Origin of the sequence: Pseudomonas sp. B19125 (assembly GCF_044218855.1) — a bacterium.
In the GTDB taxonomy this organism is placed as follows: Bacteria; Pseudomonadota; Gammaproteobacteria; order Pseudomonadales; family Pseudomonadaceae; genus Aquipseudomonas; species Aquipseudomonas edaphica.
Genome location: NZ_CP162589.1, coordinates 5,603,114 through 5,713,623 on the forward strand (window position 1 = coordinate 5,603,114; position 110,510 = coordinate 5,713,623).

Here is a 110,510-nt window from a genome sequence, read left to right on the forward strand (position 1 = left end):
GCCCACCGGCAAAGCTTGGTGATCTGCTGCGCTGGCAGCATCTGCCCTTCCATGTCCGTGGGGCTCGACAGTGAGAACGTGACCGAGATACTGGGCAGCGCCTCGGTCTTCTGCTCGATAAACCAGAGATTCGTTTTTGATTGATCGCTGGCCTCCGTGTTGCCGTCGGGGAAGTTAGCGGCGTCCAGGAAGTGGCGAAACGTTTCGATAACCTTTACCCGCGCACCAGCCAAGTCGCGGAACTGGAAACACAGTGCGGTGATGGCCCCACGCACGCCGCCGAGTTGGTCGTCCACCTGCAAAGTCGGTGATGCCGGGCGCCCGTCGCCGCGGATGTCGAACCCTTTGGCCTCGATCTGGAGCGGCGAATACAGCCGCCCCTGCCAGATGATGTCGCCCTCATGGGCGTGGCCGTGGAATCTCCAAATCGCTGCACCAAGGCGCGTAGCGTCCAGCTCGTAAAGCCTGATCTGGTTACCAGGCTCAAGCTTTTGAATGTCAGTGTTGTAATTCATAGGACCCCAGAAACAAGAAACCCCGCACTTGGCGGGGCTTGGTGAGGGTTAAGGTCGTGGGTTGAATGCCTGCTTCACGGTAAAGGTGACGGTGTAGATGTTCATGCCGAGGGCTTTCTTCTTGTACCCATTGGCCCGGTACCAGCCTTGAGGCTCGCCGGGCGGCGCATAGCGAAAGGCCTTGTAGCCTTCATGCCGATCCAGGAACGCCAGCAACTCGGGCAACTCCTCGCCCGGAAGATCCTCACCGGTGTGCACCAGATTCCACACCTGACTCTTGGTGTTGATGCCAATGCCCCCAGCCTGGACCATGCCGTCGCCAAACTCGTTTTCCCATGTTCGCTGGCTGATATCACCCTCAAGGCCAACCTCAACATCAAAAGTAAATGTCTCAGTCATCAACGCCTCCACAGCCGGCCACCCTGGCCCATTTCACGATCAAGGAATTTGCCGAACTGCGTCTCCAGCCCGGCCGACATCGCCTGTCCTTGGCGTGCTGCATCCTGGTCTGTCATGCCGGGCTGTGCCTGCACGGTGATTGGTGCGTTGAAGACAATCTGTGTGGGACCGCTTGGTGCCGACTGGGCACCGGCACCAACCATTGCGGCCCGCCCATCACCAGCTGACTCCAGGCTACCGACGCCGATCTGCGCGTATGGCTGCTCGCCACCAAGCCCCCTATCGATCCTCGACAGCACGGCGTCAAGCTTGGCGCTCGTTTGAGCGGTAGTTACCCGCTCGCCCTCTTGCAGGAACCAGGTGCCATCCTTTGGAACCGCGTCTATACCGTCGTGCGCCATACCCGCCAGCGCAGTCATGCCGACAGCTGAAGCCAGCGGCCCGGTAACAGCCATGGCCGTGGCCATCGCCGCCGGCGCTGCTGCAGGGCCAATGATCGGAATCGCCGCAGTGGACGCGAAGGCGTTTAGGCCGGCCGTCAGCGACATGGCTTGCGCGTTTGCCCCCAGCGTGCCGGCGGCGCTCGCCTGAGTGGTCTTGCCCACAAGCAGTTGCACCCCCTGGTAGATCAACCACTGAGCCGCCATGTCACCCAGCGCCTTGAGCATCGACTTGGCGAAGTTGCCAATCATGTCACCCAGGGCGTCATCGGCATCTTCGGCGCCGCTGGCAACATCCGAGAAGAAAGTTCCAAGACCGCTGGTGCCTTCTTGCAGCGCTGTGTTGGTGATGTCTGCTGCCTGGGCCGAATAGTCCCGCGCCGCATCGGCATAGTTGGCCCATGCTTCGTTGACGCCATTCATCCAGTTGGTTTGCTGCTCATCGACGGCTTGGTAGTAAAGCTCCTGAGCAATAATCCGCTCGGCAAGCGCCTCTTCAAGAACGGCGGTTTCGCTGTCGTACAACTCTTTACTGATGCTTTTGGCCTGAAACTGCTCATTGAGACTCGCAACATCAGCGGCATACTTCTGCTGAAGCGCCAAATCCGCGCGCATCCGGTCCCGGGCCTTTTCACCCATCCCTACGCCATTCAGCTCCTGATCAAACCCGTCCTTCATGGTTTGAGTGCCGACGCCCTGAGCATTCCTGAATGCCGTCAGCTTCAGGTCGTCCTCGTTGGCCTTCTTCAACTTGTTCAGCGCGTCAAGCTCGGCAGCCATGCCCATAAGCTTTTTCTTTTGCGCCTCACTCAGCTTGCCGAGCTTGCCCTCCTGCAACTCGAAGGAAAGCTTCATTACCTCGGTGGCGTCTTTCTGTTTGTCACCAGTGGTGTTGATCAGCTCGATCTGGCGCTTGTAGCCTTCCTCTGCAGTATCGAAAGCCTTGAGTTGTTGCTTGGCCGCAGACTCAGCTTCGCTGGTGTTCTTTTTAGCGGCCTTCGCCGCGGCGTCATCAATCTCTTTTTGGGAGTCTTTGGCCGCAGCGGCCGAGCGAATCGCAACAACCATGCCTTCCGTAAGCTTGGTGTTCTCAGCGATAAATCGATTCGCCGCCTCCATGGCGGTTTTGTCTTTCGCGGTACCCAGGTCCTTCAGTAACTGGTCAAGGTACTTTTGGCCAACCTCTGCAGCGGCAGCAATCGCTGCGTTGTTCTTACCTCGCGCCGTCGTGTTGGCGTCTGTCTCGCCAGTAAGCCTAGCAAGCGTCTCACGCTGCTTATCCAATACCGCAGTGAGGTCGGTAACTTTCAGTTGACCCGTCTCAATAGACTGGGCCATTTCCTCCGTAACGCCAGGTATAAGACGGATCTGATCAGCGACCGCTTTCCAATCAACCGCCTGCCCCTTAGAAGCATCGGCGACCGCTTTGTTGACAATATCCATTGCCGACTGGAACTCGGCAGGCAATGGAGCAATGCCGCCCATAAATCCTGAAGCGCCAGCCAAACCAGCGTTTGATAGTGCGGCTTGGAACTCGAAAGCAATTGATCCCGCGGCGCCATAGAGGTCAGCTTCTGTATCTTTGATGGAAGCGCGAAGCTCTCGTAAAGTTACCGACTGGGTCGCGCGGTTGAGCTTATTGAATCGCTCAGTCAGCTTATCGAGCGGGTCGCCAAGATCACCGAGCTTCTGCTCAAGAACGCTGGTGTTATCCCGCAAAGTAAGGAAAGCAGCCGCGGCGCCTATCGCAAGGGCTGCTATACCAACTGGACCTCCAAGCATCCCGACAAGGCCAATGCCGGCGCGACTCACCCCCGCCTGCGCAACACCCACAGCGTTGGTTGCACGAGTCTCAGCAAGTCGAGCCTCTGCAAGCTGGAGAGACATTTGCGTTTGAACAGCCGTACCACGAGCTGCGATAGCCTCTTTCTCGGCAAGGAACACCGATGTCTGTGCTTTCTGTTGCTCCGCTTGTGCAACCAGCAAGACAGCTGTTGCCTGGGCCTTTCTTGCTGCCGCATCTTTCAGCGCCGAGTAAACAGCCGCCGCACCCGATGAGGCGGCCATTGCACCGTACCGAGAAAGGGCTGCGACGGCGGCAATGATCGATACATCCGCCAAAGTGGAGAAGTTATCACCAACTGCTCCGATAGCATTCCCGAGAACACCTGTGAAATTAGTTGTCTCGTCGAGGCGTCCGACATACACGTCGAAAGCGTTGGTCAGATTCTGCAGCGCATCCCGGACTGCGACCGTCATGCTGTCAGCGAGCTTACCGTTGGCCTCAGCAGTCTTCTGCAAACCTTGGGTCAGCAATTCAAGACCAAGCTTACCGGCGGCGCCGAGCGCGCGAATTTCTTCGGCAGTTTTGCCAGTGGCTTTAGCTACGGTTTCGACAATGGTAGGCATTGCGGCAAGCATCGCCTGCCAACCATCTGCATCTACCTTGCCTGTCTGTAGTGCCTTTGAATAACCGTCGATGGCCGATTTCGCCTTATCGGCGGATGCTGAGTTGGTCACCAACAGGAAACTGAAGCTGTCCATAACATCCAGCGCCTGGCTGGCGTTATAGCCCATTGACTTCAGGCTGCCCGATGTCCGAATGTACAGTTCTTGTGCTTCAGCTAGGGGGCGATACGTGCGCTTGGCAGTATCTAATAGGCGCTGCTGGACCACGTCGTATTCAGCAACGGTGGATGTGGCCATACCGATGCGGTCAGACATCTGCCCGTATGAGTCGGCAGCCTCGATAATCTTCCCGATACCGGCCGCGCCAACGGCGCCAGCCAATGCGGTCTTGATCAGCCCCGATGCGTTAAGCGCTCGATCTCCGGCACGATCAAAAGCGGTGTCTATCCGCCCAAGACTCTTGTCGATCCTTCCGGATGCCTGACCTACGCTGGAGTCTGCCCGCGCCATCTCTTGACGCAACTGGGCCGTGGTCGCCTCGATGCGGACGAGCATCCCTTGTACGTCGGTATCAGCCATGCTTTCCTCCGGGCAATAAAAAACCCGCCGGAGCGGGTTTTAGGTATTCAAAGTCCGTATTTTTTACAGACTTCTCCAACTGAATCATCGACTCCCAAAACTACATAGGAGATATTTCCATCAGTTCCTTTCAGCTTCATTCCCATGAACGGCGTGAATCCAGAGTATGCGCCGTAAGAGTTCTTAGCATTCACGCTTCCGCAAAACTGCCAGCCTGATTTTTCATCACCAGTTAAGCGCACGTCTTTAATTTTGGCGCTGTCTGAATCTTTCAGGCGATCCTCCATTGCCTCTTTAATACCTGCAATGTCAGCCGGAGTTGCGGGCTTCCCTCCCGCAAAACAAACAGCGGAAGTAAAGATCAAGGGAATAGTGAAGAAGGCACTCCATTTCATTCGAGACGCTCCATTTGTTTTTTGGAAAAATGGAGCATATCAAAAATCACTGAACTGACTGCCGCCCAGTGAGCGCCTGCCGCAGCTTATCGGCCACCTTCGACGCGGGTGGCTTGTCAGCCTTGGTTTTCGCCTTTCCACCGCCGAAGGGGTTCGTCATCTGCGCCCATTCGATCTTGGCGTCCATGGCCAGGAACAGTTCGGGCATCGGCGTTCGCCAGGCCATATCAGGAGGCCAACCCAGCCAGCCCGTGGCCACCGCGTAGAGCCGGTCGACGTAGCTGCCGTCCTCGACAGCACTTACGCCGCCGCCGGCTTTTCCTTTCCCGCATCAGGCCCCTTCGGGTTGTACAGCGCGACCAGGTAGGCATTGAGCTGCACGGAGACGTCAAGCACGCCGGCTTGCCAAACCTGCTCGGCCACAGTCTCGGCGTCCTTGCCTTTCAAACCAGCGCCCCCGGCGATGATCACCGCGCAACCGTCGATACTTAGGGCATTGATCGCCTGGGACGCACCGCGCAAGCCGCCGAAGTGGGCTTCAATGGCGCGCACGGCGCCGAGGGTCGGCGTGAGAGTGTAGGTCGCGGCGCCAAGCTTGATCTCGACGGTACCGTAAAGGGTCTTGCTCATGTGTCGAATCCTTGGGTTTAGGGGCCGAAGCCCCTCGGGTTAGGCGGCGGCAGCCGGGAGAATTTCCAGGATGTCGGAGTTGATACCGATCGTGACGTTGCGGCGAACCACGTTGTCCGCGGCGCCGGCGGCGACGGTGTTGTTCATCACCTTGCCACGCAGGTAGAAAGTGGTCGGCAGCAGAGCTGGCGTGGCATCAGGATCGCCATCGTTCAGGGTGATCTTGATGTTGTAGTCGCCCTTGCTTCGATCCTTGTGAGCGATCTTCAGCTTGGCCTGGCCCAGGTCGCCGTTATCCAGGCCGACGGCCAGGGTCAGGTCACCGGCATCGGCGGTGCCCTTGTACTTGCGCACCCGGCCATCGCGCAGCGAGGTGAAGGTCACGGAGCTGAACGTGTCACCGAACTCGCCCAAGTCTTCCACCTCGCCGATATCGACATAGGTGTCAGCTTTGTAGAGCGCTTCAGTGTCCGCGCCGTTCTTGCTACCGATACCGATCCGGCAGCCGGCGGCTGTGTTGAGGTTGTCTTCGGCCATGGGGGTTCCTCCAAGGGCACATTGGATAAAGCCGCGGTGCGGCCGGGTGTTGGGTTTAGTGGGTGGTGATGATGCGGACCGTGAGCGATCCCTGGTACGTGACGCCGTCAGCATCTCGCTGGGCGTCAGCCTGATCGACCCGGACCGAGACAGCGCGGCCAACAGTTAACGGCAACCGGCGCTCATCCAGAGCAGCCACAACCTCACCGAGGATGCGCTTCACCTCTGCCTGGCCGTGAGCGTCCGACCAGACCGACAGATAGATCAGGCGCTGCTCGCGCTTCCTGCCGGCGATAGGTGAGATGTTGGTAGATATCTCGCGGTCAATGGAAACGTAGGGCATTTCCGTGTCCATGGGCGCGCCGTCGTAGACCGGGCATGAGACCTCAGCCGCAAGCCTGGCGAACAGCGCCTCCTGTAGCGCAACAGACGGATCAGCCATTGGTAAGCCCCCTGCTCGCCTTGCTCAGCGTTCGAGCGATGGCGGCCTCGATGCTGGCGATTACGTATTCCCGATTCACATCCTTCGCCGGACGAAGCCACGGATGCGCGGGGCGCGCCGGTATGTCCGGGTACTTGCCGAAGAAGTTGGAGCCGTCGGCTTTGTTTGTCGGTCGGCGGGTTCTGCCACCTGCGCGCTTGTTGCCGGTGTAGCCCTTGGTCCCGTACTCGACAAAACGCAGGTAGAAAAACCGCTGCTTGTTCTTCTTGCCACGGATACCGATCTGGGCGTCCAGCCCGCTTTGCGAAACAAACACCGTCAGAGAGGCAGCAGCGGCGCCAGTGTCTTTCGGGATCAGGTTCTTCATCGTCGAAAGAATGCGCTCAGCACTGTCGCGCATCACCGGGGCCAGTTCGTTATCCATGGATTGATGGATCGTGCGCAGAGTTCGACGCAGCTTGAAGTCGCCGGACATGCGCGATCGACGGGCGGCCATGGATTACTCCTTGGCCTTTCCGGCCTTTTCAGCGGCAGGCGGCGAGTCGGGTTCAGGTTCGACCAAGCCACGACCGACCAGGTCAGCACCAAGCTTGGCATCCACCGTGAATTCTTCACCCTTCTCCCGGTCGCCGGTAGCGCCGGAAAGAGTGCCCAAGGCAACTACTTTCATATTTCACCTCTACGGATTGGGTACGTTTGAACAGAGCAATCGAAGCATGTCGCGCTCGTTGTTCGGCAGCGCTGCCTCGATCAGGTAGGTGGTGGAAATCCCGTTTGCCGTGTGCACCAGGCGGTTCCCCGCTACAGCGTCAGCCCTTGGTCGCACGATGATCTCGGCGGTGACCAGGGCTTTCACCTGCTCAGCAACTGGCGCGGTTCTACCTGTAGGCAGGGTGATCTCCGAATAGATCTTGCCGAGGTCAATCCAGACGACGTCAAATCCACCGGTTGTGTTTTTCACGCGATTGGGTCTTTGCAGCATGCAACGGTGCCGTAACTGACCAGCCCTCATGGCAACTCCTCAGGCACGGGATCAACCACGCCGCGCCAGTTCCTGGAGGCCCACAACAATGACTCCACCCCCATCGGTAATTCCGCAGTGATGGTGCCGATCACGACCGCCTCGCGAGTCGAGTACGAGTGCCCTAACAAAAGCAGCAGCGCGTTCTTGAACGACGCAGGGAAGTCCGCGACTAGCTTGAGCGCCGGGTTGTCGCAGTACCACAGCGCCCAATCCAAGGCAGACTCGGCGTAGAGCTCGATCAGGTCGTCATCGTCTTCATGGTCGACGCGCAGATGCTTGCGCATCAACGCGATCGTCAGTAGATCGGTGACGGGGATGCTCATTTTTTACCGCCTGCTTTTTTTTCCGGCCCACCTGCCGGCTTTTCGGATGGTTCAACTTCTTCTGCCAGGTCCATGCTGACCAAGGCTTCGGCAATATCATCAGCTACCGAACGCTCCTCGAACTGATCGAAGTTGCCGGCGTGATAGTGCGAAAACTGGCGCAACGCTCGAATCTTGATCATGTCGCAAACGGGGCAGTTGCCTGCCCCGGCCTCGTTTATGCCGCGGTTGCGAAAGGACCGGTGATGATTGCGGTTGGCCGATAGTGAGCCAGGGCCAGGCGCTCTTCACAGAGGATGGTCAGCATGTTCTTCACGAAGTTGTCACGGTCTTCACGGCTTACTTCGACAGTCGCGTCCATGCGATCCCAGACCTGGGATGCCAGATCGAAGCCGCCGACCGTGAAAGTACCCAAGGCCTGGGCCTTGGTTGCGACCACCGGCAAGCCCCACATTACCTTGGCGGCGAACGCAGCCGGGCCGCCGAAGATGTAGCGACCATCCGCATCTTTCAGCAATGCGATCGCGTGCCAGTCACGCGGGTTGAGGATGATGCCGGAGGCTTCAAATTCGGACTCGCTGGTCTGGAAGATCGCGTGGGCAATCTTGTCGGCGCGGGTGTCGCCGGTCACGTTCAGCGTTGCGTCGTATGCAGTGGCCACCTTGTTCAGGCCGGTCAGGTTGTCCCCGGTGCCGTCGCCGTTCAGCAACTGCCCTTCTTCCACCAATGCCAAACCGAACAGCAGGCGGTTGTTCACGTAGGACTCGAGCATCGGCGCATCGTCCATAACCTGGCGCGACGCCTGGATCCAGTGAGCGATGGTCTTGACGTTCGCCGTCTCCTTGGTGAAGGTCAGGTTGGACTCAGGCTTCAGGTTGCCCTCGGCGACTGGCGCGGCGCTGTTGGTGAAGATGTTCTCGCGAACATATTCCAACGAGTTGGAGCTGATGCGGCCCTGCGCCAACAGATCGCGAATGGTGAGGCGGCGCAGCCCCGGCATCAGGATGCCCGCGTTGCGCTGTGGATCGATCAGCGCGCCGGCCGATCCGGCAGTGCTGCCCAGCTGTTTGTTGAAGCTCTTGACGTCGACCTTGCCGGAGGACTTGCCGTCCCAGGACTTTTGAAGGTCGATCGCAGTTTGCTCTGCGAAAGACTTCTTCGTTTCGGGATTGTCCAGGTTGCCGGCGGCAAGCTTTTGCTCCAGGTCGAACAGTCGGGTGCCGGATTTGGTCAGCTCTTCCTGGACGGTTTGGAGATCGGTCTGCAGTTTTTTACTGACTGCGCCGGTCTCGGTGATTTCTTTTTTCTGCGCATCGAACAATTCAGTCATGTTCTTTTGCGATTCTTCAATAGCCTTTTGGATCTGGGCCAATTCGGACATGGTTTATTTTCCTACAGATGGGAAGGACTTAAGGCGATCAAGGATCGCGGTGATTTCGCCACCTTCGGAATCGCTCCGAACTGCGGACTTAATCCGGGCTACAAGGCCCAGAGCTTGCGACTTGGACAGACCAACCGAATCCCTCAGCCAGTGCTCAACATCGCGAATAGTTGTGATCGATTCCATGGACTTCATGGACTCGATAGTTGCCAGCTCATTGGCTGGGAACGTGCAGATACTGATCTCTCGCAGGGCCGCCACGCTTTTGAACGCGCGCCCGGTGGCGATCATGTCGAAATCGTTTTTCATCACGGTGAAACCGACAGACATGCCCTCGACCGTCTTGTGCTCCATCGCGGCGCGAAGGTCGTTCGAAACAGACAGGCCTGGCGTCAGCTCGCCGCGAACGATCAAGCCTTTGCTGTCCTCTTCAAGCGACTGCCATTTACCCACGGGCAAACCGTAAGTTTGATGGTTGAAGAACATCCCAACCTGCCGGCTCTGTGTGCTCAAGGCTTTTTTAAAAGCGCCTGGAAGGATGATGTCGCCATCCGAATCGATCACGTCGAAAACGCTGGCATATCCTTCGAAAACCCCGACCCTTCCGCCGGAATCGAACTTGATCTCAGCCTCAGCGAACGCCAGGGTCTTTTGGATGTTTGACATTTGGCAGCTCCAGAAAAACTAAACCCCGCTAGGTGCGGGGTTTGTTTGGCCAAGTTGGGTAATCGGTATGTTTTGAGATTGCCGCGTTGCTACATCACCACCTGGTAGCGCGGGACGGTTGTCCAGGCGGCGACCTTCATTCACCGTGAGCAAACCTGTATCAACCTGAGTCTTCAGATAGTTGGCGCGCGCCGTGGAATCGCCGCGCAACAGCCCTTCAAGGTTGTGTTCGGCATGGAACTTCCCAAGATCGCCGGGCTTTAGAAGCCAGCGTTCAATTGCGTACTCCCACCGGTTGATGTACGGCGAAAGGGTGTACTGCAGGAACCCAAGGTTTTGCTGCTCGATGCCAGAACCCCAGCTTGTGGACTTCTCGACATCACCAACAAGATGGGGTGGAACGCCAAAGAAGCGCGCCACTTCACTCACCTGGAACTTGCGGGCTGACATGGTCTCGGCATCCTGAGGACTCACGCCGATAGCTTGGGTAGTGAAGCCGCCCTCAAGAATCCACAGCCGCTTCTTGACCGGACCGCCGGATATCTCCTTGAAGTTCTCTTCAACTTGCGCACGCTGATCCTTATTCAGTACCTTGCCGTCGCCGGTCATCAGCAACTGAGGGGACTTGGCCCCGTTGGCATAGAAGTCCCGCTGCTGATCTTCCATTGCGACGGCCACACTTGCGGTCTTAGATGCGAATGCAATTGGCGAAAGTCCGACCAAGCCGTTGAATCCGAAGCCCTTGAGGTGGAATATCTCGGCCTGTTTGAAGTCGGCGAACTCAGCGTCGCGGCGATACCGGTAAACAACCTTTTTGTTGTCAAGCCGGACATCCATTTGGGCGGATAGCAGAGGCATCAAGCTGATCACGTCGCCAGCGCCATTGCGCTCGACGAGCGCGTAGGCATTGCCATAGAAGCAAAGCTGCATGGTCATTGCTTCACGGAACTCGACGGCTGTCATGTACTGATTCGGGCTGTAGCACAGAAGCCTGGCCAGCGGGTTGTCGAGCCCAACCTTGTTTCGGCTATCGCCTTTAGTTTCGAATACCGCAAGAGGCAGTCCCGCCGTCACGGTTGAGATGAGGCGGACACAGGCAAACACGGTGGCGATCTGCAGCGATCGCTCATCGGTCAAAGTCGAGTCGCCAACCTGGCCGGTGGCCGACACAGGCCCCGTCTGCGATCCTTTGTTGGGAGTAACAAGGCGCCCACCGGTGAAAAAGCTCGCCATACGCGCCCAGAAGGGACTGCGCGTGCGCAGGTCGATGCTGTAGTCGGTATCTGCCATTACATGCTCATCGGTCTGGAGAGGAAGTCGTCGACAGAACCTTGCACCTCAGCGTTCGCCAGGATGCGGCCTATCGTCATGATCAGCGCGACAGCGCCGTCGATCTTGTTGTCATCACCCTGCTTAATGGGGCGCACCACGTCATCGTTGCCGGGCAAGTTCTTGCCGATCACGTTGCCGATACACCAAGTCATGATTGGATTGCCGTCATGATGGAACCGTCCAGCCTCTATCGCGGCCTCCAGCTCTTTCATCGGGTCCGACATGTTGGTGTAGTTCTGCGTGATGGTTACCGGATTGAAGCCTTGGTCATCAAGATCGTGGCTGAGACCGGTAGCGCCGTGCGGGTCAATCGGACACTCACGCACCGGGGCGTGATGGTTTGCCTCCTTGGTGTCCTCGAGAATCTCTCGGTAGTCCACCTCGGCGCCGTCAGTCACGTCCAGATGCCTCGAGTGAATCCAGGCCTGAAAGCGCTCCGCCATGCGTTTGTTATCGGTATTGAACGCGGTGTCGTATGGAACCCAGAACTTCGGCGCAATGCTGTAGTAGTGGTTCTTCCCATCAATGACGCGCCAGAACAACCTGGCCCTCGAGTTCATATCGAGCTTGCGCGCCAAGTCGAAGCCGGCGATCCACTCCTGCCCCTCGAACTGCTCCAGTGTCAGCGACGTGTCTTCGCATGCCTTCCAGCTTTCCATGTTGTAGAAGCCGGACTTGGCGCTCACCCAGAGGTTAAGGTGCTTCGTTTTGAAGGTGTTAGCAAAGCGGGCCGAGCGAATGGCTCGGGCCTGCTGACTCTCCAGGTATTCCTGAAACACCGAGACGCCATGGTTCGGGTTGGCCTTGGCCAGCATCTTGGGATCGGTCCAGTCGTCGCCCTCATCGAGCGTCCAGATCCAGCCGAACAACTCTTCATCCGGCACCGTACCGGCCAGCATCTCGACGACCTGGCGGCGCTTGTCGTAGCACGGCCCTTCAATGTCGGCGCCGGCCGTGGTGATGATGAACATCAACGGCTGACGCCGGGCGCCCATGCCTGTGAGCATGGTGTCGTACTGCGCTGACGTTGGATGTTCGTGGTATTCGTCGACGATGGCACAGCTCGGCGATGCACCGTCGCCAGGATTGCCGATCAGAGGTTCGAAGCGACTGAAGTCGGACGGGATGTTCATGTTCGAGGCGTTCACCTCGATGCCAGCGGCCTGAATCAGCATCGGCGACTTGCTGACCATCAGCTTGGCGGGCCGGAAAACCTCCCACGCTTGCTTCTCTGTGGTCGCACCGGCATACACTTCGGCGCCGAACTCGCCATCGGCGACGAACATACTGATGCCCACGCCGCCGGCGACAACAGACTTGCCGTTCTTCCTGGGCACTTCCCAGTAGCTTTCACGAAAACGGCGGTGTCCGCCCTTCTTCTTGACCCAGCCGAATGTCACGGCAAGGCCGAAAAGCTGCCAGGGCTCCAGCGTGATCAGCTGACGTTTGAATGCCCACTCACCCTTGGTGTGCGGCAGCAGCTGCATCAGCTTGAGTTTTTTCTCAGCCTTTGCCGCGTCGAACTTGAAACGGAAGCCGCGCTTGCGGCTGGCCGCCAGGTCGTCGAAGTGGCGCTGCACCGCCTGGTGTATGTAGCGGCACGCTGGAACCTTGCCGCGGAGCAATGACCGACCCCACGCCGTAGCCTTGTCGACATTGGGGTGGGCAGATTTTGTCATCAGGTTCTCAGCAGGTTGGCAAATTCGTTGGTTTCTTTCTCCTTGTTACCGCCGATCAGTCGTGTCCGGCTGGCCGGGTCCAGGCCCAGCATCGAACCGAATGTCACCATCTGGCGCATCGTTTCGTTCGCGGCGGTAAGCGCGGGGTTCTTCATCGGGCCGCCGGTGGCGCCGGTAACGACGATGCCATGCAGCTGGATCGATTCCTGGGCAAGCCGCCAGTTGTCGTAGGCGCTACAGAAAGCCTCGACGTTGTGAAGGTCTGTGATCGCCACCACGTTCTCGCGCAGCAGCTCAGGAACAATCATGTTCCACATGGTGGCGGCCCGAGCGCTGAACCACTCCGGCGGGTCGATCTGGGTGATCTTGGAAAACTGCGGCTCGGCTGTATTCAGCGCACGCTTGCCAGGGTTTCCGGCAAGTGCTTTTTTGGCCGTTGGCTTGGGTTTGCGACCACGGCCGGCGACCGTGGCGGTGCCTCCCATCGCGCAACTCCTGAATTTTTAATTTCGCGGGTGTGTAAGAAAGGTCAAGGGGACGGTCTAGTTGACGAAAATCCCCAGGTTTTGACCCTCCCCCTCCGTTATTGAGAATCAACATCATTAAGACGATGCTTTCGGTCATTTCGCAGCATTTCTCGCTGGATTGCCCCAGCCGCCATCCTCCGCTGCCGTCTTCCGGCTGTGGCACGGGTGGCACAAGGGCTGCCAGTTCAAGCTATCCCAGAAGATCGTCCAGTCACCCTTATGAGGCCGGATGTGGTCGACGTGGCTTGCAACCACGACCAGCCCTTGCCGCTCGCACTCGACGCACAAGGGATACTTGGCCAAGTACGCCTTGCGAGCTTGCTGCCACTTGTAGCTGTACCCACGCTGAGAGCTGGTCTCTCGCTGTTGCTCACGGCGCTTGGCCTCAGCACTCTTGCCGATGTCCACATGGTCATCGCAGTAGCGAGGGTTGCGAGTCAGTACGTTGCAGCCCTGGGCGTTGCATGGCTTCTTAGGCCTGAGCGGCATACTCAGGGCGTCCTGGTTGGTAGCTTGAAGTCGGTGACCCGGTCAGCTATCGACCGGATCTTCTCGACACCCAAGAAGCCAACCCAGCCACCAACGAAGGTGGCCATGCTCTGGGGCAGCCCGAAGAACTCCAGTCCGCTGATGATGGTCAGGGTCAGCCCACCGCACAGCACGCCTTCAACCAGCATCTGGCGGCGAGAACCACCACCATAGGTGATGCGCAGCACGGCCATGGCGAAGGACAGCCCGGCCGGGTAAAGGATCGGCGCATGCTGGCTCAGCCACGCAAGCATCAATGCCCAGGTGTCTGGCTTATCTGGCATGTTCGGCATCTCATTCCTCCCTTTAAGTGGGAGTCGGGTGGTTTAGGCATAAAAAAACCCAGGCTTTCACCTGGGCTCTTTTACATAAGAGTCAATCAATCAAAAACTCTTGGATCTAGCTTCGCAGTTATTTCAAATGCGATGGCGTCATACAGGGCAATCGCATCATTAGCCATAGTCTCTTTGGCTAATGAGAATGATACCGAGCCAGTACTGGTAAGAAGCTCAACAACGTAACCATCCTGAACCTTGCCAAGCTTCAGATTGATCAAGAACCGTCTCTTCGGTAGCTCGTCAGGAGACTCATCGACAACCAAGCTCACGCAAAAATCAACCTTAAGGCCATCAGCGTTGAAGTCTGCCCCGAGGGAGCGCCTGAACTGACCACCCTCTACAACTCCAACTTGGACATAGCGTTCATTAGTGCCATCCGCGGCGCTGTAGACCTCACCACTCAAGCCAAGGTAATGCTCAAAACCCCTGCCGAGATTGAATGCTCTCTTCTGCAAATCAGCCCAGTAAGCCTGCTGCGCAGTTCTGTATTTCGTATAGGTTGAGCGAATATCAGAAAAACTCGTCACGATGCCTTCCTTTAGCAAAATAATGAAAAGGCATCGTAGGGTAGAGCCCGCGTTACTGAAAGACAAAAAACAAAGCATTACGCAACAATTGGTTTGCTGAGCAGTTACTGACCAGCAGAGTGCGCACTGATAAGCACCAGCAGCAAACTCTGCCCATAGCGATGGGTGTAGTAGAGCCGAAAAAGAAAAAGCCCCGGCGAATGCCGAGGCTCTAAATACTGTGGCGCAACCCGGAGGCCGATCTAATTTACTTATTGCTGAGACATCTGAATTTTGAAGTCCGGCAGCATATCCTCAAACGTGCAAGGGTAGCCAATGAGGAGGATCTGGGTTTCAGTCGCGCTTAAAAGCTCCACCGAAAAAACCGCCTCAAGGTCGGACTTGAGACGCTCATGAAAATCATCACTGATATACAACCGCTCAACCTCTGCATCTGGATTGAGCAATTTTTGCTGATGTATCGCAGCTTTCAGAACATTCAAGCTCATTTGCGTTTTCCTCATAACAAAAAGCCCAACTTTAGGGTCGGGCTTTGCTCGCGGAAAAACCGCAAAGTAACTTAAATCTATACATCATCCCCGGTCCCGTCAAGCAGCCTGACGACGAACATCTAAAGCCCCATCAATCCAGGCAATGCCGGCCTTCCAGAGCCCGCGCGTCTTCTCCTCGCCGAACTTCATTTTCTTGCCAACCTCCATCAGCGAGGTGTCCCGACTGGTGTAGTACTTCATCAGGACCTGGCCGCATTCGGGATACCGCTTCAGCAGCCGGCCCATGAGCCCATCGATCAGCAACGCGTCGTCATCAGTGATGCTCGGCGACAGGATGGTGTTCTCGCGGGATGCACAGCAGGACACGCCTGAGCCCAGGACAACCCAACGGCCCCAATGCTCCAGCAGATCCTCGGCGGTGCGTTCTTTGAATGTAGGTGTGAAGGCCATGGCTCAATCCCCTGTGAAGTTGGTGCCGCCGCCGCCGCGGCGGTTGTTCTGGTTGTACTGGGCGGCCGGGCCGAGCATCGGCACATCGCGCTTCAAGGCTTCGATTTCTCGCTGGGCCAGCTGAAGCCGGAGGCTCAGTTGACCAACCAGATCTTGGAGTTCCAGCGGTTTCCCCGTGGCCGCCTCAACGAACCCGGAAGAGTGGCAAGCACCGCAATCGATTTGATGGAAAACCCCGTTATTGAATCCCCGGCCCAGGCAGTCAGGACACTTGTCCAGCAGCTTCAAATCCTTTCGAAAGGCGGGGCCATGCTGCTTTTTCATCATTTTTAAACCTCGCCTTTTATGGTTTCTTGATTTGGCTAGAGGCCGTGCCATTCAAGGCCTCGGCGTCATTGTGCGAATTTCCGTTTCTAGTCATGGTCGAGCGGTGAATCAGACTGAAACCCTTCCCATCTAACCAGTCATGCCACTTAACCAGTGCCTCGCGCTTGAGCAGTTCCGCCGATGTGTGGATATAGGTCTGCACGTTGCGAGTCATGGTGTGGTTCACCAGCATCTCGCCAATGAGGAAGTCGACGCCCAGGTCAGTCCATCCGGTTCGGGCAACCTTGCGCAGGTCGTGGCTCGTCCACTCACCCTTGCCCAAGCGCGTGAACACGGCGCACGCCTGGCTGTCACTGATCGGCCCTCGGCCGCGCGCCGGGAACACGTAGGTGCCCTTGTAGCCTTTGGCTGACTGCCAGTCCCGATATCGCTCCAGCAGCGCGCACACCTGGTGGGTCAGCGGCAAGTGATGCTCGCAGCGGGTCTTGGTGTTCTCGGTGGGGATGAACCACTCGCCCTGCTCACCAATGGTGAAGTGGGACCATTGCGCTTGCCTGGTCTCGCCGGCGCGCGTGCCGTGGCATAGCATCATCAGGGCCAGCATGCAGTCCTGTGGGTGCTGGTCGAAACCGGCGGCCAGTTCGCCAATCACTTCCTCGAGCTGGACGGCACGCAAGCGTGACGGCTTGGGCTGAATGCGGGCCTTGGTGAAGTCAGTGAACTTGAAGCCGGCGATGGGATTGGCGGTGATCAGCCGCAGCTTCTCGGCCTGGCGGAACGCGACCACCAGCACGCCCCACATCAGACGGACGTAGGACAGGGACATTTCAGCCTGCATCGGCCACATCACCAGCTTGTCGAGCGTCGACCGGTCAACGTCCTCCACCACCAGGGTGCCGAGTCGTGGTTTCAGGTGGCACGAGATGATCGAGGTGTTGGTTGAGCGGCGCTTGGGCGAAAGACTGCGGTCAACGGCCTGGCGCGCGGTGAACCAGTCCAGCAGATCACCAACGGTCTGCAACGTGCCGGCGGCTGCTGATGCTTTGGGGTCGGCGGCCAAGCGCTCGCGGATCTTCGGCAAGGCGACGATCAACCCCTTGGCCTGCAGCTGAGGAAACGCGGCGATCTTGTCCCACTTGCCGCCCGACACCAGGTACCAAGTGCCGCGATCGCGGTTTCGATGGAAGCGGAAGTACACGCCTGGATATCGCGCGTCACGCAGGTCACGGACTGCTGCGTTGCTGGCCTGCCGGCGAATCTCCGCATCGGTAAACGAAGTGAGCATTGTCTGGGTCATGCGGCGACCTTTGTTTGAGGTTGAAGTAGGTAGGCCCTGATGGCCTCAATGGCGTCGACGTGCCCACGGCAGACGATGGCCAGGTAACCCTGCTCGGTAAGCGCCTGGAGGTATGCGTCCTGGGCCGGGGACACTGCAGCGTCATACGGCGCGCGGGCCTTGAATTCGATGTAAAGCCCGAAGTACCCGCCGCGAGCCATCGGCAGCACCAGGTCGGGAACGCCGGCCTTCACGCCCTGATCTTTCAGCTTGATCGCCACCAGCTTGTGCCGGTGCCCACCGTTCGGGACGTGAAAAATCAACTTGGCGGCTACCGGGTAACGCAGCGCAATTTCTTTCATCAGCGCGGCCTGTTCCAGGCCTTCCCGGTCGACTGCCTTGGCACGCTTGGGTGCTGGATTAAATGGCTTCACAGCAAACGGCTTCAAAGCTTCACCTTCCCTTCGCGAATGAGGATGTCCTGGGTGCGCATGACGCCCTCGGCGAGATACAGGCGGACATCTTCACGGGTCAGCTGCACTGGTGCCTTGAGTCGACCGTCCGCAATGTCGTGGCAGTAGCCGCAGGCCCAAGCACCCTGAAAATCATTTGGCTTCATGCCCACACCGCAGGTGCCGGCCAGCCGGTAGTGAGCCAGGACGGTGGTTGACGATTCGCAGCCGCAACCCGGGAACCGGACCTGGCAGTCTCGATCTCGCGCGGCATTCGTGAGCTTGCTCATCGGGATCCCCCTGCCAGCCGGGCGCGCAGTTCGGCGAGAGCCCCCTTCCCCACCTCAGGAGTGATTCGGCCGTAGACTTTGGCGGGTAGCGCCTTGGGCATTGCCTGCAGCGGCAAGCCGTCGAGCAAGCGGCGAATGGTGATCGTGTAGTTCCGGTCGAACAGCTTCAGGCTCAGCGCGGCGTCGAGCTTGTTCAGGCTCTCAAACCCGCACTCCTTGGCCGTGTGCCAGACCGCATCGTGCGACCACTTGCCCTGCCCGGCCATACCTGGATGGGCGTTCCGCACGGCTTCGCGGTGAGCAGTTGCCAGCGGCGGAAGGCCGAGCATTTCGGGCGTAGGCTTGCACCACTCGATAAACTGCCCTGGACTTGGGATGAAGTCGGAAACCTGCTTCCGTGCCTTGATCATGCCGAATTCGATCTGCCCATGCGTGCGAATGCCTTCGTCGAGGAACGCTTGCATCCACTGGACCTTGGCGGCTCGGTAGGTCTCCTTGTCCGGCCATGCCTGACGCCACGCCGAACGAATCAGGCGAAGCTCAGTGAACAGATCGTTGATCGCCACGGCCATCTGGAGGCGGCCTTCATCCTGAGGGGCCTGAACCTCATCTTTCGGGATGAACTCACCGGCTGCGGGGTTGGCCCAAAGGCCCTGAGTAACGGCGGATACCTGTTTCATCACGATTGCACCCCGTTTTGCCAGTCGGTGCTGTCGTCATCGAAGTCCGAGGCAGCGGCTAGCCTCTGGCGAATGGGTGTGACGTTGTTGGCGGCCGCTCGGTTCTTATCGTTCAGCACCCACTTGACCAGCATCTGCACCCACTCAGCCTGAGTGTTCACTTGGCCGCGCGGCTCGTAGTGAGCAGTGAACGCGCGGCGCGCCTCTTCGGTGAACAGGTCTAGCGCTACGCCAGAGTGAACCGAGTAGGTCTTCAGCAGCTTGTCATCAGGATTCCAGTCGAGGGTCATTTCGCTGGGCATGCGAGGGTCAACGGAGCCACGCGCAGAGAGAGGTTCTTTATTCTTCTCTACATCTTCTTTAGGTAACGCACCGCTAACGCTCGCGCCGTTACTTTTACCGTTACTTGCCTTGTGGTTTGCCACCCGTTTTGCCGTGAGAAGCCTGTTTTTAGCGGTCTTCCCGTTGTGCCTGTCGAAATGCGGAAGGCTGATAACACCATCGACCTCAATCATCCAGGCAACAGATTTCATGTGGTCGCAGAATCCGGTAACGCCAACGAGACGGTCGAGTAACTTTTTGCTAACGCTCGGAGCGTTACCGTTTTCAGTTTGCTGATCGAACCATCCCCACACGCGCATCAGCTTGCCGACGACAGCATCAGGATCGATGTCGGCCAGGTCAGCGATCTGGCAGACCTCGGGCTTGTCCAGTGTGGTGAGTTCGAATTTGATCCAGTCGCCGGCCATTACAAAGCCTCCTGCATGACTGTTGCGAGATGGGTAATGCCTTTTCGGGTGACCATGACCTGCTCGACCACCTTCAGGTCTTCCTCGGAGCCCTTCCCTACCTTGACCAGCTTGTGCTCAAGCAGACCGGCGGTGAGGCGTGGCTGATAGGCAGACCAGGCCGAGAACGCAGCACGTCGGTAGATCCAGCGGTTATCGCTGAGCCACTTGAAGAGTTTCAGGGGGCCAACACCAAGCTGCTTGGCGGCCGTGGTGATGCAGATCGAGCCATGAGTGCCCGCGAGACGCTCCAAGGCTTCAACCTTTGGGGCCTGCTGCTGGATGACCTCATACAACGAAGCGTTTTGCTTGGCGACATCGGCGGCGAGCTGCAAAGCGTCGGCGAAGTTGGTGGGGATATGGAGTTGCCCGACAACCTTCGACTCCAACTCTTGCCAACGGTCGATCACACGAGCTCGGTGCTCGTCGCTGTAGCCGGCGATCACCAGGTGGGTATCGCGCTCACTCAGGTCGTAGACCTCGATAGGCCGTCCGCCAGTCGACTCTCGACGGCTTTTACGATCTGATCGTAAAAGCCCTTTGCTGAAGAGCCGCTCGATTGTCGCGATGACATCGTTGTGGCGGGCCTCTACCAGTTCCGCGATTTCTCGCGAAGACATCGTGTGTCGCGACACCTTTTCAGAGTGGGCAAAAAGTGTCGCAACATTAGGGGTATTGCCAGGGGTAGCTGTCATGTTCATAATGGCCCCACAGTGTTTTACAAGTTGTTGAAAGGACCGCCCTGCCAGGCGGTTTTTTTATGCGTGCGATTCACGCGGCCTTCACGGACTGCTTGAACACTTCCAAGCTGACAATTACTTCGTCGGCCTCTTTGAGCAGTTCAGATTTCTCACGAGAACAAACGCGACCGTCAGCCTGGGCATCGAATGCAAGGCGGGTTACGTCAGCGAGATCGGCGTGCAGGCGCAGCAGCGCGGAGTTCAGGTTGATACCCTCGGGCTTTTCCTTTGGCACCAGGTCGAAACCAAACGCCTCAGCCCACGCCTTCAGCGGGCGGAAGTCCTGGGTGAACTTCATGATCCGGTGCAACTCCTGGACGTTCAGCTTGTGGCTGTCGTAGTCAGGGTTCGCCTTTTGAGAAAGCAGCGTCTTCGAAGAGAAGCTGGCGCCCTCTGCAATCCGCCCTGCCCCGTGATCGTCAACCACGTCATAGATCGCCTTCATCAATTCCTGCATGTAACACCTCGAAATTCTTTACGTGGCGCCCTGCAGCTGCAGAGGCGATCATTTGCTCAATGGAACGGCGGACTGGGATGTCAGGCGGCGGACTGGGATGAAACGCCCGCAGGCGGAAATGCCTCATCAAGAACGCACTTGGCACCCAAGGCGTTCAATGCAGACACGATCAGTCGTGCCTCGCTGAGCCCCGGACAGCGAAGGCCGGACTCGTAATTAGCAAGGCGAGATTGATTCCACCCAAGCGACCGCCGAAGGGCAGCCTGGGTAATCCCGGCTTTCTCTCGAATGTTTCGGACGTGGTTCATGGAAATCGCTCCTATAGCTCTTGGCCCAAGGATAAACACGCATCGTGTTAAAGGCAAACACAATAAGTGAAAGCCGGGTATTTCAATACGTGATTGAATCCCGCGCATGACCGAATTAGCTGAGCGCATCAAACGCGCACGTAAAAATGCTGGAAAATCACAGGCTCAACTGGCTGAGGCTTGCGGCTGGTCGCAATCCCGAGTGGGAAACTACGAGGCCGGGACGCGGGAGCCGTCTTTTGCAGATATAGAACTGATGGCTAAGGCGCTACGCGTCGAGAAGTCCGAGCTTCTGCTAGATACGCAAAATGAGTCGACAGCTCCAGGCCAGACAGACGATCAGGCTGCCCGCCCGTCCACTGCTGAAATTGTGAATATGATGCTGGCAAAGCACGGCAAGAATCTTACTGATGACGCGCGCAGGATGATCTCGGACGCCGTCAACGAGACCGCGCGCGAGTTGGGTTCGAGCAACGTGATCACCGTCGACTTCTCTCGCCCCGGTCAGATCGGTGATGAGGTGTGGATTGCCCACTATGATGTCCGCGGAGCGATGGGTGACGGTCAGGTGCCACACGACTACCCGGAAACCTTTCAAGATGTACGGGTCAGCCCCAGCCACCTGCGCGAGCTGGGCGTCCAGTTCAAAGAGCACTTCCATCTAAAGATGATCAGCGGCCAAGGTGAATCGATGGCCCCAACCATCAAGAGCCGTGACCCGCTGCTGATCGACGTGACCGTGCGGGAATTCACGGGCGACGGCATTTACGCACTCACCTGGCAAAACCACTTCTATATAAAGCGTCTCCAGGTGCTGGACGAAGATAATTTCGAGATGCTGTCGGACAACCCTTTGCACGGGCCGCGCACCATAAGGAAGGACGACACATACATACAGGGACGCATCCTGTTTGTTTGGAACGGACAACCGGTGTAACGCCATAGAAACGCAGATTAAGTTGTTGGGCGGGTGACCGAGCGCGAGTTCAGCATGCCCCAAGGAGAGCCCTTAGCATTCTACAATGCTTCATGTCAATAGTTATGAACTGTGTAAATTTTGTGGAAAATCGCAAAACTAACCTGACCTGCATTTATTATTGCTCGTGTCAATATTGAACTTATCCACAGGATTTTGTACAAATAGCACAACGGCACAGGACGAAGTGCCGCATACAGGGAGGGTCTGAAATGAAACACTTTATGACCATGCTTCAGGAAGAACGTCTAGGCATCGGATCTGGCTATCCAGTCGTCTGATAGGGTTACATTACCCAATACGAGTTTTTCCAGCCTATCTTGTAGGCTGTATCCAAGCGGAAAATTAGCGTGGAGCTAGAAATGAATACCTATAAGCGCGACGAGCACGACGACCTGTAAGAGGGTCGATCATCAAACGAAAGGGGGCGAAGGCCTCCTTTCTGGTATCTGAGATTAGGACAGCAAATCGAAATGGACGTATCCCCTCAGGCTTGTGAGCTGGCCGGCAACCTCTTCTCTGCAGCATCCATAAACAACGTCATCCTGCTTTGTGGCGTTGTAGCTACCCTCATGGCTATCAAGAGCGCCAAGAAGGCGGCCGTCGAAGCTATCAACCACAACAGAGAAATAGCCAGGCAGACCGAAACCGCTCTCTTCATGTTCAATTCCCGGTCGGACAGAAATCTGATCGAGGGCTACCAGACGATCCGAGAGATCCATAGCTCAAGCACTGACAACATCGTGAGCTATGCCACTGACGATACAAAGCGTAAGTCAGAGTTGGCAGAAAAGATCCGGTACACATTGAATTTCTGGGAGCGCGTTTCGGTGTGCGTAAGCCACGGAATCTATTGTGAAAAAATAATCAAGGACAGCATGTACACCACGGTAATGGGTATGTTCCAGAACTCTCAACCGTACATCAACGCGGTGAGAACCGATAAGCGCTCTCAGACGCCATACCAGGATTTCGAGGCTATGGTCACACGGTGGCGGGCCGCACCGCTGCTGGCAAAGTAGCTTCAAATGCAGCTATACCTCGAACAAAAGCCCGCCTAGCGCGGGCTTTTTTGTGCGAGTCAGAAGGGCGCCGTCTCTTCTTCCTGCTCAAACTCAACCTCTCCCCCGCCCGCTTTATCTACTTCCTGCTGCTCCCATCTCACGGTAACGCTGCCGTCGTCATTGAGCGTCAGCTCGAGCTCGTCGGTATCAGCGATCACGCTCAGCACTTCTTCCCACTCCCGATCGCCATCCGTTTCCAGGCGATGAATCGTAACCCAGCGCTGCGTCTGGGCGACCGGGTGATTGATCATCGATGAGACGCGAAGCCCGAGGCGCGCCATACCGCTCATTTCCTGCCGTTCTGCCGGTGCCGCCTGCTTCTTCGCCATGGAATCCCCTCCCGGTAATTACTGTATATCCGTACAGGATAAGCAGAATCATATCCCACGCTTTCCGAAAACGTAACCGCGAACTGCCGTGTTAAATCGCAAAAATAAATCACATTACGTGTTGACGAAATAAACACGATGCGTGATAGTTCACCCATCGCAGCGACTTACGAGGGACTGCGAAGGGCCTCACGGCCTGACCGCTCTTTAACAGTCAGCGCAACAAACAACAGACCGCATTGCCTCTACCGGCGACCGGCGAGCAGACAGGCCCGAAAGCCTGCCAACGACAGGGAAAACCTTGTACGGCTGCTCGATGGTGAAACGCCAGAACCGAGTGAACGACCCGGCAAGCAATGCGCCCCGCCACTTCCGGCGGCAATAGGACGGACAGCATCACTGCTGCACCTTGGCGACAGGGTGCAGCGGGATGACAACCGGAGGAAGTGAGATGGCCTACTACAAGACAAGCGATGCCGGTGTTCTGGCGGCTTGGAAGGCGTACAGAGAAAGCGCGGATCGTTTGCAGGTGCAAGGCGAAGAGTTTGCCAAGCGCTTTGTAGGCGCCACCGCACTGTTCCAGACCAGCGTGCACAGCGGCCGTAACTTCTACGGCTTGAAGTTCAGCCCAGCAATGCCACAGCCGCTCTGGACGAAGCCAGACCCAAAGGCCGACAGCTCGCAGTTCCCGCGCTCAAGTCTGCCATCGGGCACCAAGGGCGAAGAGCGGAAAGCGCTGAAGCTTGAACTGGAAAAACTTCAGGAAGAATTCAAGTTGCACAAGCCCAAGGACAAAGCGGACCTCGAACCGTTCCTTGACGCAATGGGTGTCGGCGGCGGCTCGCTGTTTTTCAATAGCTACAAGCAGGTCGTGACGCCTGACTGCATCTACATCAGCACCTCTGCCAAGCCTAACGGCGTGTTGACGGAAATCCTCGGCAGCGAATTTGAAGCTGCTGAAAAAGACAACCGCTGACAACCAGAGCCACGACAGCCTGTCGTTAACTGCCCGAGGTACTGGTACTCCCCAGCACCAGGCCGCATCGGAGATCGCTCGGCTGACTGCCCCGAGATAGCAGGGTGCCCACCTTTACCCGAGCCAGAGCGACGAACAACGCGGCGAAGACGGTTTACTCGCCAGCCAGATTCGAGCGATCTCCGATGCGGACGACCAATACCGCTATGCGGCCACCTGCATCAACCATCCACTGGAGAACACCATGCTCCAACTGATCCTGATCGGTGCCACGCTGAGTTACGAGAGGCCAGAACCTCGAGTGCTTGCAAGCGTGCCAGGCGATCACGTGCGCCTCCATCGAGAGGCATGGCGATGTACTGACGGGGTCTCGGCGTTCTGGCGCTGACGATCCCGCCAAAAACTCAAACCACTGCATCTGTGAAAGGCCCGAACGTCCACGGGCCTTTCTTTTGCCTCGCTTTTATCCGTCAGCACCCTTCCCTGCGCCCAACGGCAACCAGCAGATGGCGAGGCTGCTGACGAATAAACGCAACCCACTGAGGTATTCGCCATGCACGCATCAATTCAACAGCGCGTAGACGGGGTTGCGGCCCTGCACGTTCGCTCCCGCATTGCCACCACTGAGTTCTACGCCTTGATCGGCAAGGACGAGCTTGTGCAGAAGATCCGATTCCAGATCGTTACCCGCGGCAACGCGTACCACATCGTGGAGCTCTCCACGGGCAAGGTGAAGGGCTTCCGCTGGACCTGGAAGGAAGCCAGCAATCTTGCCCAAGTCTTGGAGTCGCGTGCAGACGGCGTCAAGGTGACGCTCTCAGGCGGTGCGCAATGATCGGCGAGCCAATGATCAACCCACGGGATTCGATCATCGACAACCTGAACCAGCAGCTGGAAGCTTTCTTCGGTGCTGGCAAGACGGCTCAGGTCATCCCGAACGGCGTCGGTGTCGACGGGCCTTTCAACGGCACCACCGCCCACCACGAACGCCTCCGGAAAGAACGCGACAAGTTGGCACCAGCAGTGCGCGCCGAAGCCGCCAAGGGCGTGGTCGCCAGCGTGGCAGCAAAGAACCTTGGCATGCACATCAAGCGCGTGACGCTAATCGCCCAGGAGAACGGCTTTAAATTTGCCGACACCCCATGAAGCGCATCAGCAACCAGGTGCGACAGCGCCGGCGGCAGGCATGGCTTGATTTGCCAGCACATGAAATCGAAGAGGTAGGCCATGGCCGAGGAAGAGCTGACGGCGGAAGCCAAGAAGCAGCGCCGCAAGCGCGAGAAGGCGAACGAAAAGAACGCCGCATTGGGCGTCGAGAAGTTTACGGTTGAGGTGGCCGGCGTGTTCAAGGCCGACCTAAAGCGCCTGATGAAACAGCACGGCTTCAACAATCAGCAGGAGGTGTTCCAGAACCTGCTGCGCAACGTGATCGCCGCCGACTTCGAAACGGCCGAGCAGATGCTCAAGTGTGTCACGACACCTTTTGTTGTTACCGAAAAGGTGTCGCAGATCATCAGGGCAGCGGGCATGAAGTCGCTCGCCGATGATCCGCCTGAACCTGACGATGAAATCGAAAGACCTTCACGATGAATTTACTCTCTCTATAGTTCCACAGATGACGGTATTGCAAAGACTTAAACAACGAGACTAAGGCAACCTCACTATCTACTAAATTTCCACACCATATCCATCAACGCACCCAAAGGAATTAATTACTAGCGGCTGCGCGGACACGAACTTCAAAAAATAGCTAATGCCCTTTTTAATTTCTGGCCCTGTAAATCGCCTAGAAAAAAAGGCACCGTCTGAATGTACTTTACAGTTCTGCAGGCTGCAACGCATTCCATCAATAAAAGCATAATCACCGGAAGCGCCTATATGCTCTGATGCTTGCAAATAGCCACTGGTTGCGATCTCAATTGTCAAACCACTTATAGGCGAAAGATTGCTAGTCACCTCAATTAGAAAGCTAAAATACTTACCATCATCCTGTCCAAGGTCGAGCATTTTCACAACCAGATTCGAATAAGGCTCAAGTTCGTTTTTTCTAGTCTTGCCTTCAATTCCAGAAACCAGCTCTTCACATGCATCCTCAAGAGATTTGTTTGTGAAGTTAGAGTAGAGTTTTTCTCGCAGCATGAATGGAACTTTACAAGCTTCAATCAAAACTGGTATCACAAACTTATTACCGAGCCCCTTCTCCTCGGCCACCTCCATTATCAGGCCGCCATTAACTTCTTTTTTAACCCACTCAGATTCAACTGAAGTTGGCGATAGGAACACTAAAAGTTTATCAGCACCTTCAACACCCTCTGAAATTTTAGTGATGAGTGAATCGCCTGGCGTCATCTCCCACTCATCCAGCCACACCTCATATCCTTTCTGCTCTAAGTAAGAGGCTACGCGCCTGACTATAGGTTTATCTTTTGAATTGTGGCTTAAGAAGAGTTTCATGTCGCTCCTTGATCCGGCTCCATGCCGGTCACCCGTAATACCCCAAATCAACGAATCACGCCAGCCGGCGAGGCTATAAGCGCTTAGCGCGATCCTCGGGATTCCATGCACTGCAGAGAAATATGATCCCAGGAGCAATAAAGATACCCCAATAACCATTGAAACCTGGATAGAGAAGCGGCCCGAATGTCGCAGTGACAAGCAAAGCGATGCCTGCCCATAAGCGCTTACGCGGCGTGAACCACTTGCGGAACGCTTCAAGCTTTTTACCCGCCATCACCACCTCCTTGTTTGATAAGCGCAAAGCATATCACCCACTTAAACGAATCACGCCAGCCGGCGAGGATCCCCTATGTCTCCCTACAACTTGTCCGGGACGACGGTCGTCAGCTTTTCCGGCGGCCGCACCAGCGCCTACATGCTGCGCAAGGTGCTGGACAACAACGAGGACCGGAGCGATCTGGTCGTCACCTTCGCCAATACAGGGAAGGAACACCCGGCCACCCTGGAGTTTGTCCGGGAATGCGCCGAGCGCTGGACGGTGCCGATTGTTTGGCTGGAGTTTCGCGACGATGACGCAGGGTTTGCGGTGGTGGACTACGCCACCGCCAACCGCCAGGGCGAACCGTTCGAAGCCCTGATCCGCAAACGCAAGTATCTGCCAAACCCGGTGACCCGGTTCTGCACCATCGACCTCAAGATCCGGATCATCCACAAGTATCTGCGTAGCCTGGGCCTATCTACCGAGGATGTGCCGGTCGACATGATGACCGGCATCCGTGCTGACGAACCGCGCCGATTCGTGAAGATCCGACACCGCAAAAGCACGAGCGAAAGCAAGTGGGCAACCATGGTGATGCCGCTGGCGGATGCCGGTGTCGGCGTGCAGGACGTTACCGATTTCTGGGCTGGTCAGCCATTCGACCTGATGCTACCGACGATCAACGGCAGGACACTGGAAGGCAACTGCGACCTTTGCTTCCTTAAAGGTGCAAAGCAGGTCTATTCGATCATCGCCAGCGACCGGCCCAAGGCCGAGTGGTGGGCGCGCATGGAAAGCTCAGTGGTGTCCGGCGGCAAGTTCACCGGCGACGGCGCCCGCTTCCGCAGTGACCGACCCAGCTACCAGCAAATGCTCGACTACTCCGACGCACAACTTGACTTGTTCGCGGAGCATGATGAAGCCATTGACTGCTTCTGTGGAGATTGAGCATTAACTCCATAACTTTGATATATGTAAATAAAAGACACTATTAGCCCTCCGACAACTACTGACACAAAACCTCTAAGAGCCACTTTTTTAGTCATTTGAAACGTAGGCTCGCCATTTTTTACACGGTCCCATTCGGACTTCAAAACTATGGAAAACTCATTCACCAACTCGCTACAGAGTGTGTGTGAAACTTTACTCCCTTTACCTATAGACCCCTCTAATACTCTCATTTTTTCAATTAAAGAGACGTGCTCAGTAGGATTCAATCTTAAAACCACCTTGTTACATAAAGCGTCTAACTTTGCGTACTCGCCCCTATTATCAGTAAAAAACTTGTCAACCTTACTAAGTTGCTCGACGTCAGTTTTTGATTGCCCAATATATATATCAAGTGCAATTTCCAACATATTAAAATCGCCTAACAACTCAGCAACGTCGTTCCTCAGCCCCTCGATCCACGCCTGCCTAAATTCTGACGTTTTATTTTCCTTAGCCAGCACTGATACAACAAATGCAATAGCAGCGGTCAAGGCGGCTGCGACAACGGGGCCCAGGATAGGTATCAAGCTTGCCATTTTTTCTATGTCTCCTGACATCCACATAAGCTAATTGAGCGAACATCATATCATTTAGCCATACCTGTGATTCCTTCTTGATCAGCATATTCATCCGCCCGGGCATGGCCCGGCAAGGACTCCCCGTGAAACGAATTTACCTCAGCGGCCCCATGAGCGGCTTGCCTGGCCTGAACTTCCCTACTTTCCACAGCATGACCGCCAGCCTGCGCGCCGGCGGCCACACCGTCACCAACCCCGCCGAACTCAACCCCGACGGCGGCACCTGGAACGACTGCATGCGCCGCGACATTGCCGCCCTGATGGACTGCGACACCGTGGCCACCCTGCCCGGCTGGGAGCATTCAAAGGGCGCCCGCCTGGAAGTCCTGATCGCCGAACGCCTCGGCATGACGGTTGTGAATGCCCATGATCTTGTAACCAAGGAGGCTGTATGAGCAGTAACCCGACAGCGGCGGACATCATGACCGAAAGGTTGTGCGCCTCAATGAAGCGCGAAGAACACCTGCAACAGCGCCTGACCGCAGCGGATGATTGGGCAGATCTAATCCAGGGCCTCTTGCGCCGGCTTGTCCGGAACATCGATCAGGAGTGCTACTGCGCTGAAGATCTGGAGCAGCAGGACGATCAGTTCAGTTCGATCATCAAGTCGATACGCGCCGAACTCAAGGCAGCAGATGGCAGCAAGCCATCCACCTGCACCTGGTCTGAAGGCGGATTCTCCTGGCACACAGGCTGCGGCAAGGAATGGCAGTTCACCGATGGCGGGTTGCCGGCTGAGAACGGCATGCACTTCTGCCACTCCTGTGGGAAAAAGCTGGTTGTCGAGTCAGCACAATCCGCATAGGAGTACATCTGTACTCTTTCGCAAAACCTGTAACCCCTCCCCCTTCAAAGTCAGCCGCTATAGCGGCAAGGACGAGCTCGACCATGGAAAAGATAAAACTCGGCCCGGACCATTATCGCTACGTCGACGAGCTCGACCCGAAAGGCCTGGAAGTCACCTGCAAAAAGTACGTGGTTATCGGCGAAACCGAACAGTGCTGGTACATCGTGGAGGAATTCCACAACAACCTCTTCGGCGGCCCGCATCGTGAATCGATGCTGAAGCAGTACCGCAAGCGCGTGCTGAAGGATGGTGGCGAGCACGGGCGGCGATTCGCCTACACCAACAGGGCTCTGGCGCTGCGCTCGTACAAGGCCCGGAAGTCCTGGCAATTGCGGCATGCCCATTTGTCGATCGAGCGTGCTCAGGCGGCCATCGCGTATTTCGGCGACGCCAAGACCGAAAGCACCGTGCCGACTGATCGCCTGGTTATTCCCTGCGAATACATCCAGGCCATGAACTGGAGTGAATGCTGATGATCATCGACGACGTAATGACCGACAAGATCACCCTGCACGGCCTGGGCTTTGTGCAGGTCCAGCTGGAAGGCAATCAGCGCCTGCACGTTTGGCACCCTGAACTACCCCGGCGTGCCTGCTTTGCCCACTCTGCGATCCACGACCACCGCTTCAATTTCACCTCCCGCGTAATCGTCGGCACTCAGTTGAATCACTGCTTCAAGATGGAGCGATGCGACGACGGGGCCTACATGCTTTACCTGCACGAAGGTTCGCGAACTGCCGGCGGCGGGAGGCCATGGACACCAGATGGCCGGGCCAATCTGGTTATCGACGGTGAGTTCAAGGTTGCGGCGGGCAATGACTACAACACGATCGCCTACGACTACCACGCCACGACACCGGGCGGGGATGGTCGGGTAGCGACCATCATGGCGAAGAGAGGCGAGTACCCGGCCGGCGCCCACTCGACCTGCACTTTCGGCGTTCAGCCAGACACGGACTTCGATCGCTACCAGTGGTCACCGGCACAACTCTGGGAAATTGTCGCCGACGTGATGCTCGGCCAGCGGGTGACGCCATGATCGCCCCCCTCTGGTTCGCCTACGTCTTCATCTACAAGGGGCCCAGGCCATGAATACCTATCGACACACCTTCGCAGCCGTCTGCCCTTCTGACGGAGAAACGATCCTCTACCGGCTGGAGTTGCGGTCGAGCGCCATGATTCGCGTCGAGCACATCAAGGCGACGACAGCGCTGAGCACGAAAGGCTGGCATGAACAGATTGCCGACAGCCTGGCGGAGGCTCTGGGCGGCGATCAGACCATCATTGCCACGCACCAAGGAGTCGAAATCGAAACGGTGAGGCTTAGCGGATGATTGCATACCACGGCACGCCGGTCGGCGGCACTCGCCAGGATGGCGCCCGGTTCCTTGCCGGCCGGCATGCCCTGGTGCCGTTCCCGCGCCAGGACGACATGGGCATTGTCGCCGATGTCTGCCAGTCGTTTGTGTTCGACAACGGTGCGTTTTCGGTTTGGAAGAAAGGCGGCAAGCTAGATGTTGATGGCTACACCGCCTGGGTTCAGCAATGGCACAGGCATCCTGGCTTCGACTGGGCACTGATTCCGGATGTCATTGACGGCGACGAGGCGGCCAACGACGCGCTTCTGGAGGCCTGGCCCAGAGAGTTACGCGGCGTGCCGGTCTGGCACCTGCACGAATCGCTGGAAAGGCTTCAGCGCCTCGCCGCCGGTTGGCAGACAGTGGCTATCGGCAGTTCGGGGCAATGGGCGCACCCGGGGACAGCGGCCTGGTGGAAGCGGATGGGTTCAGCGATGGATGCGATCTGCGACGACCAAGGCCGACCAGCGTGTCGCCTCCACGGTCTCAGGATGCTCGACCCCGCGATATTCCAGCATCTGCCGTTCGCATCAGCCGACAGCACGAACGCTGCGGTGAACGGCGGGAGTATCAGCCGGTTCGGCATGTATGCCCCACCAACTGCGGGCCAACGCGCCAACGTCATCGCCGACCGCATCGAATCGCACAACAGTTCCCCGATCTGGCAGCGAGAAACCCAGGCCGAGATGGCGCTGTAACCCCAATCCCCCTACATGCCTGCCGGTGAGCGGCGGGCGAGGTATTCCTGTGTCTTACATCATTCCGACCGCAGTGAAGTGCCTGGTGTGCGGCTACACCGGACACACCCAGATTCGAACCTTGAGCGCTATCAGTTGCCCGCAGTGCTTTGACGAATTCATCCGGAAGAACGTCCCGACTCTGGTGCCAGATCCCGACGGTAAGCCTTTCGATCCAAACAGCCAGACCGTCAATCTATAACCCACCTTCTGCCGCCCAGCGCGGCAAGGACACCCCATGCTCGCAACAAAAATCACCCTCATCATGCTGGGCCTGGTGCTGTACGTGTCAGTCAGCATCTGCTGGTTCTTCTGGATCGGCCCCGGCCTGCTCATGGATGGCGAAACGGTCGACCTCATAGGCGCCTTTGCCGGCACCTGCACCTGGCTGCTTATCAGCTTCGGCCTGGCCGTTCACATCATCAAGACAGCGCGGCCCACGGCGGGCGGCGGGAGGTAGTTATGTTTTTAACAGCTGAGGAAGTTGCCGACCTGACCGGATACAAAAAACCAGGGGCGCAGATAAAGTGGCTGACCGCCGAACGATACGGGTTCGCGGTAGGCGGTGATGGGCACCCAAAGGTGCTGCGCCAGGTTGTCATCGGGCGGCTGGGTGGTATTCAATCAAGGAAGGGGCCGGAGTTGCGGCTGTGCTGAGGTGAGATAGATGCGACCGCGCAAGAAGGACCGGCACCTGCCGGCGTGCATGTACCAGAAGCACGGCGCGTACTACTTGGTCCGCAAGGGCAAGTGGATGCGCCTCGGCACTGAGTTTCAGGCGTCTCTCGCCGAATACGCCATGTTGCTGGACAAGCGCAGCCTGGGCGGGATGCCCAAACTGATCGACGACGCGCTTGAGCACATGCGCACCAGGACGAAGCCGGCGCTGAAGCCGAACACGCTCAAGCAATACGAGGCAGCGGCCGAGCGACTGAAGGAAAACTTCGCCGACTTCGAGCCGCGCGAGGTGCTTCAGCGGCACGTCGTAGCGCTCAAGCTGCACATGGCAGACACGCCGAACATGTCGAACCGGGTGATCTCGGTGCTGCGGGCAGTCTTCACCTATGCCCTGGAGCAGCAGATTGTCGACTCGAATCCATGCATCGGCGTGCGCCGGCACCTGGAGCACAAGCGCGACAGGTACATCACTCACGGCGAGTTCCAGGCGATCTGCGCCAACTCAAGCGACAACATGCGCGTCATCTACGAGATGTGCTACCTGACCGGCCAGCGTATCGGTGACGTGCTGGCCATCCGATTGGCGGATATCAACGCCGAGGGCATCGCCTTCAAGCAGGAAAAGACCAACGCCAGGTTGCTGGTGCAGATGACGCCAGACTTGGAGGCACTGATCGCCCGGGTCAAGGCGCTGCCGAGGAAGATCCGTGGCCTCACCCTTTTCTGCTCACCGCGCGGCGGCAAGCCGGTGCACTACAGCTCGGTCAAGGACGCCTTCGCCATCAGCTGCCGGAAGGCCGGCGTCGAGGATGCGAGCCTTCATGACCTTCGAGCAAAGTCCCTTTCGGATACCGACGACCAAGGCAACGATGCTCAAAAGCTGGGAGGGCACACCGATGCCAAGATGACGCAGCGTTATCTGCGCCTGCGCAAAACCAACGTAGGTCTTCCGCCAACAATGCCAAAAGATGGAAAACCTTAAAGCTTACTTAGGACAGGAGGATATACCTGACAAGTTCCACGCCCTTATCAGTAAGTTCATCCTCATCCATCAACCCGAAACGCCGCATGTATCTAATAGCGGATTTGCCGAAAGCTGGATCATCAATGACTTTCTGAAATCGCCGACGGATGAATAAAGGCCTGCCGTTTGCCGTATCTTTAGGAAAGTGCTTTAAAATAAACTCCCCAAGATAGCCTTTGAAGCCAGGATCAACCTCATCATCAAGTTCACGACGCTGTTCGGCTAGCTCGGCTTTGGACTGCTCTAGCTCTCTGCTCAAGCTAGACAACCGCTCAAGCAACTGATCTCTCTCTTCGCCCGCAACTGATGCGCGCTGCATCAATTCCTCAATAATATCCTGCCTTCTTGCCTCCTGCTCTTCGATTTCGGCCTTCTTAGCTTCGGAATTTTCAACCCTAGAAGCCGCAGCCACTGGATCAAATGAAAACCTATCAAACTTTTGGCTTAAATCACTATAACCTTGACCGATATTGGTTAGCTTCTCTCCAAACCCAGAATCAATTCTTCCGAGCATCTCCGACACTTCTTTTGTGAATTTATAAGTATGTGTATAGAACGTCCTCGAAGACTCATCAGCCTTAAAGTAAAATAACGCCGAAAGCGCAACCGATGAAACCGCAAGAAAAAGACTAACCAGATCTGTAAAGCTAAAATCTTTGAGGTCAATATTAAAGTCAGCAGTGGCAAACCGCACACCTACTACAATGATAAGCGCGACTACTGCAAGATCTCGCACATTCGCAAGCGTTAAAAAACCAGTTACAGATCGTTTCTTTTCGTTATTATCATTAGTCTCTGTCATTACATTCCCTTGAGTGATGGCATTTTAATGCGAACAATCTAGCACACTAAAATCTCCGACTCCCACGCGCCTTTTACGAAATACGACCCACGGCGGGCGCTCCCCATCAAATGAGCTCGACCACATTCTGCGGATATTTCCCTGTAGTATTAGACAGATACGAATCGTCAAATAGACAGGAAGAGCTGAAAGCCCCGTATGACAGACCTCTCCAGCCACACCCCGATGATGCAGCAGTACTGGCGCCTCAAAAACCAGCACCCTGATCAGTTGATGTTCTATCGCATGGGCGATTTCTACGAGATCTTCTACGAAGACGCGAAGAAGGCCGCCAAGCTGCTGGACATCACCCTGACCGCGCGTGGGCAGTCGGCGGGGCAGTCGATTCCGATGTGTGGGATTCCTTACCATTCGTTGGAAGGTTATCTGGTCAAGCTGGTGAAGTTGGGCGAGTCGGTGGTGATCTGTGAGCAGATCGGCGACCCGGCGACCAGCAAAGGGCCGGTGGAACGTCAGGTGGTGCGCATTATTACGCCGGGCACGGTGAGTGATGAGGCGCTGCTCGATGAGCGTCGTGACAACCTGATCGCAGCAGTGCTGGGCGATGAGCGTTTGTTTGGCCTGTCGGTGCTGGATATCACCAGCGGCAACTTCAGCGTGCTGGAGATCAAGGGCTGGGAGAACCTGCTGGCGGAGCTTGAGCGCATCAATCCGGTGGAGTTGTTGATTCCGGATGATTGGCCCAAGGATCTACCGGCGGAAAAGCGTCGTGGGACCAAGCGGCGTGCGCCGTGGGACTTTGAGCGCGACACGGCGCTGAAAAGTCTGTGCCAGCAGTTCTCGGTGCAGGACCTTAAAGGCTTCGGTTGCGAAACCCTGACCCTGGCCATCGGCGCTGCCGGTTGCTTGCTCAGCTATGCCAAGGAAACCCAGCGCACCGCCCTGCCGCATTTGCGCAGCCTGCGCCATGAGCGCCTGGACGACACCGTGGTGCTCGATGGTGCCAGCCGTCGCAACCTCGAGCTGGACACCAACCTGGCTGGTGGCCGTGATAACACGCTGCAATCGGTGGTCGACCGTTGCCAGACGGCAATGGGCAGCCGTTTGCTGACCCGTTGGTTGAACCGTCCGCTGCGCGATCTGACCGTGCTGCAGGCGCGACAGACGTCGATTACCTGCCTGCTGGATCGCTATCGCTTTGAGAACCTGCAGCCGCAGCTTAAAGAAATCGGCGATATCGAGCGCATCCTGGCGCGAATCGGCCTGCGCAATGCGCGCCCGCGTGACCTGGCGCGCCTGCGCGATGCCTTGAGCGCGCTGCCGCAGCTGCAAGTGGCGATGACCGAGCTGGACACGCCGCACCTGCAACAACTCGCCGTAACGGCCGGCACTTACCCGGACCTCGCGGCGCTGCTGGAAAAAGCCATTATCGACAACCCGCCGGCGATTATCCGTGACGGCGGCGTGCTTAAAACCGGTTACGACAGCGAGCTGGACGAGTTGCAATCGCTGAGCGAAAACGCCGGGCAGTTCCTGATTGATCTGGAAGCCCGCGAAAAAGCCCGCACGGGCTTGGCCAACTTGAAGGTCGGCTACAACCGCGTGCACGGCTACTTTATTGAGTTGCCGAGCAAGCAGGCCGAGTCGGCGCCGATTGATTATCAGCGCCGCCAAACCCTTAAAGGCGCCGAGCGTTTCATTACGCCGGAGCTGAAAGAGTTCGAAGACAAGGCACTGTCGGCCAAAAGCCGTGCCCTGGCGCGCGAAAAGATGCTGTATGAAGCGTTGCTCGAAGATTTGATCAGCCGCCTGGCGCCGCTGCAAGACACCGCCGCCGCCCTGGCGGAACTGGATGTGCTGAGCAACCTGGCCGAACGTGCGCTGAACCTTGACCTGAACTGCCCGCGTTTTGTCAGCGAGCCGTGCATGCGCATCGTGCAGGGGCGCCACCCGGTGGTGGAGCAGGTGTTGACCACGCCGTTTGTGGCCAACGACCTGTCGCTGGATGACGACACGCGCATGCTGGTGATCACCGGTCCGAACATGGGTGGTAAATCCACCTACATGCGCCAGACCGCCTTGATCGTGTTGCTGGCGCATATCGGCAGCTTTGTGCCGGCAGCCAGTTGCGAGTTGTCGCTGGTGGACCGCATTTTCACCCGGATCGGTTCCAGTGATGACCTGGCCGGAGGGCGTTCGACCTTTATGGTGGAAATGAGCGAAACCGCCAACATCCTGCACAACGCCACCGAACGCAGTTTGGTGCTGATGGACGAAGTGGGGCGCGGCACCAGCACCTTCGATGGTCTGTCGCTGGCGTGGGCGGCGGCCGAGCGTTTGGCGCATTTGCGCGCCTATACGCTGTTCGCCACGCACTATTTCGAGCTGACGGTGTTGCCGGAAAGCGAGCCGCTGGTGGCCAACGTGCATCTCAATGCCACTGAGCACAACGAGCGCATCGTGTTCCTGCACCACGTGTTGCCGGGGCCGGCGAGCCAGAGTTACGGTTTGGCCGTGGCGCAGTTGGCGGGGGTTCCTGCGCAAGTCATCACCCGTGCCCGCGAACACTTGAGCCGCCTGGAAGAAACCGCCCTGCCCCACGAGATTCCTGTGGCAAGCCCGGCCAAAACCAGCGCAAAACCCAGCGCGCCGCACCAGAGTGATATGTTCGCCAGCCTGCCCCATCCAGTGCTGGATGAGCTGGCAAAGCTTGACCTGGACGGCTTGACGCCGCGTAAAGCGCTCGAAATGTTATATGCACTGCAAGTTCGGATATAACGCACAGGCTTGCAAGCTGGTAGACTCTCGCGCGGTTTGGGATGCTGCGGGTTATTAGCCTGGCCTGCAGACTATCGCTCCCGAACCTCGCGAGCCCTGCCACAAAGGGTTTCGCTGCCGCCGCCTGAGGAGAGAATTAGAAATGACCTTCGTCGTTACCGACAACTGCATCAAGTGCAAGTACACCGACTGCGTCGAAGTGTGTCCGGTGGACTGCTTCTACGAAGGCCCGAACTTCCTGGTTATCCACCCGGATGAGTGCATTGACTGCGCCCTGTGTGAACCAGAATGCCCGGCCGTCGCTATTTTCTCCGAGGACGAAGTCCCGGCAGAGATGCAGGAATTCATTCAGTTGAACGTCGAGTTGGCGGAAATCTGGCCGAACATCACTGAACGTAAAGATCCGATGCCTGATGCAGCGGAGTGGGATGGCAAGAAAGGTAAGATTGCAGACCTCGAGCGCTAATAGCGCCACCGCCCAATAAAAAGGCCCCTTGCGGGCCTTTTTTGCGTTTCTGGGTGGACCGTTTCACTTTTCTGCAGGCAAAAAAAGGGGCGGTATGACCCGCCCACATTTTTTCCCTAGTCCCTGTATTCCTTTTCATCGTCCTGATGAATCGCATCCTGCGACGTTCCTTCAACCATCGTTCCTTGATGGCTGTGCCAATCCGTGGACACAGGGCTGATCTTAGAGAGTTCCGAGGGAAGTTCAATGGGATCCAAGTGATCGGCTGACAGACTTGAACGCCCATTCAAGTATAAATAATTGTTATTTTTCATAAGGATAGAAAATTCTCTCACCGTTTCGAGATGGACATGCCCGGTAAAAAAACCAATCACTTACGAAAAAGTAAGCAAATGCTTACATGCGCAATTGCGCAAACGCGTGATTGAGAACCTTTGACTGATCGGCAGGCATAAAAAAGCCCCGACAAGGTCGAGGCTTTTTTCATTCAGCCGACTCAGTCATCGCTGACAGTGATGGTCGGCATCGCCGGTGTCGCCGCTTCCTGCAGGACGATCCGCGCGCCCACATGCCGGGCCAACTCCTGGTACACCATAGCGATCGGTCCATCGGGCTCTGCGGCCACGGTCGGCTTGCCGCCGTCGGCCTGCTCACGAATTTCCATCGCCAGCGGCAGCGACGCCAGCAACTCAACCCCGTATTGGGTCGCCAGCTTCTCGCCGCCGCCTTCGCCGAACAAATGCTCGGCGTGGCCGCAGTTGGAACAGATGTGTACCGCCATGTTTTCAACAACGCCCAGCACCGGGATGTTGACCTTGCGGAACATCTCCACGCCTTTTCTGGCATCCAGCAGCGCCAGGTCCTGAGGCGTGGTCACGATTACTGAGCCAGCCACCGGCACTTTTTGCGCCAGTGTCAGTTGGATATCGCCAGTGCCTGGCGGCATGTCGATCACCAGGTAATCGAGGTCGCCCCAGGCGGTCTGGGTGACCAGTTGCAGCAAGGCCCCAGAGACCATCGGCCCGCGCCAGACCATCGGTGTGTTGTCGTCGGTGAGGAAGGCCATGGACATGACCTCTACACCCAGCGACTCAATTGGCACAAACCACTTCTGGTCCTTGACCTTGGGCCGCGTGCCTTCGGCGATGCCGAACATCACGCCCTGGCTGGGGCCGTAGATATCAGCGTCGAGGATGCCCACGCGCGCACCTTCTCGGGCCAGCGCCAGCGCCAGGTTGGCGGCGGTGGTGGATTTACCCACGCCGCCCTTGCCGGAGGCCACCGCGATAACATTCTTGACGTTGGCCAGGCCCGGGATCTGCGCCTGGGCCTTGTGCGCGGCGATCACGCACTGGATGTCGACCTTGGCCGAACGCACGCCCTCCAGGCCTTCGATGGCCATTTGCAACATCTGCGCCCAGCCACTCTTGAACAAACCGGCGGCATAGCCCAGTTCCAACTGGACCGACACCTGGTCGCTCTGGACTTCAATGGCACGTACACAGCCGGCGCTGACCGGGTCCTGGTTCAAATAGGGGTCGGTGTACTGGCGAAGAACGGCTTCCACCGCTGCGCGATTGACGGCGCTCATGGGCTACTCCCGAAAAAAGACTGACTGAAACAGGCGGCTATCCTAACCGTTCCGGCCGCCCAGCGGCATGCTTTCGAGACTTGGGAAGATTCAGAAACAGCACCACGGGGTGAAATATATTTCCCGGCGCTTTATAGTGGCCGACCTCCGTTTCATCAAGTAGCCGAGCCCCATGTCCGAGCCACGCAAGATCCTCGTCACCAGCGCCCTGCCCTATGCCAATGGTTCCATCCATCTTGGCCATATGCTTGAGTACATCCAGACCGATATGTGGGTGCGCTTCCAGAAGCATCGCGGCAACCAATGCATTTATGTCTGCGCGGACGACGCCCACGGTTCGGCCATCATGTTGCGTGCCGAGAAGGAAGGCATCACCCCGGAACAACTGATCGCCAATGTGCAGGCTGAACACAGCGCCGACTTTGCCGAGTTCCTGGTGGACTTCGATAACTTCCACTCGACCCACTCCGAAGAAAACCGCGAGCTGTCGAGCCAGATCTACCTGCGCTTGAAGGAAGCCGGGCACATCGACCAGCGTTCGGTGACCCAGTATTTCGACCCGGAAAAGAAAATGTTCCTGGCCGACCGCTTCATCAAGGGCACCTGCCCTAAATGCGGCACCGAAGACCAGTACGGCGACAACTGCGAAAAATGTGGCGCGACCTATGCACCGACGGACTTGAAGAACCCGAAGTCGGCAATCTCCGGCGCCACCCCGGTGCTCAAGGATTCCCAGCACTTCTTCTTCAAGCTCCCGGATTTCCAGCAAATGCTGCAAACCTGGACCCGCAGCGGCACCTTGCAGGACGCCGTGGCCAACAAACTCTCCGAATGGCTCGACAGCGGCCTGCAGCAGTGGGACATCTCCCGCGATGCGCCGTACTTCGGCTTCGAGATCCCGGGCGAGCCGGGCAAGTACTTTTATGTGTGGCTGGACGCGCCGATTGGCTACATGGCCAGCTTCAAAAACCTCTGCGACCGCACGCCTGAGCTGGACTTCGACGCGTTCTGGGCCAAGGACTCCACCGCCGAGCTGTACCACTTCATCGGCAAGGACATCGTCAACTTCCACGCGCTGTTCTGGCCGGCCATGCTCGAAGGTTCGGGCTATCGCAAGCCGACCGGTATCGCCGTGCACGGCTACCTGACGGTCAATGGCCAGAAAATGTCCAAGTCCCGTGGCACCTTTATCAAGGCGCGCACCTACCTGGACCACCTGTCGCCGGAATACCTGCGCTACTACTACGCCGCCAAGCTGGGCCGTGGTGTCGACGACCTCGACCTGAACCTGGAAGACTTCGTGCAGAAGGTCAACTCGGACCTGGTCGGCAAAGTGGTCAACATCGCCAGCCGTTGCGCCGGTTTTATCCACAAGGGCAATGCCGGTTTACTGGTGGCTGAAAACGCCGCACCGGAACTGACCGAAGCCTTCCTGGCCGCCGCGCCAAGTATCGCCGACGCCTATGAAGCCCGTGACTTTGCCCGCGCCATGCGCGAGATCATGGGCCTGGCCGACCGCGCCAACGCCTGGATCGCCGACAAGGCACCGTGGTCGCTGAACAAGCAGGAAGGCAAGCAAGCTGAAGTCCAGGCTATCTGTGCCACGGGCGTCAACCTGTTCCGCCAATTGGTAATCTTCCTCAAGCCGGTGCTGCCATTGCTGGCCGCTGATGCCGAGGCGTTCCTCAACGTCGCGCCGCTGACCTGGAACGACCACGCCACCTTGCTCAGCAACCATCAGTTGAACGAGTTCAAGCCGTTGATGACGCGTATTGATCCGGTGAAAGTCCAGGCCATGACCGACGCTTCGAAAGAAGACCTGGTCGCCAGCCAGACCGACACCGGTTCGGCTGCGCCCGCCGGTAACGGTGAGCTGGCCAAGGATCCGATCTCGGCAGAAATCGACTTCGACGCCTTTGCCGCTGTAGACCTGCGCGTTGCGCTGATCGTCAAGGCCGAGGCCGTAGAAGGTGCCGACAAGCTGCTGCGCCTGACCCTGGACCTGGGTGGCGAACAACGTAACGTGTTCTCCGGCATCAAGAGCGCTTACCCGGACCCGTCCAAGCTCGATGGTCGCCTGACCATGATGATCGCCAACCTCAAGCCACGCAAAATGAAGTTCGGTATCTCCGAAGGCATGGTGATGGCGGCTGGCCCTGGCGGCGAAGAGATCTACCTGTTGAGCCCTGACAGCGGTGCCAAGCCGGGTCAACGTATCAAGTAAGCCGGCAAAGCCCGTCTGCGGTAAGCGGGCATCCCGTGGCAAACGGGCTGCCTGTGGCGAGCGGGCTTGCCCCGCGTTGGGCTGCGCAGCCGCCCCAATAAAGTCGCCGCATTTGGCCTGTTAAGCCGAGTGTATGTACCAAGGGCCGCTCCGCGCCGCAACGCGGGGCAAGCCCGCTCGCCACAGAACGCGCGCTCGCCACTACAGGCACTGTTTGTTCAACCGGCATACCAATGATCACCCCATGAACTTGATTCAACGTATCGACGCGCTGCTGCCGCAGACCCAATGCGGCAAATGCGGGCATCCGGGTTGCAAGCCTTACGCCGAGGGCATCGCGTTGGGTGAGGCAATCAACAAGTGCCCGCCCGGAGGGCAAGAAACCATTGCCGGCCTGGCCCAGCTGTTGCGCGTGCCGGTGTTGGAACTGGACACCAGTCGCGGCGAAGCCCCGGCCCAGGTCGCCTACATCCGCGAAGCCGAATGCATCGGCTGCACCAAGTGCATCCAGGCGTGCCCGGTGGATGCGATTGTCGGCGCCGCCAAGTTGATGCACACCGTGATCATGGATGAATGCACCGGCTGCGACCTGTGTGTTGCGCCCTGCCCTGTGGATTGCATTGAAATGCGTCCAGCGACCACTGTGCTGGCGATTGTCGGCGGCCTGGCGGCCGATGATGGGCAACGCCATGAGCGCGGCCTCAAGCGCGACCGCGCGCGGCGGCGCTTTGAGCAACGCAATGCGCGGCTGCAACGCGAGGAAGCGCATAAACTCGCCGAGCGCCTGGCGCGGGCTAAACGTTTGGCCCCGCCGGTTGCCCCTGTGCAAGCCGATGACGCTCAGGCGGCCCGGGATACAGCGGTCAAGAAGGCCAAGATCACCGTTGCCATGAGTCGCGCCCAACTGCATAAATCACTCAAGGCATTTGGACATCCACCGACCTTTGAGCAGCAGTCGCAGTTGATCGTGCTGCAACAGCAGTTCGAAGCAGCGGAGCAGGCGCTGGCCGCACTGGAAGTACAGAGCACACCGACGCCAGCAACGGCACCGAGTAACAGCGCCGATCTCAAGCGCGCTAAAATCCAGCTGGCCATGCACCGCGCAGCATTGAAGAAAGCCCAGGATCTAAACGCCACTCCACAGCAACTGGCCGAGGCGCAAAGCAAAGTCGATGACGCACAACGCCAAGTGGATACTCATGACAGCGTTTAAACCCGCGCTAAACCCTGCTGTGTGTATTACTACAATCGCGCTGATCGCCTGCAAGGAACCACCTGCCCCATGAACGCCGCAAAACGCCTGGAAATTTTCCGCAGGTTTCATGAAGACAATCCGGAACCCAAGACCGAGCTGGCCTACTCGTCGCCGTTCGAGTTGCTGATTGCGGTGATCCTGTCAGCACAATCCACGGACGTGGGCGTCAACAAGGCTACGGCCAAGCTGTACCCAGTGGCCAATACGCCAGCGGCCATTTATGCCTTGGGTGTGGAGGGTTTGTCGGAGTACATCAAGACGATCGGCCTGTACAACAGCAAGGCCAAGAATGTCATTGAGACCTGCCGCTTGTTGGTTGAGCTGCACGGCAGTGAAGTGCCACAAACCCGCGAAGCCCTGGAAGCCCTTCCCGGCGTAGGCCGCAAAACTGCGAACGTGGTACTCAATACCGCGTTCCGGCAACTGACCATGGCAGTGGACACGCATATTTTCCGCGTCAGCAACCGAACCGGCATCGCGCGTGGCAAGAATGTGGTCGAGGTAGAAAAGCAGTTGATGAAGTTTGTGCCCAAGCCCTATCTGCTCGACTCCCACCACTGGCTGATCCTTCACGGGCGCTATGTGTGCCAGGCCCGCAAGCCTCGCTGCGGGAGTTGCCGCATCGAAGACCTGTGCGAGTACAAGGACAAAACCTCGGACGATTGAGGGTTCATTGGTTTTCTCGATCAGTCGATTGAAAAAATCTTTTTTACCCGTTCGTGGATTATCGTTATAAGGAGCGCCAACGGCAGTCTTAGCCTGGAGTTAACCTTATGAGCACTGGCAAAGAACAACTGGATGTAGAAGACGATCTCGTTGATGTGGCGGAAGACGAAGGGGACGCCCCTATGGCAGAGGTGGCCAAGACCAATTTGAGCAAACGCCGCACTATCGACAACCTGTTGGAAGAGCGACGCTTGCAAAAACAACTGGCCGATTACGACTTCGACCTCTGATCGATGCGCTGACGGCCGGAAGCCTCCCTGACGGAGGCTTTTTTTTTGCCGGGTTTTCGGGTTTTGGTGCAAAACCGCACCGCGTCTACACGAGGCCGTTGCGCTGGGCCAGCTCGATCAGGTCCACAAGGGAGCGTGCATTGAGCTTGAGTAACAGGCGGGTCTTGTAGGTGCTGACGGTTTTGTTGCTCAGGAACATGCCATCGGCAATTTCCTTGTTGGTTTTGCCTCGGGCCAGTTGCTGCAACACCATCATCTCGCGACCCGACAAGCGTTCAACCATGTCCGCCTCGCTGGCATTGCCCATGGTCGAGCGTACCGAGTTGAGCGCCTGGTTGGGGAAATAGCTGTAGCCGGAAAGTACAGCCTTGATGGCGCTCAGCAGCTCGGTCAGGTCCTGCTGCTTGCATACGTAGCCCGCCGCCCCCGCCTGCATGCAGCGCATGGAGAAATGGCCGGGTGCCTGAGACGTCAGCACCAGCACCTTGACGGGTGTAGCCTGCTTGGTAGACGCCAGCCGACAGATAACTTCCAGGCCATCGAGCTTGGGTATCCCGATATCCAGTATGACAATGTCCGGCATATGTTCCCGTGCAAGTTGCAGCGCATCGACGCCGTTATCAGTCTCGGCAACGACTTCATAACCATGACGTTCCATTAGCATGCGCACAGCAAGTCGAATGACGGGATGATCATCCACGATCAGCACTTTATTCATGAGAAAGTCCAATTTCGCTGTTCGAATTATTTAGAGCAAGCACAATAGCCTAGTCGTTTCCTAGTTGGCATAGCGCTCCCCCCCAAGCAACAGCAAGCAGAGACCCAACCCACAACGATATGGGAATTAACCTACAAAAAAACACAAACTCAGGTGCAGGGAATTTTATGCAACCCTTCAGAACTTTCCGGGGCCATACATATTTCGAGTGAAATATACGCCGCAGAATGGGTACGAGGTAAATGTACCGCACATGACTTTCAGGAAATACCCCTTGCTTATGGCAGCTAGGCCAGTGAGCAGCTGAAAAGAAATCAACTGATTTAGTTCCATTCAACATACCTGTTTACATCCCTATTTCCTACAGAAGTTTCAGCGCCCTACATACTCGCTGTACTTAGGTAGTGAATTTTCCGTAAGACATAGTTCCTGTGCAGGTGTAAAAAATTCATTCAACCGTACAGAAATAAACACGCCATCGCTGAAACGGTCGAATTCAACTTCAACATTCAACAAACCTTAAACAGTCAGACCGCGTTTAAACATCAGCTTGCTTTTAAATGCGCCCGTCTTTATATGCAGGCAAAAAAAATGGCCCCTTGGACTAGGGGCCATTTTTACAACGAGGGTCGCACTCAGAACAGCTTGCGACCCTTGTTGGCGGCGATGCGCATACGCAGCGCGTTCAGCTTGATGAAGCCTGCCGCGTCCGCCTGGTTGTAGGCGCCGCCGTCTTCTTCGAAGGTGGCGATGTTGGCGTCGAACAGCGACTCATCAGACTTGCGACCGGTGACGATCACGTTGCCCTTGTACAGCTTCAGGCGCACAACGCCGTTCACGTGGACCTGGGAGGCGTCGATCATCTGTTGCAGCATCAGACGCTCCGGACTCCACCAGTAACCGGTGTAGATCAAGCTGGCGTACTTGGGCATCAGCTCGTCTTTGAGGTGAGCCACTTCACGGTCCAGGGTGATCGACTCAATGGCGCGGTGAGCGCGCAGCATGATGGTGCCGCCTGGGGTTTCGTAGCAACCACGGGACTTCATGCCCACGTAGCGGTTCTCGACGATGTCGAGACGGCCGATACCGTGTTCGCCACCGATACGGTTCAGGGTCGCCAGCACGGTGGCCGGGGTCATTTCGACGCCGTCCAGTGCAACGATGTCGCCGTTGCGGTAGGTCAGTTCCAGGTACTGGGCCTTGTCTGGAGCGTTCTCCGGGGAGACGGTCCATTTCCACATGTCTTCTTCGTGCTCGGTCCAGGTGTCTTCCAGCACGCCGCCTTCATAGGAGATGTGCAGCAAGTTGGCGTCCATCGAGTACGGGGACTTCTTCTTGCCGTGACGCTCGATCGGGATTGCGTGCTTTTCAGCGTAATCCATCAGCTTTTCACGGGACAGCAGGTCCCATTCACGCCAAGGAGCAATCACTTTCACGCCTGGCTTGAGGGCGTAGGCGCCCAGTTCGAAACGCACCTGGTCGTTGCCCTTGCCGGTAGCGCCATGGGAAATGGCGTCGGCGCCGGTTTCGTTGGCGATTTCGATCAGGCGTTTGGCGATCAGCGGGCGTGCGATGGAAGTACCCAGCAGGTACTCGCCTTCGTAGACGGTGTTGGCGCGAAACATCGGGAAGACGAAATCGCGGACGAATTCTTCGCGCAGGTCGTCAATGTAGATCTCTTTCACGCCCATGGCTTGCGCCTTGGCACGTGCAGGTTCGACCTCTTCGCCCTGACCCAGGTCAGCGGTGAAGGTCACCACTTCACAGTTATAAGTATCCTGCAGCCACTTGAGGATCACCGAAGTGTCCAGGCCGCCGGAATACGCGAGAACGACCTTGTTTACGTCGGCCATGCCATCACTCCACGGGGTTGTACGGAAAGCCGTCGATTCTACCGACCAAAACCGTGAATTTACAGAGGCGCGACAGCAAATGAAGATAAAGCGACAGATTATGTCGAGCGGGCGACCGATGGTCGCACCTTATGACGTGTGTGCCGCGCTGCTCGGGCCAGTGGCCTGGGGCGCCGGTTTCTCGGGGGCCGCCACGCGTTCGAGCTGAATATTCACGCGGCGATTGCGGGCGCGGTTGGCGGCATTGGTATTGGGCGCCAGTGGGTAACTTTCACCGTGAAAACGCATCGTGATCTGCGACTCCTGAATGCCATTGGCCTTGAAGTAGTCCATTACCGCCAGGGCACGACGGCGCGAAACGTCACGGTTGGTCAGGCGGTTACCGCTGTTGTCTGAATGGCCATTCAATTCGACGTGATTAACCGTCGGGTCGGCTTTCATGAACGCGAGAATCACGTCCAGCTTCTTCTTGGCAGCGGCGTCCAGCTCGATACCGCCACCGGGGAAGCCGACTTCAGTCTGTTTGACCTGATCGTAATTCATCGGCAACAGCTTGGTGGTACACAGTTGATAGTCGTTGAAGGCCTTGTTGAATTTAACCGGCAACAGGCGGATTTCCGAGTAGCCGCCCTCACGCCCGTAATGCCGCACGGTGGGGCTGCGGCCTTCGAGCAAGCCAGTGAACAAACGCCCGGCCTGGGCCTGGGAGCTGTTGAACAGCACGTCGCCACTGCCCACACGCACGGCGCCCAGGTTGATATCACCACGGCCCGGTTGCCAGGGTGCAGCCGCCGCCAACAAGGTCGCCGAGCCAGCACCAAGCGCGCCGCTGTAGGCTTTGAGGCGAAATGTGGCCTGCTCGCCGGCCCGGCGCACGAACTCACCCGAACCGAAATCGGTGATCGGCTGGGTCAGGCGGCACTCGAATTGGTCGCCTTCCACCTTCCACTCAATATTCTCCAGACGTGTCTGGAATGTGAGTGCCATCGCAGGCAGGCTGGCGAACACACTGAGCAGGGCTAGATAATGCTGGCGCACGGGAGGCTCCACTGGTTTCTACAACACTTCAAAGCGTCATACGTCGTTAAGGCATACCCAGGGATATCGGACACGTGCGGCAAAACTTGATAGCGAGTGCCTGCAAGAGTCTTTTCCGGTAGCATTCCCACCAGATTGACCCGCCTGGAATCCCCAATGTCCGACCGCCTGACCCTGCTGCGTCCCGACGACTGGCATATTCATCTTCGCGATGGTGCTGCGTTACCCCAAACCGTGGCCGATGTAGCGCGCACGTTTGGCCGCGCGATTATCATGCCTAACCTGGTACCTCCGGTGCGTAATGCCGAGCAAGCCGATGCCTATCGCCAGCGTATCCTCGCTGCGCGCCCGGCCGGCAGCCGCTTCGAACCGTTGATGGTGCTCTACCTCACCGACCGTACCCAGCCTGCCGAGATTCGCGAGGCCAAGGCCAGCGGTTTTGTGTACGCCGCCAAGCTGTACCCGGCGGGCGCGACCACCAACTCCGACTCCGGCGTGACCAGTATCGACAAGATCCTGCCGGCAATCGAAGCCATGGCTGAAGTCGGCATGCCGCTGCTGATCCACGGTGAAGTCACCCGTGGCGATGTGGATGTGTTTGATCGTGAAAAGATCTTCATCGACGAGCATATGCGCCGCGTGGTCGAGCTGTTCCCGACCCTCAAGGTCGTGTTCGAACACATCACCACCGCCGACGCCGTGCAGTTCGTCAACGAGGCTTCGGCCAATGTCGGCGCGACCATCACCGCGCATCACCTGCTCTACAACCGCAACCACATGCTGGTGGGCGGGATTCGGCCGCACTTCTATTGCCTGCCGATCCTCAAGCGCAACACCCACCAGGTAGCCCTGCTGGACGCCGCTACCAGCGGCAGCCCGAAGTTCTTCCTCGGCACCGACTCGGCGCCCCACGCCCAGCACGCCAAAGAAGCTGCGTGCGGCTGTGCCGGTTGCTACACCGCGTATGCCGCCATCGAGCTGTATGCCGAAGCGTTTGAACAGCGCAACGCCCTGGACAAGCTCGAAGCCTTCGCCAGCCTCAACGGCCCGCGCTTCTACGGCCTGCCGGCGAATACCGACCGCATTACCCTGGTTCGTGAAGACTGGACCGCCCCTGCCAGCCTGCCGTTTGGCGAGCTGACTGTTATCCCGCTGCGCGCCGGTGAAACACTGCGCTGGCGCCTGCTGGAGGAAAGCAAGTGAGTGAAGACCATTACGACGACGAACACGAGCACAGTGGTGGCGGCTCCCGCCACCCGATGGCCGAGCGGTTTCGCGGTTATCTGCCGGTTGTCATCGACGTAGAAACCGGTGGTTTCAACTGCGCCACCGACGCATTGCTGGAAATCGCCGCGACCACTATCGGCATGGATGAACAGGGTTTTGTGTTCCCGGAACACACCCACTTCTTCCGTGTGGAGCCGTTTGAAGGCGCGAATATCGAAGCTGCAGCCCTGGAGTTCACCGGCATCAAGCTCGATCACCCACTGCGCATGGCCGTGAGTGAAGAAGCGGCGCTGACCGATATCTTCCGTGGTGTGCGTAAAGCGTTGAAGGCCAATGGCTGCAAACGCGCGATCCTGGTGGGCCATAACAGCAGCTTCGACCTGGGCTTCCTGAATGCTGCCGTGACGCGGTTGGACATGAAGCGCAACCCGTTTCACCCGTTCTCCAGCTTTGACACCGCCACGCTTGCGGGCCTGGCTTACGGCCAGACCGTGCTGGCAAAGGCCTGCCAGGCGGCCGGTATCGACTTTGACGGTCGTGAGGCCCACTCGGCCCGCTACGACACCGAGAAGACTGCCGAGCTGTTCTGCGGCATCGTCAATCGGTGGAAGCAAATGGGCGGCTGGGAAGACTTCAACGACTGAGGCTGACGCCTTTGTGGTTGTGGCGAGGGAGCAAGCTCCCTCGCCACAGAAGCTTGCTCGCCAAAGAGTCAAAAATGCAGTGCATAAAAAAACCGGCCCTCACAGGCCGGTTTTTTTGTACCTGAAACGAGGCTTACAGCTTGCCAGCGTTCTCGGTCAGGTAAGCCGCAACGCCTTCTGGCGAAGCGTTCATGCCTTTGTCGCCTTTTTTCCAGTTGGCAGGGCAGACTTCGCCGTGCTCTTCGTGGAATTGCAGGGCATCGACCAGACGGATCAGCTCTTCCATGTTACGGCCCAGCGGCAGGTCGTTGATGATCTGCGAGCGTACAACGCCCTTGTCGTCGATCAGGAACGCGCCACGGAACGCCACGCCGCCTTCGGACTCAACGTCGTAGGCCTTGGCAATGTCGTGCTTCATGTCGGCAGCCATGGTGTATTTGACTTTGCCGATGCCGCCATCATTGATGGCGGTGTTGCGCCAGGCGTTGTGGGTGAAATGGGAGTCGATGGAAACGGCTACCACTTCAACATTGCGCGCCTTGAAATCGTCCATGCGGTGGTCCAGAGCGATCAGCTCCGACGGGCACACGAAGGTGAAGTCCAGCGGGTAGAAGAACACCAGGCCGTATTTGCCTTTGATGGCTTCAGACAGTTTGAAGCTGTCTACGATTTCGCCATTGCCGAGGACGGCAGGTACGTCGAAATCCGGGGCTTGTTTGCCGACGAGTACGCTCATTGGGTATCTCCTGATGTAAGGGTGACGATTGAAGTAAAAGGACCAGCCCAAGTCTGGCGCAGTTAAGCGACAGGCCTGTGACGCGGTCACGCTTCGTGAAGACCGACCATCATACACTGAAAAAACCGTTCGTCAGCGCGCCGCAGGTACCTGGCAATACCCTGTGAATCTACTTTGACAATCATTCTCGTTAACATTAAGATCCATCGCACTTAAGCCTTAAACCCGCGATGGTTCTCCCTTATGTATGTCTGCCTCTGCACTGGCGTCACCGACGGACAAATCCGCGAAGCAATCTATGAAGGTTGCTGCAGCTACAAGGAAGTACGTGAAACCACCGGCGTTGCCAGCCAGTGCGGCAAATGTGCTTGCCTCGCCAAGCAAGTGGTACGGGAAACCCTGACGCAGCTGCAAACAGCCCAGGCCGCACTCCCCTACTCAGCAGAATTTACACACGCTTAAATAGGCGTGTTTTGAAGAACCGGACTTAATGTCCGGTTTTTTTATGCCCGTAATTCAATTAGTTAGCGTCAAGACGCGGAACACAAACATTCTTATTCCGATTAATTTTCATTTATTATTCAATAACTTAGGTTTGACACTAGGGATTTCGCCGCTCAAACTCCGCCCTATACACAGCTATTACAGGGCAGGACCCCAGTCATGAAAGGCGACATCTCAGTCATCCAGCAACTCAACAAAATCCTTGCCAATGAACTGGTCGCGATCAATCAGTACTTTCTGCATGCGCGCATGTATGACGATTGGGGCCTGGAAAAGCTCGGCAAGCGTGAATACAAAGAATCGATCAAGGCCATGAAGGACGCAGACGCGCTGATCAAGCGCATCCTGTTCCTGGAAGGGCTGCCGAACGTACAGGACCTGGGCAAGCTGAACATCGGCGAGCACACCCAGGAGATGATCAGCAGCGACCTGAAGTTCGAGCAGAAGAGCCACAGCGACCTCAAGGCCGCCATCGCTCACTGCGAAACCAAAGGCGACTTCGGCAGCCGTGAGCTGCTGGAAGATATCCTGGAAGATCAGGAAGAACATATCGACTGGCTGGAAACCCAGCTGGGCTTGATCGTTAAAGTCAGCCTGGAAAACTACCTGCAATCGCAGATGGGTGAATAAGCGCTGAAGATCGTTCCCACTTGAGCATGGTGACGCAGAGCGTCACAGGATGCATTCCCACACGGAGCGTGGGAACGATCACAAAAAAGCCCCGCTCTCTTTCGAGAAGCGGGGCTTTTTATTGCATTCGGGTCAAGCGTCAGTCTTGGCCGCCGCGTTTACCGCTGCTTCTTTGATCAGCGCTTGCAGCGAACCGTCAGCAGCCATCTCAGTGATGATATCGCTACCGCCGACCAGCTCACCGGCTACCCACAGTTGGGGGAAAGTTGGCCAGTTGGCGTACTTCGGCAGGTTGGCGCGGATTTCCGGGTTTTGCAGGATATCCACGTAAGCGAATTTCTCGCCGCACGCCATGATGGCCTGGGAAGCCTTCGCGGAGAAACCGCACTGAGGAGCGTTCGGGGCGCCCTTCATGTAAAGCAGAATGGTGTTATTGGCAATCTGCTCTTTGATCGTTTCGATGATATCCATGGAACACCTCGGCTGGAACTTTGCGACTCACAGGTCGGCACGGTGGCGCATTGTAACGCAAAATTCCAGCGCAGTGCTCGGGCCTTATGCGGCGGCCACCTGTACCGGCACGCCATTGAGCGCGGCGTTTCCAGACAATTCATCCAATTGCCGCTCGTCGGTCAAGTCATTGGCACTGGCCCCAGGCTGCCCACTGGCGATGGTCATGCGCACGCCTGGGCGACCGTGGCCCCAGCCGTGTGGCAGGCTGACCACGCCAGGCATCATGTCCAGGCTGGCCACCACTTCCACTTCGATCTCGCCAATGCGTGAGCTGACGCGCACCCACTGCCCATCACTCAATTGTCGGCTGGCAAGGTCGTCGGGATGCATATGCAGTTGATGACGCGGCTTGCCCTTCACCAGGCGGTGATAGTTATGCATCCAGGAATTGTTGCTGCGTACATGCCGACGGCCGATCAGTAACAGCTCATTGACCATTGGCACCGGTTGGGCCGCAAAGCGCGCCAGGTCTGCCAGGATCACCGCAGGCGCTGCCTGCACGTGGCCGTCGGCGGTTTTCAAGCGTGCGGCCAAGTTGGGTTTGAGCGGCCCCAGGTCCACGCCATGGGGATGATCGGCGAGCATGGCCACCGACAGTTTGTGCTCGGACGCATCGCCATAGACCCCGGCACGCAAGCCAAAGTCGATCATCTGTGCCGGCGCCATGGTCGGCTTGAGCACGACGCCAGTGTGCGCAGCGAAGGCCTTGGCCAAGCCGACAAAGATCTCCCAATCATGCAACGCGCCGGCCGGCTTGGGCAGGATCGCGCGATTGAAGCGGGTGACGTTACGCACTGCGAACATATTGAACGTGGTGTCGTAGTGATCGTTTTCCAACGCTGAGGTGGACGGCAAGATCAGGTCGGCATAGCGCGTGGTTTCGTTGATATACAGGTCGACGCTGACCATGAACTCCAAACCGTCCAGGGCCTTCTCCAGTTGGCGACCGTTAGGCGTGGACAGCACCGGGTTTCCGGCCACCGTCACCAGGGCGCGGATCTGCCCTTCGCCTTCGGTGAGCATTTCTTCGGCCAGGGCCGAAACGGGCAACTCGCCACCGTACTCCGGCCGCCCGGACACCCGGCTTTGCCAGCGATTGAAGTGCCCGCCGCCAGTGGAGGCCACCAGATCCACCGCCGGCGTGGTGCACAAGGCGCCGCCGACACGGTCGAGGTTGCCCGTGACCAGATTGATCAATTGCACCAGCCAATGGCACAGCGTGCCGAAGGCCTGGGTCGATACGCCCATGCGCCCGTAGCACACGGCCGCGTCCGCCGCCGCGAAGTCCCGCGCCAACTGGCGAATCTGCTCGGCAGGCACCGCACACTGGCGGCTCATGGCTTCAGCGGTAAACCCGGCAATCGCCTGGCGCACAGCCTCAAGGCCTGCAATCGGCAAATGGCTGTCGCGGGTCAGGTTTTCGCTGAGCAAGGTGTTGAGCAGCCCGAACAGCAGCGCCGCGTCGCCACCGGGCCGCACGAACACATGCTGATCGGCAATCGCCGCCGTCTCGCTGCGCCGGGGGTCAACCACCACCACTTTGCCGCCGCGGGCCTGGATGGCCTTGAGGCGTTTCTCCACATCGGGCACGGTCATGATGCTGCCGTTGGACGCCAGCGGGTTGCCGCCCAGGATCAGCATGAAATCGGTGTGGTCGATATCCGGAATCGGCAGCAACAAGCCATGGCCGTACATCAGGTGGCTGGTGAGGTGATGGGGCAACTGGTCCACCGAGGTGGCGGAAAACCGATTGCGCGTCTTCAGCAGGCCAAGGAAGTAGTTGCTGTGGGTCATCAACCCGTAGTTATGCACGCTGGGGTTGCCCTGATACACCGCCACCGCGTTCTGCCCGTGCCGGGCCTGGATGCCTGCGAGGCGTTCGGCTACCAGTGCAAAGGCCTCGTCCCACGGGATCGGCTGCCAGTCGCTGCCCACTCGCAGCATGGGCTGGTGCAGGCGGTCGGGGTCGTTCTGAATATCCTGCAGCGCCACGGCTTTTGGGCAAATATGTCCGCGGCTGAACGCGTCCAGCGGGTCGCCCTTGATAGAGGTGATCGCCAGGCTGCCGTCGTCCGCCTGGGTGGTTTCCAGGGTCAGGCCGCAGATGGCTTCACACAGATGGCAGGCACGGTGGTGGAGAGTCTTGGTCATGGCCAGTCTCTTTATTGGGCTTTGGCCCAACTATGGCCCGACACCTGAACGCGCACCAGCAACGTTCGTTCTGTGAATCGAGGGGCATCAGGCCAGGCCATGGGCAAGTGTTTCAAATCTTTGCATAGGCGCTCCGAAACCGACACAACCCGCTCCAGGCCCGCCCCACACATTGCAAAAGGTCTTGGCGCCAGTGTACAAATGGGGCGCTGCTGTCAGGAATCAGTCTTCAAAAGCGCTCCGGCGCCCCTCTTGAACACCCTTAAAAACTGTAGCCCTATTGGTAAGACGCGACATTTAATTATAAGATCGCGCCTTCCCCTATTTCGTCGCCCCGTGCGGCTTTCGCCGCAGGTCTCGCCCGTTGTCACAATAAACAAGGCTTTGAGTATCTGCGGTCTGTTGCAAAAAGGTAGTTAATGATGAGCGCAAGGCACTTTCTCTCCCTGATGGATTGCACGCCCGAAGAGCTGGTCAGCGTGATCCGTCGAGGCATTGAGCTTAAAGACCTGCGTAACCGCGGCGTACTGTTCGAGCCTTTGAAAAACCGTGTGCTCGGGATGATTTTCGAGAAGTCGTCGACCCGCACCCGCGTGTCGTTCGAAGCCGGCATGATCCAGCTGGGTGGTCAAGCCATCTTCCTGTCCTCGCGTGACACCCAACTGGGCCGCGGCGAACCGATCGCCGACGCTGCCCGCGTGATGTCGCGCATGCTCGATGCGGTGATGATCCGCACCTTTGCCCACAGCACCGTGACCGAATTTTCCGCCAACTCCCGTGTACCGGTGATCAACGGCCTGTCCGATGACCTGCACCCGTGCCAGTTGCTGGCCGACATGCAAACCTTCCTTGAACACCGTGGTTCGATCCAGGGCAAGACCGTGGCCTGGATCGGCGACGGCAACAACATGTGCAACAGCTATATAGAAGCGGCGATCCAGTTCGACTTCCAACTGCGCGTTGCCTGCCCCGAAGGCTACGAGCCGGATGCACGTTTCCTGGCCCAGGCCGGCGATCGCGTGACCGTGGTGCGTGACCCGCGTGACGCGGTCATCGGCGCGCATCTGGTGAGCACCGACGTGTGGACCTCCATGGGCCAGGAAGAAGAAACCGCCAAGCGCCTGGCGCTGTTCGCGCCGTTCCAGGTGACCCGTGCCCTGCTCGACCTGGCCGCGCCAGACGTGCTGTTCATGCACTGCCTGCCCGCGCACCGGGGCGAAGAAATCAGCCTCGACCTGCTCGACGATGAGCGTTCGGTGGCGTGGGACCAGGCTGAGAACCGCCTGCATGCGCAAAAGGCGCTGCTCGAGTTCCTCGTCCCGCCGTCGTACCACCACGCATGAGCCAGCCATTACTGCTGAACCTGCGCAATCTGGCATGCGGCTATCAAGATCAACGCGTGGTGCAGCACCTCAACCTGCACCTCAACGCCGGTGACATCGGCTGCCTGCTGGGCTCCTCGGGTTGCGGAAAAACCACCACTTTGCGCGCGATCGCCGGGTTTGAGCCGGTGCATGAAGGTGAGATCAGCCTGGCCGGTGAAGTAATCTCCAGTGCCGGGTTCACCCTGGCGCCGGAGAAACGTCGCATTGGCATGGTGTTTCAGGACTACGCGCTGTTTCCGCATTTGAGCGTGGCCGACAACATCGCCTTCGGCATTCGCAAGCACCCGCAAAAAGACCGCGTGGTTGGCGAACTGCTGGAACTGGTCAACCTGAAAAACCTCGGCAAGCGTTTCCCCCACGAACTTTCCGGCGGCCAGCAACAACGCGTCGCCCTCGCCCGCGCCTTGGCGCCGGAACCGCAACTGTTGCTGCTCGATGAACCTTTCTCCAACCTCGACGGTGAACTGCGGCGCAAGCTCAGCCATGAAGTACGCGACATTCTCAAGGCGCGCGGCACCAGCGCGATTCTGGTCACCCATGATCAGGAAGAAGCCTTCGCCGTGAGTGATCACGTGGGCGTATTCAAAGAGGGCCGTCTTGAGCAGTGGGACACGCCTTACAACCTCTACCACGAACCGCAAACCCCTTATGTCGCCAGCTTTATCGGCCAGGGTTACTTCATTCGCGGGCAATTGAGTTCGCCGGAATCGGTGAGTACCGAACTGGGTGACTTGCGTGGCAACCGTGCCTACACCTGGCCAACGGGTGGCGCGGTGGATGTGTTGCTACGTCCGGATGACATCGTTTACGCACCCGACAGCGCGTTAAAAGCGCGGATTGTCGGCAAGACTTTCCTCGGCGCTTCGACCTTGTACCGCTTGCAGCTGCCGACCGGCGCACAGCTGGAGTCGATTTTCCCCAGCCATGCCGACCATCAGGTGGGTGCGCAGGTGGGGATTCGGGTGGCGGCGGAGCATCTGGTGTTGTTTCAGGCATCGGGCAGCACGGCGGCGCAGATTCCTCAAGTTGAATCCGGCGTGCGACGTTACAGTCCGGCTCACTGACCAACTGACGAAACCGGGTAAAAAATGTGGGAGCTGGCTTGCCTGCGATGGCATCACCTCGGTTCAACTGACAGACCGAGGTGTCTGCATCGCAGGCAAGCCAGCTCCCACATTAGATTTTCAGCGCATTCAGAATTGAGTTTCAGCCCCGCCCAATCGGCGCAAATTTGGCCTGGGTATGCTCGGCCAGCACCGCTGCGGCCAGTTCCACTTCTAACCCCCTCCTGCCTGCGCTCACATGAATCGTCGCAAACTGCTGCGCGGTCTCATCAATAAATGTGCGCAAACGCTTCTTCTGCCCCAACGGGCTGATGCCGCCCAACAGGTAACCGGTAGAGCGCTGCGCCGCTACCGGATCGGCCATCTCGGCTTTTTTAACGCCGGCCGCATGGGCCAGCGCCTTCAGGTCCAGACTTCCGACGACCGGCACCACCGCCACCAGCAATTCACCTTTCTCACTGCTGGCCAGCAAGGTCTTGAACACCTGCGCCGGGTCGAGCCCCAATTTTTCCGCGGCCTCCAGGCCATAGGACGCTGCCTTGGGGTCGTGCTCGTAACTGTGGATGCGATGTTCGGCGCGAACTTTTTTCAACAGGTCCAGTGCGGGTGTCATGACTACTCCGGGCGCGGCAGAAAGATCGCCAATTCTAGGCCAAGCCCGCGCAAAACGCTCTAGTGCGGCCCTCCCGCCATGCGCGCTTGCAGCCTCACCCGTGATCATTCACCAGACCAATAGTTAGAAAATGACCAATGGTTCACTTTCGACCTTTGACAGCGGTCATTCTTGTCTATATTTTTTCGTTTCCGAATACTGTAGGAATAGTGCTCCAGTGTTCCAGCGGGAAGCTGCAGTCAGGATGGGGATCCTGATTACGGTGAAAATCGCGCAACGGCCCGTTGAGGCTGTGCGCCAACAAGAACAACAATCGAGGTTTGCCATGACTACTGCTCTTCAACAGCCTTCACTTTCGAGCCAATGCATGGCCGAATTCCTGGGGACTGCGCTTCTGATCTTCTTCGGTACAGGATGCGTCGCTGCGCTCAAGGTCGCGGGTGCCAGCTTCGGGCTGTGGGAAATCAGTATTATCTGGGGGGTCGGCGTGAGCATGGCGATCTACCTGAGCGCCGGTATTTCCGGGGCGCACCTCAACCCGGCGGTAAGTATCGCGCTGTGCATTTTTGCCGATTTCGAAAAACGCAAACTGCCCTTCTATATCCTCGCGCAAATCGCCGGCGCGTTCTGCTCGGCGGCGTTGGTTTACACGCTGTACAGCAACCTCTTTTTCGATTACGAACAAACTCACCACATGATTCGCGGCTCTCAGGCCAGCCTGGAATTGGCGTCGGTGTTCTCCACCTACCCGCACGCGCTGCTGAGCACGGCCCAGGCATTCCTGGTGGAAATGGTCATCACCGCCATCCTGATGGGCGTGATCATGGCCCTGACCGACGATAACAATGGCCTGCCCCGCGGCCCGTTGGCCCCGCTGTTAATCGGCCTGCTGATTGCAGTTATCGGCAGTGCCATGGGCCCGCTGACCGGCTTTGCGATGAACCCGGCGCGTGATTTCGGCCCCAAGCTGATGACCTTTTTCGCCGGGTGGGGTGAAATGGCCTTTACTGGCGGCCGCGATATTCCTTACTTCCTGGTACCGATTTTCGCGCCGATTGTCGGCGCCTGCCTCGGCGCAGCGGCTTATCGCGGGCTGATTGCCCGCCACTTGCCGAGCGCCGCACCTGCTATAGCTGAAGAAACACCTGACACGGCTGTCAACGGCAAGACTCGTATTTCCTGAAAGCGCCGGCCTGGTGCCCCTGCCCTTCGCGGCCCAGGCTGATTTCTGACTTCCTTATTTCGTCCAAGGCAATTGACATGACCGACATTCAGAATAAGAACTACATCATTGCCCTCGATCAGGGCACCACCAGTTCGCGGGCGATCATCTTCGATCGTGACGCCAACGTGGTCTGCACCGCCCAGCGTGAATTCGCTCAGCATTACCCGCAAGCCGGCTGGGTCGAACATGACCCGATGGAAATTTTCGCCACCCAGAGCGCGGTAATGGTCGAGGCCCTGGCACAAGCCGGCCTGCACCATGACCAGGTCGCCGCCATCGGTATCACCAACCAGCGTGAAACCACCGTGGTCTGGGACAAGATCACCGGCCGCCCGATCTACAACGCGATCGTGTGGCAGTGCCGCCGCAGCACCGAGATCTGCCAGCAGCTCAAGCGCGATGGCCACGAGCAATACATCAGTGACACCACCGGCCTGGTCACCGACCCGTACTTCTCCGGCACCAAGCTCAAGTGGATCCTCGACAACGTCGAAGGCAGCCGCGAGCGAGCGCGCAATGGCGAACTGCTGTTCGGCACCGTCGACAGCTGGCTGATCTGGAAATTTACCGGCGGCAAGACCCACGTCACCGACTACACCAACGCCTCGCGCACCATGCTCTTCAACATCCACACCCTGGAGTGGGATGCGAAGATGCTGGAGATTCTCGACGTGCCGCGCGAAATGCTGCCGGAAGTCAAGTCCTCCTCGGAAATCTACGGCCGCACCAAAAGCGGCATCGCCATCGGCGGTATTGCCGGTGACCAGCAAGCGGCGCTGTTCGGCCAGATGTGCGTAGAAGCCGGCCAGGCCAAGAACACCTATGGCACCGGTTGCTTCCTGCTGATGAACACCGGCGACAAGGCGGTGAAATCCAAGCACGGCATGCTCACCACCATCGCTTGCGGCCCACGTGGCGAAGTGGCTTACGCCCTCGAAGGTGCGGTCTTCAACGGTGGCTCCACCGTGCAATGGCTGCGTGACGAGCTGAAGATCATCGCCGACGCCACCGACACCGAATACTTCGCCGGCAAGGTCAAGGACAGTAACGGCGTGTACCTGGTGCCAGCCTTCACCGGCCTGGGCGCTCCGTACTGGGACCCGTATGCCCGTGGCGCGCTGTTCGGCCTGACCCGTGGCGTGCGCGTGGATCACATTATCCGTGCCGCCCTGGAGTCGATTGCCTACCAGACCCGCGACGTGCTGGACGCCATGCAACAGGACTCTGGCGAACGCCTCAAAGCCCTGCGTGTGGACGGCGGCGCGGTGGCCAACAACTTCCTGATGCAGTTCCAGGCCGATATCCTCGGCACCCAGGTCGAGCGCCCGCAAATGCGCGAAACCACGGCACTCGGCGCCGCGTACCTGGCAGGCCTGGCCTGCGGTTTCTGGGGCAGCCTGGAAGAACTGCGTGGCAAGGCCGTCATCGAGCGCGAATTCGAACCACAGCTTGATGAAGCCGCCAAAGAGAAGCTCTACGCCGGCTGGCAAAAAGCAGTCAGCCGCACCCGCGACTGGGAACCGCACGAAGGCGCTGAATAAGCCAACCGTCGGACCCAAATCGGGTTGTAACTGGCGGGGAGTCGATTGCTGCGGCATCATGGGCCACTTTTGTATGGCAGCCCAAAGGACGCCCCATGAATCTGCCTCCCCGCCAACAACAAATTCTCGAACTGGTGCGCGAACGCGGCTACGTCAGTATCGAGGAGATGGCGCAGCTATTCGTTGTCACCCCGCAAACCATCCGCCGCGATATCAACCAGCTGGCGGACGCCAACCTGCTGCGCCGCTACCACGGCGGCGCGGCCTATGACTCCAGTGTCGAGAACACCGCGTACGCCATGCGTGCCGACCAGATGCGCGATGAGAAACAACGCATCGGCGAAGCCATTGCCGCGCAAATCCCTGATCACGCCTCGCTGTTCATCAATATCGGCACCACCACCGAATCCATCGCGCGTGCGCTGCTCAATCACAACCACCTGAAAATCATCACCAACAACCTCAACGTTGCCACCATGCTCAGTGCCAAGGACGACTTCGATGTGCTGTTGACCGGCGGCAACGTGCGCCGTGACGGCGGTGTGGTGGGCCAGGCGAGTGTCGACTTTATCAACCAGTTCAAGGTCGACTTTGCGTTGGTCGGCATCAGTGGCATTGATGAAGACGGCAGCCTGCTGGACTTTGACTATCAGGAAGTCAGGGTTTCCCAGGCGATCATCGCCAATGCACGCCAGGTGATCCTGGCGGCCGACTCAAGCAAATTCGGGCGCAATGCCATGATTCGCTTGGGGCCGATCAGTCTGGTGGACTGTCTGGTGACCGACCAGCAGCCGGTGCCGGCGTTGGTGCAGTTGTTGAACCAGCACAAAGTCAGGCTGGAAGTGGTTTAGCGCCTGGACTGGCGCCATCGCGGGCAAGCCCGCTCCCACAGTTGACCGCATTCTCATGCAGGCACTCGGTCAACTGTGGGAGCCGGGCTTGCCCGCGATGGCGATATATCCAACCCCCCTCTCTCGAGCCTTTCCTTGGCTCATGTTCACAATTCTTCCCTTTTCAGCCCTTCGATGAGTTTTTTCAATCGAAGTCGGGTGGCTGTGTGCGCGTTTATCAGCTACCATTTTCGCAAATGAACATTAATGTTCGAATTCCAAGACGAAAAGATCGCGAGGCCAGCCGATGAACCCTTCCACCTTGCCTGCTCCACCGCTTGCCGAAGTCTATGACGTTGCCGTAATTGGCGGCGGAATCAATGGCGTCGGCATTGCAGCAGACGCAGCCGGGCGCGGTTTGTCGGTATTCCTTTGCGAAAAGGACGACTTGGCCAGCCACACATCTTCCGCCAGCAGCAAGCTGATCCACGGCGGCCTGCGCTACCTCGAACATTACGAATTCCGCCTGGTGCGCGAGGCTCTGGCCGAACGTGAGGTGCTGCTGGCCAAGGCCCCGCACATCGTCAAGCAGATGCGCTTTGTATTGCCGCACCGCCCGCACCTGCGCCCGGCGTGGATGATTCGCGCGGGCCTGTTCCTGTACGACCACTTGGGCAAGCGCGAGAAACTCGCCGGTTCCAAGAGCCTTAAGTTCGGCCCCGACAGCCCGTTGAAAAGTGAAATCACCAAAGGCTTCGAATACTCCGACTGCTGGGTTGATGACGCCCGCCTGGTGGTACTCAATGCCATGGCCGCCCGTGAAAAAGGCGCGCATATCCACACCCAGACCCGTTGCATCAGCGCACATCGCAGCAACGGCATGTGGGAAATGAACATGGAACGCGCCGATGGCAGCCTGTTCTCGATCCGCGCCCGCGCCTTGGTGAACGCCGCCGGCCCGTGGGTCGCCAAGTTCATCAAGGAAGACCTGAAGCTGGACTCGCCTTACGGCATCCGCCTGATCCAGGGCAGCCACTTGATCGTGCCGAAACTCTACGAAGGTGCGCACGCGCACATCCTGCAGAACGAAGATCAGCGCATCGTCTTCACGATTCCGTACCTGAACCACCTGACCATCATCGGCACCACCGACCGTGAGTACACCGGTGACCCAGCGAAGGTTGCGATTACCGAAGGTGAAACCGACTACATGCTCAAAGTGGTCAACGCGCACTTCAAGAAGCAGTTGAGCCGCGACGACATCGTGCACACCTACTCCGGCGTGCGCCCGTTGTGCAACGACGAATCGGACAACCCGTCGGCCATCACCCGCGACTACACCCTGTCGCTGTCTGGCGGTAACGGTGAAGCGCCGATCCTGTCGGTGTTCGGTGGCAAGTTGACCACCTACCGCAAGCTGGCCGAATCGGCGATGGCGCAACTGGCGCCGTTTTTCACGCAAATGCGCCCAAGCTGGACCGCCACGGCGAGCCTGCCGGGCGGCGAGAACATGACTACGCCAGAAGCCTTGGCCGAAGCGATTCGCGCCAAATTTGACTGGGTGCCAAGCGAGATCGCACGCCGTTGGTCCACCACGTACGGCAGCCGTACCTGGCGCTTGCTCGAAGGCGTGCAATCGCTTGCTGACTTGGGCGAACACCTGGGTGGCGGCCTGTACACCCGCGAAGTCGATTACCTGTGCGCCGAAGAATGGGTGACGCAACCGCAGGACGTGCTGTGGCGCCGGACCAAGCTGGGCTTGTTCACCACACCGCAAGAGCAGGAAAACGTGCAGCGCTACCTGTCCAAGGTCGAGCAAAACCGCGCGAAGATTGAAGCAGCCTGATCGCAGGCAGTGACGAGAAGCCCCTGTACCGCAAGGTCCAGGGGCTTTTTTATGGGGTGTGTCCTGGCATAGCGCAGGCCCATGTCGCGAATCACACTGAAGGCCGAGCCCAGCAGCACCGGATAGGCCGCCGGTGCCTGCGATTGCATCACCTCGGTTCAATCAAAGACCGAGGTGCAGGCATCGCGGGGCAAGCCAGCTCCCACAAAAAGCCTGGCTCGGAATACCTTGCTGACCATTCGGTTTTCCGAACGCCACACCCCACCCCATTCGGTTTGCCGGACCAAACCGTTACAAATCCCTCGTAACACAAACTTAATCTCCTTATAAATCAATCAAATAACCTTTTATTTCTGGTATGGCACGACTCATGCTCTACACTCCCTGACGATTGCCTGAGGCGCCTTAGGAGCCGTCATGGGCATTCGCAGTACAAAGAGAGTCGCTTAGCCGGCTTCATAAAAAAAACAAATGTCGAGGAAGTATTGATGCGCATCGTTCCCCATATCCTGGGCGCAGCTATCGCTGCTGCTCTGATCAGCACTCCAGTTTTCGCCGCCGAACTCACCGGCACACTGAAGAAAATCAACGACTCCGGCACCATCACCCTCGCTCACCGCGACAGCTCCATTCCGTTTTCCTACATCGCGGATGGCTCGGGCAAACCCGTGGGCTACTCCCACGACGTTCAGTTGGCTGTAGTTGAAGCCCTGAAAAAAGACCTGAACAAGCCCGATCTGAAGGCCAAATACAACCTGGTGACTTCGCAGACTCGTATCCCGCTGATCCAGAACGGCACTGCGGACCTTGAGTGCGGCTCCACCACCAACAACGCCGAACGCGCCCAGCAAGTTGATTTCACCGTCAACATCTTCGAAATCGGCACCCGTCTGCTGGTCAAGAAGGACAAGGATGGCAAGCCGTCCTACGCTGACTTTGCCGACCTGAAAGGCAAAAACGTCGTGACCACCGCTGGCACCACGTCCGAGCGCATCATCAAAGCGATGAACGCCGACAAGCAGATGGGCATGAACGTTATCTCGGCCAAAGACCACGGCGAATCCTTCCAGATGCTCGAAAGCGGCCGTGCCGTCGCGTTCATGATGGACGACGCCCTGCTGGCCGGCGAAGAAGCCAAGGCCAAGAAGCCGGACGACTGGGTCATCACCGGTACTCCACAGTCCTTCGAAGCCTACGCGTGCATGGTGCGTAAAGACGACCCGGCCTTCAAGAAAGCCGTGGATGACGCCATCGTTGCCCTGTACAAATCCGGCGAGATCAACAAGATCTACAGCAAATGGTTCGAGAGCCCGATCCCACCAAAAGGCCTGAACCTGAACTTCCCGATGAGCGAAAAGGTTAAGGAGCTGATCGCCAACCCAAGCGACAAGCCAGCCCCTGACGTAAAAATCTGATACCTGACTAAGCTTATGTCCTGAGGGAGCCAACCCTCCCTCAGGCGTCTGTTACTACCTGCTGGCATTAATGTGGAACACTCGACCTGGCGGTTTTCGAGCCGATCGCGTGTGCCTGGCGTTCACCGTCAGGCGGGAAAGGATCTTCCCCAAGCGGGTGCTTGTACATCGATCGATCTCGAGGGGAGACCCTAATGAATTACAACTGGGACTGGGGCGTGTTCTTCAAGTCCACTGGCGTTGGCAGCGAGACTTATCTCGACTGGTACATCGCCGGCTTGGGCTGGACCATCGCCATCGCTGTCGTGGCATGGATTATCGCCTTGTTGCTTGGCTCCATTCTGGGGGTCATGCGCACCGTGCCAAACCGCATCGTAGCGGGCATCGCGACCTGCTACGTGGAGCTGTTTCGTAACGTGCCGCTGCTGGTGCAGCTGTTTATCTGGTACTTCCTGGTGCCCGATATGCTGCCGCAGAACCTGCAGGACTGGTACAAACAAGACCTCAACCCGACCACCTCGGCCTACCTGAGCGTTGTCGTGTGCCTGGGCCTGTTCACCGCCGCCCGTGTGTGCGAACAAGTGCGTACCGGCATCCAGGCGCTGCCACGTGGCCAGGAAGCTGCGGCGCGCGCCATGGGCTTCAAGCTGCCACAGATCTACTGGAACGTGCTGCTGCCCCAGGCCTACCGCATCATCATTCCGCCGCTTACCTCCGAATTCCTCAACGTGTTCAAGAACTCCTCCGTGGCGTCCTTGATCGGCTTGATGGAACTGCTGGCGCAAACCAAACAGACCGCCGAGTTTTCGGCCAACCTGTTTGAAGCCTTCACCCTGGCCACGTTGATCTACTTCACCTTGAACATGAGCCTGATGTTGCTGATGCGCGTGATCGAGAAGAAAGTCGCGGTGCCCGGCCTGATCTCCGTGGGGGGTAAATAATGGACTTCGATTTCAGCGGTATCATCCCCGCCATTCCGGGCCTGTGGAACGGCATGGTCATGACCTTGCAGTTGATGGTCATGGGCGTGGTCGGCGGCATCGCACTGGGTACGGTCCTGGCGCTGATGCGCCTGTCGTCCAGCAAACTGCTGTCGCGCCTGGCCGGCGCCTACGTGAACTACTTCCGCTCGATCCCGCTGCTGCTGGTGATCACCTGGTTCTACCTGGCGGTGCCGTTCGTGCTGCGCTGGATCACCGGCGAAGACACCCCGATCGGCGCGTTCACTTCCTGCGTCGTGGCCTTCATGATGTTCGAAGCTGCGTACTTCTGTGAAATCGTGCGGGCCGGCGTGCAGTCGATCCCCAAGGGCCAGATGGGCGCAGCCCAGGCAATGGGCATGACCTATGGCCAGACCATGCGTCTGATCATCCTGCCCCAGGCTTTCCGCAAGATGACCCCGTTGCTGCTGCAACAGTCGATCATCCTGTTCCAGGACACCTCGCTGGTCTACACCGTGGGCCTGGTGGACTTCCTCAACTCCGCCCGCTCCAACGGCGACATCATCGGCCGCTCCAATGAGTTCCTGATCTTCGCCGGTGTCGTCTACTTCATCATCAGCTTTTCCGCCTCGCTGCTGGTCAAGCGTCTGCAAAAAAGGTTTGCCGTATGATCTCTATCAAGAACATCAACAAGTGGTATGGCGACTTCCAGGTGCTGACCGATTGCAGCACTGATGTCAAAAAAGGCGAAGTGATCGTGGTGTGCGGCCCATCGGGTTCGGGCAAATCCACCCTGATCAAGTGCGTCAACGCGCTGGAACCGTTCCAGAAGGGCGACATCGTGGTCGACGGCACCTCCATCGCCGACCCGAAGACCAACCTGCCCAAACTGCGCTCGCGCGTGGGCATGGTGTTCCAGCACTTCGAGCTGTTCCCGCACCTGACCATCACCGAAAACCTGACCATCGCGCAGATCAAGGTATTGGGCCGCAGCAAGGAAGAAGCCACCAAGAAGGGCCTGCAGCTGCTTGACCGTGTGGGCCTGTCGGCGCACGCCCACAAGCACCCGGGCCAGCTCTCCGGCGGCCAGCAACAACGTGTGGCCATTGCCCGCGCCCTGGCCATGGACCCGATCGTCATGCTGTTCGACGAACCGACCTCGGCGCTCGACCCGGAGATGGTTAACGAAGTGCTCGACGTGATGGTGCAACTGGCCCACGAAGGCATGACCATGATGTGCGTGACCCACGAAATGGGCTTCGCGCGCAAAGTGGCCGACCGCGTGATCTTCATGGACGCCGGCAAGATCATCGAAGACTGCCCGAAAGAGGAGTTCTTCGGCGATATCAGCGCCCGCTCCGAACGCGCGCAGCACTTCCTTGAGAAAATCCTGCAGCACTAAAAAGCAGCACTGTTCTCCCTGTGGGAACCTGGCTTGTGTGGAAGACGGCCTGTGTGTGAGCTGGCTTGCCTGCGATAGCATCACCTCGGTGCAACTGATACACCGAGGCGCCTGCATCGCGGGCAAGCCCGGCTCCCACATAATCAAATTGCCCACACAACCGGGTTCGCAACAGGGCTGACAGCGCTGGTTGACCCAAGGCATCTGTGATGAAATGCGACCCCAACCAATTTCGCGCCGCACCGCCATCACTTGCCGTGAAACCTCGTCTGATTCGCCAACTGTTCCTGCCGCCGTTGATCATCGCCCTGATGATCGGCTTGGGTTACATCGGCTTCTGGGTCAGTGAGTACTATGGTATCCGCACCCTCAGCGACAACGGCGAACGCCAGTTGGAGCTGCATGCCCGTACCGTCGAAAGCGAACTGAGCAAATACACCTACCTGCCCAGCCTGTTGGAGCTGGAATCCAGCGTCTCCAGGCTGCTGGCCGACCCGAGCCAGGAAACCCGGCAAACGGTCAACGATTACCTCGAAGGCCTGAACCGACGCAGTCGCAGCCGGGCCATCTACGTGATGGACACCACCGGCCGCGTGCTGGCCACCAGTAACTGGCGCGATGCCGACAGTTACCAGGGTGAAGACCTGTCCTTCCGTGCCTATTTCCAAAACGCCGTGCGCGGCCAGCCCGGCCGTTTCTATGGCATTGGCAGCACCAACGGCGAACCCGGTTACTACCTGGCGCACGGCCTCGAAGAGCACGGCAAGATCATCGGCGTGGCCGTGGTCAAAGTGCGCCTTGAAGCACTCGAAGAACGCTGGCAGCGCGCGCGTCTCGAAGCCTTTGTGAGCGATGAGAACGGCATCATCATCCTCTCCAGCGACCCGGCCCGGCGTCTCAAGGCCGTGCGCCCGCTGAGCGATGACACCAAGGAACGCCTGGCCCACAGCCTGCAATATTACTGGGCGACATTGAACGAGCTGGAGCCGTTGGCCCGCGAGCGTCTCAACGAAGGCACCGAGAAACTCACCTTTCCGGCCAACAGCGAAGTGGTCAACGACGAGCGCGAAGTCAGCTACCTGGCCCAGACCCGCCCGCTCAGCGACACGCCCTGGAACTTCACCCTGCTGACTCCACTTAACGACCTGCGTCGCGCCGCGATCAATCAGGGCATTCTGGTGGCGGTCGCATTTGGCCTGGTCGCGTTCCTGCTGATTGCCTGGAACGAGCGGCGCAAAGTCATCGCCACCCGCCTCGCTGCGCGCGAAGCCTTGCAGGAAGCCAACAGCCAGCTGGAACGAAGGATTGCCGAACGCACCGCCGACCTGCGCGCCAGTAACGAACGGCTCAAGGGCCAGATCCGCGAACGCCGCCAGGCCGAAGAAACCCTGCGCCGCGCCCAGGATGAACTGGTGCAGGCCGGCAAGCTGGCGGCCATCGGCCAGATGTCCACCAGCATTGCCCATGAACTCAACCAGCCGCTGGCGGCATTGCGCACGCTGTCGGGTAACACCGTGCGCTTCCTGGAGCGTGGCGCCCTCGACACCGCCAGCGCCAACCTCAAGACCATCAACGAGTTGATCGACCGCATGGGCCGCATCACCGCCAGCCTGCGCTCGTTTGCCCGGCGCGGCGATGATCAGGGCGAGGCCAACCTGGGCAAAGCCGTGGACGCCGCCTTCCAGGTGCTGGGCGCGCGCCTGGACGGCTTGCCGTTGACCGTGCACCGTGACTTTGTCAGCGCGCAATTGCAGATCGACCAGACCCGCCTGGAACAGATCCTGGTCAACCTGATCGGCAACGCGCTCGATGCGATGCAAGCCCAACCAGCGCCCGAGCTATGGCTGGACGGCCACAGCAGCGAGGGCAAGTACCGCCTGCAAGTGCGCGACAATGGCCACGGCATCGACCCCGAAGCGCGCAAACATTTATTCGAACCGTTCTTCACAACCAAACCCGGCGAACAAGGCCTGGGCCTGGGCCTGACACTTTCGGCCAGCCTGGCGGCGGCCACCGGCGGCAACCTCGCCGTGGAACACCCGGCCAGTGGTGGTACTGCCTTCGTCTTGTGCCTGCCGTTGGTGGGCACCCAAAAAGCTGAGTCGACATGATGAGTACCGATCCTAAAGACCTCACCGTTCTGATCGTCGAAGACGACCCCCATGTGCTGCTCGGCTGCCAGCAAGCCCTGGCGCTGGAAGACATTCACAGCGTGGGTGTGGGCAGTGCCGAGGAAGCGCTCAAGCGCATCGGTGAGAACTTTGCCGGCATCGTCATCAGCGATATTCGCCTGCCAGGCATCGATGGCCTGGAGCTGCTCACCCGCCTCAAGGCCCTGGATAAAAGCCTGCCGGTGGTGCTGATCACCGGCCACGGGGATATTTCGATGGCAGTCGGTGCCATGCGTAACGGCGCCTACGACTTCATGGAAAAACCCTTCTCCCCCGAGCGCCTGGTCGATGTGGCGCGCCGTGCGCTTGAGCAACGTGGGCTGGCGCGGGAAGTCTGGTCGCTGCGCCGCCAACTGGCCGAGCGCGACTCGCTGGAAGGCCGCATCATCGGCCGCTCGCCCGCCATGCAAAACCTGCGCGAACTGATCGCCAACGTCGCTGATACCTCGGCCAACGTGCTGATCGAAGGCGAAACCGGCACCGGCAAGGAACTGGTTGCGCGTTGCCTGCACGATTTCAGCCGACGCCACGACCATCAGTTCGTTGCCCTGAACTGTGGCGGCCTGCCGGAGAACCTGTTCGAAAGCGAAATATTCGGCCACGAAGCCAACGCCTTTACCGGCGCGGGCAAGCGGCGCATCGGCAAAATCGAACACGCCCATGAGGGCACGCTGTTCCTCGACGAAGTGGAAAGCATGCCGATCAACCTGCAGATCAAACTGCTGCGTGTGTTGCAGGAACGCACCTTGGAACGCCTGGGCTCGAACCAGAGTGTGGCGGTGGATTGCCGAGTCATTGCCGCGACCAAATCCGACCTGGACGAACTGAGCCGCGCCAACCAATTCCGTAGCGACCTTTACTACCGCCTCAACGTCGTGACCCTGGAATTGCCACCGTTACGCGAGCGCCGCGAAGACATTCTGCAATTGTTCGAACACTTCCTGCAGCAGTCCTCCTTGCGTTTTGACCGCAGCGTGCCGGAGCTGGACAACCAGACCGTATCAACCCTGATGAGCCACGACTGGCCAGGCAACGTGCGTGAACTGCGCAACGTCGCCGAGCGCTTTGCGCTGGGCTTGCCAGCCTTCAAGAAAAGCGGCGCCAGCAGCAGCAACCACGGCCTGGCCTTTACCGAAGCGGTGGAAGCCTTCGAGCGCAACCTGCTTAACGACGCCCTGCAACGCAGCGGCGGCAACCTCACCCAGGCGAGCCTGGAACTCGGAATGGCCAAGACCACGCTGTTCGACAAGGTCAAGAAATACGGGTTGAGCCACTGATGGACTTACTCTTGAAAGCCGCCCTGGGCGCGGCGGTGGTGCTGATCCTGGCGGCGCTGGCCAAGACCAGAAATTACTACATCGCAGGGCTGGTGCCGCTGTTTCCGACTTTCGCGCTGATCGCGCATTACATCGTCGGCAAGGGCCGTTCGGTGGACGACTTGAAGACCACCATCCTGTTTGGGATGTGGTCGATCATTCCGTATTTTGTGTATTTGGCGACGCTGTATGTGATGGTTGACCGCATGCGCCTGGAGGCGTCACTCGCCGTGGCGGCAGTGGCATGGTTGATGGCGGCGACGGTGTTGGTGACAGTGTGGGTACGCGTCCACGCCTGACACACCGCGGTTAAACCTGTGGGAGCTGGCTTGCCTGCGATGGCGGTGTATCAGCCAACTTATCTGGCACAGACATACCGCTATCGCAGGCAAGCCAGCTCCCACATTGGGGTTCATGGTGAGCCTGATAGATCAGCGGATGATCTTCTCGACCTGAATCCCCAGCTTCTTCAGCCGATACCAAAAACTCCTCTCGGAAATCCCGATCTTCGCCGCCGCCGCAGCCTGCACGCCGTTGCTCTCGTTCAACGCCGCCATGATGTAGGTTTTCTCGACCTCAGCCAGCGCCGCATCCAGGTCGGCAGGCACGCCCGGTGTGTCACCGAGCAGCGCCGTAACGCCGTCCTCGGCAGGTTTGGACGCAAACAGATAAGCCGGCAAGTCAATGTCTTCAATCACCGGCGAAGCCGCCACGATGGTCGCCCGCTCCACGCAGTTCTGCAGCTCACGAATATTGCCCGGCCAGTGGTAAGCCGCCATCGCCTGCAATGCCTCGGGGCTGAAGCCGGTGATGCGTTTGCCCGCGGTAGCGCTCAGGGTCTGGGCGAAGTGCCGGGCCAGGGGCACGATGTCTTCGGCGCGCTCGCGCAAGGCCGGCAACGGGATCGGGAATACATTGAGGCGGTAATACAGGTCTTCGCGAAATTCTTTATTGGCCACCGCATCCAGCAGGTTCTTGTTCGTGGCGGCGATCACGCGCACATCCACCTTGCGCTCGCGCGAGTCGCCCACCGGCTCGATCACCCGCTCCTGCAAGGCCCGCAGGATCTTGGCCTGCAACGCCAACGGCATGTCGCCCACTTCATCCAGAAACAAAGTGCCTTGGTCAGCCTGCATAAAGCGCCCTACCCGATCGGCCACGGCACCGGTAAAGGCGCCTTTGCGATGGCCAAACATCTCGCTTTCCAGCAAGCCTTCGGGGATGGCCGCGCAGTTGACCGCCACGAACGGCTTGTCGGCGCGGCTGCCATGTTTGTGAATCGCGCGGGCGACCATTTCCTTGCCGGTACCGCTTTCGCCAGTCAGCAGGATGGTGGCGTTGCTGTCGCGTACCGAATCGACCGCGTGCAGCACCTGGCGAAACGCCGGGCTGTCGCCCACCAGGCTGTCGAACTGCGCATGGTGATCCAGCTCGGCGCGCAGGCGTGCGTTGTCGCGCATGATGTCGCGAAACTGCAGGGCCTTGGCCACGGTGATGTCCAGCTCGTCGATATCGAACGGCTTGGCAATGTAGTCATAGGCGCCATTACGCATCGACTGCACGGCGTTTTTTACCGTGCTGTAGGCGGTCATCACGATCACCGGCAACTCCGGAAAGCGCACTTTTATCTCCGCCAACAGCGCCGGCCCGTCCATGCCTGGCATGCGCCAGTCGCTGATCACCAGGTCGATGTCTTCCTGCTCCAGCACCTTGAGCGCGTGCAGGCCATTGCCGGCGGTAAATACCTGGATGCCGTTCTGGCTCAAGGCCGATGACAACAAGTCGCAGAGCTTGGGCTCGTCGTCGACTACCAATACGTTATGCGTCATGAACTTCCTCATCGTCACCGTCGTCTTCGCCATGGGCCGGAATGTACAGGCTGAAGGTGGCGCCGGCATCTTTCTCACTGGCACATTCGATGCTGCCGTCATGACTTTCCATGATCGAATAGACTTTAGCCAGCCCCAGGCCCGTGCCCGAGGCCTTGGTGGTGACGAATGGCGTGAAGATCCGCTCGATCATATCGGCCGGAATGCCTTGGCCGGTGTCAGCAATGCTGATCACCGTATTGCCGTCCACACTGCGAATGCCCAAGGTCAGGCGCCCGCCTTCGGGCATCGCATCAATGGCATTGAGGATCAGGTTCAGGCATGCCTGCTTGAGTTGCTTGGCATCGGCATAAATCGTCGCGCCGGGCGCCTGGTCATCGATGTGCGCATCGATGTTATGGGTGGCCAGCTCCGGGCTGCAAAAGCCGAGGATCTCTTCCACCACCGGGCGCGCCGCCTGCAACACACGCAGGGGCGGGTTGGGTTTGGCGAAATCCAGAAACTCGGTGATCAGGTCGTTGATGCGGCTGACTTCGCTGATAACGTATTCGAGGTGGCGCTTGTCGGTGTCCGGCAGGTCGACGCGACGATGCAGCAGTTGGGTGGCGGTCTTGATGATGCCCAGCGGGTTGCGAATCTCGTGTGCCAGGCCCATGGCGACTTCGCCCAAAGCATGCAGCCGGTCGCGGCGGCGCAGCTGGGCCTCGAGGTGGTGCAACTCGCCCAGGCGTTCGGTCATGTGGTTGAAGGTGCTGCTCAGTTGCGCCAGCTCATCGCCGCCGCTGACCAGCACGCGATGCTCGTAATTGCCCGAGATCACTGCGTCCACGCCCTGGGATAAATCGCGCAACGGTTTGGTCAGGCGGCGTGACACCAAGACACCGGCGCCCAGCGACAACGCCGAACTCAGCAAGAAGATCAGCACGAACAGGTTGCTCTGGTTCACCAGCCCCACCAGGCTGGTATGGCGCAACAGGCCGCTGAAAATCACGCCTTGCAGTTCGCCGCCATCATTGAAGATCGGCCAGTACAAACCGCTGTAGTTATTGGTGAACTGCTCGCTCGGTTGCTTGGTGGCGCGCATCGCCGTTTCAACATTCGTGGGAATGCGTGACGGATGATTCTCAAAGCGCTGGGTCGAGAATATCTCGGAAAACCCCGTAGGGTTGGCCAGGTACAGGCGCAGGTCGAGGGAATGCACATCGGCCACGCTGGTGAGGAAGCTGCTGTCCAGGTACGTGGCCACCAACAGCACGTAGTCGACGCCCTCTTGGGTGGTTTCGAACGTTGAGACCACCAGGCCCGTCGTCACGCCGGCCACCTGGATGGTTTGCAACACTGCGTTGCTGGTCAGGTTGATCTGCTTGACGACATCGTCAGGGGCCGTGCTGAACACAATCTTGTGGTCACTGACACGAATCAGCGAGACCACGTCGATATCGGTGGCCTCGGCAATATCGGCGGTGAGCCGGTCATGCTTGGCGGCTTGTTTGTTCAACGGCGGAGCCGTGTAGCGCAGGAACAGCTTGGCCATGCGCGCGTTGTCATGCAGGATGTCGCCGATTTCGTCCTTGACGATCTTGGTCGACTCTTGCAGCCAGATGCGCACGTTGCTGTCAAAAATCTGCGACAACGTGGTCGCCGCCAGTTCGGCCGCGATCATGGTCGGGATAACGCTGACCAGCCAGAACGCCAGCACCAGCTTGCGCTGGACGCTCCAACGCGAAATGGCAAAGGGGCGGGCTTTTGGGCGGGTCTTGGTGATCATCAGGTTTCGCTTATCGCAGCAGCCATGGCAGGGTCGGAACGGTCCGGTCTTATGTACATTTTCACGAGTTTGAGCAGGCCGTTGACCAGCCGGTTACGGTGACGGAAGAACATGCTGTTGCCCTGGAACTCGCACCCCAGGCGCAGCTTACTGGCATAGCCCTCCTGACCGCACTCGTACACCGGGATCTTGTGTGCAATACAGTAGTCGACATTGGTCAACCAGTAGCGAAAGTACAAACTGTACGCACGGCTGAACTCACGGTCATGCCCGAAAAACTTGTCGATCAGCCGATGCTGGTCCAACAGCACCAGGTTGAACGCCACCAGACGCTCATCCACCCAGTAAAGAGCACAGACCGCACGCCCTTGCAGCTGTTCAAGAATGCCGGTGAAATAACGCGCCGGCAGGCGTTCGAACTGCAAATCGGCGCGGCTGAGCGTGTCTTCGTACAGGCGCATCACCTCGGGCAACACATCATCAATAGTGTGCCGCCACTCGACCCGTGGGCCTGGCGCGCGCAACTTGCGGCGCAAGTCTTTGCGGGTCGCCTTGCACAGCGAGCCCAGGTAGGCGTCCACCGAGCCGTAAGGCACCGTCAACCACCCCCTGGGTAAGCTTGGCATACTCTGAAAGCCTGCCTGGCGGCAATTTTCTGCCCAGTCCAGGTCACTGGTCGGCACGTCTTTGACCGCCACCAGGCCAATCCCGAAGGTAGTGGCATCCTCGCGTGCCGCCTCCAGCAAATGCTTGATCAACAGTCGGCGCTGCCCCTGGGGCACGTGACTGGCGATGCCCGCATCGCAACGCTCGGCCACCGGCGAGCCAATGGCATACAACTGCAAGCGCAAAACACCCGGCCACAGTCGCTCCAGGCGCTCGGTAAAGCGCTTGCCGGCGCCCGACACCGTGGTGTCGAGGCGATAATAAGTGATGAACGCGGCGGCAACGGCCACCAGCGTTTCATCGTCGTAGACGGCCAGGTAACGCCACTTGAAATCATCGATCGCGGCGTTTTCCACGGCAACGTAAAAATCCCAATCCTCCAGGGCTGCGGGAAAGCAGTCATTCCAGGCGCAACGCGGGATGGCCCGGATAGTCGAGAAGGCTTGGGCGGTGATCACGTCTAGTCCTTAGGCTGAGGCCCGCTGTCGATAATCCACGGGCGCCTGCACAGCCGGGGCGGCGTGTTGCTCGACAAACTCTGCGCTCAACTCGATCACTCGGCGGTATTGCAGGTCGACGGTGATCATGTGGTAGCAGTTATCCAGCAGGATCTTGGTCACCGGGCCGCCCAGGTGGCGCTCGACATAATCGGCGTTCCAGCGGCTGGTGATGTCGTCCTCGATGGAGTGCAGCACCAGCGCCGGCACCTTGACCTCGGGCATGCGCTTTTTGACCACCGCGTTCATGCGGTGCAACTCGCGCACCGTGATGCCTTCCATGGTCAGTAAACCGGCCTCACTGCTTTCGCCTTCCTTCATCTGACGCTCGACGATCGCCCGCAGGCGCTCGTTCTTGATGCCGTAAGGCGGCTTCTCTTCGAAGCGACAGATGTGCACGCCGAACGGGATCTTCATCAGCAACGGCGTCAAAAACGCCAGCTTGTTAATGCTCCAGCCGTCGTACTTCAAGGTGGTCGAATACATCAGCAGCCCGGCCACTTGCCCAGGGTGCTCGGCGGCCACGTACATCGACATCACCGCGCCCATGGACAAGCCACCGACAAACACCTGCTCATGGCGCTGCTTGACCTGCGCAAAGGTCTTGCGCACGCCTTCGTACCAGTCCAGCCAGCCGGTGGCCTGCAGGTCGCTGTTATCGCCGCAGTGCCCAGCGAGTGTGGGCACATACACCGTGCAGTTACCCGCCTTGGCCAGGCCTTTGGCGACCTGGCGCAATTCCGTCGGGGTGCCGGTCAGGCCGTGGATCAACAGGATCCCGACCGGACCTTCACCGAGAACGAAGCCGGCATCACCTTCACCGAGGTCGATCCCGATGTTGTTCACCGCTTGGTCGCCCGCACCAGCAGTTGCTCGAGGAGTTTCAGGCCCAGGTCGATTTCCGGGTAGCTGATTTCCAGGGACGGTGCCAGGGTGATCACGTTTTTGTAGTAGCCGCCCACGTCGAGGATCAGGCCGAGTTTCTGGCCATCGACGATCATGTCGCCCTTCATGCCTTCTTCGACCATGTAGTCCAGGGTCGCCTTATCCGGCGTGAAGCCATCCGGGCCGCAGATTTCGCAGCGCAGGGCCAGGCCCAGGCCATCGACGTCGCCGATGATCGGGAAACGTTTCTGCAGGTCTTGCAGGCCTTCCAGGAAGTATTTGCCCTTGGCCATGACCATTGCGCCGTAGTCGACTTCGCTGGTCATCTTGAACATTTCCAGGCCTACCGCCGTACCCAGTGGGTTGGAGGCGAAGGTGGAGTGGGTCGAACCTGGCGGGAAGACCTTCGGGTTGATCAGTTCTTCACGCGCCCAGATGCCGCCCAGCGGGTTGAGGCCGTTGGTCAGCGCCTTACCGAAGACGATCACATCCGGCTGTACGTCGAAGTGTTCGATCGACCACAGTTTGCCGGTACGGTAGAAGCCCATCTGGATTTCGTCGGACACCATCAGGATGCCGTGCTGATCCAGCACTTGCTTCAATTCGCGGTAGAAGTTCATCGGCGGGATCACGTAGCCGCCGGTGCCCTGGATCGGCTCGACGTAGAACGCTGCGTATTCGCACTGGTTGGTTTTCGGGTCCCAGACGCCGTTGTATTCGGTCTCGAACAGCCGCGCGAATTGCTGCACGCAGTGGCTGCCGTATTCTTCTTTGGTCATGCCCTTAGGGCCGCGGAAGTGGTACGGGAACGGGATGAAGTTGGCGCGCTCGCCAAAATGGCCGTAGCGGCGACGGTAGCGGAAGCTCGAGGTGATCGACGAAGCGCCGAGGGTACGACCGTGGTAGCCGCCTTCGAAGGCGAACATCAGGCTCTTGCCGTTGGAGGCGTTACGCACCACTTTCAGCGAGTCTTCGATCGACTGCGAACCGCCGACGTTGAAGTGCACGCGACCGTCGAGGCCGAATTTGTTCTTGGCATCGACCGCGATCATTTCCGACAGCTCGATCTTGCCTTTGTGCAGGTACTGGCTGGCGATTTGCGGCAGGGTGTCGATCTGCTGTTTCAGCGCGTTATTCAAGCGCGGGTTGGCGTAGCCGAAGTTAACGGCCGAGTACCACATTTGCAGGTCGAGGTAGGCCTGGTCTTCGGTGTCCCACACGTAGGAGCCTTCGCAACGGCTGAAAATACGCGGCGGCTCGATGTAGTGAACGGTGTCGCCGTAGGAGCAGTATTTGGCTTCTTTATCCAGAAGAATCTGGTCTTCGGCGGTAGCGATACGAATATCAGACATGGTGGAAGAGTTCCTGATTTTCAACAGAGAGGTCGGCGGCAAAGGTGCCGGAGTTAGCGGCGATGCCTTGTGGCAAAGCGGTCAGCAGTGCGGGCAATTCGGCAAAGGTGTCGAAGCGCGCATGCGGAATGTTGTTGGCTTCGCAGTACTTGGCGAGGCTGCCTTTGGCGAAGACGAAGTCGGCGGTTGAAGCCACGCACATGTCGGACTTGCCGTCGCCGATCACCAGCACGCGCTTGTTGCGCGGCGTGGATTTGCACTTGCAGTTGCCGGAGGCGGCGCGGCAGGCATCGCTGGAATACGGGAAGTCGATGCGCCAGCTGTTCTGGTCGACCTGGCGCAGGCGGTTGGCGAGGATCGGCAGCAAAGTCACGTAGTTGCGCGACAGAATGCGCGCGATGCCTTGCTCGATGCCGTCGCTGACCACTTCGATGGTCGCGCCCAGGCCCATGACGTGATCGACAAAGTCCGGGAAGTCCGGGTCGATTTCAACGCTGTCGAAATACGCCAGCAGTTCAGCCGGGGTGGCCTTGATCAGCGCCAGTTGACGGCTCAGGCATTCGCGGGAACCGATATGCCCATCCAGCCATTCCTGTTCGATGGTTTCCCACTCAGGGCCGGCGAAGCGCTGGAGGACGTTGTCGATGACGTCGGTGGGGGTGATGGTCCCGTCGAAGTCGCACACGATATGCCACTGGATCATTGCGTTTACCTGGAAGAGGAGCGCTCTGTGCGCTTGTGCCAGGGGTATTGCAGAGACTGTGCCAACTGGCCAAAGCCCAGCGGGTCTGGGTTTTTGGTCGATAAACAGGGTGATTTGTGTCGCAGGAGCTACAATTTTTGTAGCTTGCTACAAACAAGATGAGTGCTTGCCTCAGGGACGCTCTTCGCGCGTGAATGCGCGCAGGTTCAGATAAGGAAACGCTCCATGTTCAAGGTTACTTCTGCTGTATTCGCCGGTTTGCTGGGGCTGTGGAGCTTTTCCAGCTCGGTATTGGCCGAAGGTATTACCGGCGAAGTCGGCGCGGGCGTCAGCTATGAGCCCCATGACCCGACAGGCAGCCGCTACGAAACCCGGCCGATTCCTTATTTCGATCTGGATTGGGGCAATGTGAGCCTGGGCACCGACGACGGCCTGACCTGGAGCGCACTCAATACCAACGGTTTCAGCGCCGGCCCGTATATCAATTACCTGCCGGGCCGCACGGCCAACGGTTCACTGCGTGGCTTGCGGGATGTGCCGGACATGGCCGAAGTCGGGGGGTTCGTCCAGTACTCACCGGCCGAGTTCTGGCGCGTATACGCCCAGGTTGGCCAAGCCGTCGGCGGCTCGCGTGACCAAAGTGGCGTGCTCGGCAAACTGGGCGGCGAGTTGGGCTACCCGCTGGGCGGCGGTATTATCGGCAGCACTGGCTTGATGGCGCATTTTGCTGATGCGCGCCAGACCCAGGCGTTTTTTGGCGTTGATGATAAAGAGTCCGTTGCGTCCGGCATCCGCACCTATAACGCCAGCGCAGGCTTTCAGAACCTGACGCTGACCGAGAGCTTCGAATTCCCACTGGACAGCCACTGGTCACTGTTGACCAGCGCCAGTTGGACTCGCCTGGTGGGGTCGGCGGCGAACAGCACCATCGTCAAAGAGACCGGCAAGGTAAACCAGGGCCAGGTCCAGACGGCGATCAGCTACAAGTTCGACTGACGCATCCTGTGACGCTCTGCGTCATAACTTCAAGGGCAGGACGCGGAGCGTCCGGGGCGGCGTTCCCACGCAGAGCAAGGGAACGATCATCAGGCCTTGGCTTCCTGGATGATCTGACGAATAGCCCCGACAAAGGCTTCAGCCGGCTGCCCACCGCTGACCGCGTACTGGTCGTTGAACACGATGGTGGGTACTGAAGTCACACCGCGTGTAATCCACAATTCTTCCTGCTCACGGACTTCAGCAGCGTACTCGTCAGACGCCAGAATTTCAGCCGCGCGCTTGATATCCAACCCAACACTTTCGGCGATGATCGCCAGCGTCGCGTGGTCGGACGGGTCTTGCCCATCACTGAAATACGCCTTGAACAGCGCTTCCTTGAGGTTGTACTGCAACCCTTCAAGCCCCGCCCAATGCAGCAGCCGGTGCGCATCGAAGGTGTTGTAGATACGGCTGTGCCCGTCCGTGCGAAAGGCAAAGCCCAGCGCCGCGCCCATGTCGCGGATACGCTCACGGTTGGCCTGGGATTGCTCGGCGGTGGAGCCGTACTTTTCGGTGATGTGCTCGACGATGTTCTGCCCTTCGGCCGGCATCTTCGGGTTCAGCTCAAACGGCTGGAAATGAATCTCGGCCTGCACCTCGCTACCCAGTTGGTCGAGGGCTTCGGTCAGGCCGCGCAGGCCGATGACGCACCAGGGGCAAGACACGTCGCTGACGAAATCGATTTTCAGGGGAGTACTCATAGTAGGCAACCTCGCTGGCATTAATGTGCGCCATAAAGGTTGCACCATACACCAACTTCACAGCACCTTCGAAGGCTCGCCCAGATCAATCTGCGCCCAATGCGCGGCATCTTCGCGATGGGCTTTCAGATACGGCAGCACAGCCGTCAGCAGCGGTGCCTTGAAGGCTTCCTGGAAGCGGTGGGCCATGCCCGGTATGAGCTTCAGCTGGCTGCCCTGGATATGCGCGGCCAGGTGTACGCCGTGCATCACCGGCAACAACGGGTCGGCGGTGCCGTGCACCACCAGGGTCGGCACGCGCAATTGGTTAAGCAAAGGCACGCGGCTCGGCTCAGCCAAAATCGCCATGATCTGACGCTTCACGCCGTCCGGGTTGAAGGCGCGGTCGTAGGACAGCGCGGCCTGGTGCAGCAGCGCCTGGCGATCATCTTTCACGTTGGGGCTGCCCAGGGCTGCGAGTAAATCGGCTTGTTGCTCCAGCGCCACTTCACGGTTCGGCGCGCTGCGCCGCGACAGCAACTGCACCAACGCCGCATTGGGCGCCGGCAGGCCTTCGGCGCCGGAACTGGTCATCACCAGCGTCAGGCTTTCGACCCGCTGTGGCGCCATGGCTGCCAGGTGCTGGGCGATCATGCCGCCCATACTCGCGCCCAGCACGTGGAATTGCTGAATCTGCAGCGCGTCCATCAAGCCCAATGCATCGTCGGCCATGTCGGTCAGCGTGTACGGCGCCGCCACCGGTAAACCGAGCTTGTAGCGCAGCACTTCGAACGTCAGGTTGGCGCTGGCGGGAGCCTGGCGCCAGGTGGACAAACCAACGTCACGGTTGTCGTAGCGGATCACGCGAAAACCCTGTTCACACAAGGCCACCACCACTTCATCCGGCCAGTGGATCAACTGCCCGCCCAGGCCCATGACCAACAGCAACGCCGGGTCCGACGCTCGGCCGATGCTCTGATAGGCGATGCTGACTTTTTCCAGGTCGACCGTTTGGGTCGGGACATTGACATCACATCGAGAAGCCGCAAAAGACGGCAGGCCGAACACTAGAGCGGCCAATAAAAACAACACGCGCATGAAAAACACCGAAACGCAGAACCCCAGTAGAGCGCGAGTCTGATGAAGTTTGTACAAGCGCGCTGCCACAGTTGCGTGACAGTTTGATGAAGTGCGCCCAACGGTCATGGTCGACATGACTGGAAACATGAGACAAACTCACGATATATCCAATCATCACAAATTATCTTCATGGAGCGCCCGTGCTCGAAATCCGCCACCTCAAGACCCTGCACGCATTGCGCGAAGCCGACAGCCTGGTCGAAGCCGCCGAACGCCTGCACCTGACACAATCGGCGCTGTCCCACCAGTTCAAAGAACTGGAAGAGCGCCTGGGCATGCCGCTGTTCGTGCGCAAAACCAAACCGTTGCGCTTTACCAGCGCCGGCTTGCGCCTGCTGCAACTGGCCGATGCCACCCTGCCCTTGTTGCGCGGCGCCGAGCGTGACATTGCGCGTTTGGCCGGTGGCACCGCCGGGCGCTTGCACATGGCGATCGAATGCCACAGCTGCTTCCAGTGGCTGATGCCGACCATCGACCAGTTCCGCGATGCCTGGCCGGAAGTCGAACTGGACCTGGCCTCAGGCTTTGCCTTCGCGCCGCTGCCGGCCCTGGCCCGTGGCGACCTGGACCTGGTGGTGACCTCCGACCCGCTGGAACTGCCGGGCATCACCTATGTACCCTTGTTTACCTACGAAGCCATGTTGGCCGTGGCCAACCAGCATGCGCTGGCGAACAAGTCGTACATCGTGCCGCAAGACTTGCTCAGCGAAACCCTGATCACCTACCCGGTTGAGCGCGACCGCCTGGACATTTTCACGCGCTTCCTGGAACCGGCCGACGTGGAGCCGGCCCAGGTGCGCACCTCGGAGCTGACGGTGATGATGATGCAATTGGTCGCCAGCGGCCGTGGCGTGTGCGGCATGCCCCATTGGGCGCTGCATGAATACAGCGCGCGTGGGTATGTGAAGGCCAAGCGTTTGGGCGAAAAAGGCTTGTTCGCGACGTTGTATGCAGGGATCCGTGCGGACATGCTGGATGCGCCGTATATGCGCGACTTCTTGCTGACGGCGAAAGACACGTCGTTTTCGACCTTGGATGGAGTCAGCGCCGTGCGTTAATCACGCACAAAGGTGAACACAATGAGGACTCTAATGTGGGAGCTGGCTTGTCGAATCGTCGCACCGCTGCGATGCAGACACCTCGGTGTGTCAGGTACACAGAGTTGATGCTATCGCAGCGGTGCGACGATTCGACAAGCCAGCTCCCACACAGAACTATGGTTCCCCTATGGAATTTCAGTCGCCTTTGAGTTCACGCCACATGTGGACCTTGTCGAAGTACTCGATCCCCACCCGCACCGCCAACGGCTCCAGGCCGTATTGAATAAAACCGCAGCGCTGGTACAGAGCGAAGGCTGCGTCGTTGCCGGCGGTGACGGTCAGTTGGATCAGTTTGACGCCGGGCTGGCGTCGCGCGGCATCGAGCGCCGCCTCCAGCAACTCACGGCCCAGGCCCTTGCGCTGATAAGACTCGGTCACGAACATGCCGAACAGCGTGACTTTGTGCCGGGCCTTTTCCCGGGGTTCGAAGGCCAGGCCGACAATCCCGGCCAAGGTGTCAGCCGCGAACGCGCCGAGTACCCGGTCCAACGGATTGTCCAGGCGCTTTTCCCACCAACTCATAGGCATCCGCGCGCGCTCGGCGACGCTGGAGGTAAACGCTTGGGGATAGGCGCCGTAGGCCTCAAGCATCAGCGCTCGATATGCCTCGGCGTCGTGGGCACCCAGTGGGCGAATCAGCATGCGGTGAGCGACTTTCGGTAAAACGGCAGGATCAAATCCCGCGTTAAAGGCGCCAGGTGCAAGCCGCCGTCACCGGCCGGGTCGATCCAGCGCACTTCTTCAATCTCGGCAGCGGGCGTCACCGGCACATCAATGTGCACCTGGAACAACTCGGCGTGCACCGTAAAACCCGGTTCGTTGGCGGCAGGCGCCGAGAAGTGGCCCAAGTACACGGCATCACTCGGTTTGATACACAGGTTCAGTTCTTCGTACAGCTCACGGGCCAGCGCCTCGGCGGGTTGCTCACCGGCGTCGATCTTGCCGCCGGGCTGCATGAACGCCTGGGTGCCACGTTTGCGTACCAGCAGGGTTTGACCGTCGCTGCCGATCAGCAGGGCGGCGGCAATTCGAATAGTGGAAATGCTCATGAAAGAATCGGTGTCTCTTCAGGTTGTTTGATAAATACGCTGTATTTCGCGCCTTCCATCGCCTCGAACGCAATCAGCTTGTCCACCAGCGGCAGATTCAACACCTTGCCGGCGTTAAGCAACAGCATGCCGTTATCGGCATTGAGGTTGCGGGCCAGCACCATGCCGGCTTCCAGCTCTCGGGTGGAGAGGACCTTGACGCTGGGGTCGCCCAAGGTCACATCGCTGAGGAAGGCCGCGCAGGCCTGCACGAAGTCTTCCACCAGCTCCGGATCGTAAAGGCGACCGGCGTACTTGCGGATATACAGCAACGCTTCGTCGCTGTTCAGATGCCGTTCAAGGATCAAGCCTTTTTGCAGTTCGATGAAGTCCACTGCCAGTTTAAGCAGGCGCGAGCCGGGCGGGATCGCATCGCCCTTGAGGTGATCGGGAAACCCTGTACCGTCCCAACGCTCCTGGTGGTGGCGAATGATCCGCGCCGCATCCTTCATCGGTTCCAGGGTCATCAGCAGCGATTCGCTCTGGGTCGGGTACTCGCGATACAGGCCACGGTCGGTGCTGTGCAGCTTGTCCGACGGCGCAACCATCATGCTGTCGCTCCAGCTCAGCTTGCCAATGTTGTACAGCGCAGCGGCCATGGTCAGGTCGCGGGTGCTGGCTTCGTCGATGGACTGGGCCGCGCAGTAGACCCGGATCAGTTCGATCAAGGCGCGGTTGGTCTGTTTGTCCTTGGGCAAGCGCAGGTTGGCCAACAGCGAAAACACTTCGGTACCGGTCACGTAGCTGCGCTTGAGCTCGTCGTAGGCCAGATCGAGCATGTCGGCGGTCTGTTGCAGCTCGCTGGTACGGGCTGCCACGCGCTTTTCCAGGTTGGCGTTCAACACCTTGAGCTGATCATTCTGCTCATGGGCCAGGCGCTCCAGGCGCTGATGCTCCAGGGCCTGGCGCAACACCAGCGGCAGTTCTTCGTCATTCCAGGGTTTGCTGATGTAACGGTGAATCTGCCCTTCGTTGATCGCCTTGATGATCGTCGCAAGGTCAGCATAGCCGGTCAACAGGATGCGGCTGGTGGCCGGGTACAGCCGGTGGACTTCAGCCAGCAACTGCGCGCCGTCCATGCCGGGCATGCGCGCGTCGCTCATCACCAGGTCGATGGGCTGGGCCGCCATGATCTCCAGGGCCTGGGCGCCGCTGCCGGCGAGTACGACATTGAAGGGTTGGCCGCGCAACAGGCGGCGCAGGCTGTTGAGGATCGATTCTTCATCATCAACCAGCAGAATCGTGGGTGGGGTCGCAAGCTGTTCATCCATGGTTACTGCGCCTTAAAAATAAACGTAATAGAGCTAAATTGAACCCTGGTATCCCGCCGCGTTTCTGCGCTTGATGCACGCAGCCACGCAGCTGATTTGACGCCAACTTGCCGTCGATTTCAAGGGAACTCAACTATGCTGTCTCAACCGGTACGTACTCCTCCCGGATGTCAAACCAAGGAAGGAAGTGTTATGCCATCAACCCTGTTGCCAATGCAGAGTGCGCCATGAAGCCGGATTCAGGGCGGGCCAACCGACGCATTCTGATCGTGGATGACACCGCCTCTATCCACGAAGATTTCCGCAAGATTCTGTGCGCCAATCCCAACGATGCCCCCTCACTGGACAGCCTGGAAGAAGCCCTGTTCGGCACCGCGGCGCCGGTGCGCCAGGCGTTTTTGCTGGATTCGGCCTATCAGGGCCAGGAGGCCCTTGCCCTGGTGAACAAAGCCCTGGCGGACGGTGCGCCCTACGCCATGGTGTTTATCGACATGCGCATGCCGCCCGGCTGGGATGGCCTGCACACCATCGAACAGTTGTGGAACGTCGACCCCAACCTGCAGATTGCCCTGTGCACCGCCTACTCCGATTACTCCTTTGAGGCCATCGAAGCGCGATTGAAGTACAACGACCAGCTACTGATCCTGAAAAAACCCTTTGACCACCTGGAAATCCGCCAGATGGCCAGCGCCCTGACCTGGAAATGGCAGCTCGCCCAAGACGTCGCCCTCAAGGTACTGGGCCTGGAGCGCACCATTGAAGAACGCGTGCAGGAACTGCTCAAAGTGTCGCACCTGCTGCAATACGACGCGCTCACGCAGTTGCCCAACAGCACGTTGCTGGGTGACCGCCTGACCCAGGCCATCGCCTTGGGCCGACGGCATGACACACAACTGGCGGTGATATTTATCGGGCTCGACCGCTTCAAGCGCATCAACAATGCCTTGGGGTATCCGGCGGGCGACGAGGTGCTCCAGCAGGTCAGCCAGAGCCTGGTGGCGACGGTGCGAGACTCGGATTCAGTGTTTCGCTACGGGACCGACGAGTTTGTGATTCTGCTCAACGATATCCAGCACCCGCAACAAACCCAGCATATTGCGCAAAAGTTGCTCACGGCCGTGCGCACAACCCGCCACGTCGCCGGGCACGACCTGAGCGTCACCGCCAGCCTAGGCATCAGTATTTACCCCAATGACAGCAGCACGGCGGTGGAACTGATCAAACATGCCGAAACCGCCATGCACACCAGCAAGGAGCGCGGCCCGGGTGATTTCAGCTTTTATACCGAGACCATGAACCTGCGCGCGCAACATCAGCAAGGCCTGGAAAGCGCGATCCGCCAGGCCCTGGAGCGTGACGAGTTCGTGCTGCACTACCAACCGAAACTGGAATTGAAAACCGGCAAAATCGTCGGTGCCGAAGCCTTGATACGTTGGTTTGCGCCGCGCGCCGGATGGGTCAGTCCGTCTGAGTTCATTCCGGTGGCCGAAGACAGTGGGCTGATAGTGCCCTTGACCCAGTGGGTACTGCGCCGGGCCTGCGAGCAAGGGCAAGCCTGGCGCGCCATGGGCTTGAGCCCGTTGTGCATCTCGGTGAACGTCTCGGCCATCGACTTTCGCCAGCGGGACTTTACCGACAACCTGGCCGAGATACTCACACAGACCGGCCTGCCGCCTGCCCAATTGGAGTTGGAAATCACCGAAAGCGTGTTGATGCAGAATGTCGACGACACCGTCGCCACCTTGAACACCATCAAGGCCATGGGCGTGCGTCTGGCCCTGGATGACTTCGGCACCGGTTATTCCAGCCTCAGCTACCTGCGGCGCTTTTCCATCGACGTGCTGAAAATCGACCAATCTTTCGTACGCGGCATGAGCGTAAATAGCCAGGACGCGCAACTGATCAGCGCTATCATCGGCATGGGCAAAAGTCTGAACATGAGCATCATTGCCGAAGGCGTTGAGACGATCGAACAACTGAACTTCCTGCAAGCTCAGCGGTGCGAAGAAGGCCAGGGTTTTCTATTCAGCAAAGCCGTGCCCCCAAAGGATTTTGCGCAGTTGATGCAAGCCGGTCACCCTGCCCTGATGCCCGATCAATAGCCGATTGCAAGGAGTGCTCGCTTGAGCGAAGTATCAACCCAAGGGCTCATTTTCACCTTATGGTTAGGCGCGAGTCTGCCACTGGCAGCCGCACCGCTGGACGAGGCACTCAAACCCTTGCCGGGCGTGCCGACGCTGGACCCGGCCAAAGTCGAACTGGGCCGGCAACTGTTCAATGAGCCGCGCCTGTCAGCCAACAACACCCTGTCCTGCGCCAGTTGCCATCGCCTGGAGTCCGGCGGCGCCGACGACAAGCCGTTTTCGATCGGTTTTGACGGCAAACCGGTAGAGGTCAACACCCCATCGGTGTTCAACGCCAGCCTGAATTTCAAACAGTTCTGGAATGGTCGTGTCGACACGCTGGAGGCGCAAGTCGAACACGTGGTCACCAGCACGGCAGAAATGGGCAGCGACTGGAAAACCGTGGTGCAGAACCTCGCCGCCGTGCCCGCCTACCAGAGCGCATTCCAGCAGACCTATCCCGATGGGGTCACCGCAGCCAATGTGCAAAACGCCCTGGCCACCTATGAGCGCACGCTGCTCACGCCCGACTCACGGTTTGACCAATACTTGAAGGGCAATACGGAGATCCTGACCCTCAAGGAAAAGTACGGCTACCAGCGTTTCAAAGATTACGGCTGTATCGCCTGCCACCAGGGTGTGAACATCGGCGGCAACATGTTTCAAAAATTCGGCGTGATGGCTGACTACTTCAAGGACCGCGGCAACCCGGTCGAGTCGGACCTGGGGCGTTACCTGTTGACCAAGGATGAAGAGGACCGCTATGTGTTCAAGGTGCCCAGCCTGCGTAATGTGGCGGTCACCGCGCCCTACTTTCACGACGCTTCGGCCAAGAGCCTGGAAGAGGCTGTGGACGTGATGTTCAAGTATCAGCTGGGGCGCACTCCGACCCAGGAAGACAAGGACCTGATCATCCTGTTTCTCAAGACCCTGACTGGCCAATGGGCGGGCAAGCCGTTATGAGCCGACTGCCGAGCCTGTCCCGCCGCCGTATCAGTCAGCTGTTGCTGGGGTTGATGACCCTGCTGCTGGCCTCGACCCTGGTCTTTTTGTACCTCATGTCCTCCCGCGACCAAACAGCCAGCTACACCCAGTCACGGGACCTGATCCGCCAGCTCCAGCAACTCAACGCACAATGGGACAGCGAAGTGCTCAAGGCCCGGATTGCGATTACCCACAACTACGATCCGCTGGTGACACCACTCACCGAAATGACGCGTATATGGGCCGAACTTAACAGCCGCAGCACCTACCACAACAGCGTCGACCTGCCCCGTTGGCGCACCATCCAGCTAGCGTATGAAACCGCCATCCAGGAAAAGGCGCGGCTGGTAGACCGGTTCAAATCCCACAATGCGGTGCTGCGCAACTCGCTGGCGTTTCTGCCGACCGCTGAAGACGATATCCAGGCCCAGTTCAATCGTGTTGACGATGGAGGGCGGCTGCAACTGCAAAGCGTGGCCACCGACACCTACGACCTGCTGCTCAGCAGCCTGGAGTTCGCCCAGGTCACCAGCGACGACCGCGCCGCCGATATTCTGGTGGGCCTGGGCAAACTGGAAATTAACAAGGAACGCCTGCCCATTGAGTTCCAGGCCCCGGTCGAGATCCTCAGCAACCACATTTCGCTGATCCTGCGCGAGCAACCGGTGGTCAACAGCCTCCTCGAACGAATTGCCGCAGTGCCCGTGGCCGAGCGCCTGGATGACTTGACCACCCACCTCAACCAGGACCAGCAGGCGGCCGACCTCATTGATCATCAATACCACCGCTACCTGTTGATTTTCTCAACCTTGCTGGTGGTGTTGCTGCTGTACCTGGCGGTACGCCTGTTGCGCAGTTTCGCCGAGATCAACCGGATCAATCGTGCCTTGCAGGCCGCCAACGAAACCCTGGAACAAAGGGTGGAGCGGCGCACGCAACAGCTCAAGGACGCCCAGAGCGAGCTGATGGACAGCGCCCGCCAGGCGGGCATGGCGGAAATCGCCACGAACGTGCTGCACAACGTCGGCAACGTGCTCAACAGTGTGAACATTTCCGCCGACCTGGTGGGGCGCAAATTGCGCAACAGCAAGGCCCAGGGCCTGGGCAAAGCCATGCAATTGATCAACGCGCATCAGGGCGACCTGGGCACCTTCCTCAGCGAGGATGAAAAGGGCAAGTTGCTGCCGGGCTACCTGAACCAATTGGTCGAAGCGATTGCAGTCGAACAGCAAGACATGAGCGAGGAACTGACGCAACTGAGCAAAAGCGTTGACCACATCAAGGACATCGTCTCGACCCAGCAATCCTATGCCGGCGCCTCCACACTGCTCGAACCCGTCAACATCAGCGCGTTGATGGAAGACGCCCTGCGCATGAACGCCGGCGCTTTGAGCCGTCATCACGTCACGGTGGTCAAGGAGTACGCGCAAGTACCGGAGATTCTGGGCGACAAACACCGGCTGTTGCTGATCATGGTCAACCTGATCAGCAACGCCAAGTACGCCATGTCCAACCTCAGTGACCGGCCACGGCAAATGACCCTGACCGTGCAACCGGCGGCTGAAGAGACGCTGAAAATCAGTGTAAGGGACGATGGCGAGGGCATACCCGCCGAGAACATGACCCGGATATTCACCCACGGCTTCACCACGCGCAAAGAAGGCCACGGCTTCGGCCTGCACAGCTGCGCCCTGGCCGCTGTGGAAATGCACGGCCAACTCAGCGCCCACAGCGATGGGCCAGGCCTTGGCGCAGTGTTTACCTTGACGATTCCTCTTACCCTTGCCGGAACTGCCCCATGAACCAGACTCCCAACCGGCGCATTCTGTTGATTGATGACACACCGTCAATTCATGAAGACTTTCGCAAGATTCTGATGCCGAGCGTGGCCGCCAACCCTGCACTGGACGACCTGGAATCAGCGCTGTTCGGCGCCGCCGCCACGCCTCAGGCTCAGGTATTCGACCTGCATTCGGCGTACGGCGGCGAAGAAGGCCTGGGCTTGCTGACCACGGCCATGGCAGAACAACGGCCCTATGCGCTGGCTTTTGTGGACATGCGCATGCCCCAGGGCTGGGACGGCGCGAAGACCATCGAGGCATTGTGGAAGGTCGACCCCGACCTGCAAGTGGTGGTGTGCACCGCGTACTCGGATTACTCCTGGGAGGACCTGCTCTTTCGCCTGCACGCCCATGACCGCTTGCTGATCCTGAAAAAACCCTTCGACAACATTGAGGTCCAGCAAATGGCCAACACCTTGGCCAACAAGTGGGACATGGCCCGTCGCGCCGCCTTGCAAACCTCCCACCTGGAACAGCTGGTGGAACAACGTACCCAGGCGCTGCAACTGGAAATCGACGAGCGCAAGCACTTGGAAAGCCAGCTGGTGCAGTCGGAAAAGCTCGCGTCGCTGGGTCAGCTTGCCGCCGGTGTCGCCCATGAGATCAACAACCCGGTAGGCTTCATTTCGTCCAACCTCAGCACCCTTGATGGCTACTTCAACCAGCTGCAACAGATGCTTGAAGCTTATCGACACAGCGAGGAAATAATCGCTTCGCAACCACAGCGCGACCAGCTAAAGGCTTTGCGCACGACGTTGGAGCTGGACTTTCTCAAGGAGGACATCCCGATCCTGATCCGCGAATCCAAGGATGGCATTGGCCGCGTGGTGCAAATCGTCAAAGACCTGAAAAATTTTTCGCGGGTGGACAACGACCAGACCTGGCAATTCACCAACCTGCAACAAGGCATTGATTCGACGCTGAACATCGTCGCCAGCGAACTGAAGTACAGGGCTGATGTGGTCAAGCACTACATGCCGCTGCCGGACATAGAGTGCCTGGCGTCGCAGCTCAATCAAGTGGTGATGAATCTGGTAATCAATGCCGCACAAGCCATGGGCCCGGAACGCGGCACCATTACCATCAGCAACGGCGTGGAAGGTGAGAACATCTGGCTGGAAGTGGCGGACGACGGCTGTGGCATTGCGCCGGAAACCGTGCAGAAGATTTTCGACCCCTTCTTCACCACCAAACCCGTCGGCGAAGGCACTGGCCTGGGGTTGTCACTCTCCTACGGCATCGTCAAGAAACACCGGGGCTCAATCTCGGTCAGCAGTGAGTTGGGCAAGGGCACAACCTTTCGGGTGGTGCTGCCGATTCGGCAAACGGCGGCGTAGGGCACGCCGCCGAGTCGGGGTTATGCATCCGCCTTTTTTGGGCTGGACCCAAACGAAGCGAAACGCTTGTTGAACCCGGCGATCCGGCCTTCGACCTGGGTCTTGCGCTGCTGGCCGGTATAGATCGGGTGCGAGGCGCTGGACACATCAAGCGGGATATACGGGTAAGTGTTGCCGTCACTGTGTGTATGGGTGCGGTCGCTGTCGGCGGTGGAGCCGATCAGGAAGAACACGTCGGCGGCGGTGTCGTGGAACAGCACAGTGCGGTAGTCGGGATGGATACCAGCTTTCATAAGGCCTCCGGGGCGTCTGGGTGCAATTCAAGTGTTATACAGTAACACAAATCATGCACCCAAACGAGAACCTATTGCAATAAGAATAGGCCGACTGCTTCTATGCCGCTTCCTGGAAGTCCATTTCCGGGGGTTGTTTCGAGAAACCGCGCGTTAGAAAGCCCAGGTACACCAGGCCAATCGCCAACCACACCGCGCCCAGGTAAATCGCCAGGTGATCGAGGCTGACCATCAGCCACACGTCCGCGAGCAAGCCGATGGTCGGGAATACCAGGAACAGGATCACCTCACGCACACCGCGCTGTTTGGCGCCGATCCAGTAGTGAAAGATCACCGACAGGTTCACCAGGCTGAACGCCAGGAACGCACCGAAGTTGATGAACGAAGTTGAGGTAGTCACGTCGAGCTTCAACGCCAGCAAGGCCACCACCGCACACAACAGGATGCTGTTGACCGGCGTGCCGAAGCGCGCATGCAAGGTGTCGAAGAACGACTTGGGCAACACACCGTCACGGCCCATGGCAAACAACAGCCGCGAACCGCTGGCCTGGGCCGACAGCCCCGAGGCGAACTGGCCGACGATCAGGCCGATCAGGAAGATCGACACAAACAGGTCGCCGCCCACGTTGCGGGCAATCTCGTAGGCCGCCGAATCCACATCGGCGAATTCGAACGACGGGTGGGCGATCTGCACGAAGTACGACACGCCGACGAAGATCAGGCCGCCGATCAAGGTGATCAGCATGATTGCCCGTGGGATGGTACGGCGCGGGTCGCGGGTTTCTTCGGTGAGGGTACTGACCGCATCAAAGCCCAGGAACGAATAGCAGGCGATGGCCGCGCCGCTCATGATCAGCGGCAAGTGCATCTGGCCGTTGAAGAACGGGGCGATGGTCCATAGCGGCTTGCTCGCGTCACCGCCGATGTAGTGGATGCACAACGCGACAAACGCGATCAGCACCAGAAATTGCACCAGCATCAGCAGCGCGTTGATGCCGTTGGCGAGCTTCAACCCGATGATATTGATTGCCGTGGTGATACCGATAAAGGCCAGCACCCACACCCACTGCGGCACCGCCGGGAACGCCGAATGCAGGTACGCAGCGCCGATCAGCCAGATGGCCATGGGCAGGAACAGGTAGTCGAGCAACACCGCCCAACCGGCGATAAAGCCCAGCTTGGGGCTGATGGCCTTGCGCACATAGCTGTAGGCGGAACCGGCCACCGGGAATGCCGAGGCCATGCGCCCGTAGCTCATGGCGGTAAAGAACATCGCCACCAGGGCCGCCAGGTAAGCGGCCGGGACCATACCGCCGGTGGATTGCGCGAGGATGCCGAAGGTGCCGAGCACAATGATCGGCGTCATATAGGCGATGCCAAACAGCACCACCGACCCTAACGACAGGGTGCGTTGCAAACGAGCCATGAGCGATTCTCCGCTGATTTATTAGATTTATGGCAGAACTGAAGTCGGTGAAGCGCAAACTATTTTTATGATTGATGCTGCTGTTGTGGCGAGGGAGCTTGCTCCCGCTGGGGCGCGTAGCGGCCCTAAGATTTTGGGGCCGCTGCGCAGCCCAGCGAGAGCAAGCTCCCTCGCCACTAGGGGCCAGTCTTAAACGTGGGGGATCAGCAATTCGCGCGTCCCATCGCTGCGCTCAATCACCTCGCCGGGCAATTTCAAGCGCTGGTCATCCAGGTAGCGGTAGTCCTTGCGAGCCGCCACCAATTGCTCGAGATCCAGCTCGACGGTGAATTGCCCTTCCTCACGCCCCGCTTCAAACAGCAAGGTGCCGATCGGGTCCACCAGGGCGCTGCCACCGGCGAACAACAGGTCGTCGTCGCCCTCTTCGACCCGGTTGACCATCAGCGCAAACGCCTGGTTTTCCTGGGCGCGGGCCATGATCGCGGTGCGGTGCGTGGGGCCGTAAGGGTCCATGTTGCCGTTGGTGACGATCAGCAGTTCGGCACCCAGTTGCGCCAGGGCGCGGGCGGTTTCCGGGAACTCGATGTCGTAGCAAATCAGCAGGCCGACGCGCACGCCGTTCCACAGGCATGTGGCGTAACGATCACCAGCGGTGAACACGCCGCGATCCGAAGCCCACAGATGCGTCTTGCGATAACGCAGGGCGATGCCCTCGGGGGTGATCAGCAAGGTGGTGTTATAGAACTGGCCACCGTCGTGTTCGGCCATGCCGATGACCACGGCGATATTGCGCGCACGGGCCGCCTGGATAACCGCTTGTACGGTGGGGCCGTCTACCGGCTCGGCAATAGTGGCGACGGTCTCGGCCGACGGGAAGCCCATCAGGTGGGTTTCCGGGAAGACGATCAGTTGCGTGTCGGCGGCGCACGCAGCTATGGCCGCCAAGGCGCGCTCAAGGTTGTAAGCTGTACCGTTATCGCGGCCTGCCAATTGGGCAAATTCGACCTTCATGGGTATTCCTTGTTCTTTATCCGTGTCGCAGTATGCGCAGCCAACACCGGCCAGGGAATTACGCGGCCGAGGTAACCCGATAGGGGTAGATTGATGAGCATGACGCTGCAAGACATCGCCTGGCACCGTTCGGTGGGGCAAATGATAGACGCCCTGGACCAGCCCAATTTCTGGACCCAGCTTGTGCGGCTGTTGGACCAATACGTGCCGTCCGACAGTTGGGTGGCCTTGCTGTTCAGCAGTCAGCACCGCCCGCTGGTGTTCGCCGAATCCCCGGGCGCCGATGGCACGCCGGACCCTCTGTTCCAGGACTACCTCAACGGCCTGTACCTGCTCGACCCGTTCTACATCGCCAGCCGCGAACACGCGCGCACCGGCCTGTTGCGCCTGGCGGACGTGGCGCCGGAGCATTTCGAGCTGACCGAGTACTACCAGCGCTACTTTCGCCTGAACGTGGTGGCCGATGAAATCCAGTTCAATTGCCACCTGCCGGACGGGCGCACCCTGTGTCTGTCGCTGGGTTCGAAACAGCGTTTTGACCCACAGCAAATTGCCCTGCTGTCACTGATCCAGCCGTGGGTGGTGAGCCTGCTGCGCCAGCGCCTGCCCCATGAACTGAACCAGGTGAGCGCGCCGCAACCGCCGATTCAAAATGATGACTGGGGCGCACAACTCACCGCCCGTGAGCTGGATGTAGGCCGTTTGATGCTCAGCGGTTGCTCCAGCAAGGAGATCGCCCGTAAGCTGGAAATCTCTGTTGAAACCGTGAAAGTCCATAAGAAACACATGTACAGCAAGCTAGGGATCAAATCCCAGTCGGAGCTGTTCTCGATCTTTCTTCAGGCGCAAAACGCCTGACCGATGAGTCCGAACCCAAGGAAACCCGTATGAGCCTGTCGTTGCTAAGCCGTTACGCCTTCTTTGCCGTGTGCGTCATTTTCACCCTCGCCAGCCTTCCGTTTATCGAACATGAGTGGCTGTGGCCTATCACCGTGGTCACCGGCATCCTCAGCCTGATCGGCGTTTTCGACCTGCTGCAAAGCCCCCACGCGGTGCGCCGCAACTACCCGATCCTGGGTAATATCCGTTACCTGGTGGAAGCCATTCGCCCGGAGATCCGCCAGTACCTGCTCGAATCCGACAGCGACGCCCTGCCCTTCTCCCGGGCTCAGCGCTCGCTGGTTTACTCGCGCGCCAAAAACGAAACCGCCGACAAGCCGTTCGGTACCCTGATCGACGTGTACCAGTCGGGCTTCGAGTTTATCGGCCACTCCATGCGTCCGGCGCCGCTCAGCGACCCCAGCGCCTTTCGCGTGATGGTCGGCGGCCCGCAGTGCACGCAACCTTACTCGGCCTCGGTCTTCAACATCTCGGCGATGAGCTTCGGCTCGCTGAGCGCCAATGCGATTCGCGCGTTGAACCAAGGCGCCAAGCTCGGCAACTTTGCCCATGACACCGGCGAAGGCAGCATCAGCCCCTACCACCGCGAAAACGGCGGCGACCTGACCTGGGAACTGGGCAGCGGTTACTTTGGCTGCCGCACCAGCGACGGCCGTTTCGACCCGGAGCGCTTTGCCGTACAGGCACAGAACCCGCAAGTGCGCATGATCGAAATCAAGATGAGCCAGGGTGCCAAACCCGGCCATGGCGGGATTCTGCCCAAGCACAAAGTCACCCAGGAAATTGCTGAGACGCGCGGCATCATGATGGGCGAAGACTGCATCTCGCCATCGCGCCACAGCGCGTTTTCCACCCCGATCGAGATGATGCAGTTCATCGCGCAACTGCGTGAACTGTCCGGCGGCAAACCGGTGGGGTTCAAGTTCTGCCTCGGCCACCCGTGGGAGTTCATGGGCATCGCCAAGGCCATGCTCGAGACCGGCATCCTCCCGGACTTTATCGTGGTCGACGGCAAGGAAGGCGGCACCGGCGCCGCGCCGGTGGAGTTCACCGACCATATCGGCGTGCCGCTGCGTGAAGGCCTGCTGTTTGTGCACAACACCCTGGTGGGCCTGAACCTGCGCGACAAGATCAAGCTGGGCGCCAGCGGCAAAATCGTCAGCGCCTTCGATATCGCCAGCGTGCTGGCCATCGGCGCCGACTGGGCCAACTCGGCGCGCGGCTTTATGTTCGCCATCGGCTGCATCCAGTCGCAAAGCTGCCACACCAACAAATGCCCGACGGGCGTCGCCACCCAAGACCCGCTGCGCCAGCGTGCGCTGGTGGTGCCCGACAAAGCCCAGCGCGTGTTCAACTTCCACCGCAACACGCTGCACGCCTTGGCGGAAATGCTCGCTGCGGCCGGCCTGGATCATCCGTCGCAACTGTCGGCCAAGCATTTGGTGCGGCGCATGTCGGCGACCGAAATCAAACTGTTCTCGCAGCTGCATGTGTTCCTCAAGCCTGGCGAGTTGCTCACCGGCGAGGTGAACGGCGAGTTCTATTCGCGCATGTGGCAAATGGCACGGGCGGACAGTTTTGAGCCGCAGGAAGTGGCTGCCGCATAAATATCCGAACACTCTTGACCGCTGAACCGGACCACCGACGGCATCGTTGAAACAAGGAGCTTCACATGCCGTTACTCGACTTCAGCGCCATTGCCGCGCAACTCCCCGACAGCTGGAAATCCACGCGACTGGGCCAGGTCGGCCCAGCGCGGATCAAGGTGTTGCGTATGGATGACCAAGCTTATAAAGAGGAAACCCATGATTACAACGAGGGGTTATTGGTAGTCAGCGGCCAGTTGTGCCTGAGCATTGGCACCGAGCAAATACGCGTTGCTGCCGGCCAGATGTACCTCGTAGAAGCCGGCACTCCCCATGCTGTAAGCCCCGGCAGCCGGGGCACGTTGGTCATCATCGATGTATAGAGACATTCAGTAATACCCAGCCTTTGCAATTGCTTACAAATACCGCCAACCTGCGCGCGCCCGACGTGCGGCGTGTGACAACACGCGCATTCGCCTGTCATGACTTAAACCCCTGTTCAAGAGCCCGCTGCCATGCTGAACGGACGCGACCCGCGCATCGATTTTTTTCGGGGCTTGGCGTTGATCTTCATTTTCTGGGATCACGTCCCCCACAACCCACTCGGCCAAATCACCCTGCGTAATATCGGTTTCAGCGATGCCGCTGAAGTGTTTGTATTTCTTGCCGGTTATGCCTCAGTGCTGGCCTATGGCAAGGTCTTGCAACGCGAAGGCTACTGGATGGCCTGCCTGAAGATCCTGCGGCGCACCTGGGTGCTTTACGTGGTGCATATTTTCTTGCTGGCGATGCTGATGGGCATCGTGTTCTTCGCCAACAGCCATGTGGAAACCCGCGATCTGGTGCAGGAGATGGGCCTGACGCACTTTGTCACCCAACCACAGCAAGCGTTGGTGGATGAATTGCTGCTGCGCTTCAAGCCCAACCTGATGGACCCGTTGCCCTTGTATATCGTGCTGCTGGCCGGCCTGCCGCTGGTGTTGCCGTGGCTCTTGCGCAAAACGTGGTGGGTGGTGGCGGGGTCGATGGCGGTGTACCTGCTGGCGCCACACCTGGGTTGGAACCTGGCAGCGATTGCCGACGGGGTGTGGTATTTCAACCCGGTTACCTGGCAGTTCCTGTTCGTGCTGGGCGGCGCGGCGGCGATTCATGGGCAACAACCCCGCGCGCAGAACAATCGGCCACTGCTGCGGCAGCCGTTGTTCATGATGGCCGCGACCTATGCATTGATGGCCGGCGTGATTACGATCGGCTGGCGCTGGCCCGAGGTGCATGACGCACTGATGCCGCACGCGCTCAGCGAACTGTTGTACCCGATCAGCAAGACCGACCTGTCGCCGGTGCGTCTGCTGCATTTTTTGGCCTTGGCCTATGTCACCGCCAAACTGTTGCCGGGGCGTGCCTGGACGCAAAACTGGCTGGCACAGCAGACCTGCCGGATGGGCCGCTTTTCGCTGGAAGTGTTCTGCCTTGGCGTGTTGTTGGCGCCGTTGGCGGACATGGTCAACGCCATGGCCGGCGATGCCTTTGCCATGCAAATTTTTACCGCGCTTGTGGGCGCTGGCTTGATGGCGATGTTGGGCGCCTGGCTGGAGTTCAACAAACGGCTGGACCAATCGACACGCATGGCCGCCGCCTAAAAACAAAAAGCCCCGATCAAGGGGCTTTTTGTTGTGCGCCAGGCCGTCAGGCGACGGAGCGTGCCGCCGCATTGGTCGGCTGCAACTTGAACACGTAATACAGCACGGTCAGCAGCACCAGAAACGCAGGCCCCACATACAGCGCCACCCGCGTATCCGGGAAGTACGCCATCAGGCCCACCACCAGCACCAGGAACGCCAGCGCCAGATAGGAACTGACCGGGTACAGCCACATGCGGTACTTGAGGCCTGCGGCTTCGGCCGGGCTCAGGCCTTTGCGGAACTTGAGCTGGGTCAGCAGGATCATCAGCCAGGTCCAGATCGCGCCGAAGGTGGCGATGGAGGTCACCCATACGAACACCTGGTCAGGTACCAGGTAGTTGAGCAACACGCCCAGCAGCAAGGCAAAGATCGACAGCAGCAGCGCCTTGCGCGGTACGCCATTGCTGGAGGTGGTGCCGAAAGTCGCCGGCGCCTGGCCGTTCTGCGCCAGGCTGTAGAGCATGCGCCCGGTGCTGAAGATGCCGCCGTTGCAGGACGACAGCGCGGCGGTGATCACCACGAAATTGATGATGCCGGCGGCGGTCTTGATGCCCAAACGTTCAAAGGTCATCACGAACGGGCTGCCCTGGGTGCCGATTTCGTTCCACGGGTAGATCGACAGGATCACAAACAACGCGCCGACGTAGAACAAAAGAATGCGCCAGAACACCGAGCCGATGGCGCTAGGAATAGTCTTCTGCGGGTTGCGTGCTTCACCGGCGGTCAGGCCGATCATCTCGACGCCCAGGTAGGCGAACATCACCATCTGCAAGGACATCAACACGCCCTGCACGCCGTTGGGCATGAAGCCGCCGTGAGCCCACAGGTTGGAAATACCCAAGGCCACGCCGTCGTTGCCGAAGCCGAATGCAATGATGCCGACGCCGCCGATCACCATGGCAATAATCGTGACGATCTTGATCAGCGCAAACCAGAACTCGAACTCACCAAAGGCTTTGACGGCGATCAGGTTGATCGTGCCCATGCTGATCAGCGCCGCCAGGGCCCAGATCCAGCGCGGCGTGTCGGGGAACCAGACACCCATGTACACCGCCACGGCGGTGATTTCCGCGACACAGGTCACCAGCCACAGGAACCAATAGTTCCAACCTGTGAGAAAGCCCGCCAACGGGCCGAGGTAATCCTGGGCATAACGGCTGAACGAGCCGGCTACCGGGTTGTGCACGGCCATCTCACCAAGGGCGCGCATGATCACCAGAATGGCCAGGCCGCCGATGATGTAGGAGAGCATGATTGCCGGGCCGGCCATCTCGATGGCCTTGGCCGAACCGAGGAACAGGCCCACACCGATGCAGGCGCCGAGCGCCATCAAACGGATGTGTCGTTCACCCAGTTCACGTTTGAGCGGGCCGCCTTGAGCGGTCTCGCCAGGGGGCAGTGGTTTGCCGACAGGCATAGGGAAACAACCTCATTTTGTTATTGGATTGTCCGTCGAGTTTCCGGGGCCAGGCCGGTAAGCCTGTGCCCTTGTTGAAACCGGGGCCGCCTCATGGACGGGCCCTTCTTGCCGGGCAAGATCAGCGGGACGTGCAGTATAAAAAGCCGGGACCAGGGTCTTTCACTATAAAAACCATGCAATTCAGTGAAAGACCCGGCTAAAAAGCCACTTTACAGGAGCATATTACCTGCACTGAGCGACAAAACGTCGCAACCCACCCTGCATTCACACGCCATCCAAGAAGATTCCGACTACCCAACCACAATTCCCTCACACCTGTCGCCCAGCGACTAAGCTTCAGGCAAGTCCGATCAATCTGCGTGCAGGATCAATCGACTATGGGCGCACTGTGGCAAACCGAATCGACCAAGGCTGCGAAATTACAAGGCAGTTCGGACCCAGCGCCTTTACCCAAAAATAAACCCAGGCCCCGTTACATACGTCGCCTGTTCTGGCTGATTGTGTTGATGGTGGTGATTGCGCTGGGGTTCGCCGCCGCCAAAGAGATACGCACATCCGCACTGCAAGCGCGGCAACTGAGCCGGCTGGCCCACGACCTCACCTACCGGCTGGAACCCGGCCCCAGCCAGGCAATGGTTTACCCCGGCGCCGGCCCGTTCGATCGCCGCTTGGGCTACAGCGACCTCGGCACCTTTTTGCCGCGCCTGCTCAAGCGCGGTTATGTGATCGAGTCCCAGGTGCAGTTTTCGCCAGCGCTAATGAGCTACGCCGGCCACGGTCTCTTCGTGCCTTACCCGGAGAAAATCCAGGCCGGCCTTTCGATCACCGACTGTCGCGCCTTGCCCCTGTACCAGTTCGAGTACCCGCAGCAGCTGTACTCAAGTTTTGCCGCCATCCCGCCGCTGGTGGTCCACAGCCTGTTGTTCATCGAGAACCGTGACCTGCTCGACCCCGCCCAGCCCCAGGCCAACCCGGCGGTGGACTGGCCGCGCTTTGCCATGGCGGCCTGGTCGCAAGTCGCAAAGGTATTGCACCTGCCCGGTCAAAGTGCCGGCGGCAGTACCCTGGCCACCCAGCTGGAAAAATATCGGCATTCGCCCGACGGCCTGACCTTGTCCGGCAGTGAAAAACTGCGCCAGATGCTGTCCGCCGGTGTGCGCGCCTACCAGCCTGGGCCTGACACCCAGGTGGCACGCCAGAATATCGTGCGCGACTACCTCAACAGCGTGCCGCTGTCCGCCGTGCCGGGGCATGGCGAAGTGCATGGCATGGCCGAGGGTTTGCGCGTGTGGTACGGCGCTGACTTCAAGCAGGTGAACCTGGCCCTGAGCGGCAGCGAAAATGATGCCGGCCATTTGGCGCAACGTGGCCTGGCTTTGCGCCAGGTGCTGTCGCTGATGATCGCTCAGCGCCGGCCGTCTCATTACCTGGCCAACGGCCGCGATGAACTGGCGCAACTCACCGACAGCCACCTGCGCCTGCTGGCGCAGAACACCGTGATCGACCCGCCGTTGCTCAAGGCCGCCCTGGCATCCCACGTCACTTACCGCGACTGGCAGCAACAGCCGACCGTGCAGCCCATCGACACCAACAAGGGCATCAGCGTTGCCCGCAGCCGTCTCGCCGCCCTGCTCAACCGGCCGCTGTACGACCTCGACCGCCTGGACCTGTCGGCCACCAGCACCCTGCAAGCCGAGCTGCAAAGCCAGGCCACCGACTACCTCAAGCAACTGGCCGACCCCACCTTCGCCGGCAAAATGGGCCTGCTCGGCGAGCGCCTGCTCACACCCGCCAGCACACCCCAGGTGCGCTACAGCTTCACCCTGTTCGAACTGACCCCGGACGGCTCGCGGGTGCGCGTGCAAACCGACAACACCGACCAGCCTTTCGACATCAATGAGGGCAGCAAGCTGGAGCTGGGCTCCACGGCCAAGCTGCGAGTGCTCACCACTTACCTGCAGATCATCAGCGAACTGCATGATCGCTACGCGGCGCAAACACCCGCCGCGTTGAAAAAAACCGAGATTGCCGAGCAGGACCGCATCAGCCGGTGGGCGGTCGATTACCTGATCCAGAATCCCGATAAGTCCCTGGCCAACATGCTCGATGCCGCCCTCGACCGGACTTACTCGGCCAACCCCAACGAAGGCTTTTTCACCGGCGGCGGCATGCACCACTTCCACAACTTCCGCAACCAGGACAATGGCCGCAGCCCGTCGCTGCGAGACGCCTTGCGCGAGTCGATCAACCTGCCATTTATCCGGCTGATGCGTGACCTGGAGCGCTACGTTACTTACGCAGGCCCCAACAACAGTGCGCAATTGCTCAAGGATGATAACGACCCACGGCGCCAGGAATACCTGGCCCAATTCGCTGATCGCGAAGGCACCACCTTCCTGCTCAAGTTCTGGAAGAAGTACCAGAAAAAAGACACCCAGGCGCGCCTTGAGACCTTTCTTGACGGGCTGCACCCCACGGCGATCCGTATGGCGGCTGTGCATCGCTACCTGTTCCCCGAGGCCGACCAGGACACCTTTAATCGCTTCGTGCGTTCACATCTGGTGAATGCCAAAACCAGCGACAAACTCACCGACGAACGCCTGCAACACCTTTACACCGACTACGGCCCGGGCCGCTATGATTTGCCCGACCAGGGCTACATCGCCAAGGTCCACCCACTGGACCTGTGGTTGCTCGGTTACCTGCTCAACCACCCCGACGCGACCTTCAGCGAAGTGGTCAAGGCCAGCCAATTTGAACGCCAGGAGGTCTACAGCTGGCTGTTCAAGAGCCGTCACCAAAGCGCGCGCGACAGTCGTATTCGCACCATACTGGAGGTCGAGGCGTTCCTGGATATTCACCAGCGCTGGCAGGCGGTGGGTTACCCGTTCGACCATTTGGTGCCGTCGCTGGCCACCGCGATTGGCAGCTCGGGCGATCGCCCCGCCGCGCTCGCCGAACTGATGGGCATCATCCTCAACGACGGCGTGCGCGGCAAAGTGCTGCGCATCGACAGTCTCCACTTTGCCGCCGATACGCCGTACGAAACCCGCGTGGTCAACACGCCCGATGCGGGTAAACGAGTGATGCCGTCCGAGGTCGCTACCGCGCTGCGCGGCGCGTTATCGCAAGTGGTGGACGCGGGCACGGCCAAGCGTGTTTCCGGCAGTTTCGTGCAGGCCGACGGCACGCCGATGGCCATGGGCGGCAAGACCGGCACCGGCGACAACCGTATCGAAGCGATGGGCGCCGGCGGCCGAGTGATCAGCTCCAAAGCGATCAACCGCACCGCCACGTTCGTGTTCTACATCAGCGAGCGCTACTTCGGCACCCTAACCGCCTTTGTGCCAGGCAGTTCGGCGCAAAACTTCAAGTTCACTTCGGCACTGCCGGTGCAGGTGCTCAAAGGCATGGCGCCGATTTTGACCCCGTACTTGCAAGGCAGCGGCACCCTGCTGTGCCACGGGGCATGACCGAAGCGCCTGGGGTGAAATGGGGTTTGTGCGGGAGCTGGCTTGCCTGCGATGGCGGTGGTGAATTCACTATTGCTATCGCAGGCAAGCCAGCTCCCACATTTAATTTTTAGCGCTGGCAACACTGATCCCCTGTGGGAGCTGTCGAGCTTTAGCGAGGCTGCGAAAGCGGTGGGCCAGGCAACTTATAACTTGCCTGTGCCGCCGATTTCGCGAACGGCAAAGTGCATGTCTCAAGGCGCCGGAAAATCAAACAGCAGGTGTACCGTGCCGTAATACTCGCCGCCCTTGTAGCCGTCTTCCGGTTCAACGGCGGTGATTTCCAGTTCAGCGCGACGGCCCGAGCGGGCTTCATCGGCGCTGATCACCAGGGTTGAATCGAGAGTCAGCGGCACCCGGTTGAACAACACCTGCAAATCGATACGGTTGCGGCCACTCAACAGATAAGGCGTGTCACCAAGGCGCGCCGCCACGCCGCCGTTGATGTTTTTCACATCAAAGTTCTTGCGCAGACGGCCCAGCCGGGCTGTCGCAAGGTCCCAGGGCAGCACTTGGTCCTGGCCCATCCAATCGGACTCGGAAGGCAGCACATAGGCCTCATGGATCGGGATGGTCACCGATACATCAAAACTGTGGCGCTCCTGAAATGCCTGCGCCTGATCACCCGCCAACACAGGCGCCATCAGTACAGCCAGTACCGTCAGTTGCTTGAACATTGTCATCACCCGTTACTGTTGACCGTCATCGTTTTTTTGTTGCGACCTTCGATCAGCTGGAAGTTGAACTGACGCTCCGGCTTTTTCTCCAGCACCAACTGGCGGCCAGGCAGGATGTGGTGCTTGGTGGTGGCCTCACATTCGGTCTTTTTCGTCACCGAACAATCGCGGAACTCATCGAGCACCACCACGCTGTTGCCGGCATTACGCATGGTGTATTGGCTGGCGGTTTCGCTGATCCGGGTATCAAAACGGGTGTCTTGCGGGCGCACGAAGAACACCGTGCCGTACCCGGCCATGACGTTGACTCCGGCGGCCAGGGCGTCCTTGTATTCGGCGCGTTCGGCATCGGTGACAGCAAAGTCATCTTCCTTTTCCGGTACCACCGGAATGAAACGCACACGGAAATAGCGCTCCTTGTCTCGCTGGCCCATGTACAGCAACCGAGTGCCCTGACGCCCGCCGGCCGGTACGATCAGACGAGCCGGGCTGGCCATCAGGCCGTCGCGGTTGGTGGTGCTGCCTTTGGCGTCGGTCATCGACGCGACGGGCACTTCCCTGGACGTGCCGTCGTCGTTGTAGACGATCTCCAGCACATTGACTTTGATAAACGCGGTACTGGTGCCGCCGTTGTAGACACGCTTGAGGTAAGAACTGCGGTCGCCTTCCAGGTAGTCGTAGACCACGCCGACGTTGATCGCAGGTCCCGCATGAACCGCCAAAGACACCAGCCACAGCCCCACTGATAACACTGCATGTTTCATGTTTGATTACGCCTTATTGATTGAACCCAGCCCAGCGGCCGGCGTGCGGCAAATATCCGCTCAGACTTCCGAATCCCAGATCACCGTGACCACACCCGAATAGGTGCTGCCCGGCTGTTCGAGCATGTCCTTGACCTGGTCTTTTTCGACTTCGAAGTGCAGCGTTCCAGCACGGTTGTTCACGTAAAACGCAGGCTGGAACAACTCGGTGCCCACGCCATCCAGGCGCAAGGGCTGCTTGTTGACCGCCTGCCCGGCCTGGTTCTGCAAGCCAAAGGGCAGGCTGACAGCAACCTGCAACGGCACCTGATCCCCCGCGCCGTTGCGCAAGCCACAGGTGTTGCCCACCGCAAGGCTGCATTCGAGCTGCATCTTGAAACGCCCACTGGCGGAAATGACAAAGGTCTGGTCACGGAACAACCGCGCCGGTTGGCGCCCACGGTTAAGCCAGGCTTGCCAGCCGCCTTCGGGTAGCAACTCGATGCGGTTGCCGCCCGGTGGGAGATCGACCTTGAGCTCATGCTCTACAGCCAATTGAAAATTGAACGTCAGGGCGCTTTCGGTGGACGCCATCACGTCACCGAAATCAAAATCCCCGCCCGGCCCGATGCTGTAAGTCAGGGAGCCGCGGTATTCGCCGCTGGCCATGCCTAGCGGGTTGGGGGTTTTAAGTTCGTAGCCGTACTCCAAGTGGCTGTAGGTCAAACGCGGAAAAGTGGTGCCCGGGTTTACCGTACAAGCCCCCACGCCCTCCGGGACGATCCAGAAAAACAGTGCGTAACTGGCGGATGCCGCCAAATAGTTAACCCCCTGGCAAGGAGGCGCACCGTTACTCCAATAGTAGGTCCAACCGGTTCCTCCGTTAGCCCACCCGCTGACGCCAGGCGGACGCGGCACATCCCAACGCGTACCAATACCCGCAATGCGCATTTGTACGGTTTCAACCTCACCCGTCCCGACATGGACCACCTGTACATCACGCCAAGATGAAGGCACTTTGAAATAGGCGCCTTTTCGAGGGTCTTCATGGTTGGCTTCGATCGGCTCTACCGACTCGGCCCTGAATGCCGCATCACGGATACTGAAGGTATTCAACGCCTCGCACCTGGCCGGTACGTGCCACGCGCAGACGCCACTGTGGGGCGTGGTGTTTTCGAATTTATTCACCATCGGGTTCGACGGGTCAGGACGAAACACCGCCGTGATGTTCTGCACCAGCGCGTGCGCAGGCAGGCTCATGCTGACCAGCGCCAGCGCGAACGCACACTGCTTCAAGCCGGTTCTCGTTACGTTTTTCACGTTCATAAAAATCCAGTCCATGCCATCAACCAGCGGTTTCGGCGTTGTGGGTTGCTTCTGCCAGGGTGTCCTTGGTGCAGCGCAAATCGCCGATCATCAACACATCGCTCTCACTCGGCGCATTGGCAGGGTCCAGGCGGAACTGACAGAGCAATTGGTTCTGGTAGCGCACTTGCAAGGTCGGTGAACTGGCGCTCATTTCCATCGAGAAGAACCCGTCGACTTCGCTGACCCCACGGCTGGCGTGGTTGATCACGTGATGGCCCTTGAGCGGTGCACCACGCTCATCCAACAACCGGCCGAGCACGGTGACGGTTTTCATCACGGTGATTTTCCGGTAGTCGACCCCGCCCTTGTTCAGGTGATAACTGGCGCGGGTCGGCTGGATATTCGCCGCGGGCGGGTGATTACCTTCAAAGTCGAAGCTCACGCTGCTGCTCTTGTAGGCTGAGACCGGCACGTAGTTGCGCCCCGGCCGCAAGATCGCGCCGCCACCGCCGAGGTCGTCGGCACGCAGGGCGATTTCGTCGAGGTCGGTTTCCACGTCGATGATCATGCCCGCACCGTTGCCCTGGTACTGGCTGCTCAGCAGCATCTGGCCGGCGCCGGCAACGAAGGTGCTGTTGAGGTTCAAGCCACCGCTCAGGTCGCCGTTGAACGAGCTGCGTTGCACAAACCCGTCACCGCTGACCGCATCCGTATTGAAGCTGGCCATGCCCGACAGGCCGACGCCGTAGGTGTCGGTGATCGCCGTGGCCGAGACGCTTTGCAGCAAGTGGTCGGTGAGGTCCTGGCGCAACGTCACCGAAGCGTTGTTGTCACGCCCACCGTCACGGGCAGTACGGGTGCCGATGCTGCCGGAAATCTGCCGGCCTTCGGTGCCCAGGTTGACGCTGACGCTCACGTCCACGCCGCGGTTGCGCGCGTCGTTGGTGCCGGCGCTGCCGGGCCGGTCGAACACCGAGAAGCGCCAGTTGGCGTCACTGCCGAACAGGTTGTCGTGGCGGCTCCAACCCAGGTCGACGCCGGCCCCCTCCACATTGCCTTCGCTGTGGGACAGGCGCATGTTCAGGGTGTTTTTCGCATCCAGCCGGTGGTTGACCGACAACGCCGTGTTGCTGGCTTCACCGACGAAGGTGTTGCGCCGCAGGCGTGTGCCATCGGGCAGAGTCTCGTAGGTGTCGCGGGTGTCGAGCCAACTGCGGTTATGGCTGAACACCAGGTTGGTCGCGCCCAGGGTATAGAGCCCTTGCAGGTCCATGCCGGTGCCGTGTTCCTGGGTCTGGTAGAGGTTGGCATACAGGCTGGTATTGTTGGCCACCGTCCAGTCCGCCGAGCCGCCGTATTGCAGCTGCTCGCGCACCTGACGGGCCGACAGGCCGAGGATCACGCGCGGGTGTACCAGATAGTTGAGCGACGCACCGGCCGTCACCGCGCCGGAAGCTTGTTCTTCCCAGTTGCTGAACAACTTGGTCTCGCGCCCGGCGAAAAGGTTATAGCGCCAGCGGTCTTCGGCGTTGCGCCAGTTGCTGGGTTTGTAGACCAGCTCCTGGGTGGTGCTGGTGGTCAGGCCGTCTTCGATAAGGCGCACTTCCACTTCATAGATGCCGCCGGGCAAGGGCCGGGTGTCCAGGGTTTGCAGGCCGGCCGCAACGGCCTGGGTGTTAATCAACAGGCCATTACGGTAAATCTCCACCGCCGCCTGGCGGTTGGCGGTGACATAGATCGGGTACACGCTGGGCTTGGCGTTGTTGATGGCCAGGCTGTCGGAGCTGCCATACATCAGGCCCAGCGCCGTATCGGGGCTGGCGCCGAAGCTGCGCAGTTGGCGGGTCAGGCCATCGGAATTGGGGGTGAAGTGGCCCAGGCGGAAAAACTGCCCTTCGAGTTCTCGCTGGGTATACAGCTCATGGATCGCATGGCGCATGGGCTCGTCATCGCCGCTCTGGCGCGCCAGCTGCAGGTTGAACACCTGACTCCAGTTACCCAGACTGGAACTGGCTTGCAAACCATAGCGTCCGCCGAGGCTGTCCTCTTGGCTGCCATTAAGGTTGAGCTGGTTGTTGATGATCAAGCCGAGGCTGCCACCTTCGGGCTGCTCATGGAAACGCGGGATGTCGCCACTCAGTTCGACGTCTTGGGTGAGGATCGACAGCTGGGAGCTTTCCAGGTTGTAGAAGGCCGAGAGCATTTTCTGCGGGCAGGACTGGGTACAAGCACCCAATGACACGCCTTTTTCCAGCAGCGCTTGCCAGGTGTCGCGGGTGGCGGCCGGGACTTTGCTGTCGGCGGTGTCGGTAAATTCAAGCAAGGTGACACGGTCATCGCGGGACAAAACAATCAGCGCCTCGCCCAACAGTTGCTGGTCAAGGTCCACGCGTACCGCCAACGGCACCTCGAAAAAATGATCAGTAAAACCAGCGGGCAAGCCTTGCGCCTGAGTAATCAGACTGCCGGGGGTTGAAGCACCGGAAGAAGCAGGTGCAGCCAGGGCACTCGTACACATCAGCAGCGCTAGCGCAGCCGCGATAGGCGTCATCGGAAACATGAACGGAACACTCTGAATGCCAGAAGACTGGAGAGAAAATCAGGCCGGCGGACCGAGGAGGGAAGTCAGCCGACCTGCAAGCAGATGCCCGTGGTTAACGAGCACGCATTGGCCTTATGGGGTGACTGGCAGTACCGCGTCGAACACTACCGGGATCGTGGTTGTGTAGGAGCCACGCTGAGTGGCCGTAGGCTTGGCCGCGGCGATGTGCATTTCCGCCCCTATACCCGGGGTGGAGTCGGCTTCGTTGACCACTTCCTGAGGGCTGCCGCTCAAGATCACACCATTGAAGGTGGTGGTGACCGGGATGTTTTGCGCGGCATCACCGTTGAACAGTACGGCCGGGCCACCTTCGATGTAGGCAGCAACCGAACCGTTGGTGTTCTTGACGTCGTAGGTGGCCCTCAACGAAGCAAGCTCACCGCTGACCAGGTTGTAGGTCATGGTTTCGTCACGACCCCAGTTCGGATCACGCGGTTGTGCGTGGAACACGGTGGTCGGGATGTTTGCCTGGACATTGACGGTGTGGCGGGCTTCACCGGCAGCAGTAGCTGTTACCGAGGAAGACAGTGCCAGAACAGCCAGGGGAACAGCGACAGCAAACTTCTTGAACATGATCAATACCTGTAGTTATCAACATTGATTGATTCGTCGCCAAGCAACTTCTCAACAACGAATAACGCAGACGGTTAGTTGAACCGCACAACGCCAAGCAATGATCAATTCAAATCAACAACAGGTATGCAGGTCGCTTCCCACGGCCTAGTAGCCTTTAGAAACGCGGGACGAACGAAAAGTATGGCACTTTGCCAAAACTTTAAAAATAGCCGTAAGAATCAGCCTACTTGAACATAAGTGTCATAACGGGAAGTGACTGTAAGAGCAATACTACACGCACAAGCGCTGCTATAAAGAGCAACCTGTTAACGCGCCTGTTCGAGCACAAACTCTAATTAAAGTTATAACTCTAAATACTTTTATCGTCCATGCCCCTCGAACGTGAGCCGCTTGACGCTGCTCACGACCGTTGGTCGTCTCGGGCTACCGCCACCATAAGATATATCTTAAGTTATATCTAAATAGGACGGAGGACAGACCATGCGACACGAGCATCGCAGTGAATTTGAAAAACGCGGCGGCCGCGGCCCTCGGGTATTTGCCCCTGGCGACCTGAAACTGCTGCTACCGGCCTTGATCGCCGAGCAGCCCTGCCATGGCTATGACCTGATCCGCCAGATCGAAAGCCTGTTCGACGGCGCCTACAGCCCCAGCCCCGGTGTGATCTACCCCACGCTGACCTTTCTGGAAGAGAGCGAGTTGATCAGCGGCGACGCCGAGAATGGAAAAAAACGCTACACAATCACCGACGCCGGTCGTCTCTTCTTAAGCGAGCAAGCCGTTGCCCTGGAAGGCGTGCGCATGCGCATTGATGTCAGCAAGCGCTCGCTGCGTGGCCACGACCGCCCACCCGAGATTCACGAGGCGGTGCATAACCTGCGCCACGCCTTGCATTCGCACCACGGGCGCTGGAGCCCGGAAGAAATCGTTCGTGTCGCGGCGCTGCTCAACGGCACCGCTCAAGCCATTGCCGACGGGAAAAACCAATGAATACTCAAGCTATCCATCGCGTTACCCACGAGATCAAACGCCGCCGCCTGCAAGTGCTGCGGGTGGTCGACATCACCCCACGCATGCGCCGCGTCACCTTGGGCGGGCCGGAGCTGGCCGGTTTTATCAGCCTGGGCAGTGACGACCACATCAAACTGCTGTTCCCGCAAAACGCCGCCGAGCAGGCTGCGCTGGAAAGCCCGACCTTCAACATCAAGGGCGACGGCCCGCAACCGGCCATGCGCGACTACACGCCACGGCGCTTCGACCTGAGCATCGGCGAGCTGGATATCGACTTCGTGCTGCACGGCGATGGCCCAGCCTCTACCTGGGCCGAACAGGTGCAGGTTGGCCAGTACCTGTACATCGGCGGGCCGCGCGGTTCGATGATCGTGCCGGACATCTTCGACAGCTATTTGCTGATTGGTGATGAAACCGCGATCCCGGCCATCGCCCGTCGCCTGGAAGAATTGCCGGCCGGGCGCAAGGTGTTGACGGTGATTGAAATCGCCAATAGCGCCGAACAGCAGCCACTGACCAGCGCTGCCGATGTAGAGGTGATTTGGGTGGTGCGCGGCCAGGACGACCTGCTGGAGACGGTGCGCAACCTGACCCTGCCGGGCGGTTCGCTGTACAGCTTTGTCGCGACGGAAACCAAACTGTCGCGCCAGCTGCGCCGCGTGTTGCTGGACACGCACCAGGTCAATGAGGAGTTCCTCAAGGCCGTGGGTTACTGGCGTGCCGAGGGCAGCGAAGAAGAATAAAGCCCTCAAGTCCACTGAAGATCCAATGTGGGAGCTGGCTTGCCTGCGATGGCGGTGCATCAGAAACAAATTGTCCAACTGACCCACCGCCATCGCAGGCAAGCCAGCTCCCACATTTTTACGCTGCCCGTTTAAGAACTTTGTCCAACCCCACCACCGCCAACGCAATCCCAACAAACCCCGCCAAAATCCCCCCGGCATTCACAAACACCTGTGGATAACCGAGGCTGTCCACATCGATGAACGGGTACTGATACTGCCCCAGCAAATGCCCGCGCAGCAGCACATAGCCGAAGTACACCAGCGGGTAAATCACCCACCCGCCAATGTGCTTGAAGCGCAACGTGCCCTTGGGCACACACCGCCACCAATAGATCACGAACAGCAGCGGCATCACGTCGTGCAACAACTCGTCGGCGATAAATTGAAAGCCGGTGGGGCTCCACAAATGTCGGAGCAACAGGTTGTAGGCCAGGCTCACGACCACGATGCTCGCGGCAATACCGCTACTGACAGCGGGCGCCAGGAAGAAACGTTTTACCGCCGACTCGCGATTGACCAGCGCATAGCTCAACACCACGACCACCAGGGTGTTGGTCAGCACCGTGAAGAAACTGAAAAAGTTGATCAGCCCGCCCAACAGGCTCGCGCCGGCCTCCCAGCGCGAATAGAAAATCAAGTATTGCTGAATCGCCAGCCCTGTCCAGCCAGCCAGCGCCGCCGTGGCCACATACCGCTTCATGGCCTCAATCCAGCGGGCGTTTGGTACGCATCAGCTTGACGTACAAACCTTCGACTTTCTCCCGCGCCCACGGCGTTTTGCGCAGGAATGTCAGGCTCGACTTGATGCTGGGGTCGCTCTTGAAACAGCGCACATCAATGCGTTCGGCCAGACCGCTCCATTCGTAGTGTTCCACCAGGGTGGTGAGGACGTGCTGCAGGGTCACGCCGTGAAGTGGGTCGTTGCTTGTCGCGGTCATGCCAGGCCTTTTGCAAAAAGAGGAAACACAGCCGCGCACCTTAGCCGACGGGGCGTAGAGGTGGAAGCACTGCATTGAATATAGCCCCTGGAAAAAAGTTCCCCTTTTCAGGCAAAAAAGTGATGTTATATTGTAACGATACTTATCAAAATCGATACCGTTTTAAGCCTTCTCTTTTCTGTGCCTTTTACCAAGGAATGTTTGATGTCCCTCTCTACTCTGTGGCGCTTGACCCCGCTTGCCGCCGCCCTGTTGATCGGCTCCGAAGCCCACGCCCTGGAACTGCAACCCCAAGTCATTACCGGCAACCCCTTGGGCAGCGAACAACTCGCCTCGCCCACCACGGTGCTGGAAGGCGATGACCTGACCCTGCAACAAAAAGGCAGCCTCGGCGAAACCCTGAATAAGCAGCCAGGCGTGTCGTCGTCGTACTTTGGCCCAGGCGCCAGCCGCCCGATCATTCGTGGCCAGGATGGCGACCGCATTCGCATCCTGCGCAACGGCGTGGGTGCACTGGATGCCTCGTCGCTGTCCTATGACCACGCCGTGCCCCTGGACCCAATCAACGTCGACCGCATCGAAATCGTACGTGGCCCGGCAGCCTTGCTCTACGGCGGCAGCGCCATCGGTGGTGTGGTCAACACCTTCGACAACCGTATTCCCACAGAAGCCATCGAAGGCATCCACGGTGCCGGTGAAC

The 110,510-nt window shown here is 58.9% G+C and carries 120 protein-coding genes (2 of these 120 running past the window's edge); 53 read left to right on the forward strand and 67 right to left on the reverse strand.

What is annotated here, in order from left to right:
* From AB4P96_RS25585 to AB4P96_RS25740, 32 genes are all read right to left on the reverse strand, one after another.
* On the reverse strand, positions 1–515 hold the 5' portion of the coding sequence (locus AB4P96_RS25585) for a phage minor tail protein L (RefSeq protein WP_395600215.1). 190 nt of this gene lie to the left of the window's left edge; only the first 515 of its 705 coding nucleotides appear in the window; its start codon is at positions 513–515; the stop codon falls past the left edge of the window.
* Positions 516–563: 48 nt separating this feature from the next.
* On the reverse strand, positions 564–914 hold the full coding sequence (locus tag AB4P96_RS25590) for a phage tail protein (protein ID WP_395600216.1): 351 nt from the start codon (positions 912–914) through the stop codon (positions 564–566).
* Entirely contained in the window at positions 914–4,342 is a 3,429-nt protein-coding gene (locus AB4P96_RS25595) for a tape measure protein (RefSeq protein WP_395600217.1), read from the reverse strand. Before AB4P96_RS25595 ends, AB4P96_RS25590 begins: the two co-directional genes overlap by 1 nt.
* Positions 4,343–4,389: 47 nt before the next feature.
* Positions 4,390–4,737 (reverse strand): hypothetical protein, encoded by a 348-nt coding sequence (locus AB4P96_RS25600; RefSeq protein WP_395600218.1) that lies wholly within the window; start codon positions 4,735–4,737, stop codon positions 4,390–4,392.
* A 46-nt stretch (positions 4,738–4,783) separates the two neighbouring features.
* Complete coding sequence (locus AB4P96_RS25605; RefSeq protein ID WP_395600219.1) at positions 4,784–4,996, reverse strand: hypothetical protein; 213 nt, start codon at positions 4,994–4,996, stop codon at positions 4,784–4,786.
* 41 nt (positions 4,997–5,037) lie between these two features.
* Entirely contained in the window at positions 5,038–5,367 is a 330-nt protein-coding gene (locus AB4P96_RS25610; protein WP_395600220.1) for a hypothetical protein, read from the reverse strand.
* A gap of 39 nt (positions 5,368–5,406) precedes the next feature.
* Positions 5,407–5,904 (reverse strand): hypothetical protein, encoded by a 498-nt coding sequence (locus AB4P96_RS25615; RefSeq protein ID WP_046068872.1) that lies wholly within the window; start codon positions 5,902–5,904, stop codon positions 5,407–5,409.
* A 55-nt stretch (positions 5,905–5,959) separates the two neighbouring features.
* Positions 5,960–6,346 carry a DUF3168 domain-containing protein gene (locus AB4P96_RS25620; protein WP_395600221.1) on the reverse strand — a complete coding sequence of 129 codons (387 nt, stop codon included), beginning with the start codon at positions 6,344–6,346 and terminating at the stop codon, positions 5,960–5,962.
* Complete coding sequence (locus AB4P96_RS25625) at positions 6,339–6,842, reverse strand: HK97-gp10 family putative phage morphogenesis protein (protein WP_395600222.1); 504 nt, start codon at positions 6,840–6,842, stop codon at positions 6,339–6,341. The genes AB4P96_RS25620 and AB4P96_RS25625 overlap by 8 nt, the downstream gene beginning before the upstream one ends.
* A 3-nt stretch (positions 6,843–6,845) precedes the next feature.
* Positions 6,846–7,016 carry a hypothetical protein gene (locus AB4P96_RS25630; protein WP_395600223.1) on the reverse strand — a complete coding sequence of 57 codons (171 nt, stop codon included), beginning with the start codon at positions 7,014–7,016 and terminating at the stop codon, positions 6,846–6,848.
* Positions 7,017–7,025: 9 nt separating this feature from the next.
* Positions 7,026–7,358 carry a head-tail adaptor protein gene (locus AB4P96_RS25635; RefSeq protein ID WP_395600224.1) on the reverse strand — a complete coding sequence of 111 codons (333 nt, stop codon included), beginning with the start codon at positions 7,356–7,358 and terminating at the stop codon, positions 7,026–7,028.
* Positions 7,355–7,693 carry a head-tail connector protein gene (locus AB4P96_RS25640; protein WP_395600225.1) on the reverse strand — a complete coding sequence of 113 codons (339 nt, stop codon included), beginning with the start codon at positions 7,691–7,693 and terminating at the stop codon, positions 7,355–7,357. Before AB4P96_RS25640 ends, AB4P96_RS25635 begins: the two co-directional genes overlap by 4 nt.
* Entirely contained in the window at positions 7,690–7,857 is a 168-nt protein-coding gene (locus AB4P96_RS25645; protein WP_395600226.1) for a hypothetical protein, read from the reverse strand. Before AB4P96_RS25645 ends, AB4P96_RS25640 begins: the two co-directional genes overlap by 4 nt.
* A 53-nt stretch (positions 7,858–7,910) precedes the next feature.
* A complete protein-coding gene (locus tag AB4P96_RS25650; protein WP_395600227.1) occupies positions 7,911–9,074 on the reverse strand; it encodes a phage major capsid protein in 1,164 nt (387 codons plus the stop codon).
* A 3-nt stretch (positions 9,075–9,077) separates the two neighbouring features.
* The gene (locus AB4P96_RS25655) at positions 9,078–9,740 is read right to left on the reverse strand and encodes an HK97 family phage prohead protease (protein WP_395600228.1); all 663 of its coding nucleotides are present in this window, start codon (positions 9,738–9,740) and stop codon (positions 9,078–9,080) included.
* A gap of 18 nt (positions 9,741–9,758) precedes the next feature.
* Positions 9,759–11,030: a phage portal protein gene (locus AB4P96_RS25660; protein WP_395600229.1), complete on the reverse strand. Its 1,272-nt coding sequence runs from the start codon at positions 11,028–11,030 to the stop codon at positions 9,759–9,761.
* Positions 11,030–12,751: a terminase large subunit gene (locus tag AB4P96_RS25665; protein WP_395600230.1), complete on the reverse strand. Its 1,722-nt coding sequence runs from the start codon at positions 12,749–12,751 to the stop codon at positions 11,030–11,032. The genes AB4P96_RS25660 and AB4P96_RS25665 overlap by 1 nt, the downstream gene beginning before the upstream one ends.
* A complete protein-coding gene (locus AB4P96_RS25670) occupies positions 12,751–13,236 on the reverse strand; it encodes a phage terminase small subunit P27 family (protein ID WP_177039633.1) in 486 nt (161 codons plus the stop codon). The genes AB4P96_RS25665 and AB4P96_RS25670 overlap by 1 nt, the downstream gene beginning before the upstream one ends.
* A gap of 135 nt (positions 13,237–13,371) precedes the next feature.
* On the reverse strand, positions 13,372–13,767 hold the full coding sequence (locus AB4P96_RS25675; protein ID WP_395600231.1) for an HNH endonuclease: 396 nt from the start codon (positions 13,765–13,767) through the stop codon (positions 13,372–13,374).
* A 2-nt stretch (positions 13,768–13,769) separates the two neighbouring features.
* Complete coding sequence (locus tag AB4P96_RS25680; protein ID WP_046068884.1) at positions 13,770–14,099, reverse strand: phage holin, lambda family; 330 nt, start codon at positions 14,097–14,099, stop codon at positions 13,770–13,772.
* An 86-nt stretch (positions 14,100–14,185) separates the two neighbouring features.
* Positions 14,186–14,671, reverse strand: a complete 486-nt coding sequence (locus AB4P96_RS25685; protein ID WP_395600232.1) for a hypothetical protein — start codon at positions 14,669–14,671, stop codon at positions 14,186–14,188.
* A 251-nt stretch (positions 14,672–14,922) separates the two neighbouring features.
* Entirely contained in the window at positions 14,923–15,159 is a 237-nt protein-coding gene (locus AB4P96_RS25690; RefSeq protein ID WP_395600233.1) for a hypothetical protein, read from the reverse strand.
* Positions 15,160–15,258: 99 nt separating this feature from the next.
* A complete protein-coding gene (locus tag AB4P96_RS25695) occupies positions 15,259–15,612 on the reverse strand; it encodes an antiterminator Q family protein (RefSeq protein WP_395600234.1) in 354 nt (117 codons plus the stop codon).
* Positions 15,613–15,615: 3 nt separating this feature from the next.
* A complete protein-coding gene (locus AB4P96_RS25700) occupies positions 15,616–15,939 on the reverse strand; it encodes a hypothetical protein (RefSeq protein ID WP_395600235.1) in 324 nt (107 codons plus the stop codon).
* Between the two features lie 16 nt (positions 15,940–15,955).
* Entirely contained in the window at positions 15,956–17,236 is a 1,281-nt protein-coding gene (locus AB4P96_RS25705; protein ID WP_395600236.1) for a tyrosine-type recombinase/integrase, read from the reverse strand.
* Entirely contained in the window at positions 17,233–17,664 is a 432-nt protein-coding gene (locus AB4P96_RS25710) for a VRR-NUC domain-containing protein (protein ID WP_395600237.1), read from the reverse strand. The genes AB4P96_RS25705 and AB4P96_RS25710 overlap by 4 nt, the downstream gene beginning before the upstream one ends.
* Entirely contained in the window at positions 17,661–17,957 is a 297-nt protein-coding gene (locus AB4P96_RS25715; RefSeq protein WP_395600238.1) for a DUF1364 domain-containing protein, read from the reverse strand. The genes AB4P96_RS25710 and AB4P96_RS25715 overlap by 4 nt, the downstream gene beginning before the upstream one ends.
* Positions 17,954–18,637 (reverse strand): replication protein P, encoded by a 684-nt coding sequence (locus AB4P96_RS25720; RefSeq protein ID WP_395600239.1) that lies wholly within the window; start codon positions 18,635–18,637, stop codon positions 17,954–17,956. Before AB4P96_RS25720 ends, AB4P96_RS25715 begins: the two co-directional genes overlap by 4 nt.
* The gene (locus AB4P96_RS25725) at positions 18,637–19,386 is read right to left on the reverse strand and encodes a DnaT-like ssDNA-binding domain-containing protein (protein ID WP_395600240.1); all 750 of its coding nucleotides are present in this window, start codon (positions 19,384–19,386) and stop codon (positions 18,637–18,639) included. The genes AB4P96_RS25720 and AB4P96_RS25725 overlap by 1 nt, the downstream gene beginning before the upstream one ends.
* Positions 19,386–20,126, reverse strand: coding sequence for a phage antirepressor KilAC domain-containing protein (locus tag AB4P96_RS25730; protein ID WP_395600241.1), 741 nt, complete (start codon positions 20,124–20,126; stop codon positions 19,386–19,388). The genes AB4P96_RS25725 and AB4P96_RS25730 overlap by 1 nt, the downstream gene beginning before the upstream one ends.
* A 70-nt stretch (positions 20,127–20,196) precedes the next feature.
* Entirely contained in the window at positions 20,197–20,622 is a 426-nt protein-coding gene (locus AB4P96_RS25735; protein WP_395600242.1) for a phage regulatory CII family protein, read from the reverse strand.
* 80 nt (positions 20,623–20,702) lie between these two features.
* On the reverse strand, positions 20,703–21,059 hold the full coding sequence (locus tag AB4P96_RS25740) for a helix-turn-helix domain-containing protein (RefSeq protein WP_370467906.1): 357 nt from the start codon (positions 21,057–21,059) through the stop codon (positions 20,703–20,705).
* Between AB4P96_RS25740 and AB4P96_RS25745 the strand changes: the two genes are divergently transcribed.
* Complete coding sequence (locus AB4P96_RS25745) at positions 21,037–21,867, forward strand: XRE family transcriptional regulator (protein WP_395600243.1); 831 nt, start codon at positions 21,037–21,039, stop codon at positions 21,865–21,867. The two genes, AB4P96_RS25740 and AB4P96_RS25745, sit on opposite strands and share 23 nt — an antisense overlap.
* Before the next feature lie 512 nt (positions 21,868–22,379).
* On the forward strand, positions 22,380–22,928 hold the full coding sequence (locus AB4P96_RS25750) for a DUF4760 domain-containing protein (protein ID WP_395600244.1): 549 nt from the start codon (positions 22,380–22,382) through the stop codon (positions 22,926–22,928).
* A 59-nt stretch (positions 22,929–22,987) separates the two neighbouring features.
* Here the strand turns inward: AB4P96_RS25750 and AB4P96_RS25755 are convergent, their stop codons facing one another.
* Positions 22,988–23,299 (reverse strand): DUF1654 domain-containing protein, encoded by a 312-nt coding sequence (locus tag AB4P96_RS25755; protein WP_395600245.1) that lies wholly within the window; start codon positions 23,297–23,299, stop codon positions 22,988–22,990.
* 451 nt (positions 23,300–23,750) lie between these two features.
* On the opposite strand from AB4P96_RS25755, the gene AB4P96_RS25760 reads away from it, so the two are divergent.
* The 4 genes from AB4P96_RS25760 to AB4P96_RS25775 all read left to right on the forward strand — a co-directional run bounded on the left by AB4P96_RS25760 (position 23,751) and on the right by AB4P96_RS25775 (position 25,865).
* The gene (locus tag AB4P96_RS25760; RefSeq protein ID WP_395600246.1) at positions 23,751–24,275 is read left to right on the forward strand and encodes a hypothetical protein; all 525 of its coding nucleotides are present in this window, start codon (positions 23,751–23,753) and stop codon (positions 24,273–24,275) included.
* Positions 24,276–24,828: 553 nt separating this feature from the next.
* Positions 24,829–25,110: a hypothetical protein gene (locus AB4P96_RS25765; RefSeq protein ID WP_395600247.1), complete on the forward strand. Its 282-nt coding sequence runs from the start codon at positions 24,829–24,831 to the stop codon at positions 25,108–25,110.
* Positions 25,107–25,421 carry a hypothetical protein gene (locus tag AB4P96_RS25770; RefSeq protein WP_395600248.1) on the forward strand — a complete coding sequence of 105 codons (315 nt, stop codon included), beginning with the start codon at positions 25,107–25,109 and terminating at the stop codon, positions 25,419–25,421. The genes AB4P96_RS25765 and AB4P96_RS25770 overlap by 4 nt, the downstream gene beginning before the upstream one ends.
* An 81-nt stretch (positions 25,422–25,502) precedes the next feature.
* Positions 25,503–25,865, forward strand: coding sequence for a hypothetical protein (locus AB4P96_RS25775; protein ID WP_395600249.1), 363 nt, complete (start codon positions 25,503–25,505; stop codon positions 25,863–25,865).
* 78 nt (positions 25,866–25,943) lie between these two features.
* Here AB4P96_RS25775 and AB4P96_RS25780 read toward each other — a convergent pair whose 3' ends face one another.
* Positions 25,944–26,729: a toll/interleukin-1 receptor domain-containing protein gene (locus AB4P96_RS25780; RefSeq protein ID WP_395600250.1), complete on the reverse strand. Its 786-nt coding sequence runs from the start codon at positions 26,727–26,729 to the stop codon at positions 25,944–25,946.
* 73 nt (positions 26,730–26,802) lie between these two features.
* Complete coding sequence (locus AB4P96_RS25785) at positions 26,803–27,006, reverse strand: hypothetical protein (RefSeq protein WP_395600251.1); 204 nt, start codon at positions 27,004–27,006, stop codon at positions 26,803–26,805.
* 75 nt (positions 27,007–27,081) lie between these two features.
* Between AB4P96_RS25785 and AB4P96_RS25790 the strand changes: the two genes are divergently transcribed.
* Positions 27,082–27,939 carry a phosphoadenosine phosphosulfate reductase family protein gene (locus tag AB4P96_RS25790; RefSeq protein ID WP_395600252.1) on the forward strand — a complete coding sequence of 286 codons (858 nt, stop codon included), beginning with the start codon at positions 27,082–27,084 and terminating at the stop codon, positions 27,937–27,939.
* Here the strand turns inward: AB4P96_RS25790 and AB4P96_RS25795 are convergent.
* Positions 27,870–28,517, reverse strand: a complete 648-nt coding sequence (locus AB4P96_RS25795) for a hypothetical protein (RefSeq protein WP_395600253.1) — start codon at positions 28,515–28,517, stop codon at positions 27,870–27,872. The genes AB4P96_RS25790 and AB4P96_RS25795 overlap by 70 nt on opposite strands.
* A gap of 125 nt (positions 28,518–28,642) precedes the next feature.
* On the opposite strand from AB4P96_RS25795, the gene AB4P96_RS25800 reads away from it, so the two are divergent.
* The 9 genes from AB4P96_RS25800 to AB4P96_RS25840 all read left to right on the forward strand — a co-directional run bounded on the left by AB4P96_RS25800 (position 28,643) and on the right by AB4P96_RS25840 (position 33,161).
* Positions 28,643–28,954 (forward strand): DUF4406 domain-containing protein, encoded by a 312-nt coding sequence (locus AB4P96_RS25800; protein ID WP_395600254.1) that lies wholly within the window; start codon positions 28,643–28,645, stop codon positions 28,952–28,954.
* Positions 28,951–29,364 carry a hypothetical protein gene (locus AB4P96_RS25805; RefSeq protein ID WP_395600255.1) on the forward strand — a complete coding sequence of 138 codons (414 nt, stop codon included), beginning with the start codon at positions 28,951–28,953 and terminating at the stop codon, positions 29,362–29,364. Before AB4P96_RS25800 ends, AB4P96_RS25805 begins: the two co-directional genes overlap by 4 nt.
* 83 nt (positions 29,365–29,447) lie before the next feature.
* Positions 29,448–29,879 (forward strand): hypothetical protein, encoded by a 432-nt coding sequence (locus AB4P96_RS25810; protein WP_395600256.1) that lies wholly within the window; start codon positions 29,448–29,450, stop codon positions 29,877–29,879.
* The gene (locus AB4P96_RS25815) at positions 29,879–30,445 is read left to right on the forward strand and encodes a hypothetical protein (RefSeq protein WP_395600257.1); all 567 of its coding nucleotides are present in this window, start codon (positions 29,879–29,881) and stop codon (positions 30,443–30,445) included. Before AB4P96_RS25810 ends, AB4P96_RS25815 begins: the two co-directional genes overlap by 1 nt.
* A 49-nt stretch (positions 30,446–30,494) precedes the next feature.
* Positions 30,495–30,740, forward strand: coding sequence for a hypothetical protein (locus tag AB4P96_RS25820; RefSeq protein ID WP_395600258.1), 246 nt, complete (start codon positions 30,495–30,497; stop codon positions 30,738–30,740).
* Complete coding sequence (locus AB4P96_RS25825) at positions 30,737–31,462, forward strand: hypothetical protein (protein ID WP_395600259.1); 726 nt, start codon at positions 30,737–30,739, stop codon at positions 31,460–31,462. Before AB4P96_RS25820 ends, AB4P96_RS25825 begins: the two co-directional genes overlap by 4 nt.
* A gap of 277 nt (positions 31,463–31,739) precedes the next feature.
* Entirely contained in the window at positions 31,740–31,961 is a 222-nt protein-coding gene (locus AB4P96_RS25830; RefSeq protein WP_395600260.1) for a hypothetical protein, read from the forward strand.
* A 2-nt stretch (positions 31,962–31,963) separates the two neighbouring features.
* A complete protein-coding gene (locus AB4P96_RS25835; protein ID WP_005785292.1) occupies positions 31,964–32,158 on the forward strand; it encodes a DUF4224 domain-containing protein in 195 nt (64 codons plus the stop codon).
* A gap of 10 nt (positions 32,159–32,168) precedes the next feature.
* Positions 32,169–33,161 (forward strand): tyrosine-type recombinase/integrase, encoded by a 993-nt coding sequence (locus AB4P96_RS25840; RefSeq protein WP_395600261.1) that lies wholly within the window; start codon positions 32,169–32,171, stop codon positions 33,159–33,161.
* A 7-nt stretch (positions 33,162–33,168) separates the two neighbouring features.
* Here the strand turns inward: AB4P96_RS25840 and AB4P96_RS25845 are convergent, their stop codons facing one another.
* The gene (locus AB4P96_RS25845; RefSeq protein ID WP_395600262.1) at positions 33,169–34,005 is read right to left on the reverse strand and encodes a coiled-coil domain-containing protein; all 837 of its coding nucleotides are present in this window, start codon (positions 34,003–34,005) and stop codon (positions 33,169–33,171) included.
* 198 nt (positions 34,006–34,203) lie between these two features.
* On the opposite strand from AB4P96_RS25845, the gene mutS reads away from it, so the two are divergent.
* Together mutS and fdxA are read left to right on the forward strand one after the other, a co-directional pair.
* Entirely contained in the window at positions 34,204–36,783 is a 2,580-nt protein-coding gene (gene mutS, locus AB4P96_RS25850) for a DNA mismatch repair protein MutS (protein ID WP_395600263.1), read from the forward strand.
* Between the two features lie 142 nt (positions 36,784–36,925).
* The gene (gene fdxA, locus AB4P96_RS25855; RefSeq protein ID WP_003208688.1) at positions 36,926–37,249 is read left to right on the forward strand and encodes a ferredoxin FdxA; all 324 of its coding nucleotides are present in this window, start codon (positions 36,926–36,928) and stop codon (positions 37,247–37,249) included.
* Positions 37,250–37,745: 496 nt separating this feature from the next.
* Here the strand turns inward: fdxA and apbC are convergent, their stop codons facing one another.
* Positions 37,746–38,840, reverse strand: coding sequence for an iron-sulfur cluster carrier protein ApbC (apbC, locus tag AB4P96_RS25860; RefSeq protein ID WP_395600264.1), 1,095 nt, complete (start codon positions 38,838–38,840; stop codon positions 37,746–37,748).
* A gap of 172 nt (positions 38,841–39,012) precedes the next feature.
* Here apbC and metG point away from each other — a divergent pair, with 172 nt between their 5' ends.
* From metG to AB4P96_RS25880, 4 genes are all read left to right on the forward strand, one after another.
* Complete coding sequence (metG, locus tag AB4P96_RS25865; RefSeq protein ID WP_017137048.1) at positions 39,013–41,064, forward strand: methionine--tRNA ligase; 2,052 nt, start codon at positions 39,013–39,015, stop codon at positions 41,062–41,064.
* A gap of 244 nt (positions 41,065–41,308) precedes the next feature.
* Positions 41,309–42,277, forward strand: a complete 969-nt coding sequence (gene rsxB, locus AB4P96_RS25870) for an electron transport complex subunit RsxB (protein WP_138453760.1) — start codon at positions 41,309–41,311, stop codon at positions 42,275–42,277.
* Between the two features lie 69 nt (positions 42,278–42,346).
* A complete protein-coding gene (gene nth / locus AB4P96_RS25875; RefSeq protein ID WP_017137046.1) occupies positions 42,347–42,985 on the forward strand; it encodes an endonuclease III in 639 nt (212 codons plus the stop codon).
* 107 nt (positions 42,986–43,092) lie between these two features.
* Complete coding sequence (locus AB4P96_RS25880; RefSeq protein ID WP_395600265.1) at positions 43,093–43,275, forward strand: PA3496 family putative envelope integrity protein; 183 nt, start codon at positions 43,093–43,095, stop codon at positions 43,273–43,275.
* Positions 43,276–43,360: 85 nt separating this feature from the next.
* Here the strand turns inward: AB4P96_RS25880 and AB4P96_RS25885 are convergent, their stop codons facing one another.
* From AB4P96_RS25885 to AB4P96_RS25895, 3 genes are all read right to left on the reverse strand, one after another.
* On the reverse strand, positions 43,361–43,993 hold the full coding sequence (locus AB4P96_RS25885; protein WP_017137044.1) for a response regulator transcription factor: 633 nt from the start codon (positions 43,991–43,993) through the stop codon (positions 43,361–43,363).
* Between the two features lie 635 nt (positions 43,994–44,628).
* A complete protein-coding gene (locus tag AB4P96_RS25890) occupies positions 44,629–45,846 on the reverse strand; it encodes an argininosuccinate synthase (protein WP_003208700.1) in 1,218 nt (405 codons plus the stop codon).
* A gap of 129 nt (positions 45,847–45,975) precedes the next feature.
* Positions 45,976–46,884, reverse strand: coding sequence for an OmpA family protein (locus AB4P96_RS25895; protein ID WP_017137043.1), 909 nt, complete (start codon positions 46,882–46,884; stop codon positions 45,976–45,978).
* Positions 46,885–47,040: 156 nt separating this feature from the next.
* On the opposite strand from AB4P96_RS25895, the gene pyrC reads away from it, so the two are divergent.
* On the forward strand, positions 47,041–48,087 hold the full coding sequence (gene pyrC, locus AB4P96_RS25900) for a dihydroorotase (RefSeq protein WP_017137042.1): 1,047 nt from the start codon (positions 47,041–47,043) through the stop codon (positions 48,085–48,087).
* Positions 48,084–48,755 carry a ribonuclease T gene (gene rnt / locus AB4P96_RS25905; RefSeq protein WP_017137041.1) on the forward strand — a complete coding sequence of 224 codons (672 nt, stop codon included), beginning with the start codon at positions 48,084–48,086 and terminating at the stop codon, positions 48,753–48,755. The genes pyrC and rnt overlap by 4 nt, the downstream gene beginning before the upstream one ends.
* A 133-nt stretch (positions 48,756–48,888) precedes the next feature.
* Here the strand turns inward: rnt and AB4P96_RS25910 are convergent, their stop codons facing one another.
* Positions 48,889–49,491 carry a peroxiredoxin gene (locus tag AB4P96_RS25910; protein ID WP_003172097.1) on the reverse strand — a complete coding sequence of 201 codons (603 nt, stop codon included), beginning with the start codon at positions 49,489–49,491 and terminating at the stop codon, positions 48,889–48,891.
* Positions 49,492–49,734: 243 nt separating this feature from the next.
* Here AB4P96_RS25910 and AB4P96_RS25915 point away from each other — a divergent pair, with 243 nt between their 5' ends.
* Together AB4P96_RS25915 and bfr are read left to right on the forward strand one after the other, a co-directional pair.
* Positions 49,735–49,953 (forward strand): bacterioferritin-associated ferredoxin, encoded by a 219-nt coding sequence (locus tag AB4P96_RS25915; RefSeq protein ID WP_010564137.1) that lies wholly within the window; start codon positions 49,735–49,737, stop codon positions 49,951–49,953.
* A gap of 201 nt (positions 49,954–50,154) precedes the next feature.
* Positions 50,155–50,625: a bacterioferritin gene (gene bfr / locus AB4P96_RS25920; RefSeq protein ID WP_017137040.1), complete on the forward strand. Its 471-nt coding sequence runs from the start codon at positions 50,155–50,157 to the stop codon at positions 50,623–50,625.
* A gap of 132 nt (positions 50,626–50,757) precedes the next feature.
* Here bfr and grxD read toward each other — a convergent pair whose 3' ends face one another.
* Positions 50,758–51,096 carry a Grx4 family monothiol glutaredoxin gene (grxD, locus tag AB4P96_RS25925; RefSeq protein WP_058421605.1) on the reverse strand — a complete coding sequence of 113 codons (339 nt, stop codon included), beginning with the start codon at positions 51,094–51,096 and terminating at the stop codon, positions 50,758–50,760.
* Positions 51,097–51,180: 84 nt separating this feature from the next.
* A complete protein-coding gene (locus tag AB4P96_RS25930) occupies positions 51,181–53,289 on the reverse strand; it encodes a molybdopterin oxidoreductase family protein (protein WP_395600266.1) in 2,109 nt (702 codons plus the stop codon).
* A gap of 422 nt (positions 53,290–53,711) precedes the next feature.
* On the opposite strand from AB4P96_RS25930, the gene argF reads away from it, so the two are divergent.
* The gene (argF, locus tag AB4P96_RS25935; RefSeq protein WP_069786197.1) at positions 53,712–54,632 is read left to right on the forward strand and encodes an ornithine carbamoyltransferase; all 921 of its coding nucleotides are present in this window, start codon (positions 53,712–53,714) and stop codon (positions 54,630–54,632) included.
* Positions 54,629–55,738, forward strand: coding sequence for an ABC transporter ATP-binding protein (locus AB4P96_RS25940; protein ID WP_176991310.1), 1,110 nt, complete (start codon positions 54,629–54,631; stop codon positions 55,736–55,738). The genes argF and AB4P96_RS25940 overlap by 4 nt, the downstream gene beginning before the upstream one ends.
* Before the next feature lie 142 nt (positions 55,739–55,880).
* Here AB4P96_RS25940 and ybaK read toward each other — a convergent pair whose 3' ends face one another.
* Positions 55,881–56,351 carry a Cys-tRNA(Pro) deacylase gene (ybaK, locus tag AB4P96_RS25945; RefSeq protein ID WP_017137036.1) on the reverse strand — a complete coding sequence of 157 codons (471 nt, stop codon included), beginning with the start codon at positions 56,349–56,351 and terminating at the stop codon, positions 55,881–55,883.
* 325 nt (positions 56,352–56,676) lie between these two features.
* On the opposite strand from ybaK, the gene AB4P96_RS25950 reads away from it, so the two are divergent.
* The 11 genes from AB4P96_RS25950 (at position 56,677) to AB4P96_RS26000 (ending at position 69,337) form a co-directional block, all read left to right on the forward strand.
* A complete protein-coding gene (locus tag AB4P96_RS25950; RefSeq protein ID WP_169985840.1) occupies positions 56,677–57,534 on the forward strand; it encodes an MIP/aquaporin family protein in 858 nt (285 codons plus the stop codon).
* A 77-nt stretch (positions 57,535–57,611) separates the two neighbouring features.
* On the forward strand, positions 57,612–59,117 hold the full coding sequence (gene glpK, locus AB4P96_RS25955) for a glycerol kinase GlpK (RefSeq protein ID WP_138453704.1): 1,506 nt from the start codon (positions 57,612–57,614) through the stop codon (positions 59,115–59,117).
* Between the two features lie 95 nt (positions 59,118–59,212).
* Complete coding sequence (locus AB4P96_RS25960; protein ID WP_010212755.1) at positions 59,213–59,968, forward strand: DeoR/GlpR family transcriptional regulator; 756 nt, start codon at positions 59,213–59,215, stop codon at positions 59,966–59,968.
* A 286-nt stretch (positions 59,969–60,254) separates the two neighbouring features.
* Complete coding sequence (gene glpD / locus AB4P96_RS25965; protein WP_017137033.1) at positions 60,255–61,793, forward strand: glycerol-3-phosphate dehydrogenase; 1,539 nt, start codon at positions 60,255–60,257, stop codon at positions 61,791–61,793.
* 488 nt (positions 61,794–62,281) lie between these two features.
* Positions 62,282–63,208 (forward strand): glutamate/aspartate ABC transporter substrate-binding protein, encoded by a 927-nt coding sequence (locus tag AB4P96_RS25970; protein WP_058421600.1) that lies wholly within the window; start codon positions 62,282–62,284, stop codon positions 63,206–63,208.
* A gap of 194 nt (positions 63,209–63,402) precedes the next feature.
* Positions 63,403–64,149, forward strand: coding sequence for an amino acid ABC transporter permease (locus tag AB4P96_RS25975; protein ID WP_099548514.1), 747 nt, complete (start codon positions 63,403–63,405; stop codon positions 64,147–64,149).
* A complete protein-coding gene (locus AB4P96_RS25980; protein WP_017137030.1) occupies positions 64,149–64,820 on the forward strand; it encodes an amino acid ABC transporter permease in 672 nt (223 codons plus the stop codon). The genes AB4P96_RS25975 and AB4P96_RS25980 overlap by 1 nt, the downstream gene beginning before the upstream one ends.
* Positions 64,817–65,551, forward strand: coding sequence for an amino acid ABC transporter ATP-binding protein (locus tag AB4P96_RS25985; protein WP_017137029.1), 735 nt, complete (start codon positions 64,817–64,819; stop codon positions 65,549–65,551). Before AB4P96_RS25980 ends, AB4P96_RS25985 begins: the two co-directional genes overlap by 4 nt.
* A gap of 209 nt (positions 65,552–65,760) precedes the next feature.
* Positions 65,761–67,662: a sensor histidine kinase gene (locus AB4P96_RS25990; RefSeq protein ID WP_169985332.1), complete on the forward strand. Its 1,902-nt coding sequence runs from the start codon at positions 65,761–65,763 to the stop codon at positions 67,660–67,662.
* A gap of 56 nt (positions 67,663–67,718) precedes the next feature.
* Positions 67,719–68,999 carry a sigma-54 dependent transcriptional regulator gene (locus AB4P96_RS25995; protein WP_232626379.1) on the forward strand — a complete coding sequence of 427 codons (1,281 nt, stop codon included), beginning with the start codon at positions 67,719–67,721 and terminating at the stop codon, positions 68,997–68,999.
* Positions 68,999–69,337 carry a GlpM family protein gene (locus AB4P96_RS26000; protein WP_017137026.1) on the forward strand — a complete coding sequence of 113 codons (339 nt, stop codon included), beginning with the start codon at positions 68,999–69,001 and terminating at the stop codon, positions 69,335–69,337. The genes AB4P96_RS25995 and AB4P96_RS26000 overlap by 1 nt, the downstream gene beginning before the upstream one ends.
* A 132-nt stretch (positions 69,338–69,469) precedes the next feature.
* On the opposite strand, the gene AB4P96_RS26005 is transcribed toward AB4P96_RS26000, so the two are convergent.
* From AB4P96_RS26005 to AB4P96_RS26030, 6 genes are read right to left on the reverse strand one after another with little or no spacing between them, the layout of a single operon-like run.
* Positions 69,470–70,867: a sigma-54 dependent transcriptional regulator gene (locus AB4P96_RS26005; protein WP_017137025.1), complete on the reverse strand. Its 1,398-nt coding sequence runs from the start codon at positions 70,865–70,867 to the stop codon at positions 69,470–69,472.
* Positions 70,857–72,635 (reverse strand): HAMP domain-containing sensor histidine kinase, encoded by a 1,779-nt coding sequence (locus tag AB4P96_RS26010; RefSeq protein WP_017137024.1) that lies wholly within the window; start codon positions 72,633–72,635, stop codon positions 70,857–70,859. Before AB4P96_RS26010 ends, AB4P96_RS26005 begins: the two co-directional genes overlap by 11 nt.
* On the reverse strand, positions 72,635–73,759 hold the full coding sequence (locus tag AB4P96_RS26015; RefSeq protein WP_017137023.1) for a GNAT family N-acetyltransferase: 1,125 nt from the start codon (positions 73,757–73,759) through the stop codon (positions 72,635–72,637). Before AB4P96_RS26015 ends, AB4P96_RS26010 begins: the two co-directional genes overlap by 1 nt.
* A 9-nt stretch (positions 73,760–73,768) precedes the next feature.
* A complete protein-coding gene (locus tag AB4P96_RS26020; RefSeq protein WP_236447473.1) occupies positions 73,769–74,644 on the reverse strand; it encodes an alpha/beta fold hydrolase in 876 nt (291 codons plus the stop codon).
* On the reverse strand, positions 74,641–76,035 hold the full coding sequence (locus tag AB4P96_RS26025) for an aspartate aminotransferase family protein (protein ID WP_017137021.1): 1,395 nt from the start codon (positions 76,033–76,035) through the stop codon (positions 74,641–74,643). Before AB4P96_RS26025 ends, AB4P96_RS26020 begins: the two co-directional genes overlap by 4 nt.
* Complete coding sequence (locus AB4P96_RS26030; RefSeq protein WP_017137020.1) at positions 76,028–76,738, reverse strand: MtnX-like HAD-IB family phosphatase; 711 nt, start codon at positions 76,736–76,738, stop codon at positions 76,028–76,030. The genes AB4P96_RS26025 and AB4P96_RS26030 overlap by 8 nt, the downstream gene beginning before the upstream one ends.
* A gap of 225 nt (positions 76,739–76,963) precedes the next feature.
* Here AB4P96_RS26030 and AB4P96_RS26035 point away from each other — a divergent pair, with 225 nt between their 5' ends.
* The gene (locus AB4P96_RS26035) at positions 76,964–77,734 is read left to right on the forward strand and encodes a MipA/OmpV family protein (RefSeq protein ID WP_236460176.1); all 771 of its coding nucleotides are present in this window, start codon (positions 76,964–76,966) and stop codon (positions 77,732–77,734) included.
* A gap of 89 nt (positions 77,735–77,823) precedes the next feature.
* Here the strand turns inward: AB4P96_RS26035 and AB4P96_RS26040 are convergent, their stop codons facing one another.
* The gene (locus tag AB4P96_RS26040) at positions 77,824–78,477 is read right to left on the reverse strand and encodes a DsbA family oxidoreductase (RefSeq protein ID WP_170036373.1); all 654 of its coding nucleotides are present in this window, start codon (positions 78,475–78,477) and stop codon (positions 77,824–77,826) included.
* A 57-nt stretch (positions 78,478–78,534) separates the two neighbouring features.
* Positions 78,535–79,554: an alpha/beta fold hydrolase gene (locus AB4P96_RS26045; RefSeq protein ID WP_099548510.1), complete on the reverse strand. Its 1,020-nt coding sequence runs from the start codon at positions 79,552–79,554 to the stop codon at positions 78,535–78,537.
* 182 nt (positions 79,555–79,736) lie between these two features.
* On the opposite strand from AB4P96_RS26045, the gene metR reads away from it, so the two are divergent.
* Positions 79,737–80,654, forward strand: a complete 918-nt coding sequence (metR, locus tag AB4P96_RS26050; RefSeq protein ID WP_017137016.1) for a transcriptional regulator MetR — start codon at positions 79,737–79,739, stop codon at positions 80,652–80,654.
* 177 nt (positions 80,655–80,831) lie between these two features.
* Here the strand turns inward: metR and AB4P96_RS26055 are convergent, their stop codons facing one another.
* The 3 genes from AB4P96_RS26055 to AB4P96_RS26065 are packed head-to-tail and all read right to left on the reverse strand — an operon-like array spanning position 80,832 to position 83,055.
* Positions 80,832–81,338, reverse strand: a complete 507-nt coding sequence (locus AB4P96_RS26055; protein ID WP_395600267.1) for a GNAT family N-acetyltransferase — start codon at positions 81,336–81,338, stop codon at positions 80,832–80,834.
* A complete protein-coding gene (locus tag AB4P96_RS26060) occupies positions 81,332–81,745 on the reverse strand; it encodes an NUDIX domain-containing protein (protein WP_017135907.1) in 414 nt (137 codons plus the stop codon). Before AB4P96_RS26060 ends, AB4P96_RS26055 begins: the two co-directional genes overlap by 7 nt.
* Entirely contained in the window at positions 81,742–83,055 is a 1,314-nt protein-coding gene (locus tag AB4P96_RS26065) for an HD domain-containing phosphohydrolase (protein ID WP_017135906.1), read from the reverse strand. The genes AB4P96_RS26060 and AB4P96_RS26065 overlap by 4 nt, the downstream gene beginning before the upstream one ends.
* A gap of 227 nt (positions 83,056–83,282) precedes the next feature.
* Between AB4P96_RS26065 and AB4P96_RS26070 the strand changes: the two genes are divergently transcribed.
* Genes AB4P96_RS26070 through AB4P96_RS26085 form a run of 4 tightly spaced genes read left to right on the forward strand, consistent with a single transcriptional unit; the run spans position 83,283 to position 89,340 of the window.
* On the forward strand, positions 83,283–85,157 hold the full coding sequence (locus AB4P96_RS26070) for a putative bifunctional diguanylate cyclase/phosphodiesterase (RefSeq protein ID WP_395600268.1): 1,875 nt from the start codon (positions 83,283–83,285) through the stop codon (positions 85,155–85,157).
* A 21-nt stretch (positions 85,158–85,178) separates the two neighbouring features.
* The gene (locus tag AB4P96_RS26075; protein WP_099548508.1) at positions 85,179–86,141 is read left to right on the forward strand and encodes a cytochrome-c peroxidase; all 963 of its coding nucleotides are present in this window, start codon (positions 85,179–85,181) and stop codon (positions 86,139–86,141) included.
* The gene (locus tag AB4P96_RS26080) at positions 86,138–87,964 is read left to right on the forward strand and encodes a DAHL domain-containing protein (RefSeq protein WP_225933034.1); all 1,827 of its coding nucleotides are present in this window, start codon (positions 86,138–86,140) and stop codon (positions 87,962–87,964) included. The genes AB4P96_RS26075 and AB4P96_RS26080 overlap by 4 nt, the downstream gene beginning before the upstream one ends.
* The gene (locus AB4P96_RS26085) at positions 87,961–89,340 is read left to right on the forward strand and encodes an ATP-binding protein (protein WP_138452482.1); all 1,380 of its coding nucleotides are present in this window, start codon (positions 87,961–87,963) and stop codon (positions 89,338–89,340) included. The genes AB4P96_RS26080 and AB4P96_RS26085 overlap by 4 nt, the downstream gene beginning before the upstream one ends.
* A 20-nt stretch (positions 89,341–89,360) precedes the next feature.
* On the opposite strand, the gene AB4P96_RS26090 is transcribed toward AB4P96_RS26085, so the two are convergent.
* From AB4P96_RS26090 to AB4P96_RS26100, 3 genes are all read right to left on the reverse strand, one after another.
* On the reverse strand, positions 89,361–89,633 hold the full coding sequence (locus AB4P96_RS26090) for a type B 50S ribosomal protein L31 (protein WP_017135901.1): 273 nt from the start codon (positions 89,631–89,633) through the stop codon (positions 89,361–89,363).
* Positions 89,634–89,733: 100 nt separating this feature from the next.
* Positions 89,734–91,059: an APC family permease gene (locus AB4P96_RS26095; protein ID WP_395600269.1), complete on the reverse strand. Its 1,326-nt coding sequence runs from the start codon at positions 91,057–91,059 to the stop codon at positions 89,734–89,736.
* Between the two features lie 189 nt (positions 91,060–91,248).
* A complete protein-coding gene (locus AB4P96_RS26100) occupies positions 91,249–92,070 on the reverse strand; it encodes a carbon-nitrogen hydrolase family protein (RefSeq protein ID WP_395600270.1) in 822 nt (273 codons plus the stop codon).
* 93 nt (positions 92,071–92,163) lie between these two features.
* Between AB4P96_RS26100 and AB4P96_RS26105 the strand changes: the two genes are divergently transcribed.
* From AB4P96_RS26105 to AB4P96_RS26120, 4 genes are all read left to right on the forward strand, one after another.
* Positions 92,164–92,928 carry a LuxR C-terminal-related transcriptional regulator gene (locus tag AB4P96_RS26105; protein WP_017136332.1) on the forward strand — a complete coding sequence of 255 codons (765 nt, stop codon included), beginning with the start codon at positions 92,164–92,166 and terminating at the stop codon, positions 92,926–92,928.
* A gap of 29 nt (positions 92,929–92,957) precedes the next feature.
* The gene (locus AB4P96_RS26110) at positions 92,958–94,577 is read left to right on the forward strand and encodes an FMN-binding glutamate synthase family protein (RefSeq protein ID WP_169985314.1); all 1,620 of its coding nucleotides are present in this window, start codon (positions 92,958–92,960) and stop codon (positions 94,575–94,577) included.
* Positions 94,578–94,642: 65 nt separating this feature from the next.
* Positions 94,643–94,939, forward strand: coding sequence for a cupin domain-containing protein (locus AB4P96_RS26115; protein WP_395600271.1), 297 nt, complete (start codon positions 94,643–94,645; stop codon positions 94,937–94,939).
* Positions 94,940–95,071: 132 nt separating this feature from the next.
* A complete protein-coding gene (locus AB4P96_RS26120; RefSeq protein WP_395600272.1) occupies positions 95,072–96,196 on the forward strand; it encodes an OpgC family protein in 1,125 nt (374 codons plus the stop codon).
* A gap of 46 nt (positions 96,197–96,242) precedes the next feature.
* On the opposite strand, the gene AB4P96_RS26125 is transcribed toward AB4P96_RS26120, so the two are convergent.
* On the reverse strand, positions 96,243–97,655 hold the full coding sequence (locus AB4P96_RS26125) for an amino acid permease (RefSeq protein ID WP_395600273.1): 1,413 nt from the start codon (positions 97,653–97,655) through the stop codon (positions 96,243–96,245).
* A 380-nt stretch (positions 97,656–98,035) separates the two neighbouring features.
* Here AB4P96_RS26125 and AB4P96_RS26130 point away from each other — a divergent pair, with 380 nt between their 5' ends.
* On the forward strand, positions 98,036–101,131 hold the full coding sequence (locus tag AB4P96_RS26130; protein ID WP_395600274.1) for a transglycosylase domain-containing protein: 3,096 nt from the start codon (positions 98,036–98,038) through the stop codon (positions 101,129–101,131).
* 233 nt (positions 101,132–101,364) lie between these two features.
* On the opposite strand, the gene AB4P96_RS26135 is transcribed toward AB4P96_RS26130, so the two are convergent.
* From AB4P96_RS26135 to AB4P96_RS26155, 5 genes are all read right to left on the reverse strand, one after another.
* Entirely contained in the window at positions 101,365–101,847 is a 483-nt protein-coding gene (locus AB4P96_RS26135; RefSeq protein ID WP_017136325.1) for a CS1 type fimbrial major subunit, read from the reverse strand.
* 5 nt (positions 101,848–101,852) lie between these two features.
* A complete protein-coding gene (locus AB4P96_RS26140) occupies positions 101,853–102,611 on the reverse strand; it encodes a molecular chaperone (RefSeq protein WP_138451899.1) in 759 nt (252 codons plus the stop codon).
* 60 nt (positions 102,612–102,671) lie between these two features.
* Positions 102,672–103,916: a hypothetical protein gene (locus AB4P96_RS26145; RefSeq protein WP_395600275.1), complete on the reverse strand. Its 1,245-nt coding sequence runs from the start codon at positions 103,914–103,916 to the stop codon at positions 102,672–102,674.
* 19 nt (positions 103,917–103,935) lie between these two features.
* The gene (locus AB4P96_RS26150; RefSeq protein WP_176991320.1) at positions 103,936–106,458 is read right to left on the reverse strand and encodes a CS1-pili formation C-terminal domain-containing protein; all 2,523 of its coding nucleotides are present in this window, start codon (positions 106,456–106,458) and stop codon (positions 103,936–103,938) included.
* Between the two features lie 114 nt (positions 106,459–106,572).
* Positions 106,573–107,073, reverse strand: coding sequence for a CS1 type fimbrial major subunit (locus AB4P96_RS26155; protein ID WP_170036354.1), 501 nt, complete (start codon positions 107,071–107,073; stop codon positions 106,573–106,575).
* Between the two features lie 483 nt (positions 107,074–107,556).
* Here AB4P96_RS26155 and AB4P96_RS26160 point away from each other — a divergent pair, with 483 nt between their 5' ends.
* Complete coding sequence (locus tag AB4P96_RS26160; protein ID WP_017136320.1) at positions 107,557–108,066, forward strand: PadR family transcriptional regulator; 510 nt, start codon at positions 107,557–107,559, stop codon at positions 108,064–108,066.
* A complete protein-coding gene (locus AB4P96_RS26165; protein WP_395600276.1) occupies positions 108,063–108,830 on the forward strand; it encodes a siderophore-interacting protein in 768 nt (255 codons plus the stop codon). The genes AB4P96_RS26160 and AB4P96_RS26165 overlap by 4 nt, the downstream gene beginning before the upstream one ends.
* Before the next feature lie 118 nt (positions 108,831–108,948).
* Here the strand turns inward: AB4P96_RS26165 and AB4P96_RS26170 are convergent, their stop codons facing one another.
* Both AB4P96_RS26170 and AB4P96_RS26175 read right to left on the reverse strand, forming a co-directional pair.
* Positions 108,949–109,572 carry a Pr6Pr family membrane protein gene (locus tag AB4P96_RS26170; protein ID WP_395600277.1) on the reverse strand — a complete coding sequence of 208 codons (624 nt, stop codon included), beginning with the start codon at positions 109,570–109,572 and terminating at the stop codon, positions 108,949–108,951.
* Positions 109,573–109,576: 4 nt separating this feature from the next.
* A complete protein-coding gene (locus tag AB4P96_RS26175) occupies positions 109,577–109,810 on the reverse strand; it encodes a VF530 family DNA-binding protein (RefSeq protein ID WP_010212838.1) in 234 nt (77 codons plus the stop codon).
* Positions 109,811–110,014: 204 nt separating this feature from the next.
* Between AB4P96_RS26175 and AB4P96_RS26180 the strand changes: the two genes are divergently transcribed.
* On the forward strand, positions 110,015–110,510 hold the 5' end (the start) of the coding sequence (locus AB4P96_RS26180; RefSeq protein ID WP_099548494.1) for a TonB-dependent receptor. It continues 1,523 nt past the right edge of the window; the window shows 496 of its 2,019 coding nt (coding positions 1–496); its start codon is at positions 110,015–110,017; its stop codon lies beyond the right edge, outside the window.

What these genes read in the sequence shown, in the direction of transcription:
- AB4P96_RS25590 (WP_395600216.1), bottom strand. Translation starts at nt 914, where the DNA reads ATGACTGAGACATTTACTTTTGATGTTGAGGTTGGCCTTGAGGGTGAT.
- AB4P96_RS25595 (WP_395600217.1), bottom strand. Translation starts at nt 4,342, where the DNA reads ATGGCTGATACCGACGTACAAGGGATGCTCGTCCGCATCGAGGCGACC.
- AB4P96_RS25600 (WP_395600218.1), bottom strand. Translation starts at nt 4,737, where the DNA reads ATGAAATGGAGTGCCTTCTTCACTATTCCCTTGATCTTTACTTCCGCT.
- AB4P96_RS25610 (WP_395600220.1), bottom strand. Translation starts at nt 5,367, where the DNA reads ATGAGCAAGACCCTTTACGGTACCGTCGAGATCAAGCTTGGCGCCGCG.
- AB4P96_RS25615 (WP_046068872.1), bottom strand. Translation starts at nt 5,904, where the DNA reads ATGGCCGAAGACAACCTCAACACAGCCGCCGGCTGCCGGATCGGTATC.
- AB4P96_RS25620 (WP_395600221.1), bottom strand. Translation starts at nt 6,346, where the DNA reads ATGGCTGATCCGTCTGTTGCGCTACAGGAGGCGCTGTTCGCCAGGCTT.
- AB4P96_RS25625 (WP_395600222.1), bottom strand. Translation starts at nt 6,842, where the DNA reads ATGGCCGCCCGTCGATCGCGCATGTCCGGCGACTTCAAGCTGCGTCGA.
- AB4P96_RS25630 (WP_395600223.1), bottom strand. Translation starts at nt 7,016, where the DNA reads ATGAAAGTAGTTGCCTTGGGCACTCTTTCCGGCGCTACCGGCGACCGG.
- AB4P96_RS25635 (WP_395600224.1), bottom strand. Translation starts at nt 7,358, where the DNA reads ATGAGGGCTGGTCAGTTACGGCACCGTTGCATGCTGCAAAGACCCAAT.
- AB4P96_RS25640 (WP_395600225.1), bottom strand. Translation starts at nt 7,693, where the DNA reads ATGAGCATCCCCGTCACCGATCTACTGACGATCGCGTTGATGCGCAAG.
- AB4P96_RS25650 (WP_395600227.1), bottom strand. Translation starts at nt 9,074, where the DNA reads ATGTCCGAATTGGCCCAGATCCAAAAGGCTATTGAAGAATCGCAAAAG.
- AB4P96_RS25655 (WP_395600228.1), bottom strand. Translation starts at nt 9,740, where the DNA reads ATGTCAAACATCCAAAAGACCCTGGCGTTCGCTGAGGCTGAGATCAAG.
- AB4P96_RS25660 (WP_395600229.1), bottom strand. Translation starts at nt 11,030, where the DNA reads ATGGCAGATACCGACTACAGCATCGACCTGCGCACGCGCAGTCCCTTC.
- AB4P96_RS25665 (WP_395600230.1), bottom strand. Translation starts at nt 12,751, where the DNA reads ATGACAAAATCTGCCCACCCCAATGTCGACAAGGCTACGGCGTGGGGT.
- AB4P96_RS25670 (WP_177039633.1), bottom strand. Translation starts at nt 13,236, where the DNA reads ATGGGAGGCACCGCCACGGTCGCCGGCCGTGGTCGCAAACCCAAGCCA.
- AB4P96_RS25675 (WP_395600231.1), bottom strand. Translation starts at nt 13,767, where the DNA reads ATGCCGCTCAGGCCTAAGAAGCCATGCAACGCCCAGGGCTGCAACGTA.
- AB4P96_RS25680 (WP_046068884.1), bottom strand. Translation starts at nt 14,099, where the DNA reads ATGCCGAACATGCCAGATAAGCCAGACACCTGGGCATTGATGCTTGCG.
- AB4P96_RS25690 (WP_395600233.1), bottom strand. Translation starts at nt 15,159, where the DNA reads ATGAGCTTGAATGTTCTGAAAGCTGCGATACATCAGCAAAAATTGCTC.
- AB4P96_RS25695 (WP_395600234.1), bottom strand. Translation starts at nt 15,612, where the DNA reads ATGGCCTTCACACCTACATTCAAAGAACGCACCGCCGAGGATCTGCTG.
- AB4P96_RS25700 (WP_395600235.1), bottom strand. Translation starts at nt 15,939, where the DNA reads ATGATGAAAAAGCAGCATGGCCCCGCCTTTCGAAAGGATTTGAAGCTG.
- AB4P96_RS25705 (WP_395600236.1), bottom strand. Translation starts at nt 17,236, where the DNA reads ATGACCCAGACAATGCTCACTTCGTTTACCGATGCGGAGATTCGCCGG.
- AB4P96_RS25715 (WP_395600238.1), bottom strand. Translation starts at nt 17,957, where the DNA reads ATGAGCAAGCTCACGAATGCCGCGCGAGATCGAGACTGCCAGGTCCGG.
- AB4P96_RS25720 (WP_395600239.1), bottom strand. Translation starts at nt 18,637, where the DNA reads ATGAAACAGGTATCCGCCGTTACTCAGGGCCTTTGGGCCAACCCCGCA.
- AB4P96_RS25725 (WP_395600240.1), bottom strand. Translation starts at nt 19,386, where the DNA reads ATGGCCGGCGACTGGATCAAATTCGAACTCACCACACTGGACAAGCCC.
- AB4P96_RS25730 (WP_395600241.1), bottom strand. Translation starts at nt 20,126, where the DNA reads ATGAACATGACAGCTACCCCTGGCAATACCCCTAATGTTGCGACACTT.
- AB4P96_RS25735 (WP_395600242.1), bottom strand. Translation starts at nt 20,622, where the DNA reads ATGCAGGAATTGATGAAGGCGATCTATGACGTGGTTGACGATCACGGG.
- AB4P96_RS25745 (WP_395600243.1), top strand. Translation starts at nt 21,037, where the DNA reads ATGACCGAATTAGCTGAGCGCATCAAACGCGCACGTAAAAATGCTGGA.
- AB4P96_RS25740 (WP_370467906.1), bottom strand. Translation starts at nt 21,059, where the DNA reads ATGCGCTCAGCTAATTCGGTCATGCGCGGGATTCAATCACGTATTGAA.
- AB4P96_RS25750 (WP_395600244.1), top strand. Translation starts at nt 22,380, where the DNA reads ATGGACGTATCCCCTCAGGCTTGTGAGCTGGCCGGCAACCTCTTCTCT.
- AB4P96_RS25755 (WP_395600245.1), bottom strand. Translation starts at nt 23,299, where the DNA reads ATGGCGAAGAAGCAGGCGGCACCGGCAGAACGGCAGGAAATGAGCGGT.
- AB4P96_RS25760 (WP_395600246.1), top strand. Translation starts at nt 23,751, where the DNA reads ATGGCCTACTACAAGACAAGCGATGCCGGTGTTCTGGCGGCTTGGAAG.
- AB4P96_RS25765 (WP_395600247.1), top strand. Translation starts at nt 24,829, where the DNA reads ATGCACGCATCAATTCAACAGCGCGTAGACGGGGTTGCGGCCCTGCAC.
- AB4P96_RS25770 (WP_395600248.1), top strand. Translation starts at nt 25,107, where the DNA reads ATGATCGGCGAGCCAATGATCAACCCACGGGATTCGATCATCGACAAC.
- AB4P96_RS25775 (WP_395600249.1), top strand. Translation starts at nt 25,503, where the DNA reads ATGGCCGAGGAAGAGCTGACGGCGGAAGCCAAGAAGCAGCGCCGCAAG.
- AB4P96_RS25780 (WP_395600250.1), bottom strand. Translation starts at nt 26,729, where the DNA reads ATGAAACTCTTCTTAAGCCACAATTCAAAAGATAAACCTATAGTCAGG.
- AB4P96_RS25785 (WP_395600251.1), bottom strand. Translation starts at nt 27,006, where the DNA reads ATGGCGGGTAAAAAGCTTGAAGCGTTCCGCAAGTGGTTCACGCCGCGT.
- AB4P96_RS25790 (WP_395600252.1), top strand. Translation starts at nt 27,082, where the DNA reads ATGTCTCCCTACAACTTGTCCGGGACGACGGTCGTCAGCTTTTCCGGC.
- AB4P96_RS25795 (WP_395600253.1), bottom strand. Translation starts at nt 28,517, where the DNA reads ATGGCAAGCTTGATACCTATCCTGGGCCCCGTTGTCGCAGCCGCCTTG.
- AB4P96_RS25805 (WP_395600255.1), top strand. Translation starts at nt 28,951, where the DNA reads ATGAGCAGTAACCCGACAGCGGCGGACATCATGACCGAAAGGTTGTGC.
- AB4P96_RS25810 (WP_395600256.1), top strand. Translation starts at nt 29,448, where the DNA reads ATGGAAAAGATAAAACTCGGCCCGGACCATTATCGCTACGTCGACGAG.
- AB4P96_RS25815 (WP_395600257.1), top strand. Translation starts at nt 29,879, where the DNA reads ATGATCATCGACGACGTAATGACCGACAAGATCACCCTGCACGGCCTG.
- AB4P96_RS25820 (WP_395600258.1), top strand. Translation starts at nt 30,495, where the DNA reads ATGAATACCTATCGACACACCTTCGCAGCCGTCTGCCCTTCTGACGGA.
- AB4P96_RS25825 (WP_395600259.1), top strand. Translation starts at nt 30,737, where the DNA reads ATGATTGCATACCACGGCACGCCGGTCGGCGGCACTCGCCAGGATGGC.
- AB4P96_RS25830 (WP_395600260.1), top strand. Translation starts at nt 31,740, where the DNA reads ATGCTCGCAACAAAAATCACCCTCATCATGCTGGGCCTGGTGCTGTAC.
- AB4P96_RS25835 (WP_005785292.1), top strand. Translation starts at nt 31,964, where the DNA reads ATGTTTTTAACAGCTGAGGAAGTTGCCGACCTGACCGGATACAAAAAA.
- AB4P96_RS25840 (WP_395600261.1), top strand. Translation starts at nt 32,169, where the DNA reads ATGCGACCGCGCAAGAAGGACCGGCACCTGCCGGCGTGCATGTACCAG.
- AB4P96_RS25845 (WP_395600262.1), bottom strand. Translation starts at nt 34,005, where the DNA reads ATGACAGAGACTAATGATAATAACGAAAAGAAACGATCTGTAACTGGT.
- mutS (WP_395600263.1), top strand. Translation starts at nt 34,204, where the DNA reads ATGACAGACCTCTCCAGCCACACCCCGATGATGCAGCAGTACTGGCGC.
- fdxA (WP_003208688.1), top strand. Translation starts at nt 36,926, where the DNA reads ATGACCTTCGTCGTTACCGACAACTGCATCAAGTGCAAGTACACCGAC.
- apbC (WP_395600264.1), bottom strand. Translation starts at nt 38,840, where the DNA reads ATGAGCGCCGTCAATCGCGCAGCGGTGGAAGCCGTTCTTCGCCAGTAC.
- metG (WP_017137048.1), top strand. Translation starts at nt 39,013, where the DNA reads ATGTCCGAGCCACGCAAGATCCTCGTCACCAGCGCCCTGCCCTATGCC.
- rsxB (WP_138453760.1), top strand. Translation starts at nt 41,309, where the DNA reads ATGAACTTGATTCAACGTATCGACGCGCTGCTGCCGCAGACCCAATGC.
- nth (WP_017137046.1), top strand. Translation starts at nt 42,347, where the DNA reads ATGAACGCCGCAAAACGCCTGGAAATTTTCCGCAGGTTTCATGAAGAC.
- AB4P96_RS25880 (WP_395600265.1), top strand. Translation starts at nt 43,093, where the DNA reads ATGAGCACTGGCAAAGAACAACTGGATGTAGAAGACGATCTCGTTGAT.
- AB4P96_RS25885 (WP_017137044.1), bottom strand. Translation starts at nt 43,993, where the DNA reads ATGAATAAAGTGCTGATCGTGGATGATCATCCCGTCATTCGACTTGCT.
- AB4P96_RS25890 (WP_003208700.1), bottom strand. Translation starts at nt 45,846, where the DNA reads ATGGCCGACGTAAACAAGGTCGTTCTCGCGTATTCCGGCGGCCTGGAC.
- pyrC (WP_017137042.1), top strand. Translation starts at nt 47,041, where the DNA reads ATGTCCGACCGCCTGACCCTGCTGCGTCCCGACGACTGGCATATTCAT.
- AB4P96_RS25910 (WP_003172097.1), bottom strand. Translation starts at nt 49,491, where the DNA reads ATGAGCGTACTCGTCGGCAAACAAGCCCCGGATTTCGACGTACCTGCC.
- AB4P96_RS25915 (WP_010564137.1), top strand. Translation starts at nt 49,735, where the DNA reads ATGTATGTCTGCCTCTGCACTGGCGTCACCGACGGACAAATCCGCGAA.
- bfr (WP_017137040.1), top strand. Translation starts at nt 50,155, where the DNA reads ATGAAAGGCGACATCTCAGTCATCCAGCAACTCAACAAAATCCTTGCC.
- grxD (WP_058421605.1), bottom strand. Translation starts at nt 51,096, where the DNA reads ATGGATATCATCGAAACGATCAAAGAGCAGATTGCCAATAACACCATT.
- AB4P96_RS25930 (WP_395600266.1), bottom strand. Translation starts at nt 53,289, where the DNA reads ATGACCAAGACTCTCCACCACCGTGCCTGCCATCTGTGTGAAGCCATC.
- argF (WP_069786197.1), top strand. Translation starts at nt 53,712, where the DNA reads ATGAGCGCAAGGCACTTTCTCTCCCTGATGGATTGCACGCCCGAAGAG.
- AB4P96_RS25940 (WP_176991310.1), top strand. Translation starts at nt 54,629, where the DNA reads ATGAGCCAGCCATTACTGCTGAACCTGCGCAATCTGGCATGCGGCTAT.
- ybaK (WP_017137036.1), bottom strand. Translation starts at nt 56,351, where the DNA reads ATGACACCCGCACTGGACCTGTTGAAAAAAGTTCGCGCCGAACATCGC.
- AB4P96_RS25950 (WP_169985840.1), top strand. Translation starts at nt 56,677, where the DNA reads ATGACTACTGCTCTTCAACAGCCTTCACTTTCGAGCCAATGCATGGCC.
- glpK (WP_138453704.1), top strand. Translation starts at nt 57,612, where the DNA reads ATGACCGACATTCAGAATAAGAACTACATCATTGCCCTCGATCAGGGC.
- AB4P96_RS25960 (WP_010212755.1), top strand. Translation starts at nt 59,213, where the DNA reads ATGAATCTGCCTCCCCGCCAACAACAAATTCTCGAACTGGTGCGCGAA.
- glpD (WP_017137033.1), top strand. Translation starts at nt 60,255, where the DNA reads ATGAACCCTTCCACCTTGCCTGCTCCACCGCTTGCCGAAGTCTATGAC.
- AB4P96_RS25970 (WP_058421600.1), top strand. Translation starts at nt 62,282, where the DNA reads ATGCGCATCGTTCCCCATATCCTGGGCGCAGCTATCGCTGCTGCTCTG.
- AB4P96_RS25975 (WP_099548514.1), top strand. Translation starts at nt 63,403, where the DNA reads ATGAATTACAACTGGGACTGGGGCGTGTTCTTCAAGTCCACTGGCGTT.
- AB4P96_RS25980 (WP_017137030.1), top strand. Translation starts at nt 64,149, where the DNA reads ATGGACTTCGATTTCAGCGGTATCATCCCCGCCATTCCGGGCCTGTGG.
- AB4P96_RS25985 (WP_017137029.1), top strand. Translation starts at nt 64,817, where the DNA reads ATGATCTCTATCAAGAACATCAACAAGTGGTATGGCGACTTCCAGGTG.
- AB4P96_RS25990 (WP_169985332.1), top strand. Translation starts at nt 65,761, where the DNA reads ATGAAATGCGACCCCAACCAATTTCGCGCCGCACCGCCATCACTTGCC.
- AB4P96_RS26000 (WP_017137026.1), top strand. Translation starts at nt 68,999, where the DNA reads ATGGACTTACTCTTGAAAGCCGCCCTGGGCGCGGCGGTGGTGCTGATC.
- AB4P96_RS26005 (WP_017137025.1), bottom strand. Translation starts at nt 70,867, where the DNA reads ATGACGCATAACGTATTGGTAGTCGACGACGAGCCCAAGCTCTGCGAC.
- AB4P96_RS26010 (WP_017137024.1), bottom strand. Translation starts at nt 72,635, where the DNA reads ATGATCACCAAGACCCGCCCAAAAGCCCGCCCCTTTGCCATTTCGCGT.
- AB4P96_RS26025 (WP_017137021.1), bottom strand. Translation starts at nt 76,035, where the DNA reads ATGTCTGATATTCGTATCGCTACCGCCGAAGACCAGATTCTTCTGGAT.
- AB4P96_RS26030 (WP_017137020.1), bottom strand. Translation starts at nt 76,738, where the DNA reads ATGATCCAGTGGCATATCGTGTGCGACTTCGACGGGACCATCACCCCC.
- AB4P96_RS26035 (WP_236460176.1), top strand. Translation starts at nt 76,964, where the DNA reads ATGTTCAAGGTTACTTCTGCTGTATTCGCCGGTTTGCTGGGGCTGTGG.
- AB4P96_RS26040 (WP_170036373.1), bottom strand. Translation starts at nt 78,477, where the DNA reads ATGAGTACTCCCCTGAAAATCGATTTCGTCAGCGACGTGTCTTGCCCC.
- AB4P96_RS26045 (WP_099548510.1), bottom strand. Translation starts at nt 79,554, where the DNA reads ATGCGCGTGTTGTTTTTATTGGCCGCTCTAGTGTTCGGCCTGCCGTCT.
- AB4P96_RS26055 (WP_395600267.1), bottom strand. Translation starts at nt 81,338, where the DNA reads ATGCTGATTCGCCCACTGGGTGCCCACGACGCCGAGGCATATCGAGCG.
- AB4P96_RS26060 (WP_017135907.1), bottom strand. Translation starts at nt 81,745, where the DNA reads ATGAGCATTTCCACTATTCGAATTGCCGCCGCCCTGCTGATCGGCAGC.
- AB4P96_RS26065 (WP_017135906.1), bottom strand. Translation starts at nt 83,055, where the DNA reads ATGGATGAACAGCTTGCGACCCCACCCACGATTCTGCTGGTTGATGAT.
- AB4P96_RS26070 (WP_395600268.1), top strand. Translation starts at nt 83,283, where the DNA reads ATGAAGCCGGATTCAGGGCGGGCCAACCGACGCATTCTGATCGTGGAT.
- AB4P96_RS26080 (WP_225933034.1), top strand. Translation starts at nt 86,138, where the DNA reads ATGAGCCGACTGCCGAGCCTGTCCCGCCGCCGTATCAGTCAGCTGTTG.
- AB4P96_RS26085 (WP_138452482.1), top strand. Translation starts at nt 87,961, where the DNA reads ATGAACCAGACTCCCAACCGGCGCATTCTGTTGATTGATGACACACCG.
- AB4P96_RS26090 (WP_017135901.1), bottom strand. Translation starts at nt 89,633, where the DNA reads ATGAAAGCTGGTATCCATCCCGACTACCGCACTGTGCTGTTCCACGAC.
- AB4P96_RS26095 (WP_395600269.1), bottom strand. Translation starts at nt 91,059, where the DNA reads ATGGCTCGTTTGCAACGCACCCTGTCGTTAGGGTCGGTGGTGCTGTTT.
- AB4P96_RS26100 (WP_395600270.1), bottom strand. Translation starts at nt 92,070, where the DNA reads ATGAAGGTCGAATTTGCCCAATTGGCAGGCCGCGATAACGGTACAGCT.
- AB4P96_RS26105 (WP_017136332.1), top strand. Translation starts at nt 92,164, where the DNA reads ATGAGCATGACGCTGCAAGACATCGCCTGGCACCGTTCGGTGGGGCAA.
- AB4P96_RS26110 (WP_169985314.1), top strand. Translation starts at nt 92,958, where the DNA reads ATGAGCCTGTCGTTGCTAAGCCGTTACGCCTTCTTTGCCGTGTGCGTC.
- AB4P96_RS26115 (WP_395600271.1), top strand. Translation starts at nt 94,643, where the DNA reads ATGCCGTTACTCGACTTCAGCGCCATTGCCGCGCAACTCCCCGACAGC.
- AB4P96_RS26120 (WP_395600272.1), top strand. Translation starts at nt 95,072, where the DNA reads ATGCTGAACGGACGCGACCCGCGCATCGATTTTTTTCGGGGCTTGGCG.
- AB4P96_RS26125 (WP_395600273.1), bottom strand. Translation starts at nt 97,655, where the DNA reads ATGCCTGTCGGCAAACCACTGCCCCCTGGCGAGACCGCTCAAGGCGGC.
- AB4P96_RS26130 (WP_395600274.1), top strand. Translation starts at nt 98,036, where the DNA reads ATGGGCGCACTGTGGCAAACCGAATCGACCAAGGCTGCGAAATTACAA.
- AB4P96_RS26135 (WP_017136325.1), bottom strand. Translation starts at nt 101,847, where the DNA reads ATGTTCAAGCAACTGACGGTACTGGCTGTACTGATGGCGCCTGTGTTG.
- AB4P96_RS26140 (WP_138451899.1), bottom strand. Translation starts at nt 102,611, where the DNA reads ATGAAACATGCAGTGTTATCAGTGGGGCTGTGGCTGGTGTCTTTGGCG.
- AB4P96_RS26145 (WP_395600275.1), bottom strand. Translation starts at nt 103,916, where the DNA reads ATGAACGTGAAAAACGTAACGAGAACCGGCTTGAAGCAGTGTGCGTTC.
- AB4P96_RS26150 (WP_176991320.1), bottom strand. Translation starts at nt 106,458, where the DNA reads ATGTTTCCGATGACGCCTATCGCGGCTGCGCTAGCGCTGCTGATGTGT.
- AB4P96_RS26155 (WP_170036354.1), bottom strand. Translation starts at nt 107,073, where the DNA reads ATGTTCAAGAAGTTTGCTGTCGCTGTTCCCCTGGCTGTTCTGGCACTG.
- AB4P96_RS26160 (WP_017136320.1), top strand. Translation starts at nt 107,557, where the DNA reads ATGCGACACGAGCATCGCAGTGAATTTGAAAAACGCGGCGGCCGCGGC.
- AB4P96_RS26165 (WP_395600276.1), top strand. Translation starts at nt 108,063, where the DNA reads ATGAATACTCAAGCTATCCATCGCGTTACCCACGAGATCAAACGCCGC.
- AB4P96_RS26170 (WP_395600277.1), bottom strand. Translation starts at nt 109,572, where the DNA reads ATGAAGCGGTATGTGGCCACGGCGGCGCTGGCTGGCTGGACAGGGCTG.
- AB4P96_RS26175 (WP_010212838.1), bottom strand. Translation starts at nt 109,810, where the DNA reads ATGACCGCGACAAGCAACGACCCACTTCACGGCGTGACCCTGCAGCAC.